This window comes from Bradyrhizobium sp. F1.13.3 (assembly GCF_040548265.1).
Lineage (GTDB): Bacteria > Pseudomonadota > Alphaproteobacteria > Rhizobiales > Xanthobacteraceae > Bradyrhizobium.
On sequence record NZ_JBEPRI010000001.1, the window covers coordinates 226,083 to 340,751 of the forward strand.

Annotated in this window: 104 protein-coding genes and 1 pseudogene (2 of these 105 running past the window's edge); 68 read left to right on the forward strand and 37 right to left on the reverse strand. The window is 64.1% G+C overall.

Going from position 1 to position 114,669, the window contains the following annotated elements; all coding sequences use genetic code 11:
• On the reverse strand, positions 1-318 hold the 5' end (the start) of the coding sequence (locus ABIB66_RS01100; protein WP_354207208.1) for a serine hydrolase domain-containing protein. Its footprint begins 957 nt before the window's first position; only the first 318 of its 1,275 coding nucleotides appear in the window; its start codon is at positions 316-318; its stop codon lies beyond the left edge, outside the window.
• A gap of 169 nt (positions 319-487) precedes the next feature.
• Here ABIB66_RS01100 and ABIB66_RS01105 point away from each other — a divergent pair, with 169 nt between their 5' ends.
• Positions 488-1,405, forward strand: a complete 918-nt coding sequence (locus ABIB66_RS01105; protein WP_354207352.1) for an intradiol ring-cleavage dioxygenase — start codon at positions 488-490, stop codon at positions 1,403-1,405.
• A 21-nt stretch (positions 1,406-1,426) separates the two neighbouring features.
• Here the strand turns inward: ABIB66_RS01105 and ABIB66_RS01110 are convergent, their stop codons facing one another.
• Positions 1,427-2,320 carry a LysR family transcriptional regulator gene (locus ABIB66_RS01110; RefSeq protein ID WP_354207206.1) on the reverse strand — a complete coding sequence of 298 codons (894 nt, stop codon included), beginning with the start codon at positions 2,318-2,320 and terminating at the stop codon, positions 1,427-1,429.
• 102 nt (positions 2,321-2,422) lie between these two features.
• On the opposite strand from ABIB66_RS01110, the gene ABIB66_RS01115 reads away from it, so the two are divergent.
• A complete protein-coding gene (locus tag ABIB66_RS01115; protein WP_354207204.1) occupies positions 2,423-3,292 on the forward strand; it encodes an SDR family oxidoreductase in 870 nt (289 codons plus the stop codon).
• Positions 3,293-3,333: 41 nt separating this feature from the next.
• Entirely contained in the window at positions 3,334-4,008 is a 675-nt protein-coding gene (locus ABIB66_RS01120) for an NAD(P)-dependent oxidoreductase (protein WP_354207202.1), read from the forward strand.
• Positions 4,009-4,025: 17 nt separating this feature from the next.
• On the opposite strand, the gene ABIB66_RS01125 is transcribed toward ABIB66_RS01120, so the two are convergent.
• Positions 4,026-5,762, reverse strand: a complete 1,737-nt coding sequence (locus ABIB66_RS01125; RefSeq protein WP_354254033.1) for a bifunctional protein-serine/threonine kinase/phosphatase — start codon at positions 5,760-5,762, stop codon at positions 4,026-4,028.
• Between the two features lie 55 nt (positions 5,763-5,817).
• Positions 5,818-6,657 (reverse strand): formate/nitrite transporter family protein, encoded by an 840-nt coding sequence (locus ABIB66_RS01130; RefSeq protein ID WP_275170445.1) that lies wholly within the window; start codon positions 6,655-6,657, stop codon positions 5,818-5,820.
• Between the two features lie 668 nt (positions 6,658-7,325).
• Between ABIB66_RS01130 and ABIB66_RS01135 the strand changes: the two genes are divergently transcribed.
• The 11 genes from ABIB66_RS01135 to ABIB66_RS01185 all read left to right on the forward strand — a co-directional run bounded on the left by ABIB66_RS01135 (position 7,326) and on the right by ABIB66_RS01185 (position 21,033).
• The gene (locus ABIB66_RS01135; RefSeq protein WP_275170446.1) at positions 7,326-8,645 is read left to right on the forward strand and encodes a CmpA/NrtA family ABC transporter substrate-binding protein; all 1,320 of its coding nucleotides are present in this window, start codon (positions 7,326-7,328) and stop codon (positions 8,643-8,645) included.
• Positions 8,646-8,705: 60 nt separating this feature from the next.
• Positions 8,706-9,602 carry a nitrate ABC transporter permease gene (gene ntrB / locus ABIB66_RS01140; protein WP_275170447.1) on the forward strand — a complete coding sequence of 299 codons (897 nt, stop codon included), beginning with the start codon at positions 8,706-8,708 and terminating at the stop codon, positions 9,600-9,602.
• Positions 9,603-9,613: 11 nt separating this feature from the next.
• Complete coding sequence (locus ABIB66_RS01145) at positions 9,614-10,408, forward strand: ABC transporter ATP-binding protein (protein WP_007593952.1); 795 nt, start codon at positions 9,614-9,616, stop codon at positions 10,406-10,408.
• A gap of 339 nt (positions 10,409-10,747) precedes the next feature.
• A complete protein-coding gene (locus ABIB66_RS01150; protein WP_354207194.1) occupies positions 10,748-12,127 on the forward strand; it encodes an MFS transporter in 1,380 nt (459 codons plus the stop codon).
• 177 nt (positions 12,128-12,304) lie between these two features.
• Entirely contained in the window at positions 12,305-12,733 is a 429-nt protein-coding gene (locus ABIB66_RS01155) for a globin family protein (RefSeq protein ID WP_354207192.1), read from the forward strand.
• Between the two features lie 10 nt (positions 12,734-12,743).
• Positions 12,744-13,961, forward strand: a complete 1,218-nt coding sequence (locus tag ABIB66_RS01160; protein ID WP_354207190.1) for an NAD(P)/FAD-dependent oxidoreductase — start codon at positions 12,744-12,746, stop codon at positions 13,959-13,961.
• Between the two features lie 15 nt (positions 13,962-13,976).
• Positions 13,977-16,682, forward strand: coding sequence for a nitrate reductase (locus ABIB66_RS01165; RefSeq protein WP_354207188.1), 2,706 nt, complete (start codon positions 13,977-13,979; stop codon positions 16,680-16,682).
• Between the two features lie 297 nt (positions 16,683-16,979).
• Positions 16,980-17,882: an SMP-30/gluconolactonase/LRE family protein gene (locus tag ABIB66_RS01170; protein WP_354207350.1), complete on the forward strand. Its 903-nt coding sequence runs from the start codon at positions 16,980-16,982 to the stop codon at positions 17,880-17,882.
• Between the two features lie 45 nt (positions 17,883-17,927).
• Positions 17,928-18,767 (forward strand): aldo/keto reductase, encoded by an 840-nt coding sequence (locus ABIB66_RS01175; protein ID WP_354207186.1) that lies wholly within the window; start codon positions 17,928-17,930, stop codon positions 18,765-18,767.
• A gap of 185 nt (positions 18,768-18,952) precedes the next feature.
• Positions 18,953-19,894: a DMT family transporter gene (locus ABIB66_RS01180; protein ID WP_354207184.1), complete on the forward strand. Its 942-nt coding sequence runs from the start codon at positions 18,953-18,955 to the stop codon at positions 19,892-19,894.
• 59 nt (positions 19,895-19,953) lie between these two features.
• The gene (locus ABIB66_RS01185; protein WP_354207182.1) at positions 19,954-21,033 is read left to right on the forward strand and encodes a zinc-binding dehydrogenase; all 1,080 of its coding nucleotides are present in this window, start codon (positions 19,954-19,956) and stop codon (positions 21,031-21,033) included.
• Between the two features lie 4 nt (positions 21,034-21,037).
• Here the strand turns inward: ABIB66_RS01185 and ABIB66_RS01190 are convergent, their stop codons facing one another.
• Positions 21,038-21,499 (reverse strand): Lrp/AsnC family transcriptional regulator, encoded by a 462-nt coding sequence (locus tag ABIB66_RS01190; RefSeq protein ID WP_354056585.1) that lies wholly within the window; start codon positions 21,497-21,499, stop codon positions 21,038-21,040.
• Between the two features lie 133 nt (positions 21,500-21,632).
• Between ABIB66_RS01190 and ABIB66_RS01195 the strand changes: the two genes are divergently transcribed.
• The gene (locus ABIB66_RS01195; protein ID WP_354207180.1) at positions 21,633-23,996 is read left to right on the forward strand and encodes a thiamine pyrophosphate-binding protein; all 2,364 of its coding nucleotides are present in this window, start codon (positions 21,633-21,635) and stop codon (positions 23,994-23,996) included.
• Positions 23,997-24,289: 293 nt separating this feature from the next.
• Entirely contained in the window at positions 24,290-25,720 is a 1,431-nt protein-coding gene (locus ABIB66_RS01200) for an aldehyde dehydrogenase family protein (RefSeq protein WP_018457078.1), read from the forward strand.
• Positions 25,721-25,893: 173 nt separating this feature from the next.
• Here ABIB66_RS01200 and ABIB66_RS01205 read toward each other — a convergent pair whose 3' ends face one another.
• Complete coding sequence (locus ABIB66_RS01205; protein WP_354207177.1) at positions 25,894-26,874, reverse strand: SMP-30/gluconolactonase/LRE family protein; 981 nt, start codon at positions 26,872-26,874, stop codon at positions 25,894-25,896.
• 91 nt (positions 26,875-26,965) lie between these two features.
• On the opposite strand from ABIB66_RS01205, the gene ABIB66_RS01210 reads away from it, so the two are divergent.
• Positions 26,966-27,790: an NAD-dependent epimerase/dehydratase family protein gene (locus ABIB66_RS01210; RefSeq protein ID WP_354207175.1), complete on the forward strand. Its 825-nt coding sequence runs from the start codon at positions 26,966-26,968 to the stop codon at positions 27,788-27,790.
• 37 nt (positions 27,791-27,827) lie between these two features.
• Here the strand turns inward: ABIB66_RS01210 and ABIB66_RS01215 are convergent, their stop codons facing one another.
• A complete protein-coding gene (locus tag ABIB66_RS01215; protein WP_354254036.1) occupies positions 27,828-29,099 on the reverse strand; it encodes an MFS transporter in 1,272 nt (423 codons plus the stop codon).
• Between ABIB66_RS01215 and ABIB66_RS01220 the strand changes: the two genes are divergently transcribed.
• Positions 29,098-29,403 (forward strand): hypothetical protein, encoded by a 306-nt coding sequence (locus tag ABIB66_RS01220; RefSeq protein ID WP_354254038.1) that lies wholly within the window; start codon positions 29,098-29,100, stop codon positions 29,401-29,403. The two genes, ABIB66_RS01215 and ABIB66_RS01220, sit on opposite strands and share 2 nt — an antisense overlap.
• The gene (locus ABIB66_RS01225) at positions 29,400-29,813 is read left to right on the forward strand and encodes a hypothetical protein (protein WP_354207169.1); all 414 of its coding nucleotides are present in this window, start codon (positions 29,400-29,402) and stop codon (positions 29,811-29,813) included. The genes ABIB66_RS01220 and ABIB66_RS01225 overlap by 4 nt, the downstream gene beginning before the upstream one ends.
• A 40-nt stretch (positions 29,814-29,853) precedes the next feature.
• On the opposite strand, the gene ABIB66_RS01230 is transcribed toward ABIB66_RS01225, so the two are convergent.
• Positions 29,854-30,537 (reverse strand): GntR family transcriptional regulator, encoded by a 684-nt coding sequence (locus ABIB66_RS01230; RefSeq protein ID WP_354207167.1) that lies wholly within the window; start codon positions 30,535-30,537, stop codon positions 29,854-29,856.
• A 175-nt stretch (positions 30,538-30,712) separates the two neighbouring features.
• On the opposite strand from ABIB66_RS01230, the gene ABIB66_RS01235 reads away from it, so the two are divergent.
• The 4 genes from ABIB66_RS01235 to ABIB66_RS01250 all read left to right on the forward strand — a co-directional run bounded on the left by ABIB66_RS01235 (position 30,713) and on the right by ABIB66_RS01250 (position 35,571).
• On the forward strand, positions 30,713-32,443 hold the full coding sequence (locus tag ABIB66_RS01235; RefSeq protein WP_354207165.1) for an IlvD/Edd family dehydratase: 1,731 nt from the start codon (positions 30,713-30,715) through the stop codon (positions 32,441-32,443).
• Positions 32,444-32,505: 62 nt separating this feature from the next.
• Positions 32,506-33,501, forward strand: coding sequence for a TRAP transporter substrate-binding protein (locus tag ABIB66_RS01240; protein ID WP_354207163.1), 996 nt, complete (start codon positions 32,506-32,508; stop codon positions 33,499-33,501).
• Between the two features lie 151 nt (positions 33,502-33,652).
• On the forward strand, positions 33,653-34,234 hold the full coding sequence (locus tag ABIB66_RS01245; protein ID WP_354207161.1) for a TRAP transporter small permease: 582 nt from the start codon (positions 33,653-33,655) through the stop codon (positions 34,232-34,234).
• Complete coding sequence (locus ABIB66_RS01250) at positions 34,231-35,571, forward strand: TRAP transporter large permease (protein WP_354207159.1); 1,341 nt, start codon at positions 34,231-34,233, stop codon at positions 35,569-35,571. The genes ABIB66_RS01245 and ABIB66_RS01250 overlap by 4 nt, the downstream gene beginning before the upstream one ends.
• Positions 35,572-35,588: 17 nt before the next feature.
• Here ABIB66_RS01250 and ABIB66_RS01255 read toward each other — a convergent pair whose 3' ends face one another.
• Positions 35,589-36,383: an enoyl-CoA hydratase/isomerase family protein gene (locus ABIB66_RS01255; protein ID WP_354207157.1), complete on the reverse strand. Its 795-nt coding sequence runs from the start codon at positions 36,381-36,383 to the stop codon at positions 35,589-35,591.
• A 227-nt stretch (positions 36,384-36,610) separates the two neighbouring features.
• Here ABIB66_RS01255 and ABIB66_RS01260 point away from each other — a divergent pair, with 227 nt between their 5' ends.
• Positions 36,611-37,831, forward strand: a complete 1,221-nt coding sequence (locus ABIB66_RS01260; RefSeq protein WP_354207155.1) for an NAD(P)/FAD-dependent oxidoreductase — start codon at positions 36,611-36,613, stop codon at positions 37,829-37,831.
• On the opposite strand, the gene ABIB66_RS01265 is transcribed toward ABIB66_RS01260, so the two are convergent.
• A complete protein-coding gene (locus tag ABIB66_RS01265) occupies positions 37,832-38,749 on the reverse strand; it encodes a ribokinase (RefSeq protein ID WP_354207153.1) in 918 nt (305 codons plus the stop codon). It abuts the gene before it with no gap.
• Between the two features lie 17 nt (positions 38,750-38,766).
• Positions 38,767-39,660, reverse strand: coding sequence for a sugar kinase (locus ABIB66_RS01270; RefSeq protein WP_007593904.1), 894 nt, complete (start codon positions 39,658-39,660; stop codon positions 38,767-38,769).
• A gap of 209 nt (positions 39,661-39,869) precedes the next feature.
• Here ABIB66_RS01270 and ABIB66_RS01275 point away from each other — a divergent pair, with 209 nt between their 5' ends.
• From ABIB66_RS01275 to ABIB66_RS01315, 9 genes are all read left to right on the forward strand, one after another.
• On the forward strand, positions 39,870-40,718 hold the full coding sequence (locus tag ABIB66_RS01275) for a VOC family protein (RefSeq protein WP_354207151.1): 849 nt from the start codon (positions 39,870-39,872) through the stop codon (positions 40,716-40,718).
• Positions 40,719-40,922: 204 nt separating this feature from the next.
• The gene (locus tag ABIB66_RS01280; RefSeq protein ID WP_354207149.1) at positions 40,923-41,630 is read left to right on the forward strand and encodes a TetR family transcriptional regulator; all 708 of its coding nucleotides are present in this window, start codon (positions 40,923-40,925) and stop codon (positions 41,628-41,630) included.
• Between the two features lie 239 nt (positions 41,631-41,869).
• Positions 41,870-42,679: an ABC transporter permease gene (locus tag ABIB66_RS01285; RefSeq protein WP_007593901.1), complete on the forward strand. Its 810-nt coding sequence runs from the start codon at positions 41,870-41,872 to the stop codon at positions 42,677-42,679.
• Positions 42,680-42,742: 63 nt separating this feature from the next.
• Complete coding sequence (locus ABIB66_RS01290) at positions 42,743-43,735, forward strand: ABC transporter substrate-binding protein (RefSeq protein ID WP_354207147.1); 993 nt, start codon at positions 42,743-42,745, stop codon at positions 43,733-43,735.
• Between the two features lie 124 nt (positions 43,736-43,859).
• The gene (locus ABIB66_RS01295; RefSeq protein ID WP_354207145.1) at positions 43,860-44,705 is read left to right on the forward strand and encodes an ABC transporter ATP-binding protein; all 846 of its coding nucleotides are present in this window, start codon (positions 43,860-43,862) and stop codon (positions 44,703-44,705) included.
• Between the two features lie 130 nt (positions 44,706-44,835).
• On the forward strand, positions 44,836-46,233 hold the full coding sequence (locus tag ABIB66_RS01300; protein ID WP_275170689.1) for an enolase-like domain-containing protein: 1,398 nt from the start codon (positions 44,836-44,838) through the stop codon (positions 46,231-46,233).
• The gene (locus ABIB66_RS01305) at positions 46,230-47,381 is read left to right on the forward strand and encodes a Gfo/Idh/MocA family protein (protein ID WP_275170474.1); all 1,152 of its coding nucleotides are present in this window, start codon (positions 46,230-46,232) and stop codon (positions 47,379-47,381) included. Before ABIB66_RS01300 ends, ABIB66_RS01305 begins: the two co-directional genes overlap by 4 nt.
• A 135-nt stretch (positions 47,382-47,516) precedes the next feature.
• Complete coding sequence (locus ABIB66_RS01310; protein WP_275170475.1) at positions 47,517-48,722, forward strand: dihydrodipicolinate synthase family protein; 1,206 nt, start codon at positions 47,517-47,519, stop codon at positions 48,720-48,722.
• Positions 48,722-49,585 carry a sugar phosphate isomerase/epimerase family protein gene (locus ABIB66_RS01315; RefSeq protein ID WP_275170476.1) on the forward strand — a complete coding sequence of 288 codons (864 nt, stop codon included), beginning with the start codon at positions 48,722-48,724 and terminating at the stop codon, positions 49,583-49,585. The genes ABIB66_RS01310 and ABIB66_RS01315 overlap by 1 nt, the downstream gene beginning before the upstream one ends.
• Positions 49,586-49,722: 137 nt before the next feature.
• Here the strand turns inward: ABIB66_RS01315 and ABIB66_RS01320 are convergent, their stop codons facing one another.
• Positions 49,723-50,943 (reverse strand): cytochrome P450, encoded by a 1,221-nt coding sequence (locus ABIB66_RS01320; protein ID WP_275170477.1) that lies wholly within the window; start codon positions 50,941-50,943, stop codon positions 49,723-49,725.
• Positions 50,944-51,050: 107 nt separating this feature from the next.
• Between ABIB66_RS01320 and ABIB66_RS01325 the strand changes: the two genes are divergently transcribed.
• The 9 genes from ABIB66_RS01325 (at position 51,051) to cnbZ (ending at position 61,967) form a co-directional block, all read left to right on the forward strand.
• Positions 51,051-51,605, forward strand: a complete 555-nt coding sequence (locus tag ABIB66_RS01325; protein ID WP_354207141.1) for a phosphonopyruvate decarboxylase — start codon at positions 51,051-51,053, stop codon at positions 51,603-51,605.
• The gene (locus ABIB66_RS01330; RefSeq protein WP_354207139.1) at positions 51,602-52,192 is read left to right on the forward strand and encodes a thiamine pyrophosphate-dependent enzyme; all 591 of its coding nucleotides are present in this window, start codon (positions 51,602-51,604) and stop codon (positions 52,190-52,192) included. The genes ABIB66_RS01325 and ABIB66_RS01330 overlap by 4 nt, the downstream gene beginning before the upstream one ends.
• A 134-nt stretch (positions 52,193-52,326) precedes the next feature.
• Entirely contained in the window at positions 52,327-53,028 is a 702-nt protein-coding gene (locus ABIB66_RS01335) for a TetR/AcrR family transcriptional regulator (protein WP_354207348.1), read from the forward strand.
• 1 nt (position 53,029) lies between these two features.
• Positions 53,030-54,223 carry an efflux RND transporter periplasmic adaptor subunit gene (locus ABIB66_RS01340; RefSeq protein ID WP_275170481.1) on the forward strand — a complete coding sequence of 398 codons (1,194 nt, stop codon included), beginning with the start codon at positions 53,030-53,032 and terminating at the stop codon, positions 54,221-54,223.
• 76 nt (positions 54,224-54,299) lie between these two features.
• Positions 54,300-57,395 carry a MexW/MexI family multidrug efflux RND transporter permease subunit gene (locus tag ABIB66_RS01345; RefSeq protein ID WP_354207346.1) on the forward strand — a complete coding sequence of 1,032 codons (3,096 nt, stop codon included), beginning with the start codon at positions 54,300-54,302 and terminating at the stop codon, positions 57,393-57,395.
• A 134-nt stretch (positions 57,396-57,529) separates the two neighbouring features.
• Positions 57,530-59,578 carry a sensor histidine kinase gene (locus tag ABIB66_RS01350; RefSeq protein WP_354254040.1) on the forward strand — a complete coding sequence of 683 codons (2,049 nt, stop codon included), beginning with the start codon at positions 57,530-57,532 and terminating at the stop codon, positions 59,576-59,578.
• The gene (locus tag ABIB66_RS01355; protein WP_275170483.1) at positions 59,575-59,964 is read left to right on the forward strand and encodes a response regulator; all 390 of its coding nucleotides are present in this window, start codon (positions 59,575-59,577) and stop codon (positions 59,962-59,964) included. The genes ABIB66_RS01350 and ABIB66_RS01355 overlap by 4 nt, the downstream gene beginning before the upstream one ends.
• The gene (locus ABIB66_RS01360; protein ID WP_275170484.1) at positions 59,961-61,211 is read left to right on the forward strand and encodes an adenylate/guanylate cyclase domain-containing protein; all 1,251 of its coding nucleotides are present in this window, start codon (positions 59,961-59,963) and stop codon (positions 61,209-61,211) included. Before ABIB66_RS01355 ends, ABIB66_RS01360 begins: the two co-directional genes overlap by 4 nt.
• 9 nt (positions 61,212-61,220) lie before the next feature.
• A complete protein-coding gene (gene cnbZ / locus ABIB66_RS01365; protein WP_354254042.1) occupies positions 61,221-61,967 on the forward strand; it encodes a 2-amino-5-chloromuconate deaminase CnbZ in 747 nt (248 codons plus the stop codon).
• Here cnbZ and ABIB66_RS01370 read toward each other — a convergent pair.
• From ABIB66_RS01370 to ABIB66_RS01425, 12 genes are all read right to left on the reverse strand, one after another.
• Positions 61,964-62,851, reverse strand: coding sequence for an ABC transporter permease (locus ABIB66_RS01370; RefSeq protein ID WP_354207133.1), 888 nt, complete (start codon positions 62,849-62,851; stop codon positions 61,964-61,966). The genes cnbZ and ABIB66_RS01370 overlap by 4 nt on opposite strands.
• Before the next feature lie 4 nt (positions 62,852-62,855).
• Positions 62,856-63,797 (reverse strand): ABC transporter permease, encoded by a 942-nt coding sequence (locus ABIB66_RS01375; protein ID WP_275170487.1) that lies wholly within the window; start codon positions 63,795-63,797, stop codon positions 62,856-62,858.
• Positions 63,798-63,828: 31 nt separating this feature from the next.
• Positions 63,829-65,352 carry an ABC transporter substrate-binding protein gene (locus ABIB66_RS01380; RefSeq protein WP_354207130.1) on the reverse strand — a complete coding sequence of 508 codons (1,524 nt, stop codon included), beginning with the start codon at positions 65,350-65,352 and terminating at the stop codon, positions 63,829-63,831.
• Positions 65,353-65,375: 23 nt separating this feature from the next.
• On the reverse strand, positions 65,376-66,476 hold the full coding sequence (locus tag ABIB66_RS01385) for an ABC transporter ATP-binding protein (RefSeq protein WP_275170489.1): 1,101 nt from the start codon (positions 66,474-66,476) through the stop codon (positions 65,376-65,378).
• Complete coding sequence (locus ABIB66_RS01390) at positions 66,476-67,465, reverse strand: ABC transporter ATP-binding protein (RefSeq protein ID WP_275170490.1); 990 nt, start codon at positions 67,463-67,465, stop codon at positions 66,476-66,478. The genes ABIB66_RS01385 and ABIB66_RS01390 overlap by 1 nt, the downstream gene beginning before the upstream one ends.
• The gene (locus ABIB66_RS01395) at positions 67,462-68,172 is read right to left on the reverse strand and encodes a DUF1028 domain-containing protein (RefSeq protein ID WP_275170491.1); all 711 of its coding nucleotides are present in this window, start codon (positions 68,170-68,172) and stop codon (positions 67,462-67,464) included. The genes ABIB66_RS01390 and ABIB66_RS01395 overlap by 4 nt, the downstream gene beginning before the upstream one ends.
• 9 nt (positions 68,173-68,181) lie before the next feature.
• Positions 68,182-69,987: a gamma-glutamyltransferase family protein gene (locus ABIB66_RS01400; RefSeq protein WP_354207127.1), complete on the reverse strand. Its 1,806-nt coding sequence runs from the start codon at positions 69,985-69,987 to the stop codon at positions 68,182-68,184.
• An 81-nt stretch (positions 69,988-70,068) separates the two neighbouring features.
• A complete protein-coding gene (locus ABIB66_RS01405) occupies positions 70,069-71,058 on the reverse strand; it encodes an ABC transporter ATP-binding protein (protein ID WP_354207125.1) in 990 nt (329 codons plus the stop codon).
• Positions 71,055-72,041 (reverse strand): ABC transporter ATP-binding protein, encoded by a 987-nt coding sequence (locus tag ABIB66_RS01410; protein ID WP_275170494.1) that lies wholly within the window; start codon positions 72,039-72,041, stop codon positions 71,055-71,057. The genes ABIB66_RS01405 and ABIB66_RS01410 overlap by 4 nt, the downstream gene beginning before the upstream one ends.
• A 43-nt stretch (positions 72,042-72,084) precedes the next feature.
• Positions 72,085-73,056 carry an ABC transporter permease gene (locus ABIB66_RS01415; protein WP_354207123.1) on the reverse strand — a complete coding sequence of 324 codons (972 nt, stop codon included), beginning with the start codon at positions 73,054-73,056 and terminating at the stop codon, positions 72,085-72,087.
• A gap of 10 nt (positions 73,057-73,066) precedes the next feature.
• On the reverse strand, positions 73,067-74,047 hold the full coding sequence (locus ABIB66_RS01420; protein ID WP_007607877.1) for an ABC transporter permease: 981 nt from the start codon (positions 74,045-74,047) through the stop codon (positions 73,067-73,069).
• Positions 74,048-74,151: 104 nt separating this feature from the next.
• Positions 74,152-75,747 carry an ABC transporter substrate-binding protein gene (locus ABIB66_RS01425; RefSeq protein ID WP_275170496.1) on the reverse strand — a complete coding sequence of 532 codons (1,596 nt, stop codon included), beginning with the start codon at positions 75,745-75,747 and terminating at the stop codon, positions 74,152-74,154.
• Positions 75,748-76,049: 302 nt separating this feature from the next.
• Between ABIB66_RS01425 and ABIB66_RS01430 the strand changes: the two genes are divergently transcribed.
• The 6 genes and pseudogenes from ABIB66_RS01430 to ABIB66_RS01455 all read left to right on the forward strand — a co-directional run bounded on the left by ABIB66_RS01430 (position 76,050) and on the right by ABIB66_RS01455 (position 83,778).
• Entirely contained in the window at positions 76,050-76,307 is a 258-nt protein-coding gene (locus ABIB66_RS01430; RefSeq protein WP_354207120.1) for a DUF6489 family protein, read from the forward strand.
• Positions 76,307-77,108: pseudogene (locus ABIB66_RS01435) on the forward strand (esterase/lipase family protein). Before ABIB66_RS01430 ends, ABIB66_RS01435 begins: the two are co-directional and overlap by 1 nt.
• A gap of 46 nt (positions 77,109-77,154) precedes the next feature.
• Positions 77,155-78,705: a WS/DGAT/MGAT family O-acyltransferase gene (locus tag ABIB66_RS01440; RefSeq protein ID WP_354254044.1), complete on the forward strand. Its 1,551-nt coding sequence runs from the start codon at positions 77,155-77,157 to the stop codon at positions 78,703-78,705.
• 10 nt (positions 78,706-78,715) lie between these two features.
• Entirely contained in the window at positions 78,716-79,711 is a 996-nt protein-coding gene (locus ABIB66_RS01445; protein ID WP_354207115.1) for an alpha/beta fold hydrolase, read from the forward strand.
• A 130-nt stretch (positions 79,712-79,841) separates the two neighbouring features.
• Positions 79,842-83,072, forward strand: coding sequence for a bifunctional cytochrome P450/NADPH--P450 reductase (locus tag ABIB66_RS01450; RefSeq protein WP_354254046.1), 3,231 nt, complete (start codon positions 79,842-79,844; stop codon positions 83,070-83,072).
• A gap of 31 nt (positions 83,073-83,103) precedes the next feature.
• A complete protein-coding gene (locus ABIB66_RS01455) occupies positions 83,104-83,778 on the forward strand; it encodes a spermidine synthase (protein WP_354207111.1) in 675 nt (224 codons plus the stop codon).
• Positions 83,779-83,807: 29 nt separating this feature from the next.
• On the opposite strand, the gene ABIB66_RS01460 is transcribed toward ABIB66_RS01455, so the two are convergent.
• Complete coding sequence (locus tag ABIB66_RS01460; RefSeq protein ID WP_354207109.1) at positions 83,808-84,272, reverse strand: nuclear transport factor 2 family protein; 465 nt, start codon at positions 84,270-84,272, stop codon at positions 83,808-83,810.
• A gap of 129 nt (positions 84,273-84,401) precedes the next feature.
• Positions 84,402-85,316, reverse strand: a complete 915-nt coding sequence (locus ABIB66_RS01465) for an alpha/beta fold hydrolase (RefSeq protein WP_354207107.1) — start codon at positions 85,314-85,316, stop codon at positions 84,402-84,404.
• Positions 85,317-85,487: 171 nt separating this feature from the next.
• Here ABIB66_RS01465 and ABIB66_RS01470 point away from each other — a divergent pair, with 171 nt between their 5' ends.
• The 16 genes from ABIB66_RS01470 (at position 85,488) to ABIB66_RS01545 (ending at position 99,316) form a co-directional block, all read left to right on the forward strand.
• A complete protein-coding gene (locus ABIB66_RS01470; RefSeq protein WP_275170503.1) occupies positions 85,488-85,871 on the forward strand; it encodes a hypothetical protein in 384 nt (127 codons plus the stop codon).
• A complete protein-coding gene (locus ABIB66_RS01475; protein ID WP_354207105.1) occupies positions 85,868-86,950 on the forward strand; it encodes a PHA/PHB synthase family protein in 1,083 nt (360 codons plus the stop codon). The genes ABIB66_RS01470 and ABIB66_RS01475 overlap by 4 nt, the downstream gene beginning before the upstream one ends.
• On the forward strand, positions 86,947-87,540 hold the full coding sequence (locus tag ABIB66_RS01480) for a GNAT family N-acetyltransferase (protein WP_007593821.1): 594 nt from the start codon (positions 86,947-86,949) through the stop codon (positions 87,538-87,540). The genes ABIB66_RS01475 and ABIB66_RS01480 overlap by 4 nt, the downstream gene beginning before the upstream one ends.
• Before the next feature lie 203 nt (positions 87,541-87,743).
• The gene (locus ABIB66_RS01485) at positions 87,744-88,199 is read left to right on the forward strand and encodes a phasin (protein WP_354207103.1); all 456 of its coding nucleotides are present in this window, start codon (positions 87,744-87,746) and stop codon (positions 88,197-88,199) included.
• A gap of 168 nt (positions 88,200-88,367) precedes the next feature.
• Positions 88,368-89,654 (forward strand): DUF445 domain-containing protein, encoded by a 1,287-nt coding sequence (locus ABIB66_RS01490; protein WP_354207101.1) that lies wholly within the window; start codon positions 88,368-88,370, stop codon positions 89,652-89,654.
• A gap of 201 nt (positions 89,655-89,855) precedes the next feature.
• Positions 89,856-90,626, forward strand: a complete 771-nt coding sequence (locus ABIB66_RS01495; protein WP_354207099.1) for an alpha/beta fold hydrolase — start codon at positions 89,856-89,858, stop codon at positions 90,624-90,626.
• Between the two features lie 104 nt (positions 90,627-90,730).
• Complete coding sequence (gene paaX / locus ABIB66_RS01500; RefSeq protein ID WP_354207097.1) at positions 90,731-91,597, forward strand: phenylacetic acid degradation operon negative regulatory protein PaaX; 867 nt, start codon at positions 90,731-90,733, stop codon at positions 91,595-91,597.
• A 75-nt stretch (positions 91,598-91,672) separates the two neighbouring features.
• Positions 91,673-92,665, forward strand: a complete 993-nt coding sequence (paaA, locus tag ABIB66_RS01505; RefSeq protein ID WP_354207095.1) for a 1,2-phenylacetyl-CoA epoxidase subunit PaaA — start codon at positions 91,673-91,675, stop codon at positions 92,663-92,665.
• A 10-nt stretch (positions 92,666-92,675) separates the two neighbouring features.
• Positions 92,676-92,963 (forward strand): 1,2-phenylacetyl-CoA epoxidase subunit PaaB, encoded by a 288-nt coding sequence (paaB, locus tag ABIB66_RS01510; RefSeq protein WP_354207093.1) that lies wholly within the window; start codon positions 92,676-92,678, stop codon positions 92,961-92,963.
• Complete coding sequence (gene paaC / locus ABIB66_RS01515) at positions 92,963-93,739, forward strand: 1,2-phenylacetyl-CoA epoxidase subunit PaaC (protein WP_354207091.1); 777 nt, start codon at positions 92,963-92,965, stop codon at positions 93,737-93,739. The genes paaB and paaC overlap by 1 nt, the downstream gene beginning before the upstream one ends.
• A complete protein-coding gene (gene paaD / locus ABIB66_RS01520) occupies positions 93,733-94,236 on the forward strand; it encodes a 1,2-phenylacetyl-CoA epoxidase subunit PaaD (protein WP_354254047.1) in 504 nt (167 codons plus the stop codon). The genes paaC and paaD overlap by 7 nt, the downstream gene beginning before the upstream one ends.
• Positions 94,237-94,238: 2 nt before the next feature.
• Complete coding sequence (paaE, locus tag ABIB66_RS01525) at positions 94,239-95,321, forward strand: 1,2-phenylacetyl-CoA epoxidase subunit PaaE (RefSeq protein WP_354207088.1); 1,083 nt, start codon at positions 94,239-94,241, stop codon at positions 95,319-95,321.
• Positions 95,322-95,376: 55 nt separating this feature from the next.
• Entirely contained in the window at positions 95,377-95,826 is a 450-nt protein-coding gene (paaI, locus tag ABIB66_RS01530; RefSeq protein WP_354207086.1) for a hydroxyphenylacetyl-CoA thioesterase PaaI, read from the forward strand.
• A 28-nt stretch (positions 95,827-95,854) separates the two neighbouring features.
• Entirely contained in the window at positions 95,855-97,186 is a 1,332-nt protein-coding gene (paaK, locus tag ABIB66_RS01535; RefSeq protein ID WP_354207084.1) for a phenylacetate--CoA ligase PaaK, read from the forward strand.
• Positions 97,187-97,250: 64 nt separating this feature from the next.
• Positions 97,251-98,255, forward strand: a complete 1,005-nt coding sequence (locus tag ABIB66_RS01540; protein ID WP_354254049.1) for a quinone oxidoreductase family protein — start codon at positions 97,251-97,253, stop codon at positions 98,253-98,255.
• Positions 98,255-99,316: a YeeE/YedE family protein gene (locus ABIB66_RS01545; RefSeq protein ID WP_354207080.1), complete on the forward strand. Its 1,062-nt coding sequence runs from the start codon at positions 98,255-98,257 to the stop codon at positions 99,314-99,316. Before ABIB66_RS01540 ends, ABIB66_RS01545 begins: the two co-directional genes overlap by 1 nt.
• On the opposite strand, the gene ABIB66_RS01550 is transcribed toward ABIB66_RS01545, so the two are convergent.
• The gene (locus tag ABIB66_RS01550) at positions 99,295-100,209 is read right to left on the reverse strand and encodes a DMT family transporter (RefSeq protein ID WP_275170516.1); all 915 of its coding nucleotides are present in this window, start codon (positions 100,207-100,209) and stop codon (positions 99,295-99,297) included. The genes ABIB66_RS01545 and ABIB66_RS01550 overlap by 22 nt on opposite strands.
• 82 nt (positions 100,210-100,291) lie before the next feature.
• Here ABIB66_RS01550 and pdxR point away from each other — a divergent pair, with 82 nt between their 5' ends.
• Positions 100,292-101,740: a MocR-like pyridoxine biosynthesis transcription factor PdxR gene (gene pdxR, locus ABIB66_RS01555; protein ID WP_354207078.1), complete on the forward strand. Its 1,449-nt coding sequence runs from the start codon at positions 100,292-100,294 to the stop codon at positions 101,738-101,740.
• 10 nt (positions 101,741-101,750) lie between these two features.
• Here pdxR and ABIB66_RS01560 read toward each other — a convergent pair whose 3' ends face one another.
• The 5 genes from ABIB66_RS01560 to ABIB66_RS01580 are packed head-to-tail and all read right to left on the reverse strand — an operon-like array spanning position 101,751 to position 106,511.
• Positions 101,751-102,974 (reverse strand): bifunctional alpha/beta hydrolase/OsmC family protein, encoded by a 1,224-nt coding sequence (locus ABIB66_RS01560; protein ID WP_275170518.1) that lies wholly within the window; start codon positions 102,972-102,974, stop codon positions 101,751-101,753.
• Positions 102,975-102,999: 25 nt separating this feature from the next.
• Complete coding sequence (locus tag ABIB66_RS01565) at positions 103,000-103,662, reverse strand: sulfite oxidase-like oxidoreductase (protein ID WP_275170519.1); 663 nt, start codon at positions 103,660-103,662, stop codon at positions 103,000-103,002.
• A 3-nt stretch (positions 103,663-103,665) separates the two neighbouring features.
• On the reverse strand, positions 103,666-104,988 hold the full coding sequence (locus tag ABIB66_RS01570; protein WP_354207075.1) for an MFS transporter: 1,323 nt from the start codon (positions 104,986-104,988) through the stop codon (positions 103,666-103,668).
• A 33-nt stretch (positions 104,989-105,021) separates the two neighbouring features.
• Entirely contained in the window at positions 105,022-106,245 is a 1,224-nt protein-coding gene (locus tag ABIB66_RS01575) for a cytochrome P450 (protein ID WP_354207073.1), read from the reverse strand.
• Between the two features lie 56 nt (positions 106,246-106,301).
• The gene (locus ABIB66_RS01580; RefSeq protein WP_007607931.1) at positions 106,302-106,511 is read right to left on the reverse strand and encodes a ferredoxin; all 210 of its coding nucleotides are present in this window, start codon (positions 106,509-106,511) and stop codon (positions 106,302-106,304) included.
• A gap of 135 nt (positions 106,512-106,646) precedes the next feature.
• Here ABIB66_RS01580 and ABIB66_RS01585 point away from each other — a divergent pair, with 135 nt between their 5' ends.
• Entirely contained in the window at positions 106,647-107,294 is a 648-nt protein-coding gene (locus tag ABIB66_RS01585) for a TetR/AcrR family transcriptional regulator (RefSeq protein WP_354056465.1), read from the forward strand.
• Here ABIB66_RS01585 and ABIB66_RS01590 read toward each other — a convergent pair.
• The 4 genes from ABIB66_RS01590 to ABIB66_RS01605 all read right to left on the reverse strand — a co-directional run bounded on the left by ABIB66_RS01590 (position 107,291) and on the right by ABIB66_RS01605 (position 111,256).
• On the reverse strand, positions 107,291-107,941 hold the full coding sequence (locus ABIB66_RS01590) for an aspartate/glutamate racemase family protein (RefSeq protein WP_354207070.1): 651 nt from the start codon (positions 107,939-107,941) through the stop codon (positions 107,291-107,293). The two genes, ABIB66_RS01585 and ABIB66_RS01590, sit on opposite strands and share 4 nt — an antisense overlap.
• Before the next feature lie 63 nt (positions 107,942-108,004).
• Positions 108,005-109,018 carry an amino acid ABC transporter substrate-binding protein gene (locus tag ABIB66_RS01595; RefSeq protein WP_354056461.1) on the reverse strand — a complete coding sequence of 338 codons (1,014 nt, stop codon included), beginning with the start codon at positions 109,016-109,018 and terminating at the stop codon, positions 108,005-108,007.
• A 12-nt stretch (positions 109,019-109,030) separates the two neighbouring features.
• The gene (locus tag ABIB66_RS01600; protein ID WP_354207068.1) at positions 109,031-110,380 is read right to left on the reverse strand and encodes an aspartate aminotransferase family protein; all 1,350 of its coding nucleotides are present in this window, start codon (positions 110,378-110,380) and stop codon (positions 109,031-109,033) included.
• A gap of 3 nt (positions 110,381-110,383) precedes the next feature.
• Entirely contained in the window at positions 110,384-111,256 is an 873-nt protein-coding gene (locus tag ABIB66_RS01605; protein WP_354207066.1) for a MurR/RpiR family transcriptional regulator, read from the reverse strand.
• A gap of 86 nt (positions 111,257-111,342) precedes the next feature.
• Here ABIB66_RS01605 and ABIB66_RS01610 point away from each other — a divergent pair, with 86 nt between their 5' ends.
• Together ABIB66_RS01610 and ABIB66_RS01615 are read left to right on the forward strand one after the other, a co-directional pair.
• Positions 111,343-112,530 (forward strand): amino acid ABC transporter permease, encoded by a 1,188-nt coding sequence (locus ABIB66_RS01610; RefSeq protein WP_354207064.1) that lies wholly within the window; start codon positions 111,343-111,345, stop codon positions 112,528-112,530.
• Between the two features lie 2 nt (positions 112,531-112,532).
• A complete protein-coding gene (locus ABIB66_RS01615) occupies positions 112,533-113,639 on the forward strand; it encodes an amino acid ABC transporter permease (RefSeq protein ID WP_354207062.1) in 1,107 nt (368 codons plus the stop codon).
• Between the two features lie 175 nt (positions 113,640-113,814).
• Here ABIB66_RS01615 and ABIB66_RS01620 read toward each other — a convergent pair whose 3' ends face one another.
• Positions 113,815-114,669, reverse strand: partial view of an amidase gene (locus ABIB66_RS01620; RefSeq protein WP_354254051.1) — the 3' portion only. 564 nt of this gene lie beyond the right edge of the window; the window shows 855 of its 1,419 coding nt (coding positions 565-1,419); its start codon lies off the right edge, out of view; its stop codon occupies positions 113,815-113,817.

The window sequence follows — 114,669 nt, forward strand, 5'->3', positions numbered from 1 at the left end:
CGGAATGTACTTGGCGACCGGCTCATCGATCGCGACGAGGCCTTGCTCGACCAGCATCATGAAGGCGACGCTGGTGAGCGGCTTGGTCATGGAATAGATGCGATAGATCGTGTCGTCCTTGACGGGCAGCTTGCGCTCAACGTCGGCAAAACCCTGCACCGAGCTGTGGGCGATCTTGCCACGGCGATAGACCAGGAGATGCGTGCCCGGGAAGCGACCGGCATCGATGTACCGGCTCTTCAGATGCGCATCGACGCGGTCGAGCGCGGCCTTGGACATGCCGAGGGATTCGGGCGAGGCGGGGGTGGGGGCGAGCATCAGTTCCTCCGGGCGTTTTGTCCGACGTTGATAGCCGAAATGGCGGTCTCATTCCAAGCCGGTCGCGCTTAACGCCGGCCGGCTGTTTGGTGTAGGCTTCACCTTGGAACGCCTCCAAGCAGCCCAAAAGATCCCCGACGGGCGAATGAAAAACGCAGGCAAATGCACCATGACCCAGTTCAACGAGACCGAACTCACCGAAGCCGTCGTTCGGAGCTTTGACCGGACACCCGACCCGCGCGCGAAATTCCTGCTCCAGGAATTGGTGAAATCGCTGCACGATTACGTGAGCAAGACCGGCCTCACCTTCGAGGAGTGGGAATACGCCGTCGATTTCCTGACCCGCACCGGCCAGAAATGCACGGACACCCGCCAGGAATTCATCCTCCTCTCCGACGTGCTCGGCGTTTCCATGCTGGTCGACGCGGTCAACCATCGCGAGCGCGAGGGCGCCACCCAGACCACCGTGCTCGGGCCGTTCTATGTCGGCGAGCACAAGGTGACGGCGCATGGCACCGACATCTCACCGAACAATCAAACCGGCGAACGGATGTTCGTGCAGAGCCGTGTCACCGATCTCAAGGGCAAGCCGCTCGCGAATGTCCCCGTCGACGTCTGGCATGCCGACGATGACGGCTTCTACGACTCGCAGAAGCCGAACTATGACGAGGTCGGCGCCTCGGCACGGGCGCGCTTCATCACCGATAGCGATGGCCGCTTCTTCTTCCGCACCATCTTGCCGTGCAGCTACCCGATCCCGACCGACGGTCCAGTCGGCGAGATGATCGTGCAGACCAACCGCCACCCGATGCGCCCGGCGCATGTGCACTTCCTGGTCAATGCCAAGGGCTACGAGCCGCTGATCACCCACGTCTTCATGGACGGGGACAAATATCTGGATTCCGACGTCGTGTTCGGCGTCAAGGACGACCTCGTCGCCAAGGTCGAACCGCGCAGCGACCCGGAGATGCCCGACGGCACCAAGGCGAACGGGCAGTGGCACCTGATGACCTACGAATTCCACCTCAAGCCCGGCGGCGGCATGGCGCCGAAACCGCTCGGAGTGAAGGCGGCGGAGCCGGCCTGAAAGATCGCGGACGGGTGTACTTCAGCGCCCGATAAAGGCCGCCAGTTCGTCAGGTGCCCCCGTTGGAAAGGCTTCCTTCATGAAGTCGAGGAAGGCGGATACACGCGCGCTTAGGAGCCGGCGTGAAGGATAGAGTGTCCACAACGCGATCTCCGGTCCCTCGATGTCGCCCCAAAGCACCAGCGTGCCGGCAGCGAGGTCGTGACTGACCAGTGACACCGGAAGGCGCGCGGCGCCGACGCCGGCCCGGACAGCGTCGCGCACCATGATGAGCGATGCCAGGCGAAGGACCGGATCAATCGCGATGCGCGATTGTCCGCCTGGCACCGTCACGTCCCAGCTTGTTTTCCGGTCGCCCGGTCCGCGCATGACTGCCGGCACAGCGAGATTGCCCCGCGGTCGTTTCAGGTCCGGGCTCGCCACGACCACCAGCCGATCGCGCAGAAAGATTCGTCCGACCAGGCTGTCATCCGGATCGGGATTGACCCGGATCACCAGATCATACCCTTCCTCCACCATGTCGACGGAGCGATCTTCCGTCGTGACCTCAAGACGGATCTCCGGATATCTCAGCGCGAACCCCGCCGCGAGGTTTCCCATTGCAGTCTGCGAGAACAGCAAAGGCGCGCTGATCCGCAAGCGCCCCCGCGGCCTGTCCCCACCCGACGCGATCGCTGTTGCCGTCTCGTCGAGTTCGGTGAGCAAGGCCCCCGTCCGCTCATAAAGGGCGCGTCCTTCCTGCGTGAGTTTCAGGGTGCGCGCGCCCCGTTCGAACAGGCGCAGGTCGAGGGCAGCTTCCAGCTCCGCGACCCGCCGGGACAGGGTGGCTTTCGGCCGTCCGGCGGCCCGTGCGGCCCGTCCGAACCCGCCGTGCCGGGCGACGAGATTGAAGTCGGTGAGTGCGAGCAGGTCCATCGTTCCACCACTGAGACGGTCTGTCCAGATATAGCGACTATCGGTTCGTTTGTGGATCACTAATTTCCCCGATGTCTTCTGACCCAACCCGGAGTGATCCCCATGACCATCCTCGTTACCGGCGCAACCGGCACCATCGGCCGCCAAGTCGTCGAACAGCTCGTCAAGCGCGGTGCCGATGTCCGCGCTCTCGCCCGCGATCCTGCCAAGGCAAACCTCCCGGCAGGCGTCACCGTCGTGCAGGGCGACCTGCTCGACGTCGACTCGCTCCGCAGCGCGTTCAAGGGCGTCTCGACCCTGTTCCTGCTCAACGCGGTGGTGCCGGATGAATTCACGCAAGCGCTGATCGCGCTCAACCTGGCCCGCGACGCCGGCGTCGGGCGGGTCGTCTACCTCTCGGTGATTCACAGCGATCGTTACGTCAACGTCCCGCACTTTGCCGGCAAGTTCGGCGTCGAGAGGATGATCGAGCAGATGGGCTTCAACGCCACCATCCTGCGCCCGGCGTACTTCATGAACAACGATGTTACGATCAAGGACGTGGTGACCGGATACGGCATCTATCCGATGCCGATCGGGAGCAAGGGGCTCGCCATGATCGATGCGCGCGACATCGGCGAGTTCGCGGCCCTCGAGCTCATCCGTCGTGAGCACGCCGCAACACCGCTTCCGCTCACGCGCATCAATCTCGTCGGTCCTGATATGCTGACCGGTGCGAAAGCCGCCGCCGTCTGGTCGGAGGTGCTGGGCCGTACGATCGCCTATCCCGGTGACGATACCGCCGGCTTCGAGAAGAACCTCAGGCAGTTCATGCCAAGCTGGATGGCTTACGACATGCGGCTGATGAGCGAGCGCTTCCTCACCGAGGGAATGGTCCCCGAGGCCGGCGACGTCGAGCGGCTGACCGCGCTGCTGGGCCGCCCGCTGCGCTCCTATCGCGACTTCGTCTCCGAGATCGCGGCCTCTGCCTGACGGCACGGCACGTCCCCATCACGACAACGAGGAATGCTATCATGATCTCTTCAACCGCCACTTCTCCGGCGGATCCGGAAGGCGCAACGAAGATATTGGTGCTTGGAGCGACCGGTGCCACCGGTCGCCTGATCGTCAACCAGGCGGTGGCGCGAGGCTACGACGTCACCGTGCTGGTCCGGTCCGCCGGCAAGGCGAGTGACATCACGGGGGCGAAGCTCATCGTCGGAGACGCCCGCGATGAAAGAGCCCTGCGCGAAGCCCTCAAAGGCCGTGATGCCGTGGTCAGTGCGCTGGGTACGCCGGTAAGCCCGTTCCGCGAGGTGACGCTTCTCTCGACCGCGACGCGCGCGCTCGTGAGCGCGATGAAGGCCGAGCAGGTCTCGCGGCTGGTTTGCATCACGGGAATGGGCGCCGGCGACAGTGCCGGGCATGGCGGCTTTGTCGCCGACAATGTGATCTTTCCGCTTCTCCTGAAGAAGGTGTACGCCGACAAGAGCCGGCAGGAAGCGATCGTCAGAGACAGCGGGCTGGACTGGGTCCTGGTTCGCCCCTCGATCCTGAACAACAAGCCCGGCCGCGGCTCGGTCCGGGCGCTGACAGATCTTTCGGGCTTCCATGGCGGCAGCATTGCGCGCGGAGACGTTGCGACATTCGTGCTCGATCAGGTGCGCGCCGATACCTGGCTGCGTCAGTCTCCGCTCATCACGTGGTGACCCTTGCGTGGCCTTGATCAGCGCGCGTGCAACATCGCAAGCAGGACCACGACGACGCAGGCGAGCGCCGCCGTGGTCAATTTCCAGAACATCAGCGGGCTGCGCTCCAAGAGCGGCGTGATCCGCGTGTCGAGATAGGCCGGATTGGGCGTGCGAAGCTCGAAGACGAATTCAGGCAGATCCTCGTGCCGCTTGTAGGGATCCGGATGGAGCGCACGTCTGAGCGCGCCGTCGACCCAGGCAGGCACGTTGCTGTCGTCGTCGGCCGGGCGATATTTGAGCCTCCGCACGTCTGCGTTGCGCCGGATCCTGGCGATTTGGGTGCCATAGGGAAGCTTTCCCGTCAGCATCTGGTAGCAGATCACGGCCAGTGAAAACATGTCGGAGCGCGGCGTGCCGCCTTGCCCAAGAAAATATTCCGGCGCCGTGTACTGGACCGTTCCCAGAATTTCGCCGGTCTCGTCCTGCGGGGCGGCCTCCGCGACGCCCGCCACCTTGACCGATCCGAAGTCGATGATCTTTGCGGTGCCGGTCTTGTCGATCAGGATGTTGTCGGGCCTGAGGTCCTGATGCAGCATTTCCATGCGGTGGAAGGCGCGCAGGCCGGCGGCAATCTGCTCGACCAGTCCGCGGACGGTTTCGAGATCGGGGCGCGGATTGTCCGTCATCCACTGCCGCAAGGTCTGACCTTCAACGAATTCGGTCGCGACGTAGACGTAGCTGCGCCGTTTCGACTGTGACAGCGGTTTGAGCACATGCGGGCTGTCGATCCGGCGCGCGATCCACTCTTCCATCAGGAAGCGCTTCAGATAGGCGGCATTGTCGCGCAAATCGATCGACGGCAGCTTCAGCGCGACCGGCTCCTCGGTCACCGCGTCGACGGCAAGATAGATGTGACTGCGGCTGCTGGCGTGGATTTCGCGGACGATCCTGTAGCCGTCGAAGATGGCCCGCGGCTCCGGCAGTTGGGGAAGCGGCAGCTGGGAGGTCTGGTTGAAGATGCCGGCCGGCTCGCGCTGCGGCACCGCATCGATGCGGAGAATCTGGACCGTGATGTTGTCGTCGCTGCCGCGCTGGTAGGCTTCCTCGACGATCGCCTTCGCCGCCCCGTCGAGCTCGGCTGCATGCTCGCTGAGCGCGTTCGTGATGAAGCGCGGATCGACGAATTCATAGGCGCCGTCGGTCGCCAGCAGGAAAGTGTCGCCAGTCTCGATCTCGAAACTCTGGTAGTCGATCTCGAGCTGCGGATTGATGCCGAGCGCACGGCCGAGATAGGTCTGCTCCGAGGACACGATGATCCGGTGATCGTCGGTCAGCTGCTCGAGCGCCTTGCCCGCCACGCGATAGACGCGACAGTCGCCGACGTGGAAGATGTGCGCGGTGGTCGCCTTGATGACCATGGCGCTCAGCGTGCAGACATAACCCTTGTCGCGGTCGTAGGCATATTGGCTCTTGCGCGTCTGCGCGTGCAGCCAGGAATTGGTCGCATCCAGCACGCGGCGGGCGGAGGTCTTCACTGTCCAGGATTCCGAGGTGCAGTAATAGTCCATCAGGAAGCTCTTGACCGCCGACTCGCTGGCGATCTGGCTCACCGTGCTGCTGGAGATGCCGTCCGCGAGGACCGCCGCTATGCCCTTCAGGCTGAGCATCGGCTCGTCCGGAACGAGGACGCCGTGAAAATCCTGGTTGATGGGCTTGCGACCCTTGTCGGAATGCTGGCCGACCGAGATCTGAAGTCCGCGGGTCATCGTCATCACCGGCAAAGGGGAGCCTCACCCTGATCGGGCGAGGCTCTCCTGTCGAGACGTATCAGGCCGCGACGCGGGGCGACGTGGCCTTGCCGGCCTGGCGCTTCGGCTTGGTCATGACGTGCGTGGCGTAGAGGGTCATGCCGGTGAAGGCGAGGCCGCCGACGAGGTTGCCGAGCACGGTCGGGATCTCGTTCCAGATCAAATAGTCCATGATCGAGAACTTCGCGTGCAGCATCAGGCCGGAGGGGAACAGGAACATGTTCACGACGGAATGCTCGAACACCATGTAGAAGAACACCAGGATCGGCATCCACATCGCGATGACCTTGCCGGGGACCGAGGTCGAGATCATGGCGCCGACGACGCCGGTCGAAACCATCCAGTTGCAGAGCATTCCGCGCAGGAACAGCGTCGCCATGCCGGCGGCGCCATGCGCGGCGTAGCCCAGCGTTCGGCCTTCGCCGATATTGCCGATGGCTGCACCGACCTTGTCGGGATCTTGCGTGAAGCCGAAGGTCGTGACGAAGGCCATCATGAAGGCCACGGTGAAGGCGCCGGCAAAGTTGCCGACGAATACGAGGCCCCAGTTGCGCAGCACGCCGCCGAAGGTGACGCCGGGGCGCTTGTCGATCAGGGCGAGCGGGGAGAGCACGAACACGCCGGTCAGGAGGTCGAAGCCCAGCAGATACAGCATGACGAAGCCGACCGGGAACAGCAGCGCGCCGACCAGCGGCTGCCCCGTGTTCACGTTGATCGTGACGGCGAACCATGCCGCCAGCGCCAGGATAGCGCCGGCCATATAGGCCCGGATGATGGTATCCCGGGTGGACATGAAGACTTTGGACTCGCCCGCATCCACCATCTTGGTGACGAATTCCGAAGGCGCGAGATACGACATCGATGATTCCTTTTGCTCCGTAAGAGAGATCGAGACGCCTGAGTGCGCCGCTGAAAGTTATTGGCCGTGCGGGCTGTGTGCCGCGCGTGGGCCGGGGAAGATTTGGAAGCCTTGGGATTGCGTCACGACGACCGAGTCGAGGAGGGCCGCGAAGCAATTGAGCTTCCGGGATGCAGCCGCCAGCGCCTGCATAAGTGCGGCAAGCCGCAGTCTTCGTTGACCCAAACCGGAATGCAAGTTGCGTGCCGCGTGTTGGACTCGTGAAATGCAAGCAATATCAACCTGATAGAGCTTTGGCTGACCCGGCTTTTGCGCGTGGTGCGGCCTTTTCCTTGAGCTGCTGCCCAACTATTGTGCGTCGCACAATTGTTGGGCAAGCCGCAAATTTCGCGAGCGGAATAGGCCTGCGACAGACTGGCGCATCGCTACTAACACACTGATGTTGGGTTGTTTTCTGCGCTGCGGCGCTTGGCACGAAGCTTGAATAGTTCCAGGTCGACGCCATTGAAGCCGTCCCGCGAGACTTCTCATCCGAATTGCCGACGCCACCAGACGGGGGTCTCCCCGTCGCGCGTTCGGATGCGCTGCTTCAGGCGTCGCCGGACGGACGGGCTGCTCGTGTGCACTGACACAATCATTCTGCAACGACGCAAAGGACGATACCGCCTATGACCAAGCGCACCCGCCGGCCGTCGGACACTGGCCTTAGCCGCCGTCAATTGTTGAAGGCCGCTGGCTCGACCGCCGCACTCCTGGCCGCCGTAAAACTGAATTTCCCCGCCGGCGCCTTCGCGCAGGACGCAGGCCCCGAGGTCAAGGGCGCCAAGCTCGGCTTCATCGCGCTAAGCGATGCCGGCCCCTTGTTCGTCGCCAAGGACAAGGGCCTGTTCGCCAAATACGGCATGCCTGACACCGACGTGCAGAAGCAGGCCTCCTGGGGCACCACGCGCGACAATCTCGTGCTCGGCTCCGAAGGCAACGGCATCGACGGCGCGCATATCCTGACCCCGATGCCGTATCTGATCTCGGCCGGCAAGGTGACGCAGAACAACCAGCCGACGCCGATGTACATCCTGGCGCGGCTCAATCTCGACAGCCAGTGCATCTCCGTTGCCAGTGAATATGCCGACCTGAAGCTCGGTGTGGACGCGACGCCCTTCAAGGCGGCGCTGGAGAAGAAGAAGGCCTCGGGCAAGGCCGTGAAGGCCGCGATGACCTTCCCCGGCGGCACGCATGACCTCTGGATCCGCTATTGGCTTGCCGCCGGCGGCATCGATCCGGACAAGGACATCGAGACCATCGTGGTGCCGCCGGCGCAGATGGTGGCCAACATGAAGGTCGGCACGATGGACTGCTTCTGCGTCGGCGAGCCCTGGAACCTGCAGCTGATCCACCAGAACATCGGCTACACCGCGATCACGACCGGCGAGCTCTGGAACAAGCACCCGGAAAAATCCTTCGGCATGCGCGCCGCCTTCGTCGATAAATATCCGAAGGCCGCGAAGGCGCTGCTGATGGCGGTGATGGAAGCGCAGCAGTGGTCCGACAAGGCCGAGAACAAGGCCGAGCTTGCCGCCATCATGGGCAAGCGGCAGTGGATGAACTGCCCTGTCGAAGACGTGCTCGACCGCACCGCCGGCAAGTTCGACTACGGCCTTCCCGGCAAGGTGGTCGAGAATTCGCCGCACATCATGAAGTACTGGCGCGACTTCGCCTCTTATCCCTTCCAGAGCCACGACCTCTGGTTCCTCACCGAAGACATTCGCTGGGGCAAGTACGAGGCGAATTTCGACACCAAGGCGCTGATTGCCAAGGTCAACCGCGAAGACATGTGGCGCGACGCGGCCAAGACGCTCGGCATCGCAAGCGCGGAGATCCCGACCTCCACCTCGCGCGGCAAGGAGACGTTCTTCGACGGCAAGGTGTTCGATCCGGAAAATCCGGCTGCCTATCTGAAGTCGCTCGCGATCAAGCGCGTCGAAGTCTGATGGAGCTAGCGGCCGCCTCCGGGCGGCCGCATCGCCTTTTGCAGCCGGAGAGATATTGCGATGAACATGCCCGCCACGAAGATCGAGGTTGAGACCGCGAAGCCCGCGAGCGCTGCCGCGCCGGTCGTCGCGATGACACCGAAGCGGCCGCCGCGTTCGGAGACTTACGCGCGGATGGCGCGGGAGACCGCCGTGCGCGTCATCCCGCCGCTGGTCGTGATCGCGCTCTTGCTTCTGGTCTGGGAGCTGGTCTGCCGCCGCGCCGGCTCGGCACTGCCGCCGCCGTCGAAGGTGTTCAAGGATACCAAGGAGCTGATCCTCGATCCGTTCTTCGATCATGGCGGCATCGACAAGGGGCTGTTCTGGCACCTCTCCGCCAGCCTCCAGCGCGTCGCCTTCGGCTATTCGCTCTCGGCGATTGCCGGCATCGCGCTTGGCGTCCTGGTCGGACAATCGGTCTGGGCGATGCGCGGGCTCGATCCGCTGTTCCAGGTCTTGCGCACGATCCCGCCGCTGGCCTGGCTGCCGCTGTCGCTCGCCGCGTTCCGCGACGGCCAGCCCTCGGCGATCTTCGTCATCTTCATCACTTCGATCTGGCCGATCATCATCAACACCGCGGTCGGCGTCCGCAACATCCCGCAGGACTATCGCAACGTCGCCGCGGTGGTGCAGCTCAACCCGCTCGAATTCTTCGCCAAGATCATGATCCCGGCCGCCGCGCCCTACATCTTCACGGGGCTTCGCATCGGCATCGGCCTGTCCTGGCTCGCGATCGTCGCCGCGGAAATGCTGATCGGCGGGGTCGGCATCGGATTCTTCATCTGGGACGCCTGGAATTCCTCGCATATCAGCGAGATCATCCTGGCACTGTTTTATGTCGGCATCATCGGCTTCGTGCTCGACCGCCTGATCGCGGGCGCCGGCAAGATCGTCACCCGCGGCACCGCGCTGAACTGAAGGGGAAGCACATGACCGCTTATCTGAAGCTCGACCACATCGACAAGATCTTTACCCGCGGCGCAGCCTCCACGGAGGTGCTGAAGGATATCAATCTCACCATCGAGAAGGGCGAATACGTCTCGATCATCGGCCATTCTGGTTGCGGCAAGTCGACCCTGCTCAACATCATCGCAGGCCTGACCAACGCCACCACCGGCGGCGTGCTGCTGGAGAACCGCGAGGTGAACTCGCCGGGACCCGACCGCGCGGTGGTGTTCCAGAACCACAGTCTGCTGCCGTGGCTGACCGTGTACGAGAACGTCCGGCTCGGCGTCGACAAGGTCTTTGCCAAAACCAAGAAGCGCGCCGAACGCGACGCCTGGGTCATGCACAATCTCAACCTCGTGCAGATGGCCCATGCCAAGGACAAGCGGCCTTCGGAAATCTCCGGCGGCATGAAGCAGCGCGTCGGCATTGCCCGCGCGCTTGCCATGGAGCCGAAAGTGTTGCTGCTCGACGAGCCGTTCGGCGCGCTCGACGCACTGACCCGCGCGCATTTGCAGGATTCGGTGATGGCGCTGCATCAGAAGCTCGGCAACACCATTTTGATGATCACCCATGACGTCGACGAGGCGGTGCTGTTGTCCGACCGCATCGTCATGATGACGAACGGACCGAGCGCGCGCATCGGCGAGGTGCTGGAGGTGCCGCTGGCGCGTCCTCGCAAGCGGCTCGAGCTCGCGACCAACACCACTTATCTGAAGTGCCGGCAGCGCGTGCTCGAATTCCTCTACGAGCGTCATCGCTTCGTCGAAGCCGCGTAAACGCGTCACCGACAGGCGCTAACGCAACGCCTAATTTTGAATCATCAAGCTCAATCCTTGTGCGGCGCACAGGGATTGAGCGAATCGCAAAATTTGCGTGCGAAATAGTCCTGCGAAGATTCGGAGCACTTCGAACAAGCTTCTGAATTTCCTGCGTTTCCGGAATGCGCGCAGTTGGCACGGAAATTGAAACACCAATCGCGACGCCAACGACGACGTCCCTCAACATCATCAATCAGCATCGTAACTCGCCACCGGGGGTGAAGCCTCGGAGCGCGCCTCCGTGGCCGGAGGCTGAGCCTGCAACGACGCAGCGGTGAGCCTGGAAGGGATTCTGCAATGACCAAGAGTCGGACTTGGATTTCAGACTGGCGCCCCGAAGATGAGGCGTTCTGGAATGCGACTGGCAAGACTATCGCGCGACGCAACCTGATCTGGTCGATCGTGGCCGAACATATCGGCTTCTCGGTCTGGCTGATCTGGAGCATCGTTACCACCAAGCTGCCGCAGGCGGGCTTCCACTACACCACCGACCAGCTGTTCCAGCTCGTCGCGGTGCCCGGGCTGATCGGCGCGTTGATGCGCTTTCCCTATACCTTCGCGGTGACGACCTTCGGCGGTCGCAACTGGACCATCTTCAGTGCGGCGATCCTGTTCATTCCGACGCTCTCGCTCGCCTATTTCGTCGGCCAGCCGGACACGCCGTTCTGGCTGATGCTGCTGATTGCCTCGACCGCCGGTCTCGGCGGTGGAAATTTTGCTTCCAGCATGACCAATATTTCGTTCTTCTTCCCCGACCGGATGAAGGGGTGGGCGCTCGGACTGAATGCGGCCGGCGGCAATATCGGCGTCTCCAGCGTGCAGCTGTTGACCCCGATCCTGATGACGCTCGCCGTCATCAACCTGTTCCAGGCAACTCCTGTTGACGATGTTTTCCTGCAAAACGCCGGCCTGATGTGGGTGCTGCCGATCGCGATCGCGGTGTTCGGCGCAGTGTTCTTCATGAACAACCTGACCACGGCCAAGTCGTCGATCAAGAACCAGCTCGCCGTGGTCAAGCGCAAGCACACGTGGATCATGGCGTATCTCTATATCGGCACGTTCGGCTCCTTCATCGGCTACTCGGCTGCATTTCCGCTGTTGATCAAGACCCAGTTCCCGCAAGTCACGATTGCGATCGCGTTCCTGGGACCGCTGGTCGGTTCGCTGTCGCGGCCGCTCGGTGGCTGGCTTGCCGACAGGATCGGCGGCTCGGTCATCACGTTCTGGAATTTCATCGTGATGGCAGGGGCGACGGTCGGCGTGCTCTACTTCGTCGGGCACAAGGATTTCATCGGCTTCCTGTCGATGTTCCTGGTCCTGTTCGTGACGACGGGCATCGGCAACGGCTCGACCTACCGCATGATTCCCTCGATCTTCCGCGAGCAGAACCTCTTCAGGGTGCGCGGCAAGGGCGATGCGGAGCGCGCGGTCGCCTTGAAGACGGCGAGCATCGAGAGCGGTGCTGCGGTTGGCTTCATCGGCGCGGTCGGCGCCGTCGGCGGCTATCTGATCCCGACCGGCTTTGGCAAGTCGATCGCGCTGACCGGCGGGCCGCAGCTCGCGCTCGCGATCTATCTCGGCTTCTACGCCTCCTGCCTCGCGCTGACCTGGTGGTTCTATCTGCGTCGCAGCCCGCAGGGCGAAGGCGCGTCAAGCCTCGCCGGAGCAAGGGTGTAGAGCATGATCCGGAAAAGTGTGCAGCGGTTTTCCGGCAAGATCATGCTCAAAGGATAGAGACTTGGTACGAATCTCGCTTCTCCCCGTACGCGGGGAGAAGCATTGCCCGACAGTTTGACAATGAACCTGGTTCGCAATGGCGCGCACCAAGGCAAACCCAACAGGCAGGAGAACATCATGACGCCAGAACAGATCACCCTCGTCCAGCAGAGCTTTGCCAAGATCGCGCCGATTTCCGCGCAGGCCGCGGTGCTGTTCTACGATCGCCTGTTCGAGGTGGCGCCATCCGTGCGCGCGATGTTTCCCGAGGACATGACCGAGCAGCGCAAGAAGCTGATGGGCATGCTCGCCGCCGTCGTCGGCGGCCTATCGAACCTGGACTCGATTCTTCCCGCGGCCTCGGCGCTTGCGAAGCGTCACGTCGGCTACGGCGCCAAGGCCGAGCACTACCCCGTGGTCGGCGCGACCTTGCTGTGGACCCTGGAGAAGGGGCTCGGCGAGGCCTGGACGCCCGAACTCGCGACCGCCTGGACCGACGCCTACGGCGTGTTGTCCGGCTACATGATTTCCGAGGCCTACGGCGCACAGCCGCAGGCTGCCGAATAGGAGATGCGTTGTGAGTGAACCGCTGGTCATCGTCGGAAACGGTATGGCGGCCGCGCGTCTGGTCGACGAGCTCGCCAAGACCGCGCTCGGCCGCTACGCGGTCGCTGTGATCGGCGAAGAGCCGCGGCTCGCTTACAACCGCGTTCTGCTCTCCTCGGTGCTGGCCGGCGAGACCGGCTCGCACGAGATCGAGCTCCGGCCCGCGGACTGGTGGCGCCATCGCGGCGTCACTGTGCGCTACGGCTATCGCGTCAGCGAGATCGACACCGGCCGACGCGAGCTCAAGATCGAAGGCGAAGAGAGCATGGAATATTCCAAGCTCGTGCTCGCCGTCGGCTCGACGCCGCTGCGGCTCAACGTACCGGGCGCCGATCTCGTCGGCGTGCACACCTTCCGCGACACCCGCGACGTCGATCTGCTGCTGACGCTTGCGGCCGCCAGGAAGCGCGTCGTCGTGGTCGGCGGTGGTCTGCTTGGTCTCGAAGCGGCGTACGGCCTCGCCAAGGCCGGAGCGCCCGTGACGCTGCTGCACCTGATGGACCGGCTGATGGAGCGCCAGCTCGATGCGCCGGCCGCCGACCTGCTCAAGACGCTGGTCGAGCGCAAGGGCATTCGCATCCTGCTCAATGCATCCACAGCCCGCATCCTCGGCGAGGACCATGTCGAAGCGGTCGAGCTTGCCGATGGCAGCCGCATCGAGGCCGATGCGGTGATCTTCGCCGCCGGCATCAGGCCCAACATCGCGCTCGCAAAGGACGCCGGCATCGCAGTCAACCGCGGCATCGTCGTCAACGACGAGATGCAGACGGCGTCACCCGATATCTACGCGCTCGGCGAATGCGCCGAGCATCGCGGCACCTGCTACGGCCTCGTCGAGCCTGCCTACGAACAGGCGCGCGTGCTGGCGCGGCATCTCTCCGGCCGTCCCGCGGCCTATCAGGGCAGCGTGGTCTCGACCAATCTGAAGGTGTCGGGAGTCAGCGTATTCTCCGCCGGCGACTTCATGGGCGGGGAGGGCAGCGAGAGCCTCGTGCTGTCAGACCGCAGGTGCGGCACCTACAAGAAACTCGTCATCGCCGAGGGCCGGCTCACAGGCGCCCTGCTGATTGGCGATACCGTCGATGCGCTCTGGTATCTCGAGCTGATCCGCAACCGCGAAAAGGTGGCGGCCATCCGCGCCGACATGATGTTCGGCCGCGCACTCGCGCGTCCCTCCAAAGCGGCTTGATAGAGGCGGCTTGATATGACGGCGATCGATCCCACGCTCCGCGCCACCAAGACGACCTGTCCGTATTGCGGCGTCGGCTGCGGCGTGCTGGCGACGCCAGACGGCAAGGGCGGCGCGGCGATCGCGGGCGATCCCGATCATCCAGCCAATTTCGGCCGGCTGTGCTCCAAGGGCTCGGCGCTGGGCGAGACCGTCGGGTTGGAAAGCCGGCTGCTCTATCCGATGATCCGCTGCAAGGGCGTGCTCGAACGAGTCGCCTGGAGCGATGCGCTCGATCACGTCGCCCACCGCATGCAGCACATCGTCGCGCGCGACGGCGCCGACGCGGTCGCATTCTATCTCTCCGGCCAGCTCCTGACCGAGGACTACTACGTCGCCAACAAGCTGATGAAGGGCTTTGTCGGGACGGCGAACGTCGACACCAATTCGCGGCTTTGCATGTCGTCCTCGGTCGCCGGTCACCGCCGCGCCTTCGGCGCCGACACCGTGCCCGGTTGCTACGAGGATCTCGACCAGGCCGATCTTCTGGTGTTCGTCGGCTCGAATGCCGCCTGGTGCCATCCCGTGCTGTTCCAGCGCATGTTGAAGAACCGTGGGGAGCGCGGCGCCCGCATGATCGTGATCGATCCGCGCCGCACCGACACCGCGACCGACGTCGATCTGTTCCTGGGCCTCAAGCCCGGCACCGACACGGCGCTGTTCTCCGGCCTGTTCGTTTACCTTGCCGACAATGGTGCTTTGGATCAGGACTACATCGCGCAAAACACGTCGGGCTTTGACGACGCGCTGGCGCGCGCACGCAGCATCGCCGGCGGCGTCACCGCGACCGCACTCGCCACGGGCCTTTCCGAGCAGGACGTTGCCACCTTCTTCAAGATGTTCCGTGACACGCCCCGCGTCGTCACGCTGTACTCGCAAGGTGTCAATCAGTCGGCGCAGGGCACCGACAAGGTCAATGCGATCCTGAACTGCCATCTCGCCACGGGCCGCATCGGCAAGCCCGGCGCCTCGCCGTTCTCGCTCACCGGCCAGCCCAACGCGATGGGCGGCCGCGAGGTCGGCGGCCTCGCCAACCAGCTCGCCGCACACATGAACTTCACGCCGCCGGACATCGATCGCGTGCGGCGGTTCTGGAAGGCGCCGCGCATCGCCACCCATGAAGGGTTGAAGGCGGTGCAGCTGTTCGAAGCCATCAACCGCGGCGAGGTCAAGGCGCTGTGGGTGATGGGCACCAACCCCGCAGTGTCGCTGCCCGACGCGGATTTCGTGCGCGAGGCGCTGAAGAAGCTCGAGCTGTTCGTGGTCTCCGAGAACGTGCTCTCCAACGACACCGTCGATGCCGGTCCGCACGTGCTGCTGCCCGCGCTCGCCTGGGGCGAGAAGTCGGGCACCGTGACCAATTCCGAGCGCCGCATCTCGCGCCAGCGCTCGTTCCTGCCGGCGCCCGGCGAGGCGCGGCCGGACTGGTGGATCCTGAGCGAAACCGCAAACCGCCTCGGCTTCGGCGACAGTTTTGGCTACAAATCCGCCGCCGACATCTTCCGCGAGCACGCCGCGCTCTCGGCGTTCGAGAACGATGGTAGCCGCGACTTCGATATCGGCGCGCTGACCTCGCTCTCCGACGACGCCTTCGACGCCCTGAAGCCCGTGCAGTGGCCCGCACGTGAAGGCGGGGCGCCCGGGGAGCGCTTCTTCGCGGCCGGCGGCTTCTTCACCAACGACGGCAAGGGCCGCTTCGTCGCGCCGGAAGTGCCGGCGCTGCGTGGCGAGATCGGACCATCGCGGCCGCTGCGGCTCAACACCGGGCGGATCCGCGACCAGTGGCACACCATGACGCGCACGGGCCTCAGCCAGCGGCTCGGCGCACATCTGCCTGAGCCGTTCGTCGAGATTCATCCCGATGACGCCAACAAATACAACATCGTCCATGACGGCTATGCCCGCATCACCACCGACTACGGCCAGTGCACCCTCAAGGTCGTCGTCAGTGAGCGCCAGCAGCGCGGCACGCTGTTCGCGCCGATCCACTGGAGTGCGATGAACGCCTCGCACGGTCGCGTCGGGGCGCTGGTCGCACCGTTCACCGATCCGTTCTCGGGGCAGCCGGAGTCCAAGGCGACACCGGCGGCGATTTCGCCTTATGAATACGTCTTCCGCGGCTTTGCGTTGTCGCGCAAGCAGCTGGAGCTGCCGCCGAACCTGATGTGGACCCGCGTCACTGTTGCCGGCGGCTTCGGCTATCTCTTCGCCGACAATGCGGACCTGTCGCGCTGGCCGGCTTGGCTCGGTGGCATTGCGGGCGAGGACGTCGCCGACTATCGCGACTTCGGCGGCGGCGTCTACCGCGCGGCATCGTTTGATGGCGATCGCATCGAGACCTGTCTGTTCGTCGGCCCCGCGCATGATGCCGGCGACTGGGAGGTGGTGAAGAGCCTGTTCGTGGCCGACCATGTCACCGACGAGCAGCGGCGCATGCTGTTGTCCGGCAAATCGAGCGAAGGCGCCGCCTCGACCGGGCCTGTCGTCTGCGCCTGCTTCGGCGTCGGCCGCGGCACCATCTGCGACACCATCGCCGCAGGCGCGCGCACAGCCGCCGAGATCGGCGCAAAGCTTAAGGCCGGCACCAATTGCGGCTCCTGCATCCCCGAGCTGAAGCGCCTGATCGCGACGACGGAGGTGGCACCGGCAAAGCAGGCCAAGCTCGCTGGCGCGGCGGGGTAGGCGCGACTTTCTCGGTCGTCGCCGCATACTCCGCGTCATCGCCCGGCTTGACCGGGCGATCCAGTACGCCGAGACGCCTGTGATCCAGCGGAGAGGCCACGGCGTACTGGATTCCCCGCTTGACGCCTACGCTAAAGCTTCGGCGCCCCTGGACCTCAACCCGGCGAAGCCTTGGCGTAGCCGGGTCGCGGGGAATGACAGCGAGGCCGGGGCGCTATGCCTCGGCCCAATCGACGCACGTCCCATTGTGCCCTATGGTGCCGCGCTCTCCCATCAACAACGACAAAAACAACAATGATGTACCTGGAAACGCCGCCGCGCCTGATCGAAACCAGGCTCTTCTCCGTCATGCCCGACAAATTCCGCCGCAAGGGCGAGCGGACGGATTGGGCCGATGCCAACCGGCCGGGTGTGCCGACGGACTCCTTCATCGAGGGGCCGTCGTTTGACAGGGATGGCAATCTCTACATCGTCGACATTCCCTTCGGCCGCATCTTCCGCATCGCGCCTGATGGCGAGTGGTCGCTGGCGATTGAATATGAGGGCTGGCCGAACGGACTGAAGATCGCGGCCGACGGCCGTATCCTGGTCGCCGACTACAGGCACGGCATCATGGAGTTCGACGCCAAGGCAGGGCGCATGGCGCCGGTGCTGACGGCGCGCAATTCGGAATCATTCCGCGGCTGCAACGATTTGCATCTCGCTTCCAACGGCGACATCTATTTCACCGACCAGGGGCAGACCGGGCTGCATGACCCCAGCGGCCGCGTCTATCGCCTGACGCAAAGCGGCCGGCTCGATTGCCTTGTTAACACCGGTATCAGCCCGAATGGTCTGGTGCTCGATCCAACCGAGACCGTGCTGTTCGTCGCGATGACGCGCGACAACGCGGTGTGGCGGTTGCCGTTCATGAAGGACGGCAGCGTGTCGAAGGTCGGCCGCTTCTGCTCGCTGTTCGGCACCAGCGGCCCGGATGGCATGACCATGGATGCCAAGGGCCGGCTGTTCGTCGGTCACGCCTCGCTCGGCCATGTCTTCGTGTTCGCGCCCAACGGCGAATTGGTTGCGCGGGTCAAGTCGTGTGCAGGGCCGAATTGCACCAATGTCGCAATTGGAGGCGCGGACAAAGATCGGCTCTACATCACGGAGTCTGCAACCGGTAGCGTATTGGTCGCTGACATCGGCGTATTGAACTCTTGAGCTCGATGGCGGTTGCCTGAGCGAACGAGCGGTATCGGAGCAAACATGAACACGAAACCTTTCGGCAAAACGGGCGATAGCGTCTCCGTCATCGGGCAGGGCACCTGGTATCTCGACCATGGCGACCGCAAGCGCGCGGTCACGGCGCTGCAGCGCGGGCTCGATCTCGGCATGACCCACATCGACACCGCCGAGATGTATGGCGATGCCGAGCTCGTCATCGCCGATGCGATCGCGGGCCGACGCGACGAGGTGTTCCTCGTGTCAAAGGTGCTGCCGAGCAACGCCTCGCGCCGCGGAACCATCACCGCCTGTGAGCGCTCGCTGAAGCGGCTGAAGACTGATCGGCTCGATTGCTATCTGCTTCACTGGCGCGGCTCGTATCCGCTGGAGGACACCGTCGCCGCGTTCGAGGAACTGGTGAAGGCCGGCAAGATCAAATCCTGGGGCGTCTCCAATTTCGACGCCGACGATCTCGACGAGATGCTCGACGCCGCCGGCGAAGGCCGCATCGCCTGCAATCAGGTGCTCTATCATCTGAAGGAACGCGCGATCGAGCACGCGGTGATCCCGTGGTGCGAACAGCATGGTGTCGCCGTGGTCGCCTATTCGCCGTTCGGCCACGACGATTTCCCCGCGAGCAACAGCAAGGGCGGCGCGGTGCTGGCGCGCATCGCTGAGGCGCGTCGCGCGACGCCGCGTCAGGTCGCGCTGAGCTTCCTCACCCGTGCGACTACGGTGTTCACGATTCCGAAGGCGTCGTCCGCGGAACATGCCGGCGAAAATGCCGCGGCCGGCGATCTCGTCCTGACGAAAGACGAGGTCGCGGCGCTCGATGCGGCGTTTCCGCGCGGTCCGAAGCCGCGCGGACTGCCCATGCTGTAGTGCACAAACGCCTATTATTAATGGAGTCTTGACGCGCGCGGACGTGAGCGCATATCGGCATCCTGTTTTCGGAAGTTGTGAAAGCGGCGCAATTATCGTTTTTTACGATCATTCCCGATTCGCATTCCTAGGTTCCAGCCGTGACCCCGCCGCCCGCCGCAGCCGCAAGGCTCGACAGTATTCCCATGTCCATGCCCGAAAAGCAGCCGCAGGCGCGCCGCGCGCCGGCGCGCGTCGATCATCCCTTCAAGGGCATCGCGCTGGTGCTGCTGTCGACGATCTTTCTCGGTTGCTCCGATGTCACCGCGAAATATCTGTCGTCGAGCCTGCCGTCGATCGAGATCACCTGGATCCGCTTCGTGACGTTCGCGCTGATGTTCACGCCGGTGATGCTGCCAGGCTCGCCGCTTCATGCCATGCGCACCGAGCGTCTCGGCCTGCAGCTGATGCGCGGCGCGGCATTGCTCGGCTCTTCGCTGTTCTTCATCACCGGCCTGAGTTTCCTGCCGATCGCGGAAGCGTCCGCGACCGGCTTCGTCTCGCCGCTGTTCGTCACCGCGCTCTCGATCGTCTTCCTGAGCGAGAAGGTCGGCATGCGCCGCTGGATCGCGACCGCGATCGGCCTGACGGGCGTGCTGATCATCCTGCGCCCGGGCTCCAGCGCGTTTCACGCCGCCGCGTTCTTCCCGATCGTCTCGGCGTTCTGCTGGGCTGCGGCACTGATCCTGACGCGCATGATGAGCGGGCGTGAAGCTGTCCTCACCACGATGGCCTATTCGGCGCTGACAGGCGTTGCGATCCTTTCTCTGATGGTACCGTTCATCTGGGTCACGCCGACCTGGACCGCGATCGGGCTCGGCATCGTGATCGGCGTCGCCTCCACCGTCGGCCAGTGGATCATCGTGCTGGCCTATCGCTACGGCGATGCCTCGGTGCTGGCGCCGTTCTCGTATACGCAATTGCTGTGGGTCAGCATTTTGGGCTTCTTCCTGTTCGGCGAAGTGCCTGATGTCTGGACCGTCACCGGCGCGGCCTTCATCGTCGCAAGCGGCCTCTACATCGCCCATCGCGAGCGCATCCGCCGCGCCCAGCTCCTGATCATGGAAGAGCGCTCCCCGAACCCCTGACGCAAGTTCGCGCGTCCGCTTCGTGCTATCAACGGCTCTAACAAGACGGGAGGAGCCGGATGCGCGCTGCGATTTTCAGGAACGGTGAGATTGTCGTCGAACGGATGGCCGAGCCAAAGCCCGGCCCCGGCCAGGTTCTGGTCAAGACGCTCGCCTGCGGCATCTGCGGTTCTGACCTGCACGCGCGCCAGCACGCCCATCGCATGGTGGAGATGGCGCGGAAGACCGGGCGCAAGCCGATGGACCTGACCCGCGACGTCGTGTTCGGCCACGAGTTCTGCTGCGAGATCGTCGACTTCGGCCCGGGGACTGCGCGCAAGCTCAAGCCGGGCACGCGCGTCTGCTCGCTGCCGGCCCTGGTGACGCCGCAAGGCATCGAGGGCATCGGCTATTCCAACGACAATGTCGGCGGCTATGCCGAGGCGATGCTGCTGAGCGAAGCGCTGCTGCTCGAGGTGCCCAACGGTCTCGCGCCGGAGCATGCCGCGCTCACCGAACCGCTCGCGGTCGGCGTTCATGCGGTCGCCAAGGCCAACATCCGAGGCGGCGAGGTGCCGCTCGTGATCGGCTGCGGCCCGGTCGGGCTCGCGGTGATTGCGGCGCTGAAGCTCAAAGGCCTGCATCCGATCGTCGCGGCCGACTATTCGCCGGCGCGGCGCGCGCTTGCGGCAAAACTCGGCGCCGATATCGTCGTGGATCCAAGGGTGTCGCAGCCCTATGCGACCTGGGCCGAGCATGCGCAGATGTCGGATGCGGAGAAGGCGGCGCGGCCGCCGTTGCAGGCGATGCTGCCCGCGCTGAAGCCCGCGATCATCTTCGAATGCGTCGGCGTACCTGGTCTTTTGCAGCAGGTGTTCGAAGGCGCGCCGCGCGATGCCAGGATCGTCGTGGTCGGCGTCTGCATGGAGACTGACAAGAGCGAGCCCATGCTCGGCATCATGAAGGAGCTCAATGTCCAGTATGTGCTCGGCTATACGCCGGACGAATTCGCAGCCTCATTGCGCCTGATCGCGGAAGGGCAGGTGGATGCCGCGGCGATGGTGACGGCGGAAGTCGGCATCGACGGCGTCGCAAAGGCTTTCGCCGATCTCGCCAATCCTGAAGTCCACACCAAGATCATCGTGCAGCCGTGGCGGTGATGCCTTACACCGGCAGCGCGATCGAATATTTCACCTGGCTGAGCGCAAAGCTTGATTCGATCGAGGCGATGCCGTCGAGCCGGGTCAGCTTGGTCTTCAAGAAAGTCTCGTAGGAAGCGAGGTCGGCCGCGACGACGCGCAAGAGATAGTCGCGGTTGCCCGTCATCAGATAGCATTCCAGCACCTCCTCCCATTTCGAGATCGCGCGCGCGAAGCGGTTGAGATCCTCCTCCTTCTGCCGCGCCAGCTTGATCGAGATGAAGACGCTGACATGCAGCCCCAGCGCCTTCTGATCGACGGTCGCGATGTAGCGCGAGATGACGCCGCGTTCCTCGAGCAGTTTGACCCGGCGATGGCACGGCGACACCGACAGCCCGACCTTGTCGGCGAGTTCCTGCATGGTCAGCCGGCTGTCGGTCTGGAGCAGAGCGAGGATTTTTCGGTCGATGGCGTCGAGATCGGGCATTAGGATGAACCTGTCGTTTTTGGCAGCTGATTGGTAAGGTATCCCAATATTGGTCGGTATTGCGCGAAAAATTGAGAAGTTTGGCGCTTCCCGCAGGGGTATCATCGGGCACCTGTTTTCCGGGAGCATTGCCATGCCCGTCGATACCGCCCGCCTCGACACATTGACCGCGCTCGCCCGCAAGGCGCTGTGGCTGTCGTCATGGACCATCCATCACGCCAACCACGTCCGCGCGAATGCGGACGGCCTCAAGGTCGGCGGACATCAGGCCTCGTCGGCCTCGCTCGCCACCATCATGTCGGCGCTGTATTTCCACGTCCTGAAACCCGAAGATCGCGTCGCGGTGAAGCCGCATGCGAGCCCGGTGTTCCACGCCATCCAGTATCTGTTCGGCCGGCAGAGCCGCGAGAAGCTGGAGAATTTTCGTGGCTTCAAGGGCGCGCAGTCCTATCCCTCGCGCACCAAGGACGTCGACGACGTCGATTTCTCCACCGGCTCGGTCGGCCTCGGCGTCGCGCAGACGCTGTTCGCCTCGCTGGTGCAGGACTACGTCAAGGCGCATGGCTGGATGAAGGAACGCCGCGAGGGGCGCATGATTGCGCTGGTCGGCGACGCCGAGATGGACGAGGGCAACATCTTCGAGGCGCTGGCGGAAGGCTGGAAGCACGGCCTGCGCAACACCTGGTGGGTCGTCGACTACAACAGGCAGTCGCTCGATGCCGTCGTCCGCGAAGGTCTCTGGGAAAAGTTCGAGACCGTGTTCCGCAATTTCGGCTGGGACGTGGTGATCGTGAAGTACGGCCGCCTGATGCGCGAGGCCTTTGCGGAAGCTGGCGGCGAGGCGTTGAAGCGCTGGATCGACAATTGCCCGAACGCGCTCTACGCCGCATTGTGTTTCCAGGGCGGCGCGGCGTTCCGAAAACATCTCCATGATGAGATCGGCGATCAGGGACCGATCACCAAGCTGATCGACAAGCGCAGCGACGAGGAGTTGCTCGCGCTGATGTCGAACCTCGGCGGCCATGACATGGCGAGCATGCTGGACGCCTTCGAATCCATCGATCACGATCGCCCAGTCTGCTTCATCGCCTACACCATCAAGGGCGTCGGCCTGCCGTTCCAGGGCCACAAGGACAACCACGCCGGCCTGATGACGGTCGCGCAGATGGAGAAATATCGCGACAGCCAGAACATCCGGCCCGGACACGAATGGGACAGATACGAGGGCCTTGCGCAAGGTGCCGCCGAGCTCGACGCCTTCCTCGCGAGCGTGCCGTTCAACCAGGACGGCCGTCGGCTCACCGCGCCTGTGATCGAGGTGCCGTCGCAGCTCGCCTTCAAGCCGGCGCCGCAGATGTCGACCCAGCAGGGTTTTGGGCTGGTGCTGAACGAGATCGCGCGCGGTGACAGCGAGCTCGCCAGACGCATCGTGACAACATCGCCTGACGTCACCGTCTCGACCAATCTCGGTCCGTGGGTGAACCGGCGCGGCCTGTTTGCGCGCGGCGAGAAGGCGGACTTATTCCGCAGCGAGAAAATTCCGTCCACCTTCAACTGGGACTTCTCGCCCAAGGGCCAGCATCTCGAGCTCGGCATCGCCGAGATGAACCTCTTCATCATGCTCTCGGCGCTGGGCCTGTCGCACCAGATCAACGGCGAGCGGCTGCTGCCGGTCGGCACGTTGTACGATCCCTTCATCGAACGCGGTCTCGATGCGCTGAACTACGCCTGTTACCAGGATGCCCGCTTCATGGTGGCGGCGACGCCATCGGGCATCACGCTCGCGCCCGAAGGCGGCGCGCATCAGTCGATCGCAACGCCTTTGATCGGCATGGCGCAGGACGGCCTCGCCTCGTTCGAGCCGGCCTTCGTCGACGAACTCGCCGTGATCATGGGTTGGGGCTTCAACCACATGCAGCGCGATCCGGGCGAGGGCGGCTCGGTCTATCTGCGGCTCTCGACGCGCAGCATCGAGCAGGCGCAGCGGATCATGACGCCGGAGCTCGCACAGGGTATCACCGACGGCGCCTATTGGCTGCGCAAGCCGGGCCCCAATGCCGAAGCCGTCATCGCCTATACCGGCGCCGTTGCGCCGGAAGCGATCGAGGCGACCGGCTTCATCGGCGAGAGCCGGCGCGACATCGGCCTGCTCGCGATCACGTCCGCAGATCGTCTGCATGCGGGATGGACCGCCGCACGGAAATTGCGCCGTGATCGGCGCGGCGTGCAGCATCTCAGCCACATCGAAAAACTGCTCGCGCCGCTGCCGCGCGACTGCGGCATCGTGACCGTGATCGACGGCCATCCGGCGGCGCTCGGCTGGCTCGGCAGCGTCCGCGGCCATCGCGTCGAGGCGCTCGGCGTCGAGCAGTTCGGCCAGACCGGCACGATCGCCGACCTCTACCGCCACCACGGCATCGACGCCAACGCCATCATCGATGCGGCCGAAAGCCTCACCACCGGCGCGCCGGTGCTGCATCGGAAGATGGCGGTGTAGTTCTCTGTCGTCGTCCTGGCCTAGCGCAATTGCGCACGGGGGGCCAGGACCCATACGCCGCGGCAGTTGTTGCAGGCGGCAGACGCCAGAGCAAACTAATTGGCCCCTGTGGTAATGGGTCCTGGCTTTCGCCAGGACGACGTCCATGGCCACCTTGCCTCGCTCCCGCCATCGGCTCATATAACCTCCGTCCGCCGCAACGCTGGCCCCGCATATGGCGGGTTCAATTGCCGGCGCTTTCGTGCAAGGATGCCTGCCGAAACGCCCCCCAAGCCCCCAAGAAGAGGTTCACTATGGTCAATCGCATGCAATTCTACATCGACGGCGCCTGGGTCGATCCCGCCGTCAAGAAGTCCACCGCCGTGGTCAATCCGGCGACGGAAGAGGCGATGTATGAGGTTGCGCTGGGCTCCAAGGCCGACGTTGACAAAGCCGTTGCCGCTGCCAAGCGCGCGTTCGTGACGTTCTCCCAGACCAGCCGTGACGAGCGCGTCGCGCTGCTCACGAAGGTCATCGAGATCTACAAGGGCCGTCTCAAGGAGATCGGTGCCGCCGTCTCCGACGAAATGGGTGCGCCGCTGCCGATGGCCGAAAAGCTGCAGGCCGGCGCCGGCCTTGGCCACCTCATGACCACGCTCGACGTACTCAAGAACTATCATTTCGAGGAACCGGTCGGCACCGCCATGGTGCTGCGTGAGCCGGTCGGCGTGGTCGGCATGATCACGCCCTGGAACTGGCCGCTCAACCAGATCGCCTGCAAGGTCGCGCCCGCGCTCGCCGCCGGCTGCACCATGATCCTGAAGCCGTCGGAGTTCACCCCGACCTCGGCGCTGATCTTCGCGGAAATCCTCCATGAAGCCGGCGTGCCGAAGGGCGTGTTCAACCTCGTCAACGGTCTCGGCCCCGAGGTCGGCGCTGCCATGAGCGAGCATCCCGACATCGACATGATCTCGTTCACCGGCTCGACCCGCGCCGGTATCGACGTGGCCAAGCGTGCGGCACCGACCGTGAAGCGCGTCAGCCAGGAGCTCGGTGGCAAGTCGCCGAACGTCATCCTCGAAGGCGCCGACCTCACGAAGGCGGTGACCGGCGGCGTGATGCACATGTTCAACAACTCCGGCCAGTCCTGCAACGCGCCCTCGCGCATGATCGTGCCGGCTTCGAAGATGAAGGAAGTCGCCGCGATCGCGAAGGCCGTCGCCGACAAGACCAAGGCGGGCGATCCGCGTGCCGAAGGCACCACCATCGGTCCGGTCGTCAACCGCGGTCAGTGGGACAAGATCCAGGGCCTGATCAAGAAGGGCATCGACGAGGGCGCAACGCTCGTGTCCGGCGGCCCGGGCCTGCCCGAGGGCGTCAACAAGGGCTTCTATGTCCGCCCGACCATCTTCGCCGACGTCACCCCCGACATGACGATTGCGCGTGAAGAGATCTTCGGACCGGTGCTGACCATCATCGGCGCCAAGGACGAAGCCGAGGCCGTGCACATCGCCAACGACACGCCCTATGGGCTTGCCGGCTACGTCACCGGTGCGTCCGTCGAGGACGCCAAGCGCGTCGGTCGTCAGATCCGCGCCGGCAACGTCAATCTGCAGGGCGTGCCCAACGACCGCTCTGCGCCGTTCGGCGGCTACAAGCAGTCCGGCAACGGCCGCGAGTGGGGCAAGTACGGCCTCGAGGATTTCCTCGAAGTGAAGGCGGTTGCGGGCTTCAACGCGGCGTAGGTTTTAGCGCCTTGGTAAACATGACGCCGGAGCGGGAAACCGCTCCGGCGTTTTTGTTCTATCTTTCGTCATTGCGAGGAGCGTAGCGACGAAACAATCCAGGCTGCCTCCGCGGAAAGATTCTGGATTGCTTCGCTTCGCTCGCAATGACGAGAGACGTGACGGAGGAAGAACTATCCCCCCACCGCGCCCTGCGTGTTCACATACAGCGCGTAGATCGACTGGCTCGCCGCCATGAACAGGCGGTTGCGCTTGACGCCGCCGAAGCAGAGGTTGGCGCAGCGCTCGGGCAGCGCGATGCGGCCGATCATGACGCCGTCGGGCGCGAACACCACCACGCCGTCGAGCTCGGGATCGCCCATGCCCCAGCCGCACCAGAGATTGCCGTCGATGTCGCAGCGCATGCCATCAGGCGTGCCCGGACCCGCGTCGATGTGGACGCGCTTGTTCGAGATCGTGGTGCCATCCGCCGAGACGTCATAGGCGAGGATCTTGCGGTTCGGCACGCCGCGTGATTCCACGACGTAGAGGACTTTCTCGTCCGGCGAGAAGCACAGCCCGTTCGGCCCGAGCACGCCTTCGGCAACGATGGTCGCCTTGCCGGTCGCGGGATCGAGCCTGAAGACGTTCGGCTCGATCTCGGGCTCGGCCTTGTAGCCCTCGTAATTGCCGAGCAGGCCGAAGGTGGGATCGGTGAACCAGACCGCGCCGTCGGACTTCACCACGACGTCGTTCGGCGAGTTGAGCTGCTTGCCGCCGAACGAGTCCATCAGCACGGTGATGCTGCCGTCATATTCGGTGCGGGTCACGCGGCGCCCGCCGTGCTCGCAGGTGACGAGCCGGCCCTGGCGATCCCTGGTGTTGCCGTTGGCGAAATTGGAGGGTTTGCGGAACACACTGACGGCGCCGGTCTCCTCTTCCCATTTGACAATGCGCTGGTTGGGGATGTCGCTGCACAAGAGGTAACGACCATCGCCGAACCACACTGGACCCTCGGCCCAGCGCAGGCCGGTCGTCAGCCGCTCCACCGCCGAGAGTTTCAGCCAGTATTTTTCGAAGCGGGGGTCGAGGGCGCGGATCGCTGGATCGGGGTAATAGGTCGCCGGCCGCCAGCCTTGCTGCGATCCTTGGTTCTGGGACGATGCATCGTTCATGTGCAATTCTCGTTGTTGCGTTCCCTCTGTCCAAGTCTGCTAGCATCAGATATCTACGGCCGCAAATCGGTCGCTACATACGAGGACAGACATGCCGCGCATTTTGATGACGGGAGCTTCGGGCGGGATTGGAACGCGTTTGCGACAACTGTTGCCGCCGATCTATCCGGACCTGCTGCTCAGCGACATCCGCCCGCCGGCCGATCTCGGCCCCAACGAGCAATTCAAGGCGGCGGACCTCTCTGACTTGGCGCAGTGCGAGGCGATCTGCGAGGGCGTCGACGGCATCATCCATTTCGGCGGCTATTCGGTCGAAGGCCCCTGGGACGACATCCTCCAGGCCAACATCATCGGCGGCTACAATCTGTTCGAGGCGGCGTATCGCAAGGGCGTCAAGCGCGTGGTGTTCGCCTCCTCGAACCATGCCGTCGGATTCTATCCGCGCCACCACAAGATCGGCACCGACGTGACCCCGCGCCCCGACGGCCGCTATGGCGTCAGCAAGGTGTTCGGCGAAGCGGTCGGCGCGCTCTATGCCGACAAGCATGGCCTGAAGGTGACTTGCCTTCGTATTGGCAATTTCGGCGACGTGCCGCTGGACCTTCGCCGCATCTCGATCTGGCTGAAGCCGGAAGACCTGGTGCAGCTCTGCCAGATCGGGCTCGAGCATCCCGACATTCATTTCGAGGTGTTCTACGGCGTGTCCCTGAACGAGCGCGCCTGGTGGGACAACCACCGCGCCTACGAGTTCGGCTACCGCCCGACGGGGCGCTCCGAGGACCACGTGGCGCATGCGATGGCGGAGCAGGCCAAGCTGAAGCCCGATCCGGTCGGCGATTACTATCAGGGCGGCGCGTTCTGCAGCAACGAGTTCGACGGCGACACAAGTCGCATCATCGATTGGACCAAGCGGTAAGGCGTATTCGCAAATCTAGGGCGTCGGGGTCGACGCCCTAGACCACGCGTTTGCCGGCCTGGGCCGCGATGGGCCGCTGCACGAAATACATCAGGATCAGGGAAATCACCGCCGTCGTCACGACGACGTATCCCAGCCGGTCGAAATGCCGGAGCGTACCGTCGGCCTCTTGCGCAATGAGCGCGGCGGCGAGTACGGAGCCGAGCCCGCCGGAGAGCTGTTGCAGCGACGCGCCGACCGCGCTGAAGGAGCCGCGTTGCGCCGGCTCGGGGATTGCGGAAATCAGCGCCTGCGACGGAATCATGCGGGAGAAGATGCCGACGAACATCAGGACGTTGACCAGGATCGCGACCGTCAGGCTCACCTCGCCGAGATGGGTGTAGATCAGCACCGTGACGATGGACATCGCGCTGCCGAAGACGAAGGTGGGGTATTTGCCGAAGGCATCGCTCGCGCGTCCCACCAATGGTCCGATGACAATGCTGAACAGGCCGGAGACGAGATAGATCGTCGGCAGATGCACGATGTCGATGCCGAGATTGTGCACGGTGTAGGCGCTGCCGAACGGCATCAGCATGTAGCCGCCGGTCGCCAGCAGGGTCGTTACCGAAAACGCCATCCAATAGCGCGGCTGCGAGACCGTCGCGATCAGATGCCGGAACGGATTTCTATCCTGCTTCAGCCCGAGATGGCCGTTCACCGGCTTCATCAGGAACATCACGGCGACCATCCCGATCACCGACAGGCCGACCAGTGCGCCGAACGCGACGTGCCAGTTCCACTGGTTGGCGAGGAAAAGACCGGCCGGGATGCCCAGCACCTGGCTTGCGGCGAAGGCGGTTTGCACGAAACCCATGACGCGGCCGCGCAATTGCAGCGTAAACAGATCGGTCACGATGGCGAGCACGACCGAGCCGATCACGCCGCCGAACAGGCCGGTCACGATCCGCCCCAGCAGCAACAGATGATAGTTGGGCGCGATCGCGCACAGCGCCGTGCCAAGGATAAAGCCGGCATAGAAGAACAACAGCAGCCGCTTGCGATCGAACCGGTCAGCAAAGCCGGCCGCCAGGATGCCGGAAATTCCCGCGCTGAACGCATAGGCCGAGACTGCCACGCCGAACTGAGCGGCCGATATATCGAGCGCCGGCATCATGATGGCGCCGAGCGGCGACATGATCATGAAATCGATGATGATCGTGAACTGGACCAGCGCCAGCAACGCAACGAGGATCGCCTGGTAGCGCGAGAAGCCGCGGGATAGCTCCTGCGTCTCCACGATCGGCTCGGTCAGGGTTTGTTCGGTCATGGCATTTCAGTCGGGAGGGAATACGGGGAAGAACGTGCGATTCGCCGCTGGGCGCCGGTCCTATCTATTTCCGACGGCGCGCTATTTCGATGGGTTGACAAAAGGTTTTGATGGCAATCTCGACGCGGTGCCTCGGTTCACTGAGAACGAGCGCATGCAAGGGCTGAGCTTTGGCTTGGCCGCCCTGCCCATTGATCTAGGTCAACCTTGCCTTCGGCATTTGGTTCTCGATCTGCGCGATCGCATTTCAGCAACCGGTGCCTCGATTACGGTTCGATTGCGGCAGCGCGAGTCAGGACAATGAAAATCAAATTGCCAGCCGTCGTACTGCTCGCGTTGATCATGTCGGCCCCGGCGCGAGCCGCGATGCTCAGCGACGCCGAGGCGACGTTTCTCGACCAGCTTGTCACCGCGTCCGCGGTGCTCGAACAACGATGCGTCGGCTACGAGGTCAATGGTGCGGGCAGTGTCCAGCTCGGCGCCCGACTTCTCGGCAGCACGGATGCCGCGATGGCGATGATCGACGCCTATGCGGCGGCCATCAAGGCCCGCGATGGCGAGACCTCCGATCCCGGCAAATTCCGCCTCGAGGTGTCCGACGCGGCCGTCAAAGCGTTCAGGCGTGTCCGGGCGGACCTGATCAGAGACCCGAAAGGCGCCTGCGCTGCCTATGGCGATACCAGCGTGGAGCGCGGCCTGCTGAGACGATATTGAGCGCCCGTTTTGACCTGCCACGGGCGGATGGACAAGAGCGCTAGCGCTCAGCCTCGCCGGCGATCCTTGCCAGATAATCCTTCTTGCTGAACTGCATATGATCGACGCAGAGCTGGGCCAGCGCCCAGCTGTCGCGGCCCTTCAACAGCTCGATCATCAACTCGTGCTGGCGCCGTGATTGCGCGAGGCCGTCTCGGTCGGCGAGGTTCTTGGCGCGCATCGGCAGCGTGAGGTTCATGTAGTCCTGGAGCGAGCGCACCAGATAGGGATTGCCGCACGCCGAGAACAGCGCGAGGTGGAAGGCGTCGTTGGCTTCGTGAATGCCGCGCAGGTCCTGCAAATCCGCTCTCGCGCAATATTGCCGTTGCAATGCGGAGAGCTCGTCGATCAGACCTTGCTGTGCGGGCAGGGGGATCATCAGCGCCGCCTGCCGGGTCAGCATCTCCCGGACCTCGTAGATCTGCCGGACCTCTTCGGCCGAATAGAACCGCACGGTAGCGCCGACATTCTTCTCGCGGCGGACGATGCCGCGGCGCTCCGCATCCACCAGCGCCTGGCGCACGAAGTGCCGCGAGGTGCCGTAAGCCGACATCAGCGCGTCCTCGGTCAGGCGCGCGCCGGGCGCGAGGCGGCCGAAGATGATGTCCTCCTCGAGCCGCGCGACGATGTCGTCCGGATCGTCGCGCCGGACCGTCATGGCGTCTGCGATGTGAGTGTCGGACATGCCCTCGCCTCCCGGCGCTTGCCCGGTCCATCCTGTGGAGCAGGGAAGGCTCGGATTGTCAATAATCTGGTCATTTACTAGTATGGCGGTCCGGAAAATGGCAGGTTTGGCGTCTGCCTTATTGACAATCAAGGGGCAGGATGTACGACAATGACCCGGTGATGGGAGTGGTGTGATGACGAGTGGGTTGCGCAAAGGGCTGACGAGCTATGGCGATGCCGGCTTCTCGCTGTTCCTGCGCAAGGCGTTCATCAAGGCCATGGGCTATTCCGATGACGCGCTGGAGCGCCCGATCGTCGGCATCACCAACACCTACAGCGACTACAATCCTTGCCACGGCAACGTCCCGCAGATCATCGAGGCCGCCAAGCGCGGCGTGATGCTGTCGGGCGCGATGCCGTTCGTGTTCCCGACGATCTCGATCGCGGAGAGCTTTGCGCATCCGACCTCGATGTATCTGCGCAATCTGATGGCGATGGATACCGAGGAAATGATCCGCGCGCAGCCGATGGATTCGGTGATCGTGATCGGCGGCTGCGACAAGACACTGCCGGCGCAGGTGATGGCCGCGATCAGCGCCGACCTGCCGACGGTGGTCATTCCCGTTGGCCCCATGGTGGTTGGTCATCACAAGGGCGAGGTGCTGGGCGCCTGCACCGATTGCCGCCGTCTCTGGGGCAAGTATCGCGCGGGCGAAATGGACGATGCCGAGATCGAGGCGGTCAACGGCCGTCTCGCGCCGTCGGTCGGCACCTGCATGGTGATGGGCACGGCCTCGACCATGGCCTGCATGATCGAGGCCATGGGCCTGTCTCTGCCGATGAGCGCGACGATTCCCGCGCCGCATGCGGAGCGCTTTCGGCTTGCCGAGGCGAGCGGCCGGGTGGCCGCCGAGATGGCCAAGACCAAGGGTCCGAAGCCGAGCGAATTGCTGACGCCTGCATCTTTCAAGAACGCGCAGGTCGTGCTCCAGGCGATCGGCGGCTCGACCAACGGGCTGATCCATCTGAGCGCGATGGCACATCGCTCGCCGCACCGGCTCGACCTCGGGGTGTTCGACCAGATCGGCCGCGAGGTGCCGGTGCTGATCGATCTCAAACCGTCGGGCGAGCATTACATGGAGCATTTCCATCACGCTGGCGGCGTGCCGAAACTGCTGGCGCAGCTGGGCGATCTCATCGATCTCGATGCGAAGACGATCACGGGCGAGAGCCTGCGCGATGTCGTCGCGAATGCGGAAGACGTGCCCGGCCAGGACGCGATCCGCCCGCGCGACAATCCGATCAAGAAGGAAGGCGGCCTCGCCGTCCTGCACGGTAACCTCGCTCCGCGCGGCGCGGTCATCAAGCAATCCGCCGCGAGCCCAAAGCTGCTGCAACACACGGGCCGTGCGGTGGTGTTCGAATCCGTCGAGGACATGACGCTCCGGGTTGACGATCCCGATCTCGACGTCACCGCCGACGATGTGCTGGTGCTGCGCAATGCCGGCCCCAAGGGCGCGCCGGGCATGCCCGAGGCGGGCTATCTGCCGATCCCGAAGAAGCTCGCACGTGGCGGTACCAAGGACATGGTGCGCATTTCCGATGCGCGCATGAGCGGCACCGCGTTCGGCACCATCGTGCTGCACATTACGCCGGAATCCGCCGTCGGCGGGCCGCTGGCGCTGGTGAAGAACGGCGACATGATCCGGCTCGACGTCGCCAAGCGCAGCATCGAGCTTCTCGTCGATGCGGCCGAGCTGGAACGGCGCCATACCTCATTGAAGCCGGCAGCCGCTCCCGACGAGGCGCGGCGCGGCTACGCCTGGCTGTTCAACGAGACCATCATGCAGGCCGACGAGGGCTGCGATTTCGATTTCATGCAGCGGACTGGGAAGAAGACTGAGCAGAAAACTGAGAGAGGGTGACCAACCACCCGGAAGCGTAGCCCAGACCGCACAAGCGGCGGGCGTTAAAACAGGGGGAACCGATGATTGCACGATCCATGCTTGGGCTGGCGGCAACGGCCGCGATCCTGTTCGTCACGGGCGCATCGGCGCAGGAGGTGAAGCATTATCGCTTCGCCTACGACCAGCCGCGCAACACCGGCTATTCCATCGCGGGCGACCTCTTTGCCGAAAAGCTCAAGGAATTGAGCAAAGGCACCATGATCATCGACCAGTATCCGGGCGCGCAGCTCGGGCAGGAGCCGCAGGTGCTCCAGCTCGTGAAAGCGGGCGACGTCGAATTTGCGATCATCTCCTCGGCGAACACCGCGACGATTTCGCCGCAAGCAGGCGTGATGTCGTTGCACTTCCTGTTCCGCGACGAGAACCACGTGGTCAAGGGTCTGGCCGATCCAAAAGTGTTCGAGGCGCTCAAGACCATGATCGACGAGACCACGCAGGGCCTGCATGTGATCGCGACCGGCTCGCAGGGCGTGCGCCACATGTACTCCAAGAAGGAGATCCACAATGTCGGCGACATCAAGGGCCTGAAGATCAGGGTGCAGGCGACCGCGACCGAGGACACCATGTTCCCGGCCTACGGCGCCCAGACCGTGCACATGCCGTTCGGCAGCGTCTACACGAGCTTGCAGACCGGCGTCGTCGACGTCGCCGAGAACAGCATCAACGTCTACCTCGTCAACAAGCACTACGAGGTCGCGCCGGTCCTGAACATCACCGAGCACGAGGCCAACAACGCGCTGGTGTTCATCTCCGACAAGCTCTGGCAGAGCCTGTCGGCCGAGCAGAAAGGCTGGGTGCAGGCGGCGGGGAACGAAGTCAGCTCCAAGGAGCCGCAGAAGGCCTTCGACCTCGAACGCACCGCGGCAGAGAAGCTGAAGAAGATGGGCGTGAAGATCGTCGACAACGTCGACAAGAAGACCTTCACGGCGATCGCCGATCCCTATCTCGACAAGCTCGCCAAGGAGCTCGGCCCGCACGCCGAGAAGATCAAGGATTTGATCCGCTCGATTAATTAGGCCCCCCGGCAATGTCCGTGCCTCCACGAGTCGTCCCGGCGAAAGCCGGGACCCATACGCCGCGGCGAAGCTTGGGGCAGGATAGCCGCCAGCTTGCTTTGACCACACGCAGCTGGGGCTATGGGTCCCGGCCTTCGCCGGGACGACATTAATGACCATCGCCGACAAACTGCTGGTGCAGCGCCAACGTCACCTCAAATGGCGCGGGCTTGACTGGCTCGAGCTTGCGCTGATGATCCTCTGCGGCGTGCTCTGCTTCGGCTTCTCGCTGTCGGTGACCGCCGACATCGTCACCCGCACCATCGGCCATCCCTGGTTGTGGCTCCAGGAAGTGACCTCGACGTTGTTCGTCTACGCCATCTTCGTCGGGACGGCGGCTGCGACCCGGCGCAACGACCATCTCTATCTCACCGCGATCTCCGAGGCGATGCACGGCACGCCGCGTCTGATCGTCGAGATCATCATCCGGATCGTGGTGCTCGGCGTCGCCTTCTGCCTGATCTGGTACGGCTATCAGAACTATCTTCGCGGCTTCGGCAGTTTTCGCCTGCCGTCGGGCACGCCGATCGCCTCGCTCTACGCGATCATTCCGCTGTCGGGCGTGCTGGTCGGTCTTTTCACCATCGAGCAGCTCGTCAACGGTCTGCGCAACGGCTTTGACCATCCCGAGCCGCCGGAGGAGGACGATGGGGCTCCTGTCATCACCGACGTACAGATGAGGGCGCAGCCGTGAGCGCACCCATTGTTCTGGCCTTGATGACGGTCTGCTTCCTCTCTTTCGGCTATCTCGGCGTGCCCGTGCCGTTCTCGCTATTGGCCGGCGTCTTCATCGGCGCGCTGCTGTCGGACGTCTCGCTCGCCGCAATCATCCAGAAGGTGTTTGACGGCGTCGATTCCGAGGCACTGCTGGCGATCCCGTTCTTCCTGCTAGTCGGCGAGCTCATGAGCTCGGCCAATGTGGTGGTTCGAATAGCCAATCTCTCGGTGTCCCTCGTTGGCCACATCAGAGGTGGCCTGTCGCAGGTCGTGGTCGTCTTCAGCATGTTCTTCTCGGAAATGTCGGGTTCGACCACTGCCGATGTCGCGGTGATGAGCCGCGCGCTGGGCGGCCCGATGAAGCGCGAGGGCTACGAGCCCGCCTTCATCGCCGCCATCATCGCATCCGCCTCGACGATTGCGGCGCTGGTGCCGCCGAGCATCACCGCTGTGGTCTATGGCGCCGTCGGCAACGTCTCGATCGCCGGCCTGTTCATGGCAGGCGTCGTGCCGGGCCTGATGATCGGCTTCGGATTGATGATCTACTGCTATTTCTTCGGCCCGTCCGGCCTGCGCAAGCCGCGCGCCCCGCTGCGGCAGGTGGTGTTTGCGGCCGGCGATGCGGCGCTACCGCTGATGATTCCTGTGATCCTGTTAGGAGGCATTCTGACCGGCTGGTTCACGCCGACGGAAGCCGGTGTCGTGGCCGTGGTCTGGATCGTCGTCGTCGTGATTCCCGCGCTCAACCGCGGGCACATCAGCAAGATCCCATACGATTTCTGCCTCGCGGGCCTGATCTTCTCGCTGCCGTTGATCACGATCGGCGCCGCCAATGCGTTCGGCTGGATGCTCGCCTATTTGCGCGGTGCGAGCTACATCGCCGAAGTCATCACGTCGCTCGCCGGCAACGATCCGCATCTGATCATGCTGTTGATGGTGCTGCTGTTCACGATCGTCGGCGATTTCATCGAGCCGGTGCCGACCATCATCATCTTCATGCCGCTGGTCAACACGCTGACGGAAGCCGGTGACATCAACGCCGTGCATATGGGCGTGGTGCTGATCGCAACGCTGGCCTTCGGCCTGATCACGCCGCCTTACGGGCTGGTGCTGCTGATGGCCTCGAAATTCGTCGGCGTCAGTTTCGCAAAGGCGCTACGCGCCGCGTTGCCGATCTATCTGGTGTTCCTCGGGACGATCGCGTTTGCGATCTACTTCCCGAGCGTGGTGCTGTGGCTGCCGCGGCAAGTGCTCCCCGAATCGGTCGGCTGCTTCAAGTCGCCCGCGGGCACGGGGTACATCTGTCCGCAGTAAGCCTGCTGGAGGGAACGCTACTTGCCCTTGCTGGTGAATTTCTTGACGGCGGTGCGAAACTCCTCCGTGTTCATCGCCATGATGATCTTGTGCTCCTCCGCGTCAAGCTGCTGCTTCACCGGCGTCGTGGCGGCCTGGTAGACCAGCGATTTGGTGCCCGCGATCGCGGCGGGCGGGTTCTGCGCCAGCCGCTCGGCGAGGGTTCGCGTTGCCGCCTTCAGCTCGGCCGCGGGAACGATCTTCGCAACCAAGCCCCATTCATGGGCCTGCTGCGCGGTGAAATTGTCCTCAGCCAGGAAAATCTGGAGCGCGCGGCGGGAGCCGACCGTGTTGACGATGCCGACGGTAGATCCGCCATCCGGGGACACCCCGATCTTGGCATACGCCGGCGTGAATTTGGCATCCTCCGCAGCGATGCAGAGGTCAGTGACGAAGGCGAGGCCCATGCCGGCGCCGGCCGCCGAGCCGTGCACGCTGGACAGCGAGATCTTCGGCATGCGCCGGATGATCTCGATGAAGGCATGATAGTGCTTCAACAGCTCGCTGACGACGGGCGTCACCGTATTGGCCTCAGCCGCCGCACCGATCGTCTGCAGATCGCCGCCTGCTGAGAAGGCGCGGCCTTCGCCTTCGAGGACCATGACCCTGACGTCGTCGGCACCCTCGATGTATGCCGCGAGCTGTTCGAGCTTTTGTGCAATCGCCAGATTGATCGAATTGAACGCGGCGGGGCGGTTCAGCGTGATGGTCGCGATCGGGCCGTCGATCCGCAGCAAAGCGGGATCGTCGGGCTGGGAGACGGGAGCGGTCATTGGAAAATCCCCGGCATGAGGTCGTTCGTGCGACTAAATCGCAGAAGGTGAGGGGTGACAATCCCCGCCAGCCGCCCTTGCGCAAGCCGGAACGATAGGCTCAAATGGGCCCGCCTTCGCCAAAGGGACGGACACGAGCGCCGGCTCCTCCTGAGCAAGCAAGCCAAAATCAGCGCGAGAGGGGACGACATGGGTGACGCTCGTGTCTTGCGGAAATGGGCTGTCCGATGACGGATGGTCCGGTGGTCATTGTCGGTGCCGGCCATGGCGGCTACCAGGTCGCGGCATCGCTGCGCCAGGCAGGCTTTTCCGCTCCCATCTGCCTGATCAATGACGAGGCGCATCTGCCCTATCAGCGGCCGCCGCTGTCCAAGGCCTACATCAAGGGCTCGTCCGGGCCGGAGAGCCTGATGTTCCGGCCGGAGAAATTCTACCAGGACCAGACCATCGAGCTGGTCGCGGGCCGCGCCGTGTCGATCGACCGCGCGGGGCGCAAGGTGCTGCTCGCCTCGGGCAGGACGCTGCCCTACGGCCACCTCGTGCTGGCGACCGGCGCGCGCAACCGGCTGCTCGATCTGCCCAACGCGAACCTTTCCGACGTGAAGTATTTGCGGATCCTCGACGAGAGCGAGGCGCTGCGAAAGATCATCCCGTCGAAGACGCGGGTGGTGGTGATCGGCGCCGGCTTCATCGGCCTCGAATTCGCGTCCACCGCGCGCATCAAGGGCCTCGAGGTCGACGTGCTCGAACTCGCCCCGCGCGTGATGGCGCGCGCGGTGACGGCGGAGGTCTCGGAGTATTTTCAGGCGCGGCATCGCGAGGCCGGCATCCGCATTCACCTCGGCGTGCAGGCAACGTCCATCGAGGCGGAGGACGGCAAGGTCACCGGCGTCTCCCTGAGCGACGGAAGGCATCTGCCGGCCGATCTCGTCGTGGTCGGCGTCGGCGTGCTGCCGAACATCGAGCTTGCGGCGGAGGCGGGGCTGCCGGTCGCGGCCGGTATCATCGTCGACGAATATCTCGCGACGGCCGATCCCCATATCTCGGCGATCGGCGATTGCGCGCTGTTCAACAGCCCGCGCTTCGGCGGATCGCAGCGGCTGGAATCGGTGCAGAATGCCACCGATCACGCGCGCTGCCTCGCGGCGCGGCTGACCGGCGACCGTAAGGCCTATGACAGCCATCCCTGGTTCTGGAGCGACCAGGGCGACGACAAGCTCCAGATCGCGGGCCTCACCACCGGCTACGACCGTGTCGTGCTGCGCGGCGATCCCGCCAAGAAGGCGTTCTCGGCGTTCTGCTACAAGGGCGACAATCTGCTCGGCATCGAATCCGTCAACCGTGCCGGCGACCACATGTTCGGCCGCCGCCTGTTCGGCGTGGATCGCTCGATCACTCCGGAGCAGGCCGCCGATGAAAGTTTTGACCTGAAGGGCGCGCTGGCGTGATCAGCCGGCATTGAGGACGGCGCCGACTTCCGCGGCCATCGGCATCGACGGCCCTGCGCCCATGCGCTGCACGGAGATCGAGGCGGCGGCATTGGCGAAGGCGAGTGCGGCGCGCAAGTCGACGCCGTCGGCGAGTTGCGCCGCGAGCGCTCCCACAAAACAATCGCCTGCGCCTGTGGTGTCGAGCGCCTTCACCACGCGGCCGGACACCGCAATCTCCTCGCGTCCAGCGAGCGCGAGCACGCCGCGCTTGCCAATGGTCACGCAGATGGTCTGGTCCTCGCGCATCTGAAGGTTTCGCGCGACGTCGAGGATCCGGGCAGCCGCGTCACTGTCGGACAACTCCACGCCGGCGAGGACGCCGAGCTCGGTCTCGTTCAGCACGAGGATGTCGACCAGCGCGAGCAATTCGCTCGACATGTTTTGTGCCGGGGCCGGATTGAGCAGCGTCGTGGCGCCGGTGTCGCGAGCCCGCCGGAAGAACGCGGCGATCGTCGGCAGCGGGATCTCGAATTGGCTGACCGCGACATCGCCCTTTGCCAGCGGGACGGCCGCGATATCGTCGACGCCGACGAGCGCATTGCTGCCGGGAATGACGACGATGGTGTTGTCGGCCTCCGCCACCGTGATGATGGCCGTGCCGGTGTGCGCCTCGGCCGTCTCACCGACAAAATCTAGCGCGATGCCTTGCGCGCCGAGGAACGTCCTCAACTCACCGCCGAACGAATCCTTGCCGAGCCGGCCGATCAGCGTGGTCCTTGCGCCAAGTCGCGACGCCGCCACCGCCTGGTTGGCGCCCTTGCCGCCCGGGAAATACAGCACCTGCTTGCCGGCAACGGTCTCGCCGATCTTCGGATGGCGATCGGCTGTCGCCACCACATCCATGTTGATGCTGCCGGCGACGTAGACGCGCCCCATCATAACCCCTGCGAACGCTAGACCCTGACCTCGAACTCGTGCCTGACCTTGGCGATGTCGACAAGCGTCGGCAGGCCGGCTTCGTTGCCAAGACGCTGGATCTTGAAGGTCGAGGCCGCGCGAGCAAAATCGAAATGCTCGCGCCAGCTTTTGCCGGGATGGGCAAGATAGGAATAGACATAGGCGCCGTGGAAGACGTCGCCTGCGCCATTGGTGTCGATCACGCGCTCGCGTGGGATCGGCATCGCCGGCATCACCTGCACCGTTCCGGTCTCGTCGTACCAGAGCAGGCCCTTCTCGCCCATGGTGATGCCGCCGATCTTGCAGCCGCGGCTCTTGAGGTAATCCAGCATCTTCTCCGGCGTCAGATCCATCTGCTCGCACAGGCGCTCGGCAACGATGGCGACGTCGATGAATTCCAATAGCTCATGCGTGTTGGTGCGAAGGCCGCCACCGTCGAGCGAGGTCAGGATGCCGGCCTCGCGGCAGACTTTCGCGTAGTGGATCGCGGCATCGGGTTGATGGCCGTCGACATGCAGCGCGCGACAGCCGCCGAGATTGAGCATCGGGAACGGATGGATGTGGTCGTCGTCGCGGCAGCGGACGATGGCGCGCTTGCCGTCCTTCGGCATGATGAAGGACAGCGAGGACTGGTTGACCTTCCGTCCATGCAGCGAGATCGCGTATTTCGCGCACATGTCCATGAACATGCGGCCGAGCCAGTCATTGGCCGCGGTGGCGATGAGATCGGGCACGATGCCGAGCTTGGCGCAGCAGAACGCCGCGGTCACCGCATTGCCGCCAAAGGAAACCGCGTAGTCGGAGGCCACGTGCTTCTCGTCGCCGGTCGGCATGTGGTCGGTGATGAAGACGACGTCGATATAGGTCTGTCCGATGAAGAGAGCCTGCATTGCTTGTCCGTGATGCGCTTTGTGGTCCCGGCCGGCGCGCTTACTGTAACACCGGTTCCGCCGAGGGACCGCTGAAATTATTCGCAAAACCGCCGCTCGAAGCGCTTGAGGTCGGCATGCGGCCGGAATACGACCATCACCGGGCAATGCCAAGTCCGGACAAACGCCGTCTCTCGGTCCACGGTTCCGGGCCATCAACAGGGGGAAACATGATCACCGGCCTCGATCACGTCGTCGCACTGGTCAGGGATATCGGTGCGGCCAGGGCGGCCTATCAGACGCTGCTCGGGCGCGCGCCGGCCTGGCAGAACTCGGGCGAGGGCGCCGACCGGGTGCTGTTCACTCTTGCGAACATGACGATCGAATTGATGGCGCCGAACGGCTTCAGCGTGACCGCCGACCGCATGCGCGCGCTGCTCGGCGACCAGGAAGGCGTGCTCGCCAGCCTGTGCTTTCGTGTCGCGGACATGAGCAGGATACACCGGCGGCTGGAGCGGGTGGCGCTCAAGCCGGATCCGGTTGCGGAGGTCGAAAGCAGCGACGCGGAGAGCGGCGCGATCCTGCACTGGAAGCGGACGCGCGCCGCGACGGAGCTCACGCGCGGCGTGCGCATGTTCTTCCTCGAACTGGCTGATGAGCGTCCGCTCTCGCCGGCGACCGATATCGGGCCGATCGATGCACTCGATCACGTCGTGATCACCACCGAGGATTCCGATCGCGCCGCTGCGCTCTATGGTGCGCGGCTTGGGCTCGATCTGGCGCTCGACCGCTCGCACCAGGATTGGGGCCAGCTGATGTTCTTCCGCTGCGGCGATCTCGTCGTTGAGGTGGTGCGCCGCCCCGTCGCGGGCGGCGATTCCCTGCATGACCGCCTCTGGGGCCTGAGCTGGCGGGTGACCGACATCGACGCTACGCGTGCGCGTCTGATCGCCGCCGGCCTCGACGTCAGTGAAGTCCGCAACGGCCGCAAGCCGGGCACGCGGATCATGACGGTCAGGAACGGCACCTGCGGCATCCAGACGGTCCTGCTGGAGCGTTCGCCGAAGCCGGTGGAGTGAAGTTCAGTCTCTCCCAGCGTCATTGCGAGGAGCTCTTGCGACGAAAGCAATCCAGACTGTCTCCGTGGTGGCAGTCTGGATTGCTTCGCGGAGCCTGTCATCGGGCCGCGCTCTGCGCGGACCCGTTGGCTCGCAATGACGAAACTATGCGGCGGGCCGCGCGCGTGTTACATCCGTCCTGACATCACCCAGCGAGCAACCGGTTTGGCGAAGGCAAAGCGAACTCTGAAATGGCAGCGCGATCCCGAGGGGATGCGGCTGCGCATTCTCGAAGCCGCCAAGCAGGAATTCTCTGCCCATGGGCTTGCCGGCGCGCGCGTCGACCGGATTGCGGCCAACGCCGGCGCCAACAAGCGGATGCTGTATTATCACGTCGGCAACAAGGATGAGCTCTATCTCGCGGTGCTCGAAGGCGCCTACGACAAGATCCGCAGCGAGGAGCGCGGGCTTGATCTCGAGCATCTCGAGCCGCCCGAAGCGATCAGGCGCCTGATCGAGTTCACCTGGAATTATTTCCTGCGCAATCCCGAATTCCTGTCGCTGCTCCAGACCGAGAACCTCGCGCGCGCAAAGCACCTGAAGAAATCGACCAAGGTCAAGTCGATGCACTCGCCCTTCGTCGAGATGATCGGCACCGTGGTGCGGCGCGGTGTGTCCGGCGGCGACTTCAAGGTCGCGGTCGACCCTGTCCAGCTCTACATCTCGATCGCGGGACTCTGCTTCTTCTATCTCTCGAATTCGGCAACCTTGAGCGTGATCTTCGGTCGCGATTTGCTGGCCAAGGACGCCAAGGACGAGCGGCTGGACCACATGGTCGGCCTCGTGCTGGCAGCGCTGACGGGGCGCTCCGCAGCGTTGCTAGATGCGACAAAGGCGCCGAAGTCGCGCGCCGTGGTGGCGCAGACGGCGTAGTCCATCGTCGTCCCGGCGAAGGCCGGGACCCATACCGCGTTATCTATCGATAGTGCGCGGTGCCAGTCCCGCCAACCAGCGTTCGCCAATTTCGCGCTGCGGGTATAGGTCCCGGCCTTCGCCGGGACGACACGACTTTTTGCGGAACCCCCGCACAAAACGTCGCAGGAAAACCGCTGGACAGTATTTACCCAACAGGTTAATTTCTCGGGAACGAACAAGTCGACCGGGAGTGAGACGTGGCTGAGCTGAAGCCGCAGAGTGCGGTGTCCAAGATGCTGAACGCGGCCTGGATCCGGCCGTTTTTGTTCCTGGTGTTCATCGTCGTGGCCTGGGATCTCGCGATCCGGCTGTTCAAGATTCCCGCCTACCAGATCCCGTCGCCGGGCGATGTCATTGCGGTGCTGCGTACCGATTGGCCGGAACTGCTGCGCCAGTCCTGGCCGACGACCTATGCGACCGTCTGCGGCTTCGCGCTCTCGGCGCTTTTTGGTATCCCCATCGCGATGCTGATCGCGGGCTCCAAGACAGTAGAGAGCTACGTCTATCCGCTGCTGGTGTTCTCGCAATCCGTGCCGAAGATTGCGATCGCGCCGCTGTTCGTGGTGTGGTTCGGCTTCGGCATCATTCCCAAGGTGATCTCGGCGTTTCTGCTCGGCTTCTTTCCGGTGGTGGTCTCCGCGGTGCAGGGCTTCAAGTCGGTCGATCCAGATATGGTCGATCTCGCCCGCGCCATGCAGGGCAGCCGCTTCCAGGTGTTTTGCGCGGTGAACCTGCCGCATGCGCTGCCGGCGATCTTCTCGGGCCTCAAAGTGTCGGTGACGCTCGCCGTGGTCGGCGCCGTCGTCGGCGAGTTCGTCGGCTCCAATTCCGGCATCGGTTATGTGATGCAACGCTCGATCGGAACCTTCGACCTGCCGACGATGTTCGCGGCGCTCGTGATCCTCGCGCTGCTCGGCGTCATCCTGTTCTGGATTGTGGACCGCATCGAGAAGCTGGTCATTCCCTGGCATGTCAGCCAGCGCGAGGACGTGATTTTCGCCTCTTAACAACAACCAAAGCAACGAACGGCCGCCAAACGGCCGACGCAACAACGACAAGGGAGAGTGATGATGAAGCGATGGATAGGAGCTGTCTCGGCGGCGCTGATGGTGTTCGCGGCCATGCCGGCGCAAGCGGCCGATAAGGTCGTGCTGATGCTGAACTGGTACGTCTATGGCGAGCACGCGCCGTTCTATTACGGCAAGGCCAAGGGCATCTACGCCGCCGAAGGCATCGACCTCGAGATCCAGGAAGGCCGCGGTTCGGCCGCGACCACGCAGGCCGTCGCCGCCAAGACCGCCGATTTCGGCTATGTCGACGTGCCCACCATGATGCGCGCCGCGATCAAGGGCGCGCCGGTGGTTGCGACCGGCGTGCTGCTCCAGACCAGCCCGATGTCCGCGATGGGTTTTGCCGACAAGAACATCAGGAAGCCCGAGGATATCAAGGGCAAGACGGTCGCGATCACGCCGGCCGATTCCATGACGCAGATCTGGCCGCTGTTCCTGAAGAAGACCGGTCTCAAGGAGAGCGACTTCCAGACCGTTGCCGGCGATGGCCAGACCAAGCTCAACGCGGTCATCAACGGCCAGGCCGATCTCTTGCTCGGCTACGTCATGGACCAATCGATGAAGATCAAGGACGCCACCGGCAAGGACGTCTACCCGATCAAGTTCGCCGACTACGGCATCAACATGGTTTCCTCCGGCATCATCGCCAACACTGATTATGTGAAAGCCAATGCCGACCTCGTCCGCCGCTTCATGTCGGCGACGACCAAGGCGGTCGAGGCCGCCGAGAAGGAGCCGAAGGCGGCGGCGCAATCGATCCTCGATGCCAACCCGAAGGGCGGCAAGATCGATACGCTGACTCAGGGTTTTGAGCTGACCATTCCGCTCTACCGCACCGCGGAGACCAAGACCAAGCGGCCGTTCCAGGTCACCGACCAGAACATGACGGACTCCGTCAATCTGATGGTCGAGTATGGCGGGCTCGATGCCAAGGCCAAGGAGAACCCGAAGGCGTTCTATACCAATGACTATCTGCCGAAGAGCGGTTCGTGAAAGCAGCACATAATGCCGTCATTCCGGGATGGTCCGAAGGACCAGACCCGGAATCTCGAGATTCCGGGTTCGCCCTTCGAGCGCCCCGGAATGACGGTTCGTATCGTCGAGCGGACTTGATACAATGAAAGCAGCAGAAGCGATACCTCCCGGCCAACCGGCCGCGCATCTGAGACTGGTGAGCGACCGGGCTGCCGGCGATGCGTCGGGCATCAAACTGTCCGGCGTGTCGAAGACCTATCGGACGCGCGACGGCGATGTGCCGTCATTGCGGCCGCTCGACTTCCATATCAACGACGGCGAGTTCTTCGTCGTGGTCGGCCCATCCGGCTGCGGCAAGTCCACGCTGCTCAAGCTGATCTCGGGACTGCTGCCGCCGACGACGGGCGAGATCCTGGTCGAGGGCGAGAAGGTGACGGCGCCGCACGGCAATGTCGGCATCGTGTTCCAGAACGCGCTGCTGCTGCCGTGGCGTAACATCCTGTCCAACGTGATGCTGCCGATCGACATGAAGCGGCTGCCGCGCCAGACATATCTCGACCGTGCCAAGGCGCTGTTGAAGATGGTCGGGCTCGAAGGATTCGAGAAGAAGCTGCCCTGGCAGCTCTCCGGCGGCATGCAGCAGCGCGCCTCGATCTGCCGCGCCCTGGTGCATGATCCCCGGATCATGCTGATGGACGAGCCGTTCGGCGCGCTCGATGCGCTGACGCGCGAGCGCATGAATGTCGAGCTGATGCGGATCCAGCGCGAAACCCGGAAGACGGTTCTGCTGATCACGCATTCGATCCCCGAGGCCGTGTTCCTCGCCGACCGCGTGCTGGTCATGACCGAGCGGCCCGGCGCGGTCGCCGCGATCTACGACGTGCCGCTGCCGCGCCCCCGTTCGCTCGACGTGATGGCCGATCCTGTTTTCACCGAGCTGGTGCAGCGCATCCGCAAGCATTTCTTTTCCCAAGGGGCGCTGGATTAGGGACGATGGGATCAGCTCTGAATTCCGGAGCGTCATGGCCGGGCTTGTCCCGGCCATCCACGCCTTGCCCCGCGCGAGAGAGAACGTGCATGCCCGGGACAAGCCCGGGCATGACGACCGTCCTAGGACCATGCCGGTGCGCCTGAAGTTGCGAGACATCACCTTCTTCGAACGACCCGTGCATTTCGCGCGGCCGTTCCGCTTCGGCGCGATCACGATCAACGCGACGCCGCAGCTCTACGTGCGGGTCGAGATCGAGGTCGAGGGCAGGGGATCGGCGGTCGGCGCCAGCGCCGAGCTGCTGGTGCCAAAATGGTTCGACAAGCGGCCGGAGCTTTCGCCGGTCCAGACCGTCGATGATTTGCGCCGCTCGCTGGAGATCGCACGGGGGCTTTATCTTGCGCGAACCGGATTTTTGAGGGCATTCGATCTGCATGCCTCCTGCATCGGCGCCCAGGTCGCAACTTGTGCGAAAAAGAACATTCCGGCGCTTGCCGCGACTTACGGCCCCGCGGAAATCGACAAGGCGATCCTCGACGCGCTGCTCCGCGCCGCCGAGACCAATTTTTTCGACGGCATGGCCGGCAACATCGCCGGCATCGATGCGCGGCTTTCGCCCGACCTGAAGGAAACCGATCTCACGATTTTTCTATCCGGCCGGAAGCCGCTGTCGCGTGTTGCCGTCAGGCATACCGTCGGCCTCCACGACACCGTTGAGGGCGAGGGCGGAGTTGCAGATGCCCACGAGAACTCCGGTGCAAGATATTTCAAGCTGAAGCTGTCGGGTGATCCCGTCGCCGATGCAGCGCGGCTGGCGCGCATTGGCAAGGAACTCGATGCGCTGGAGCATGACTACGAGGTGACGCTCGATGCCAACGAGCAATATGCCGATCTCGCGGCGTTGCAGGAACTGATGGACCGGCTCGACCATGACCCCGCGCTGCGGTCGATTTCATCCAGGCTGCTCTATGTCGAGCAGCCGATGCCGCGCGATGTCACGAGGCAGTCGCCGCTCGGCTCGCTCGCGGCGCGCGGCTTCATAATCGACGAAGCCGACGATTCCTACGACGCGTTTCCCGCGGCACGCGCGCTCGGCTATCACGGCATCTCCTCGAAATCCTGCAAAGGGCTTTACAAATCCATCGTCAACGCGACGCGCGCGGCGAAATGGAGCGCGGGCGGCGAGAAGTTCTTCGTCACCGGCGAGGACCTGACCTGCCAGGCCGGGCTTGCCGTGCAGCAGGATCTCGCGCTCGGCGCCTTCATCGGCATCACTCATGCCGAGCGCAACGGCCACCATTATGTCGATGGCTTCGGTGACACGCCCGCCGCGGAGGCCCAGGCGTTCGCGGCCGCGCACCCCGATCTCTATGCCGATGCCGGGCAGGGCGTCCGCCTCAACATTCACAACGGCGATCTCCTGACGGGATCGCTTCACACAACGGGCTTTGCGACGTCGGTCCATCCGGACTGGTCGGCGCTGCGCTCGCTCGAACAGCCAAAATCACTTCAGGAGCAATCGGCATGACCACCCAACGCCTCGGCCTCATCATGAACGGCGTCACCGGCCGCATGGGCCTCAACCAGCATCTGATCCGCTCGATCGTCGCGATCCGGGAGCAGGGCGGCGTCCGCTTGAAGAACGGCGACCGCGTGATGCCCGATCCGATCCTGGTCGGCCGCAGCGCCGAGAAGGTGGAGGGGCTCGCCAAGCGCTACAACATCACGCGCTGGACCACCGATCTAGACGCCGCGCTCGCCGACAAGAACGACACCATGTTCTTCGACGCAGCGACGACGCAGGCGCGCCCCGGGCTGCTGACCCAGGCGATCAATGCCGGCAAGCACGTCTATTGCGAGAAGCCGATCGCGACCAATTTCGAGGAGGCGCTCGAGGTCGTCAAGCTCGCCAATTCCAAGGGCGTCAAGCACGGCACGGTGCAGGACAAGCTGTTCCTGCCCGGCCTGAAGAAGATTGCCTTCCTGCGCGACTCCGGCTTCTTCGGCCGCATTCTCTCGGTGCGCGGCGAGTTCGGCTATTGGGTGTTCGAGGGCGGCTGGCAGGAGGCGCAGCGGCCGTCATGGAATTACCGCGACGAGGACGGCGGCGGCATCATTCTCGACATGGTTTGCCACTGGCGCTACGTGCTCGACAATCTCTTTGGCGAGGTCGAGAGCGTGAGCTGCATCGGCAACACCGACATTCCCGAGCGTTTCGACGAGCAGGGCAAGAAGTACAAGGCGACCGCCGACGACTCCGCCTATGCGACGTTCCAGCTCAAGGGCGGCGCCATCGCCCACATCAACATGTCCTGGGTGACGCGCGTCTATCGCGACGATCTCGTCACCTTCCAGGTCGACGGCACGCTCGGCTCGGCCGTCGCAGGCCTTTCCGACTGCATGATCCAGGCGCGGCAGGCGACGCCCCGGCCGGTGTGGAATCCCGACGAGAAGCGGCTGCACGATTTCTACGGCGACTGGCAGAAGCTGCCAGACAACGTCAGCTACGACAACGGCTTCAAAGAGCAGTGGGAGATGTTCATCCGCCACGTCTACGAGGATGCGCCCTACAAGTTCACGCTGCTCGAAGGCGTCAAGGGCGTGCAGCTCGCCGAATGCGCGCTGAAGAGCTGGAAGGAGCGGCGCTGGATCGACGTCGCCCCGATCAAGGTCTGAGGTCTATTGGATAAGTGTCGATGTTATTGAGCCGTCATTGCGAGCGAAGCGAAGCAATCCAGAATGCCTCCGCGGCGAGAGTCTGGATTGCTTCGTCGCTTCGCTCCTCGCAATGACGGGAAGAGGTCTGAAATCATGAACAAGCCCGTCCAGCCCAAGCCCGTCCCATCAACGTCGTCTCTGTCGCTCAAGCTGCCGAAGGCCGATCGTTCGATCGAGACCTACCGGCTTGCTGCATCGCGCACCTTTCCTGCAAAGCTCGAGGGCCCGCTGAACCGCATCGCGTTCTCGGCCGTTCACACCGTGACCGATCCCTTCGCCGACAACGACCCGTGGCTGTCCGCTGCCGTCGACTGGGACAAGACCATCGCCTTCCGCGAGCACGTCTGGGATCTCGGCCTCGGTGTCGCCGAAGCCATGGACACCGCGCAGCGCGGCATGGGGCTGGACTGGCCGACCTCGCTGGAGCTGATCACGCGCTCGGTCGACGCGGCCAAGCGACGCAACGCGCTGGTGTTTTCCGGAGCAGGCACGGACCATCTCGCGGTCGAGGACGCCAGGAATCTCGACGACGTGATCCGCGCCTATGAGGAGCAGATATCGGCGGTCGAGAAGGTCGGTGGCCGCATCATTTTGATGGCGTCGCGCGCGTTGGCGAAGCTGGGCCGCAACGCCGACGATTACGCAAAGGTCTATGACCGCGTGCTGTCGCAGGTTCGCGAGCCCGTGATCATCCACTGGCTTGGCGACATGTTCGATCCGGCGCTGACGGGATATTGGGGCACCAGCGATCTCGACAAGGCGATGGATATTGCGGTCGCCATCATCAACGGCAACGCCGCCAAGGTCGACGGTGTCAAGGTTTCGCTGCTGGACAAGCAACGCGAGATCGACATGCGCAGGCGGCTCGACAAGCGTATCAAGATGTACACCGGCGACGATTTTAATTATGCGGAGCTGATCGCCGGCGACGAACAGGGCTTTTCGCACGCGCTGCTCGGCATCTTCGATGCGATCGCGCCGGCGGCGTCCTACGCCTTATCGCGGCTGGCAGCGGGTGACGAAGCCGGCTTCCACGACGTACTGGGGCCGACGGTGCCGCTGTCGCGGCACATCTTCAAGGCGCCCACGCGGTTCTATAAGACCGGCGTTGTGTTCATGGCCTATCTCAACGGCCACCAGGACCATTTCACCATGGTCGGCGGGCAGGAGAGCACGCGCTCGATGCTGCATCTGGCCGAGCTGTTCCGGCTGGCCGACAAGGCCGGGCTGCTCGCCAATCCGGAGTTGGCGACGCGGCGGATGAAGGCGGTGCTCTCAACGCACGGAATCGAATCCTGATGCGTGATTTCTCGTCCGATCATCGCTGGCTGTCGCTGAACACGGCGACGATCCGCAAGCGGGGTGACCTCGTCGAAATCATCGACGCCTGTGCCAGGCACGGCATCCGTGCCATCGACCCCTGGCGCGACCAGGTCGCAGCCGTCGGCCTCGACCGCGCCGCCCGCGCGGTGCGCGAGGCCGGCCTCGATCTATCGGGCTACTGCCGCGGCGGCATGTTCACGTCGGATGCATCGCGGCGGGGCGAGGTGCGTGACGACAACCGGCGCTGTGTGGACGAAGCCAAGGCGCTGGGGGCACCCTGCATTGTGCTCGTCGTCGGCGGCTTGCCGCAATATTCGCGGCCGGGCAGCGAAGCGTCGAAGGACATCGCGGGCGCGCGGACGCAGGTCGAGGAAGCGCTCGCTGATATGCTCGATTATGCCAAACAGGCCAAGCTGCCGCTGGCGATCGAGCCGCTGCATCCGGCCTATGCGGCGGACCGTGCCTGCGTCAACACGGCGAAGCAGGCGCTCGACATCTGCGACCGGCTCGATCGTGATCGCAGCGGCATGCTCGGCGTCGCGCTCGACGTCTATCACATCTGGTGGGATCCGGAGCTGATGGGGCAGATCGCGCGCGCCGGGCAGGATCGCCTGCTCGCCTTCCATGTATGCGACTGGCTGGTGCCGACCAAGGACATTCTCAACGACCGCGGCATGATGGGCGATGGCGTGATCGATATCAAATCCGTGCGTGCAGCGGTCGAGGCGCAGGGCTTTGCCGGCTATTCGGAGATCGAAATCTTCTCCAACGACTGGTGGAGCAAACCGATGGATGAGGTGCTGCAAACCTGCATCGCGCGGCACAAGACGGTGGTTTAGGCCTTCCGGAATTTGTTGCGCGCAGCGGCGCCGATGGCCTGAGACGTCAAATGGTTACGCGGGATCACCGGGGCATGCCGCGCCGGTAACCTTCTACTGTGCATGGGGTTGTTTTCGCGTTTTTTTGTTGTGAGGCCTCAGCCGATCGCGCAAGGCACGCTCAGAAAGCCGCGGAACCGCACCCGTCCGCCCCGCACCGGGCGTCCGCTTACGGCATAGTTCGGGAAGCGCGCCAAGAAGCGTGAGACCGCGATGGCGCCTTCCAGCCGCGCCAGCGCCATGCCGGCGCATTGATGCGCGCCGGTGGCGAAGGCGAGATGCCGGTTCGGCGTGCGCGCGATGTCGAATCTCTCGGGGTCCGGAAACTGCGCGGGATCGCGGTTGGCAGCGCCGATGCACAGCGTGATCGACGTGCCGGCATCGAGCATGACGCCGCCGAGTTCGACCCGCTCCGTGGTCATGCGGTTGCCGAGCTGGTTCGAGCTCTCGTAGCGCAGCATCTCTTCGACCGCAGTCTTGATCAGCTCGGGGTGGTCGATCAGCCGCCGCTTCTGATCCGGATTCCGGTCGAGCGCTACGAGGCCGTTGCCGATCAGGTTGGTGGTGGTCTCGTGGCCGGCATTGAGCAGGAAGATGCAGTTGTGCAGCAGCTCCTTCTCGGTCAGCCGCTCGCCGTTGTCCTCGCCCTGGATCAGGCGCGTCAGCACGTCGCGTTCGGGGTTGCCGGGCTTCGCTCGTCGGCGTGCGACCAGCGTTTCGAGATAGGCGAGAAAATCCGTCACGGCCCTGTTGCCGCGGGCGGCGACTTCAGGCGACACCACCGGTTCGAGGGCACCGAGGATTGCGAGCGACCAGTCGCGCAGCGGCGCGCGCTCGTCATGGGGCACGTCGAGCAGATTGCCGATCACCTCGATGGGGATCGATGCGGCGAAGTCCTCGATCAGCTCGCAATCACCTTTGGCGGCGATGGCGTCGAGCAGGCCGTCGACGAGCTTGATGATATCAGGCTCCATCCCCGCGATCGCGCGCGGCGACAGCGCGCCCATGATCAGGCGCCGCACGCGCGTATGGGCCGGCGGGTCGTTGAAGACGAGGCTCGTGGTGTGGTGCTCGTAGAGCGGGGTGTCGCCGTATTTCGGCGCGAACTCGCGCTTCTTGTCCGAGCTGAACGATTTTGTGTTCTTGTAGGTCGTGACGAGATCGTCATAGCGGGTCAGGAACACGGTGCCGTTGCGCAGGCGCTTGAGCGGCTCGTTCTCCCGCAGTGCACGATAGGTCGGGTAGGGATCGTCGTAGAATTCCGGCGTCAGCTTCTCCAGATCGAAACTGGCCGCCAGTTCGTTCGCACTTGCGTTCATGCCGCCATACTCGCCGGTTGAGTCCGATATGCTGTATTCGCTCTTTTGAGCGGCTCGGTTCACCGTCTACAGTCGAATCGTGATTTGCAAGCCGACCGGACAGGAAAATGCACGCCCGCGCTGACGCTGCCGACACGGCCGCCGAGTCCAGCACTCATTGGCCCGACGATATTTTCGCGACCTTGCAACGCTTCGACGTCCGTCAGGTGCCCTACGTGCCCGACGCCGGCCATTCGAGGCTGATCCAGCGCGTGCTGGTCTCGTCCATGATGCGCGGCATCCCGCTGACGACGGAGGAAGAGGGCGTGGCGCTTCTCGCCGGCGCCTGGACGGGTGGCCAGCGTGGCGCGCTGTTGATGCAGTCGAGCGGGGTCGGCAATTGCATCAACATGCTGTCGCTGATCCCGATCCTGCGCTTTCCCTTCCTCACGCTGGTGACGATGCGTGGCGAGTGGGGCGAGTTCAATCCGTGGCAGGTGCCGATGGGGTCGACCACGCAGGGCGTATTCGAGCTCTCGGGCGTCAAGGTGCTGCGGGCTTCGACCGCAGCCGAGGTGCCGGCCGTGCTCGAGGCGGCGGCCGCGCAGGCCTATAACGCGCTCACGCCCACCGCCGTCCTGCTGTCGCAGCGCCTGATCGGCGCCAAGGTTTTCACCAAATGAGCAAAGCCAATCTCCTCGACCGGCGTCAGGTGGTGACCACGCTTCTCGCGGACCGCAAGGATTTGGTTGCGATCGGCGGCCTCGGCGCCTCCACCAACGACATGTGCGCGGCCGGCGACCATGCGCGCAATTTCTACCTCTGGGGCGGCATGGGCGGGGCGGCGATGATCGGCCTCGGGCTTGCCCTGGCGCAGCCGAAATTGCCGGTGCTGGTCATCACCGGCGACGGCGAGATGCTGATGGGCCTGGGCAGCCTTGCCACCATCGGCCTCCAGAAGCCGTCCAACCTCTCGATCGCGGTGCTCGACAACGAGGCCTATGGCGAGACCGGCGGCCAGACCAGCCACACGGCCGCGGCCGCCGACCTCGTCGGCGTCGCCAAGGCCTGCGGCATCGGGGACAGCCGGTCTGTGACGACCATGGCCGAGGTCGAGGCCTTCGCCAAAGCCGTCCACGACATCACCGCCGGGCCGCGCTTTGCCAATGTGAAGATCGACAGCGCCAATCTGGAGCGGGTTTTGCCGAGCCGGGATGGGACTTACATTCTCAACCGGCTTCGCGGCGACCTCGGCTTCCAGCCGATCTAGGCGGACCTTCCGGCGCTCCCGTCCTGCACGGGGACCGTGTGAGCGAGGTCAATTTCCACTGGAATTACAACGCACTCAGGTTGCGATGCAGCATAGTGCTTGACTTTTGCGTGGGTGAGTGCTTACTCACTAGCATGAGCTCATTGCGTATGACGAGCGACCTGAGGCGTCAATTGATCCTCGGCGCCGCAAAGCGTTGCTTTGCCCGACACGGCTATACCGGCACCACGACCAAGAGCGTGGCGGCCGCCGCTGCCATTTCCGAAGCGCTGCTGTTCAAGCATTTTCCGTCCAAGGCCGCGCTTTACGCCGAAATTCTCAGCGACGAATGCGAGGCGGACCCGGCGCTCATGGAGCTGCTCGAACGTGAGCCGTCGACTGCTACGTTGGTCGAAGTGATCCGCGGCATGGTCGGGCATTTCATGCACATCGCCGACGGGCCCGACCAGGAAGAGGCCCAGCGGCTGCGATTGATGGCCACGAGCCATTTGGACGATGGCGAATTCGCGCGTTTGCTATATGCCAAGATCGAGACGCTGATCGGGGCGGCGTTCGTCGCCTCGCTCGAGCGTGCGGTTGCCGCGAGGGACGCGCGGCCATACAGCGGCGAACCGCTCAACCTGTTCTGGTTTGCGCATCACACTGTGATGACGGCTGCGCTGACCAGGCTGCCGGCCACGCCGTGTCTCGCTTACGGCAAGGCGAACGACCTCGAGCGGCAGCTCTGTGAGTTTCTCCTGAGGGGTATCGGACTTAACGACGCCGCAATTGCTTCGCATTTAGGCCGCGATCAGGCCGCGTGTGCGGACAAGACGGCGATTGCAGAGAGTGCATGACATGAACATCGTCACCGAACACAAGATTTCGGGCGAACCGATCGATAACAAGGCTCCCAAGCGTCCGGTCCGGCCGGTGCTCTGGTTCATCATCGTCGGCACGCTTCTGGCCGTGCTCGTCGGTGGCCTCGTCTGGTTCAATTTTTTCCGCGGCCAGATGATCAAGCAGTTCTTCGCCAACAACAAACCGCCGCCGGTTGCGGTCAGCGCCGCCGAGGCGAAGTCCGAGGTGGTGCCGAATCTGTTGACCGCCGTCGGCGGGCTGTCCGCCGTGCACCAGGTCGACGTCAGCGCCGACGTCAACGGCCGCGTCACCGAGATCAAGTTCGAGCCGGGTACGCATGTCGAGGCCGGCACGCCGCTGGTGCAGATGTTCGATGCACCGGAGCAGGGCGACCTTGCCAATTACAAGGCGCAGTCCACCGTCGCACAGCTGTCGCTCGACCGCGCCAAGCAACTGGCGTCGCGCCAGTTCGGCCCGCAGGCAACCGTCGACACCGCGCAGGCCGCGTACGATCAGGCGCTGGCGGGTATCGCCAAGACCGAAGCGTTGATCTCGCAGAAGCTGGTCCGCGCGCCGTTCTCCGGCGATCTTGGCGTCCGCAAGGTCGAGGTCGGCCAGTATTTGACCGCCGGCACGGCCATCGTCTCGCTGACGGATCTGTCGGAGCTGTGGGCCAACTTCACGGTGACGGAAAAGGACTCGGGCAATCTCAAGGTCGGTCAGCCAGTCCGGCTGAAGGTCGACGCCTATCCCGGCCGCACCTTCGACGCCAAGATCACCACGATCGAGCCGCAGATCTCGGCCGACACTCGCAACATCCGCGTGCAGGCGACCATCTCCAATCCGGAGAAGATCCTGAAGCCCGGCATGTTCGTGACCACTACGGTGGTGCTGCCGGACAAGCCGGCCGTGGTCACCGTGCCGGAGACGGCGGTCGACTACACGCTGTACGGCGACTCGGTGTTCGTGATCACCGAGAAGAAGGAAGCTGACGGCAAGACCAGCCTGAGCGCGGTGCGCACTTTCGTGCAGACCGGCAACCGGGTCGAAGGCCGCGTCGAAATCGTCAAGGGCGTGAAGCCCGGCGACAAGGTCGTCGCCGTCGGCCAGCTCAAGCTGCAATCGGGCGCGGCGGTGTCGATTTCGACCGACCCGGCTCCGCAGATCCCGGCGCAGCCGCCGCGCTACTGACATCGTACACGTTGCAGCATGATCCGGCACGGCCGGGTCATGCGCTTTGCAAGTCAAAGAAATCGAGATCGCCGCGATGCGCTTTACTGATATTTTCATCAAACGCCCGGTCCTGTCGGTCGTCGTCAGCCTGCTGATCCTGCTGATCGGCCTGCGCGCGGCGACGACGCTGCCGATCCGGCAATATCCGAAGCTGTCGAACACGGTCATCAACATCACGACCGTCTATCCGGGCGCGTCCGCGGACCTGATCCAGGGCTTCATCACTACTCCGATCGAGCAGGCGGTCGCTTCCGCCGAAGGCGTCGATTACATCACCTCGTCCTCGGTGCTCGGCACTTCGACGATCCAGGTCTACATCAAGCTGAATTTCGATCCGAACCAGGCGCTGACCGAGGTTCTGGCCAAGACGAACTCGGTCAAATATTTGATCCCGAAGGAATCCAACGACCCGATCGTCACCAAGACCACGGGCCAGACCACGGCCGTGATGTATCTCGGATTCTCGTCCGAAGAGCTGTCGGGCTCGGCGATCTCAGACTATCTGACGCGCGTTGTGCAACCGGTGCTGTCGACCGTCGATGGCGTGGCCTCCGCCGACATTCTCGGCGGCCAGACCTTTGCGATGCGGCTGTGGCTTGATCCCCTGAAGATGGCGGGCCGCAACGTGTCGCCTGCGGATGTCGCGACCGCGATCACCGCCAACAACTTCCAGTCCGCGGCGGGGCAGACCAAGGGCTATCTCATCGTCTCGAACGTCTCGACGAATACCGGCCTGACCGACGTCAACCAGTTCAAGAAGATGATCGTCAAGGCCAAGGACGGCGGCTTCGTGCGCATGGAGGACATCGCCACCGTCGAGCTTGCGGCCCAGAGCACGGACGCGAGCGTCGCCTTCAACGGAGAGCACGCCATCTTCATCGGTGTGCAGGCAACGCCGCAGGGCAACCCGCTGACGCTGGTCAAGGGCGTGCGGGCGCTGTTCCCCGAGTTGGAGCGCAATCTGCCGCCGTCGATGAAGATGAAGGTCGCCTACGATTCGACCAAGTTCATCCAATCCTCGATCGACGAGGTCGAGAAGACGCTGGGTGAAGCCGTGATCATCGTGATCGTGGTGATCTTCCTGTTCCTGGCGTCGTTCCGTTCGGTCATCGTTCCCGTCGTCACCATCCCGCTGTCGATGATCGGCGTCTGCACGCTGATGCTGGCGCTGGGCTTCAGCTTCAACCTCTTGACCCTGCTCGCGATGGTGCTCGCGATCGGCCTCGTGGTCGACGACGCCATCGTCGTGGTGGAAAACATCCATCGTCATCTGGAGGAAGGGAAAACGCCGGTCCAGGCGTCGCTGGAAGGCGCGCGCGAAATCGTGGGTCCCGTCGTCTCGATGACCATCACGCTCGCGGCCGTGTACGCGCCGATCGGTTTCCTCGGCGGCCTGACCGGCTCGCTGTTCCGCGAATTCGCCTTCACGCTTGCGGGCTCGGTGATCGTGTCCGGCGTGATCGCGCTGACGCTGTCGCCGATGATGTGCTCGGTGCTGCTGAAGAACACAGAAGAAGGGCGCTTCGCCAAGCTGGTCAACAAGGTGTTTGGCGCGCTAACGCGGTGGTACGGGCGCAGGCTCGACCGCTCGCTCGACTACAAGGCCATCACCGGCCTGTTTGCGGTGACCATCCTCGGGCTCGTCGGCTTCCTCTACATGCACACGTCGAAGGAGCTGGCGCCTGAGGAAGACCAGGGCATCGTGTTCGCGGTGACCAAGGCGCCGAAATACGCCAACATCGACTACGTCGACTTTTACGGCGAGAAGCTCGACAAGGAATTCCAGAAATTCCCCGAGACCGATCTGCGCTTCGTGCTGAACGGCATCAACGGCCCGCAGGGCGGTATCGCCGGCATGCTGCTGAAGCCGTGGGAGGAGCGCAAGCGCTCGTCGATCCAGCTGAAGTCGCTGGTGCAGGCCGAGCTTTCCAAGATCGAGGGCGTGCAGGCGTTCGCGTTCAACCTGCCGCCGCTGCCGGGCGGCCCGGGCGGCCTCCCGGTGCAGATGGTGATCAACTCCACCGCCAGTTTCCAGACTGTCTATGAGCAGATGGAGAAGCTGAAGGCTGCGGCCCGCAAGAGCGGAATGTTCATCGTTTCCGACAGCGATCTCGCCTACAACCAGCCCAACGTGAAGGTGACGATCAACCGCACCAAGGCGCAGGATCTCGGCATCAGCATGCAGAACCTCGGCAGCTCGCTGGCGGTGCTGCTCGGCGGCAACTACATCAACCGCTTCAACCTCGAGGGCCGATCCTATCAGGTCATCCCGCAGGTGCCGCGCGGCCAGCGGCTCTCGCCGGAATCGCTTGCCGGCTACTATGTGACCACCAACACCGGCCAGCAGCTTCCGCTCTCGACGGTGGTGTCGATCGAGACCAAGACCGAGCCGAATTCGCTGACACATTACAATCAGCTCAATTCGGCGACCTTCTCGGCGGTGCCGATGCCCGGCGTGACCGTCGGTGCGGCGGTCGACTTCCTCGAGAGCGAGGCCAAAAACCTGCCGCAAGGTTTCAGCCATGATTATCTGGCTGACAGCAGGCAATATGTGCAGGAAGGCAACCAGCTCGCGATCACCTTCGGCTTCGCGTTGATCATCATCTTCCTGGTGCTGGCGGCGCAGTTCGAGAGCTTGCGCGATCCGCTGGTGATCATGATCTCGGTGCCAATGGCGATCGTTGGCGCGCTGATCCCGCTATTCTTCGGCGTGGCGACCATGAACATCTACACTCAGGTCGGTCTGCTGACCTTGGTGGGCCTGATCACCAAGCACGGCATCCTGATGGTGGAGTTCGCCAACGAGCTCCAGATCAACGAGCGGCTCGATCGCCGCTCCGCCATCGAAATGTCGGCTCGCATTCGTCTGAGACCGATCCTGATGACCACGGCAGCGATGGTGACGGGCCTGATCCCGCTCCTGACCGCGACCGGCGCAGGCGCGGCCAGCCGCTTCTCGATCGGTCTGGTGGTCGTCGCCGGAATGTCGATCGGCACGTTGTTCACGCTGTTCGTGCTGCCGGCGGTCTATGTGGTGCTGGCGACCGACCATCGCGCGGCGGCCGATTCCGAGCGGAACAAGCAGGTCAACGATCTGGACCTCGGCTCCAAGGCGCTCCGGCCGACCTGAGGCCGCAAATCAAGGAACCCGAGGGCGGCAGCGGCCAATCCGCTGCCGCCCTTTTCTATTGCCTCCGGCGCGTCGGCTAGGCCTTTCCCCGCTCGCGAGAGACAAGGTCCGGTCTTCTTGCTAGGTTCGGCGGGATGAGCCTTTCCCTCCACCCCGACACCCCGCAAGCCAGGACGCTGCCAAGCGCGGCGCCGGTTGTCGTCGCGTCCGGCACGACGCCAGGGCAGGGGATCAAGAGCCGGCTCTTCACCAAATATGTCGCGCTGTTCGTGGCTGTCGTCGCGATCGCGCTGCTGGCGAACGGGCTGTTCGAGGTCTTCTTCTATTATCGGGAGCACAAGTCCGCTCTGATCCGGGTTCAGCATGAACAGGCGGAGGCGGCCGCGGCCAAGATCGGTCAGTTCGTCAAGGAGATCGAGAGCCAGCTCGGCTGGACCACGCAGCTGCCGTGGTCGGCGGGCTCGATCGAGCAGCGCCGGTTCGATGCGCTGCGGCTGCTGCGCCAAGTCCCTGCGGTCACCGAGCTCGCCCAGGTCGATGCGACCGGCAGGGAGCGGCTGCGGGTCTCGCGGCTCGCCATGGACGCGATCGACAGCGGCATCGACCTGTCGGACGATCCGAAGTTCACCGAGGCGGTCGCGCGCAAGGTTTTTTACGGGCCGGTTTATTTCCGCAGGGAGTCCGAGCCGTACATGACCCTGGCGCAGGCGGGGTCGCGCAAGGATGCCGGCGTCAGTATCGCGGAGGTCAATCTCAAGCTGATCTGGGACGTGGTATCCCAGATCAAGGTCGGCGAGCACGGACACGCCTACGTGGTCGGTCCGGAGGGACGCCTGATCGCGCACCCCGATATCAGCCTGGTCCTGCGCAACACCGACATGTCTGGTCTCACCCAGGTGCGCGCCGCGCTTGCCGGAGGCAGCGCCACGCTCGACGCGCTTTCCGAAGCGCGCAATCTCCAGGGACAGAAGGTGCTGACCGCGTCGGCCCCCATCGCGCCGCTGCACTGGACCATGTTCGTCGAGCTCCCGGTCGAGGAGGCCTATGCGGCGCTCTATGCTGCGTTGGAACGGCTTGCATTCGTGCTGCTCGCGGCGTCGATCTTCGCGGTGCTTGCCGGGATATTCCTCGCGCGCCGCATGGTCGGGCCGATCCAGGCGCTGCGGAGCGGCGCCGAGCGCATCGGCAGCGGCGATTTCTCCCAGCGCATCTCGATCAGAACCGGTGACGAGCTCGAGGGTCTCGCAGACCAGTTCAACCACATGGGCGAGCGCCTGCAGGAATCGTATGCAGACCTCGAGAACAAGGTGGAGCAGCGGACCGCAGAACTCCGGCAATCCCTCGACGATCTTCGCACCGCGCAGGACCGCCTGATCCAGACCGAGAAGCTCGCGTCCCTCGGCCAGCTCACGGCGGGAATCGCGCACGAGATCAAGAACCCGCTCAATTTCGTCAACAATTTCTCGGCGGTGTCGACGGAGCTGATCGACGAGCTCAACGAGGCCCTGCAAGGGGCCTCGCTCGACGGCAAGACAAAGGAAGAGGTCGACGAGCTGACCGGCATGCTCAGGAGCAACCTCGAAAAGGTGGTGCAGCACGGCAAACGCGCCGATTCCATCGTCAGGAACATGCTGCTGCATTCGCGCGAGGGCTCCGGCGAGCATCGCCTCAGCGATATCAACGCGATCCTGGAGGAGAGCCTTAATCTCGCCTATCACGGCGCACGTGTCGAAAGGCCCGGCTTCAACGTCACGATCGAGCGCGGCTTCGACCCCGCGGCGGGCATGGTCGATGTTTATCCGCAGGAAATCACGCGCGTCTTCCTCAATCTGATCTCGAACGGCTTCTACGCCACCGTCAAGCGCAAGGAGAGCGCCGCAGACGCCTTCGAGCCCACGTTGCGCGCGGCAACCAAAACTCTCGGCGACAAGCTCGAGATCCGTATTCGCGACAACGGCACCGGGATCCCGTCGGAGGTGAGGGAGAAGATGTTCAATCCCTTCTTCACCACCAAGCCGGCCGGCGAGGGCACCGGGCTCGGCCTTTCCATGAGCCATGACATCGTGGTGAATCAGCACGGCGGCACCATCGACGTGAACACCGAGCCCGGTGTGTTCACCGAATTCATCATCACCCTGCCGCGCATGATGGCGGCGGGCGACACTTCCGGAGGCAAGACTTGAACGTTTACATTCTGGTCGTCGATGACGAGCCCGACGTCGAGGCGCTGTTCCGGCAGCAGTTCCGGCGCGATTTGCGCACCGGCCGCTTCCAGATGGAATTCGCGCCGTCCGCGCCCGATGCGCTGAAGCTCGCCGCCGAGGTTCGCGATCCCTCGTTGATCCTGATTCTGTCCGACATCAACATGCCCGGCATGAGCGGGCTCGACATGCTGCCGAAGGTACGTGATGCGCATCCTGACGTTCCCGTCATCATGATCACCGCCTATGGAGATGCCGAGACGCGTCGGAAGGCGATCGAGCGTGGCGCAGTCGGGCTTCTGACCAAGCCGATCGATTTCGCGCTGCTGCGGCAGGAAATCGACACGAGGCTCGAGCAAGCCGCATGACCGCGACCATCCTCTTCGTCGACGACGAGCCGGATCTCGAGGCGTTGGTCCTGCAAAAATTCCGTAGGCAGATTCGCGATGGGTCGGTAACGATCATGTTCGCGCGCGACGGCCTCGAAGCGCTGCAATCGCTCGAGCAGAACCCGCATGTCGACATGGTAGTTTCCGACATCAACATGCCCAGGATGGACGGGTTGTCGCTGCTGGCGAAGCTCCAGGAAGCCGAAGACAAGAAGTCCACCATCATCGTGTCGGCCTATGGCGACATGAGCAATATCCGCACTGCAATGAACCGCGGTGCGTTCGACTTCCTGACCAAACCAATCGATTTCGCCGACCTGGAGATGACGATCCAGAAGACTATCCGCCACATCGAAATGCTGCGAGAGGTGCGAGGCCGCCAGGCGGAAGCCGAGCGCGCTCACGCCGCGCTCTCGCGTCATTTCTCGCCCGAGCTCGCCAAGCGTCTCGCGGCAGGGAGCGAAGGCAGGGGGATCGAAGTACAGTGGCGCGATATCGCGACCATTTTCACTGATATTACCGGCTTTACCTCGCTGGTCGAGAGTGCGCCGCCGGAGACGCTGGGCGCGCTTCTCAACGAGTATGTCGGCGGGATGACAGAGATCGTCTTCGCGCATGAGGGGACGGTTGCCAAGATCATCGGCGATGCAATCCAGGTGCTCTTCAACGCGCCCGGGGATCAGCCGGACTATGCGACGCGCGCGGTCGCCTGTGCGCACGATCTCGACGCTTGGGCGGAGGATTTTTCCGCGCGCTGGAAGGTGAGAGGCGTGAATTTCGGTACCACCCGCATCGGCATTCACGCCGGGCCGGCGCTGGTCGGAAATTTCGGCGGCAACCGGTTTTTCGACTACACCGCGTATGGCGACTCCATCAACATCGCGGCGCGACTGGAAACCGCGAACAAGCATCTGGGCACGCGGATTTGCGTCAGTGCCGGCATCGCCGAGGCGGCTGAGAAATTTCGGGGTCGTTCCGTCGGGGAGCTGATGCTGCGTGGACGCAGCGAACCGTTGCGCGCGTTCGAGCCGCTGACGCCGGCCCAATTCGCTGCGCCGGAAACGGCGCTGTATTCCGAGGCTTTTGCCAAGATGGCGGCCGGTGATGCCGCGGCCATGCCGGCCTTCGCCGCGCTGGTCGGCATGCATGCCGACGATACGCTGGCCGGCTTTCACCTGAAGCGCCTGCTCAATGGCGCCAAGGGCATTCGCATGCAACTGGAATAGGAATCCGATATGATTGGTGAATTCTCCGCCGGCAATTACCGCTTCATTCCGTCCGTATTCCAGTATTCGGCCGGTGCGGCCGCGGATGACGGCTACGAGATCGAGCGCGTCCGCTTCGACCGCCTGGTGCCGCTCGCGGAAGGGTTTGCGCTTGCCGCGAAGTATATTCAGGAGGCGGGACGGCCGCTGACGGCGTTCTGCGCCTGCGAGCTGCGCTCGCCCGCGGCCTTCAGCGAGGAAGGCTTTCGCGCGTTCAACCTGCACTATGTGAAGACGCTGTCCGAATGGGACATCTTCGATGGCACTACCAATCCGGTGGCGCGCAGCAATGTCTGTCCAGAGATCGACCCGCCGGCCGAGCCGTCGTTCTATGCGTTCTCCTTCACGCGGCCGACAGGCTCGAAGATGCCGAGCTTCGTGATCGCCGGCGGCGCCGAGGCGCGCGAGGGCAGTGGGACCTATGTCGAGCGCACCGTGCGCTACCGCGACCTCAGCCCGGAAGGCCTTCGCGAGAAGGTGCGCTATACGACGACATCGCAGATGGAAAACAGGATGACGGCCTTCGGCTTCGGCTGGAAGGTCACGACCGGCGTGCAGGCGTATTCCGTGCACGACTTCCACCACGCACTGGTCGACGAGCTGGTCCGCCGCGGGGCGTTACGGTCCGGCCTGACCTGGCACTATGCCCGGCCGCCGGTGGTCGATCTCGAATACGAGATGGATTGCCGCCGCGTGATGCGCGAGTTCGTGATCTAGCGCTGGCGCGGATCGAGCGCGTCGCGCAGGCCGTCGCCGAGCAGGTTCAGCGACAGCACCACGAGGAAGATCGCAAGGCCCGGCCAGAGCGCCATCCAGGGCGCCTGGGTCAGGAAGCGCTGCGCTGCGTTGAGCATGCTGCCCCAGGATGGCGCCGGCGGCTGCTGGCCCAGGCCAAGGAAGGACAGCGCAGCTTCGGCGATGATGGCGGCCGCAATCGACAGCGTCGCCTGCACCAGCAGCGCCGGCAGGATGTTCGGCAGGATGTGTGAGAACGCGATCCGCCACGGCGGATTGCCGAGTGCGCGCGCCGCCTCGACATAGTCCTCGGCCTTGACGTTCAACACCTGGCCGCGGGTCAGGCGGATGAAGATCGGGGTTGCCGAGATGCCGATCGCGATCATGGCGTTGCCGAGGCTCGGACCGAGGAATGCGGCGAGCGCGATCGCCAGGATCAGGAATGGGCAGGCCAGCATCGCGTCGGTCATCCGGCTGATCAGCGCATCGACGAAGCCGCCGCGATAGCCGGCAAGCAGGCCAAGCGGAACACCGACGCCTAGCGCAATCGCGACCGAGATGAGGCCCGCGAATAGCGACGCACGCGCGCCGTAGACGACGCGGCTCAGAATGTCGCGACCGAGCTCGTCGGTGCCGAACCAGTGCGCCGCAGTGGGCGGCTTCCGAACCAGGCTCCAGCTCGTCGCGACGGGATCGTAGGGCACGACGAGGGGCGCGAGCAGCGCAAGGCCGACGAACAACGTGATCATGACAAGTCCGAACACTGCGGCCTTGCGTTTGAACAGGCGCCGCCGGGCGCGCCGCGCCGGGCTGTCCAGCTCGTCAGCTTGCGCGATGGGAGCGGCGGGCAGGGCGGCATCGGTCATGAGTCTAGCCCCGCAGCCGCGGATTGACGAGGATGTAGGCGACATCGGCAACCAGGTTCAGCGCGATGTAGACCGTCGCCGTCACCAGCACGACGCCCTGTACCACCGCGTAGTCGCGGTTGAACACGGCATCCACGATCAGTTTGCCGAAGCCGGGAATGGAGAAGATCTGCTCGGTCAGAACCGCCCCCGACAACAGCGTGCCGAGCTCGAGCGCGCCGAGCGTGATGATCGGCGTGAGTGCGTTGCGCATGGCGTGCTTGAGGATGACCGAGCGTTCGGACAATCCCTTGGCGCGTGCGGTGCGGACGTAGTCGCTTTCCAGCACCTGGAGCATGGCGCTCCGGGTGTGCCGCATCAGGACCGCGGAAATCGCGTTGCCGAGCACGAAGGCCGGCATGATGGTGGCGGCGAGGCTCGCACGCCAGTTCTCGGTCAGCGGTACGTAACCGGACGCCGGCAGCCAGCCGAGTTCGATCGAGAACAGGAAGATGAGCATGATGCCGAGCCAGAAATTCGGCGTCGAGATGCCCCACAGCGCGAATAAATTGGCGCCATAGTCCCAGACGGTGCCCTTTTTCACGGCGGAGACGATGCCGGCGGGAATGCCAATCAGGAGCGCGATCAACATTGCCATCGAGCCGAGCTGGAGCGTCACCGGCAGCTTCTGCGCGATCAGCTCGCGCACCGGCATCTTGTTGCGCAGCGACTCTCCGAAATTGCCGGTCAGGACTCCCTTGAGCCAGTAGACGTACTGCACGGGGATCGGCTGATCGAGCCGGTATTGCTGGCGGATCTGCTCGATCACGGCGGGATCGCGCTCCTCGCCGGCCATCACCAGGGCCGGATCGCCCGGCAACAATTGCTGCAGCGAGAAGATCAGCACCGACACGAAGAAAAGTGTCGGCACGATCTGCGCAATGCGGCGGGCGAGGAAATTCAGCATGGCGCCGGCCGCATGTCAGGCGACGCCGTGCTCACTTGAACTTCAGCCCGACCACGCGCACCAGCCCGTCGGGCATCTGCCTATAACCCTGGAGCTTGGTCGTGTGCGCAATCAGAAGCGTGCGGTGGTAGATGTAGATGATCGGCAAATCGTCGAGCAGGATCTTGGCCATCTTTTCGTAGATCGCTTTGCGCTCCGCGACATTGGCGGTCAGCCTTCCTTCTTCCAGCAGCTTATCGGTCTCCGGATTCGAATAGACGCCATCGTTCTGCGGTGCCTTGCTGCGCATGAAGATATAGGAGTTGCCGTCTGGGTCGATGCGGCCGCTCCAGTTAATCTGGAAGATCTGGAACTCGCCGGCCTGGGCCTGCTTGAAGGTGGTCGCGAATTCGACCGCGCGGATCTTGATATCGAAGCCCGCTTCCGCGGCCATCGACTGGACGACTTGGGCAACGGCTTCATTCTCCGCGCCTTTGGGAATCATGTAGTCGACTGTCACTGGCGAAGTGACGCCGGCTTCCTTCAGAAGCGCCTTGGCCTTCGCGATGTCGCGGCCACGAACCGGAAACGCTTTCTGGTAGTAGGGATGGGTGGGGCTGACCCATTGATTGCCCGGCGTGAACTCGCCGTTGAAGACGACCTGGTTGAGGGCCTCGCGATCGATCGACAGATCGAGCGCCTGGCGGACCTTCGCCGATTGGCTCAGCGGCCCCTTGCTCTTGTCGTTGCCAATATTGACCGTGAGGCCGAGATAGCCGAGCTCCGGTGCCGTCGACAGCACGAGCCGCGAATCCGCGCGCACGTCCTTGATGTCGGTGGCGAGCACGCGCTCGATCAGATCGAGCCCACCGGACTTCAGGTTGGCGAGGCGCACCGTGGCGTCCACGATCGGCAGGAACACGACGCGGTCGATATGGATGTTGTCCTTGTTCCAGTAGTCGGCGAATCTCTCGAACACCATGCGGTCCTGCTGCACGCGCTCGACGAATTTGTAGGGACCGGCGCAGACCGGATGCAGGCCGAACTTGTCGCCGGCCTCCTTGGCGGCCTTCGGCGACACCATCATGCCGGAACGGTCGGTCAGCTGGGCGATCAGCGGGGAGTAAGGCGTCTTGAGTACCAGCTTGATGGTCAGGGGATCGACGACCTCGACGTGGTCGACGCTGGCAAGCTCGGACTTGCGGAACGAACCCGGCAGCGTCATGTGACGCTCGATCGAGAACTTTGCCGCTTCCGCGTCGAGCGGCTCGCCATCGTGGAATTTCACGTTGGGCCGCAGCTTGACCGTCATCTCCTTGCCGTCGGCCGAGGTCTCATGAGACAGCGCGAGCTGCGGCACGATGTTGAGCTTCTCGTCGATGTCGAACAGCTTGTCGCAGAAGGCGGAGAACACGATGCGGCCGACATAGGTGCGGCCGATGCTGGGATCGAGGATGTCAGGATCCTCGGCGATGCCGATGCGAAGCGTGGTCTGGGCCTGGGCCTGGGCTTGGGCCGCGCCTATGAGCGACGTCAGCAATGCCGACGCCAGGAGTGCCAAACGCATAGGACTCATCGCTCTCAACCTCTGTTTTACGGCTATGCCGGGTTCGTTCCCAATGAACTAACCCCGCTGCCGCGGACTGCTTCCGGGCCGCCGCTGAAGGCGGCGACCAATTTTTCGAGAACCGGGGAGAAGCCGCCGTCCGTCGGGACGATTGCCTCGGACGACGGCAGTTCCGACGTTCGGTGGCATGCCGTTGCATGTCCGATGCCATCCCGCACGAGCTGAGGCATTTCGCTGCGGCAACGGTCGACGACGTAGGGGCAGCGGGTGTGGAAGCGGCATCCCGGCGGCGGATTGAGCGCGCTGGGAATCTCTCCCTGCAGCACAATCCGGCTGCGCTTTGCCCGCGGTTTAGGCACGGGGATCGCCGACAACAGCGCCCGGCTATAGGGATGGCGGGGCGCGGCGAACAGTGCGTCCGCGGCCGCCGTTTCGACGATCTGGCCGAGATTCATCACCGCCACGTGGTCGGCGATGTGCTTGACCACCGCGAGGTCGTGCGAGACGAAAATGTAGGCCAGCCCAAGCCGGTGCTGGAGCTCGCGCAGCAGATTGAGGATCTGCGAGCGGATCGAGACGTCGAGCGCCGAGACCGGCTCATCGCAGATGATCAGTTTCGGCTCGACCGCGAGGGCGCGGGCGATGGCGATGCGCTGACGCTGGCCGCCGGAGAACTCGTGCGGGTAACGCCGCGCCAGCCGCGGCTCCAGCCCGACCAGCCGCAGAATCTCCTCGACGCGTTCGCGCCGTCGGGCGGGCGGCACCAGATTGTGCAGCGCCAGCGGCTCGGTCAGGATCTGGCCGACGGTCATGCGCGGATTGAGCGAGGCGTAGGGATCCTGAAAGATGATCTGGGCCTCGCGGCGAAAGGCGCGCAGCGCGCCGGCGTCGAAGGCGAGCAGATCGCGGCCTTCGAAACGGATCGTGCCTGCATCCGGCTCGATCAGCCGCAGCACGAGGCGGCTGACGGTGGATTTGCCGCAACCGGATTCGCCGACCAGCGCCAGCGTCTTGCCGGCATCGAGCGAGAAGGAAACGCCATCGACGGCTTTGACATGCGCCAGCGCCCGGCCGAACAGCGAACGCTCGGCGACGAAATGCTTGACCAGGCCATCGACCTCGAGGAGCGCCATCACGACACCAGACGTTCGAGCGGCGCGCGGATGCAGCGCGAGAGGTGGCCGGGACTGACTTCGACCAGCGGCGGCGGCGCCTTGGTGCAGGCGTCCAGCACGAAAGGGCAGCGTGCGGCGAAGCGGCATCCCGCGGGCGGCTGCGCCATGTTCGGGACCATGCCCTCGATCGTGGCAAGCTGTTCGGCGCGATGGTCGAGCCGCGGGATCGAGCCGAGCAGGCCGACGGTGTAGGGATGCTGCGGCGCCGAGAACAGCTCGTCCACCGCCGCGCGCTCGACGATCTCGCCAGCATACATCACCGCGACCTCGTCGCAGACTTCGGCGACGACACCGAGATCGTGGGTGATCAGGATGATGGCCGCGCCGCTCGCCGCCTTCAACTCGCGCATCAGCTCCAGGATCTGGGCCTGAAGGGTGACATCGAGCGCGGTGGTCGGCTCGTCCGCGATCAGCAGCCGCGGGTCGCAGGCGAGCGCCATCGCGATCATGACGCGCTGGCGCATGCCGCCGGAGAGCTTGTGCGGATATTCGTCGATCCGCCGCTCGGGCGAGGGGATGTGGACGCGACGCAGCAGATCGATCGTCCGCTCGCGCGCACTCCTGCGCGAGCCGCCGCGGTGGCGCAGAATCGTCTCGACGATCTGATCGCCGATGGTGAAGCTCGGATTGAGCGAGGTCATCGGCTCCTGAAAGATCATCGCGAGCCGGTTGCCGCGGAGGTCGCGCAGCGTCTGGTCCGACGTCTTGAGCAGGTCGAAACCGTCGAAGCGGATCGCGCCGGAGATTTCCGCGCTCTGTTTCGGCAGCAGGCCCATGATCGCCAGCGACGTCACGCTCTTGCCGCAGCCGGATTCGCCGACGAGGCCGAGCGTCGCGCCATTGGCGACGCTGAGATCGACGCCGTCGACCGCGTGGGTGATGCGGCCGTCGTCGCCGTGAAAACGAATACGCAGTTCGCTGATCTCGATGAGGGGGCTCGGGTTCATGATCGTTTTGCGCGCGCTGCGGCAATGCTGGCGTCGATGACGCTGCGATCGGTGTTGCCGGCCGGGTTCTGCCGCGTCGGCATGGAGGCGCGGAAGTGGACCCAGAGCTCCTGGCTGACGCGTTCGAGCCGCTCGAGCTCGCCGAGCGGATCGGGATGATCGTCGGCGCGGATGTCCAGCGCCGGCCATTCCTCCTCGCCGTGGATCAGGAGCGCGGCGGACTGCTTGCCGCGCTTGTCGCCGCCGGCGGCTTCGCCCCCGCGCATCGCGACGAGCAGGCGGCGTGGGAAGGGCAGGCTGTCATTGGCGATATAGGTTTTTGTGGTCTCGTCGAGCACATCGGCGCCCGCGAGCATGTTGCCCGCGATCGAGAAGCCGCTGCCCGCAATGTGCCCGCACCAATCGACGCAGTCGCGCCCGGTATGCGCGGCAATCGCGCCGCTGGCGTCCATGATGTGGATCTGGCGGCTCTCGCGGCCATCGTCGGTCGCGAGCAGGGCGGCAAGCACGTCGTGGGCGTTGAGACCCTCACGCAGCAGCTTGAGGCCGTCGATGCCGTAATAGGGGTTGACGAAGGCCTGCGTCGCAATAGCACCAAGGCCCGCCGCAATGTAGGGGACACGCGCGCCGACGGCGAAGAAGCGCGTGGCAACAGCGATGCCGAACTGGCCGGTAGCGGAATCGCGCGCGATGATCGACCAGGTCATGTGTTGCCTTTAGCGCCCTGCGGCGTAGCCCTGCATGCCGCGCGGATTGGCGGCGGCGCGGCGGCGCGGTCCGACGCGCGAGGCCGCGGTGAGGCGGCCTTCCGACCAGTCCGGTCCGACCTCGACGATATGTCCGCGTTCGCGAAGATTGTCGATCGTCGCTTTCGGCACACGGTTCTCGACCACGAGCACGCCGGGGCGCGCGGTTCGAGGCCAGAACGAGATCGGGAAATGCTCGGAGTGCCAGGCCGGGGCGTCAATCGCCTCCTGGAGATTGAGGTTGCAATGGACGTGCCGCAGGAAAAACTGCGTGATCCATTGATCCTGCTGGTCGCCGCCGGGCGAGCCCCAGGCGAGATAAGGCTCGCCGTCGCGCAATGCCATGGTTGGGGACAGCGTGGTGCGCGGCCGCTTGCCCGGCGCGAGCGAGCTCGGTTGATTCTCCTCCAAATCGAACATTTGTGCGCGGCTGCCGAGGCAGAAACCCAGCTCGGGAATGACAGGTGAGGATTGCAGCCAGCCTCCCGACGGCGTCGACGACACCATGTTGCCAGCCTTGTCGATGATGTCGAAATGCACGGTGTCGCCGCGCACCTCGCCGAAGCGCCCCACGGTTGGTTCGCCGGCGCCGAGCGCGCCGACGGCCTCGCGTTGGCCTTCGGCGCGGCGCAACTTGACGACGCCGCCGAAGCCCTCGACCGCACCAGGCCGGAGATCGAGCGAAGCCTTGTCGGTGACGAGCTTGCGGCGCTCGTTGTTGTAGGCATCCGACAGCAGCGTTCCGATCGGGATCTCGCTGAACTCAGGGTCGCCGTAGAATTTTTCGCGGTCGGCGAAGGCGAGCTTGGCGCATTCGATCTGGAGATGGATGAATTCCGGCCCGGTCGGGTCGAGCCCATCGAGCGCAAAACCCTTCAGCAGCGCGAGCTGCTGCAGCGTCACCGGTCCCTGGCTCCAGACCCCTGCCTTGCAGACAGTGTAGCGGCCATAATCGTAGGTGAGCGGGGCCTCGACCGTCGGCTGCCAGCGCGCCATGTCATCGGCCGACAGCACACCGCGATGCGGCGAACCGCTGACGTCCATCACCTCCTGCGTCCGGCAGAATTTGTCGATGGCTTCCGCAACGAAGCCCTGCGACCAGGCCTTGCGTGCGCGCTCGATCTCGGCGTCGCGACCGCCGCCGCCGCTTTCGGCCTCGCCCAGGATTCGTGCGTAGGTCGCTGCAAGTGTCTTGTTGGTGAAGAGCGTGCCGGGTTTTGGCACTTCGCCGTTCGGGAGATAGACGGCGGCTGACGTCGGCCAGTGCTTGCGGAATAATTGCTCGACGGTTTGGATCGTGGCGCAGGCGCGCTCGACCAGCGGATAGCCGTCGCGCGCATAGGAGATCGCGGGCTCCAGCACGTCGCGCACGCGCATCGTGCCGTAGTCACGCAGCAGCATCATCCAGGACTCGAAGGTGCCGGGGACGCAGGCCGCGAGCAGGCCGGTGCCAGGCACCATGTCGAGGCCTTCGTTCTTGTAATGCGCGATGGTGGCGCGGGCCGGGGCGGGACCTTGGCCGCAGATCACCTCGGTGCGGCCGCGCTTCACGTCGTGCACGATGATCGGAACGTCGCCGCCGGGGCCGTTCAGATGCGGCTCGACCACCTGGAGCGTGAAAGCGGTGGCGACGCCGGCGTCAAAAGCGTTGCCGCCCTTTTCCAGGATAGCCATGCCGATAGCGGTCGCGATCCAGTGCGTGGTCGCGACGACCCCGAAGGTGCCCTCGATCTCGGGGCGTGTCGTGAAGGGATCGGGATTGACGATGCTGGCCATGGACTACCTCATTTGCGGCGCGCGCAATTGATCACAGGGCCAGGCCGCCGCCAAATGCGCAGGCTGCATGGCACGCGCGCGTCACGCCGGTACCGGCGCGGTGTTGACTGCGTGGCAGGCGACGCCGTCGATCAATTCAGGTGCTTCCTTGCGGCAGAGATCGAATGCCAGCGGGCAGCGCGGATTGAAGGCGCACCCGGGCGGCGGATTGATCGGGTTCGGGATCTCGCCCTTGACCGGAATGCGCTGGCGGCCGCTCATGGCAAGATCGGGCACGGCGCCGAGCAGCATCTTGGTGTAGGGCATGCGCGGCCGGGCAAACAGCTCGCGTCCTTCCGCGATCTCGACGATGCGGCCGAGATACATCACGCCGACGCGGCTCGCCATGTGGCGGACCACGGCAAGGTTGTGGCTGATGAACATGTAGGTCAGGCCGAACTTGTCCTGGAGGTCGCGCATCAGGTTCAGGATCTGCGCCTGCACGGAGACGTCGAGCGCGGAGGTTGGCTCGTCGCAAACGATGAACTCTGCGTCGGAGGCGAGCGCGCGCGCGATCGCGATGCGCTGACGCTGGCCGCCCGAGAATTCGTGCGGAAATTTCAACCTGTCGTCGGGATGCAGGCCGACCAGGGTGAGAAGCTCTCCGACGCGCGCCTGGATGTCGCGCTCGCCCTCGATCAGGTCGAAAGCACGGATCGGCTCGGAGATGATGGCGTCGACCCGGAAGCGTGGGTTCAGGCTCGCATAGGGATCCTGAAAGATCATCTGGATGCGGCGGCGGAGCTTTCGGCGTGCCGGTGCCTGCCGTGGGTCGGTCATCGAGACGCCGTCGATCAGCACGTCGCCGGAGCTCGGCGGCAGCAGGCCGACGACCATCCGCGCCACCGTGGTCTTGCCCGAGCCGGACTCGCCGACCAGCGCGAAGGTCTCGCCCTTCCTGATGTCGAAGGTGACGCCGTCGACAGCTTTGAGGTATTCGAGATGGCCGCCCTCGAGAACGCGGTTGAGCCAGGGTTTCGAGACGTCGAAGACGCGCCGCAGATTTGTGGCCTGGACGAAGGAAGCGCTCATGCCGCGCTCTCCGCCGGCACGCTGTCATAGAGGTGGCAGGCGACGGATTGCGTGCCGCGCGGCAGCGGCTCCGGTCTCTCCACGCGGCACCGATCGAATGCGAACGCGCAGCGCGGATTGAACGAACAGCCACGCGGGATCGCCGACAGGCGCGGCATGGAGCCGGGGATCTGCACCAGACGCTTGTCGTCGCCGGCAAGGGTCGGGATGGCGCCCATCAAGCCCTTGGCATAGGGGTGCAGCGGGTTCCTGACGACGTCCTGCACTGGACCGATCTCGGCGACGCGGCCGGCATACATCACCGCGACACGATCGGACGCCTCCGCGATGACGCCCATGTCGTGCGTCACCAGCATCACGGCGGTGCCGTGGTCGCGTCCGAGTCGCTTGATGAGCGAGATGATCTGCGCCTGTACGGAGACGTCGAGCGCGGTGGTCGGCTCGTCCGCGATGATCAGCTCGGGTTCGGCGCAAATCGCGAGCGCAATGACCACGCGCTGGCGCATGCCACCGGAGAATTCGTGCGGATAGCCGTCGATGCGCTTTTCGGGCGCGGGAATGCCGACCTCGGCGAGCAGATCGATGGCGCGGCGCCGGGCGGCGGTCTCGGACAGGTTCAGATGGGTTCTGATCGTCTCGATGAGCTGGTCGCCGACGCGATAGAGCGGATTGAGCGAGGTGAGCGGATCCTGGAAGATCATGCCGATCCGTTTTCCCCGGATACGACGCATCTCCTCCGGCGGTAAATTGTCGATGCGAAGGCCCGCAAGACGAATCTCGCCGCCGGCGATGCGGCCGGGCGGATCGATCAGGCCGATCACGGCCAGACCCGTGACCGACTTGCCGGCGCCGGATTCGCCGACCACGCCGAGGACCTCGCCCTTGGCGATGTCGAAGGAGACGCCGTCGATTGCGCGCAGCGTGCCGCGACGGGAGGCGAATTCGACCTGAAGATTACGCACGGAGAGAATGGGGTCGGTCATGAGCGAGACGCTCTCGTCGAAATTTTGGTCATCGAAGTTCTGCTCATCGGAGCTTCGGGTTGAGCGCGTCGCGCAGCCAGTCGCCGAGCAGGTTGATCGACAGGATCAAACTGGCGAGCGCGATACCAGGGAAGGCCACGATCCACCATTCGCCCGCGAACAGGTAGTTGTTGCCGATGCGGATCAACGTGCCGAGCGAGGGCATTGTGTCGGGCAGGCCGACGCCGAGGAAGGACAGCGTCGCCTCGGTGATGATGGCGAGCGCGAGGTTGATCGTGGCGATGACCAGGATCGGGCCCATCGTGTTTGGCAGCACATGGCGGAACATGATCTTTGGGGCGGGAAGGCCGATCAGTTGCGCGGCAGCCACGTAATCCTTGTTCTTCTCGACCATCACGGAGCCGCGTACCGTCCGCGCATACCCCACCCAGAAACTCAGGCCGATCGAGATCACCAGCACGACCAGCATGCTGGTTGCATCCAGCCGGTTGCCGAGGATGGATTTCGCGATGCCGTTGACCAGCAGCGCGATCAGGATGGCGGGGAAAGTGAGTTGCACGTCGGCGATCCGCATGATCACGCCGTCCACCGCGCCGCCGAAATAGCCGGCGATCAGGCCAAGCGCGATGCCGAGCGCGCCGGCGAAGATCACGCCGGCCACACCGACCGCGAGCGAGATCCGCAACCCGTAGAGAATGGCGGAGAACACGTCGCGGCCCTGCTCGTCGGTGCCGAGCAGGAACGGGCTCTGCCCCTCGGCGGTCCAGAGCGGTGAAATCCGGGAATTCATCAGTTGGAGCTGAGCCGGATCGAACGGGTCCTGGACCGCGAGCGCGGAGGCAAAGATCGCGAGCAGGAAGAACAGCACGGTAATGGCTGCCGCCACCATGGTCAGCTTGGATCGGCGAAACGAATACAAGATGTCGCTGTCGAGTGCGCGGCTGAACCAGCTACGGGCGGCATGCGTCGGCAGCGTGCTCGGCTTGTCGGGATTGGAGGCGACCACTTCGGACATGCAGGCTGCCTTATGTGGCGCGGCCGACGGTCGCGCGCAGGCGCGGATCGACGACGGTGTAGAGAATGTCCACCACCAGATTGATGGTGACGAAAATCAGCGAGACCATCAGCAGGTAGGCGGCCATAATCGGGATATCGACGTTTTGCACGGCCTGCACGAACAGAAGTCCCATGCCGGGCCATTGGAACACAGTTTCGGTGATGATCGAAAATGCAATAACCGAGCCAAACTGCAGGCCCGCCACCGTGATCACGGGAATCAGCGTGTTCTTCAGCGCGTGCCCGAAGTGGATGGCACGGGTCGTCAGCCCGCGGGCGCGGGCAAAGCGGATATAATCGGTCCGAAGCACTTCCAGCATCTCCGCGCGCACCAGCCGCATGATCAGCGTCATCTGGAACAGCCCGAGCGTGATCGAGGGCATGATCAGCGCCTTCAGGCCCGACAATGTGAGCAGGCCCGTGGTCCACCAGCCGAGCTTGACGACCTCGCCGCGGCCGAACGACGGCAACCAGCCCAACGTCACCGCGAACAGATAGATCAGAAGGATGCCGATCAGGAAAGTCGGCAGCGAGATGCCGATCAGCGAAACCGCCTGGAATAATTTGGCGAGCAGGGTGTCGCGCCTGAGCGCCGAATAGACGCCCATCAGGATGCCCGACACCATTGCAAAGACGGTCGCGCAGATCGCGAGTTCCAGCGTCGCAGGCATACGCTCCATCAACAGCGTCGAGACCGGCTGCCGGAACTGATAGGAGACGCCGAACTTGAATTGCGCTGCATCGGCGAAATAGCGCACGAACTGCACCGGCACGGGATCATCGAGGCCCAGCGACTTGCGCACGGCTGCGCGTTCGGCCGCCGGCGTATCGAGCGAGACGATCTGATTGATGGGGTCGCCGGCGAAGCGGAACATCGAGAACGCGATGATGCCGACGGCGAACATGACGCCGATGGCCTGAACGGCCCGGCGAAGAGTGAAAGCGAGCATGCCTTCCACTTTCCTTGAGTGTGCGTCCGGCCGACGTCTTTGTCAGCCGGAAAAGGAAAGGTCCCGGAAGCCTGACGCTGCCGGGACCTCGTATTCGACTGACGCTATTCCTTCTTGGTCGCCCAGTGGAACATGACCAGATTGTCGGCGCGCTGCGGCAGGTTGACCTTTTTCGATACGCCCCAGGCCAGCGCCTGCTGGTGCAGCGGAATATAGGCCCAGTCCTTGATGCTGATCTCATACGCCTGCTTGATCAGCTGATTGCGTTTGGCGGTGTCGGTTTCGACCAGCACCTTGTCGGTGATGGCGTCGAATTCCTTGTTGCAATAGCCGCCAAGATTGGCTTCGCCCCGCGAGGATTTCGCGTCGTCACGGCACCCCATGATGTCGTTCAGCACATTGTGGGAGTCCATCGTGCTCGGCGTCCAGCCCAGCATAAAGAAAGAGGTCTGGTAGCCACCCTGCTTCAGAACCTTGGCGAAGTACTGCGCCTTGGGTTGTGCCAGGAGGTTGATCTTGACGCCGATGCGCGCAAGCATGCCGACCACAGCCTGGCAAATCGCGGCGTCATTGACGTAGCGGTCGTTCGGGCAATCCATGGTGACCTCGAAGCCGTCGGGGTAGCCGGCCTCGGTCAGGAGCTTCTTGGCGCCGTCAGGATCGAATTTGGGACGCGTGAACTCCTTGGACAGTGCGAACAGCTCCGGCGCGATCATCAGTGCCGACGGTGTCGACAGTCCCCGCATCACGCGCGTCTTGATCAGCTCGATATCGATCGCCTTGTAGAACGCCTCCCGCACCTTGACGTCCTTGAACGGGTTCTTGCCCTTGATGTTGGAATAGAGCAACTCGTCGCGAACCGTGTCGAATCCGATGAAGATGGTGCGAAGCTCCGGCGCCTTCAGCACCTGGGCATTCGGGCTCGCATCGACGCGGGAAATGTCCTGGATCGGCACCGGCTCGATGACATCGACCTCGCCCGAAAGCAGCGCAGCGACTCGGGTTGCGTCGGAGGCGATCGGGGTGAAGATGATCTCCTTCAGGTTGCCTTCCATCTTGCCCCAATAATTGGGGTTGGCCTTGAACACGGTCTTCACGCCGGGCTGATGGCTCTCGATGATGAAGGGACCGGTACCGTTCTCGTGCAGTGAGGCGTAGCTCGGCGAGGTCGCGGACACCGGGGTCGGTTCGACCGCCTTGTTCTCCTCAGCCCACTTCTTGTCCATGATGTACCAGACGTCCCATGCCGAATGCAGGATGGGATTGGGCGAAGGCAGCACGAAATCGACCGTGTAGTCGTCGACCTTGACGACCTTGACGTTGGGCGCCAAGCGGGTCTGCATGTTCGAGTTTTTGTTTCGAACGCGATCGGCGGAGAACAGCACGTCGTCGGCGGTGAAGGGGTCGCCGTTGTGGAATTTTACGCCCTTGCGCAAATGGAAGCGCCAGCGGGTCGGTTCCGGAGTTTCCCAGCTCTCCGCCAGCGCCGGAATGATCTTGAGGTCCTTGTCGCGGGCGGTGAGGCCCTGATAGACGTGACCGAGATGGGCGTGGGTGGTGGACTCGTTCAGGGAGTAGGGATCAAGCGACTTCAGGTCGCCCTGGTTGGCATAGCGCAGCGTCTGGCTCGACGCCGGCGACATCGTCAACGCAAGCATACCGGCGAGCGTCGCCGCAAACAGAGTTCGACCGACTGACATTCTTGACCCTCTCAACTCTGCCGCGCCGTGATTTTTGATTGTTCGGCGGGCGTCCCAATCCATGTTGCCCAGACTTCTCGACCCGTGCAAGCGCCATTCCAGCAAGGAACGCGCCAAGTTGCACCGCTGTGCAGCAATGGTGACCGGCATTGAGGGATGGATGGGCGCGGGCAGGCAATTTTGATTGACCATATCGGCCGATCGAGGAAGCCGGAGGCTGCCGCCGGCCTCAGGTCGCTTGCGTTGCACACCGTCTCGCGGCGATACTGCGGCAGGCCGCTCGAATCTCATCTGGAGGGGACATGAAAGTTAATATCGAAATCGACTGCACCCCCCTCGAAGCCCGTCAGTTCATCGGATTGCCCGATCTGGCACCGATGCAGACAGCGGTGATGGACAAGCTGCAGCAGCAGGTCTTGAGCAACATCGACAAGGTCTCGCCGGAATCGCTGATCCAGAGCTGGTTCACCTTCGATCCAAAGCTTGCCGAGCGGTTTCAGGACATGTTCGTCACCATGGCCGGGCTCGGCGGCACCCGCAGCGGCGACAAGAAGAGATAATGCCGCCCGGTCCGGACGGGCCGCAGACCCCAGGCCGACTTCGTCCGCCGGGCCTTGCTTTGCTGCTTGCCGAATCCCGTGGGTTGCTCGAACTCAACGCCAGCCTGCTGCTGTCGCCGGTCCTGATGCGGGCGCCCAAAGGCGATGGCCATCCGGTGCTGGCGCTGCCTGGCTTCCTCGCCAGCGACCTCTCGATGGCGCCGATGCGGCGCTATCTCAGCGAGCAGCGGCTATGAGGCACATGCCTGGCGGATGGGCCGTAATTTCGGCGGGTTCGGACGGATGCGGGATTCGTTGCGCGCCCGTCTCGCCGAAATCCATGCTGCGAGCGGACGCAAAGTCAGCCTGGTCGGATGGAGTCTCGGCGGCGTCTATGCGCGCGATCTCGCGCTCCAGGCACCCGACATGGTCCGCACCGTCATCACGCTCGGCAGCCCTTTTGCAAATGACGTGCGGGCGACCAATGCGACGCGGCTCTACGAGATGATGTCCGGCGAGCGTGTCGAGGATTTTGCCGAGCTGCGCGCGGCGATCGCCGGCGATCTTCCGGTGCCGGCGACGTCGATCTATTCGCGCGCGGACGGCATCGTGAACTGGCGGACCTGCCTGCTGCGTCCCTCCGACCGTGCCGAGAACATCGAGGTGCACCTGGCGAGCCATATCGGGCTTGGGGTGAATCCCGCAGCGCTGTGGGCCGTGGCAGACCGCCTTGCGCAACCGGAGGGGGAGTTCTGGCCATTTGACCGGGCAGGGCCGTTTGCCATTGCATATGCCCCGCCGGAACAGGCAGTATCGGCCTGACGAGAAGCGCCGCCTAAGGCGCCCGTCAAATACTCGGGAGGGAACTATGGCTGACGGTAAAAAGCTGTCGTCGCTGGACGCGTCGTTTCTCTATCTGGAAACGCCGGAAATGCCGATGCATGTCGGGAGCATGGCGATCTTTCGCCTGCCGGACGACTACAAGGGCGACTTCTTCGAAGATTTCAAGGCGATGATCGTCTCGCGCCTGCACATCGCGCCGATCCTCAAGGCGCGGCTGGAGAAGGCGCCGCTCGACATCGATCATCCCTCCTGGGTCGAGGACGATCAGTTCGACATCGACCGTCACATCTTTCGCGCCAGCCTGCCGCAGCCGCGCGACCGCGCCACGCTCGAACGCATCGTAGGCTGGATGCACGCCAAGCTCTTGAACCGAGCCCGCCCGCTCTGGGAGTTCTACGTGTTCGAAGGCATGAAGGACAACGAGATCGGACTCTATTCGAAGATGCATCACGCCGCCATCGATGGCGGCGCCGGTGCGGCGCTGACCAACATGATCTACGATATCTCGCCGATCCCGCGGAAGGTCGATCCGCCGACCGCGGGAGCGAAGCCCGGGCAGGAGCCGCGCGACATCGCAGCGAACCTGGTCGATTCCTACCAGCAGCTCTTCACCCAGCCGCTCGATGCATCGGCGGCCGCGAAGAACCTGCAACTGCCGCGCACCGGCAAGAGCGACATCGGTTCGATCCTGTTCGACAATGCGATGTACCAGATCGAGAGTGCGGTACGCTTTGCCGGCAACATCCCCACCATGGTCAAGAGCGTCTCGGACGTGCTCGGCAAGATATCCGATCCCAAATCGCGCGAGAGCCTCGCCAGCATGGTGTCGCCGCCGACCATGCTCAACAAATCGATCTCGTCCGAGCGCAGCTTCGCCGGCGTCTCGATCTCGCTGTCGCGATCCAAGGCGCTGGCCAAGCAGGCCGGCGGCAAGCTCAACGACGTCGTGCTGGCGCTTGCCTCCGGCGTGGTCCGGCGCTACCTCCAACAACACGGAACGCTGCCGGCGAAGTCGTTGACCGCTGCCGTGCCGATCTCGCTGCGCGAGGAGGGCAACACCGAGGCCAACAACCAGGTGTTCGGCATGATCTGTTCGATCGCAACCAACATCGACGATCCCAAGGCACGCCTGGGAGCCATTATCGCGCAATCGACCAAGTCCAAGGAAATGTCGCATCCGCTGCGGGCACTGATGCCGCAGATATCCAATATCTCGATGCTGGGCACGCCGATTGTCGTGCAGATCATGGCGCTGCTCTACAGCCGCTCTGATTTGTCGAATGTGCTGCCGCCGGCTGCGAACATCACGGTGTCCAACGTGCCGGGGCCGCGGCAGACGCTCTACGCCGCGGGAGCGGAGCTGTTGCACATCTTCCCGGTGTCGATCTCGACGCACGGGCAGGCGCTCAACATCACCGTGCAGAGCTATCGCGACCAGCTCGATTTCGGCTTCATTGTGGGCGCCAACATCATTCCGCACGTACAGGTGATGTGCGACATGCTGCCGGAAGAATTCGCCGCGCTGGAGGCGGCCTATGCGCCGCCGTCGGCCGACATCAGGGGCGCCGCGGAGTAGGAATGTGTCGATGATTGAAATGCCGCCGCTCAAGTTCGCGCAGACGAACGGAATACGCATGGGCTACTACGAGGCCGGCCCGGCCGATGACAAGCCGCCGATCGTGCTGTGCCATGGCTGGCCTGAACTCGCATTTTCCTGGCGCCACCAGATCAAGGCGCTGAGCGAGGCCGGCATCCGCGTGATCGCGCCGGACCAGCGCGGCTATGGCGCGAGCGACCGGCCCGAGCCGGTCGAGGACTACGACATGGAGCATTTGACCGGCGATCTGGTCGGGCTACTCGATCATCTCGGGGTCGACAAGGCGATCTTCGTCGGCCACGACTGGGGCGGATTCGTCGTCTGGCAGATGCCGCTACGGCATCCTTCGCGCGTCGCCGGTGTGGTCGGCGTCAACACGCCGCATTGGGACCGCGCGCCGATCGATCCGATCGCGCTGTTCCGCCAACGCTTCGGCGATCAGATGTATATCGTCCAATTCCAGGATCCCGCGCGTGAGCCGGACAGGATCTTCGGCAGCCGCGTCGAGCAGACGTTCGACGCGTTCATGCGCAAGCCGCTGGCGCGGCCGGCGGCGAAACCGGAGGAGCCGCCGATCGCTGGTGTCGGCGCCTCGTCAAAGACCAATCTGGCGTTCCCGCAGATGATCGCGGCCTATGATGCAAAGCACGATCCGCGTGCACCGATCCTGTCGGCTGACGAGAAGAAGGTGTTCGTCGATACGTTCACGAAAACCGGCTTCACCGGCGGCATCAACTGGTATCGCAACTTCACCCGCAATTGGGAGCGCGCGAAAGGCTTGGACCATCACGTGCGCGTGCCGTCATTGATGATCATGGCCGAGAACGATGCCGTGCTGCCGCCGTCGGCGGCCGACGGCATGGAGACGCTGGTATCTGACCTGGAGAAATATCTGGTGAAGGACAGCGGCCATTGGACGCAGCAGGAGAAGCCGGAGGAGGTCAGCGCGAAGCTGATCGAATGGCGTAGAAGGCGGTTTGGCTAGCTGATCATTGCGAACTCGTCATTGCGAGGAGCGAAGCGACGAAGCAATCCAGGCTGCCTCCGCGGACATATTTCTGGATTGCTTCGCTTCGCTCGCAATGACGGCATTGAAGCAGGGGGACTACATTTCGATGTCATCCAAGAATCCGGATCCGATCCCGCAGCCGCCGACCAAGCCGGTGGTCGGCAACATGCTGTCGCTGGATTCGGCCGCACCGGTGCAGCATCTGACCCGGCTCGCCAAGGAGCTGGGACCGATCTTCTGGCTCGACATGATGGGTTCGCCGATCGTGGTCGTCTCAGGCCACGACCTCGTCGACGAGTTGTCGGACGAGAAGCGTTTCGACAAGACGGTGCGCGGCGCGCTGCGGCGGGTGCGCGCGGTCGGCGGCGACGGCCTGTTCACGGCGGATACCAGGGAGCCAAACTGGAGCAAGGCGCACAACATCCTGCTCCAGCCCTTCGGCAACCGCGCCATGCAGTCCTATCACCCGAGCATGGTCGACATCGCCGAGCAACTCGTCGGCAAATGGGAACGGCTCAACGCCGACGACGAGATCGACGTCGTCCACGACATGACGGCGCTGACGCTGGATACAATCGGACTGTGCGGCTTCGACTACCGCTTCAATTCGTTCTACCGGCGCGACTACCATCCTTTCGTCGAGTCGCTGGTGCGCTCGCTCGAAACCATCATGATGACGCGCGGCTTGCCGTTCGAGCAGCTCTGGATGCAGAAGCGGCGCAAGACCATGGCTGAAGACGTCGACTTCATGAACAAGATGGTCGACGAGATCATTGCGGAGCGCCGCAAGGGAGGCGACGCGACCGACGACAAGAAGGATATGCTTGCGGCGATGATGACGGGCGTCGATCGCTCGACCGGCGAGCAGCTCGACGACGTCAACATCCGCTATCAGATCAATACGTTCCTGATCGCCGGCCACGAGACCACCAGCGGCCTGTTGTCCTGCACGCTCTATGCGCTGCTCAAGCACCCCGACATTCTCAAGAAAGCCTATGACGAGGTGGATCGCGTCCTCGGTCCCAATGTCGACGTGCGTCCGACCTATCAACAGGTCACGCAGCTCACCTACATCACGCAGATCTTGAAGGAGGCGCTGCGGCTATGGCCGCCGGCGCCGGCCTATGGCATCTCGCCGCTGAACGATGAGACCATCGGCGGCGGCAAGTACAAACTCAGGAAGGGCACGTTCACCACCATCCTGGTGACCGCGCTGCATCGCGATCCCTCGGTCTGGGGTCCGAACCCGGACGCGTTCGATCCGGAGAATTTCAGCCGGGAGGCGGAAGCCAAACGGCCGATCAATGCCTGGAAGCCGTTCGGCAACGGCCAGCGCGCCTGCATCGGCCGCGGCTTCGCCATGCACGAGGCTGCGCTCGCACTCGGCATGATCCTCCAGCGCTTCAAGCTGATCGACCACCAGCGTTACCAGATGCATCTGAAGGAAACGCTGACGATGAAGCCGGAAGGCTTCAAGATCAAGGTCCGTCCGCGCGCCGATCGCGAGCGCGGTGCCTATGGCGGACCTGTAGCGGTGTCGTCGGCGCCGAAGGCGCCGCGCCAGCCCGCCGCGCGTCCCGGCCACAATACGCCAATGCTGGTGCTTTACGGTTCCAATCTCGGCACCGCCGAGGAGCTGGCGACGCGGATGGCCGATCTTGCCGAAATCAACGGCTTTGCCGTGCATCTGGGGCCGCTCGACGATTACGTCGGCAAGCTGCCGCGGGAGGGCGGCGTGCTGATCATCTGCGCCTCCTATAACGGCGCGCCGCCTGACAACGCGACGCAATTTGTCAAATGGCTCGGCGACGAGCTGCCGAAGGATACGTTCGCCAACGTGCGCTACGCTGTGTTCGGTTGCGGCAACAGCGACTGGGCCGCGACGTATCAATCGGTGCCGCGCTTCATCGATGAACTGTTATCGGCGCACGGTGCGCGCGCGGTCTATCCGCGCGGCGAGGGCGATGCGCGCAGCGATCTCGACGGCCAGTTTCAGAAATGGTTCCCGGCGGCCGCCCAGGTCGCGACCAAGGAATTCGGAATCGACTGGAATTTCACCCGTACCGCGGAGGACGATCCGCTTTACGCGATCGAGCCGGTCGCGGTAACCGCCGTCAACACCATCGTTGCCCAGGGCGGGGCGGTGGCAATGAAGGTGCTGGTCAATGACGAGCTTCAGAACAAGGCCGGTTCCAATCCGTCCGAGCGTTCGACACGCCACATCGAGGTGCAGCTGCCGTCCGATGTCACTTATCGCGTCGGTGATCATCTGAGCGTGGTTCCGCGCAACGATCCGACGCTGGTGGATTCGGTTGCCCGTCGCTTCGGCTTCCTGCCGGCCGACCAGATTAGGCTTCAGGTCGCCGAAGGCCGCCGCGCGCAATTGCCCGTGGGCGATGCCGTATCGGTCGGCCGCCTGCTCAGCGAGTTCGTCGAGCTCCAGCAAGTGGCGACGCGGAAGCAGATCCAGATCATGGCCGAGCACACCCGCTGCCCGGTGACCAAGCCGAAGCTGCTGGCCTTCCTTGGCGAGGAGCCTGAAACACTCGAGCGCTATCGCAGCGAGATTCTGGCCAGGCGGAAATCGGTGTTCGATCTGCTGCTCGAATATCCGGCCTGCGAATTGCCGTTCCACGTCTATCTGGAAATGCTCTCGCTGCTGGCGCCGCGTTATTATTCGATCTCGTCTTCGCCGTCGGTCGAGCCGGTTCGTTGCAGCGTGACGGTCAGCGTGGTTGAAGGACCGGCCGCCTCCGGCCGCGGCACCTACAAGGGTATCTGCTCGAACTATCTCGCCAATCGGCGCGCGGGGGACGTGATCCACGCAACCGTGCGTGAGACCAAGGCCGGCTTCCGGCTCCCGGACGATCCATCCGTGCCGATCGTCATGATCGGCCCGGGCACGGGAGTGGCGCCGTTCCGCGGCTTCCTCCAGGAGCGCGCCGCGCGCAAGGCGAAGGGCGCCGCGCTCGGTCCGGCCATGCTGTTTTTCGGCTGCCGGCATCCCGACCAGGATTTTCTCTACGTGGACGAGCTGAAGGCGCTGGCGGCGAGCGGCATCACCGAGCTGTTCACGGCATTCTCGCGCGCGGAGGGCCCGAAGACCTATGTGCAGCACGTCCTCACCGCGCACAAGGACAAGGTCTGGCCGCTGATCGAGCGGGGCGCGATCGTCTATGTCTGTGGCGACGGCAGCAAGATGGAGCCCGACGTGAAGGCGGCGCTGGTCGCGATCCATCGCGAGAAGAGCGGCAGCGATGCCGCCACGGCTGCCCGCTGGATCGAGGAGATGGGCGCGAAGAACCGGTATGTGCTGGACGTGTGGGCGGGAGGGTAGGCCGGCGGCCGGGACATGCTAAAGCTCTTGCATGATTCCCTGGGAAAAGATCGATACCGCCAAAATCCCCGGCTCCGATGAAGAGCTTCGCCTGATGCGGCGAGGCAAGGAGTTTTCCATCAAGCTCGGCACCAACGAGCTGATGAACAACCGCCTGTCGGGCTCGGAGGCTGCGCTCGCCACGCTCGCAGCGAAGCAGATCGAGGCGGTCGCAAAACCTGTCGTCCTCATCGGCGGCCTGGGCATGGGTTTTACGCTGCGTGCGGCGCTGACCGTGCTCGGAAGCAAGGCGAAGATCGTGGTCTGCGAGCTCGTGCCGGCGGTGGTCGCCTGGGCGCGGGGCCCGATGGCGCAGGTGTTCGGCGACAGCCTTGATGATGTCAGGGTGAGCATCCAGGAAACCGACGTCGGCGAAATCATCCGCACGCAGCGGTCGGCCTTCGACGCCATTCTCCTCGACGTCGACAACGGACCGGAAGGGCTGACCCGGAAGGGCAATGATGCGCTCTACAATGCGAGCGGATTGAAGGCTGCGAAGACGGCGCTGCGGCCGGGAGGCGTGCTCGCGGTCTGGTCCTCGGGACCCAACCCGGCCTTCACCAAGCGGCTCGGGAGTGCTGGCTTCGACGTCAACGAAGTCAACATTCGCGCCACCGGAAGAGGCGGTGGCGCGCGTCACGTGATCTGGATGGCCAGGAAGAGCTAGGCCGTCCGTGCAGCAGCCGGTTCAATCCGTCAGAACATCGTGTTGTTGTTCGCGGGAGTTTCGGGGATGGCCTGAACGACGTCCCAGTGTTCGACGACTTTGCCGTTCTCCAGCTTGAAGATGTCGAGGATCGCGTTGCCCCTGCTGCCGGGCTCGCGAACCGCGTGAACGTGCAGGATGACGTAGTCGCCATCCACGAAGCTGCGCTTGATCTCGCTGTGTGAGTTCGGGAATTTCTCGCGGAGGAAGCCGATGAACTTTCGGAAACCGTCCGGACCATCGGCCGCGTTTGGATTGTGCTGGACATAACGGTCGCCGACATAGGCGAGGGCTGCATCGGCATCCTTTTGGTTGAGCCCCTTTTCGTAGAAGGCAAGGACAGTTTTGCGGTTGGCTTCTTCTTGCGCGCTACCCGCCATCGCGGCGCCGCTGGCGAGGGACAGCGTGATGACTGAAGCAGCGACGGTCGCGGCTGACCGGACGATGTGATGCATGTGAACTCCGAGAGGCTGCAGCCTCTTCCTGCCCGTTGAAGGAAGACCTGTATAGCTTTCGCACCGGCTCGCGTTAAGAGAGTAACCGGCAGCTCACATGGTCACCGCGAGGAGACCTTGTGCGCCGGTCTAGGCCGCCTGCGCTGCCGCTCCATTTGCATGCTTGGCGATGGCGCCGATGATCTCCGGCCAGAAGCGCATCGGCAGCGCATGGCCCATGCCGTCGATCATCAGCAGCTTGGCGCCCGGAATTGACTCTGCCGTATCCCTGCCGCCCTCGGGACGGACCAGCGGATCGACGGTGCCATGGATGACGAGTGTCGGCGTCTTGACGCCATGCAGTCGCTCCTTGCGGCTGCCTGAGGCGAGCACCGCGCGGAGCTGCCGGCCGACGCCGGCCGGATTGAGCCCGCGCGCGAACACGCGCTCGGCCCGACCGGGATCGAGCGCCTCTTCCTCCGGAAAGGACCCGGCCCGCAACACGTTCCAGGTCTGGCCGTAGCGGACGATGAACTCCTCCTTGCTGCGCGGCGGCGGCGCCATCAATATCGCGGCGGCCTCACGTGTCGGCGGCGGTATGCGCGGATTGCCTGTCGTCGACATGATCGAGGTCAGCGAGCGCACGCGCTCGGGAAACGACAGCGTCACTTCCTGCGCGATCATGCCGCCCATGGACGCCCCGACCAGATGCGCCGACTTGATGCCGAGCGCATCCATCAGCCCGACAGTGTCTTTCGCCATGTCGATCAGCTTGTAGGTTGCGGCCACGGGAATCCTGAGGAAGCGGAGCTTCAACAGCTCGAGCGGCGTCAGACGCTTGCCGCCTGTGAGATGGCTCGACTTGCCGATGTCGCGATTGTCGAACCGGATGACGCGAAAGCCGTGCGCGGCGAGCTGCTCGCAGAACGCATCATCCCAGTGGATCATCTGGGCGCCCAACCCCATGATCAGCAGCAGCGGCTCGGCATTGTCGTTGCCGAAAATCTCATAACAGATGTCGATGCCGTTGGCGCGGACGGTTTGCGGCGGCTGATAGGCATTCACGGGTGCGTTCCCTCGGCTTTTGATTGATGCTGTATCGCACGGTTTCCCCTCGCAATGAAGCCGCGTTCGCGACACCGAACCCGCTGCTTGCCGGTTGACCGGCACCGCGCAACGGTGTGGTATGGCGAAAAAGGGAAGGGCATCGAAGCTCTCGATTTCAGGAGGACGCCGATGACCGACAAGAGCAACGACCCCATTGCCGTGTGGCAAAAGATGGTTGGCGAGATGGAAAAGGGGTTCAACTCCTTCGCCAACCAGGCCATGTCGTCGCCCGAGTTTTCGCAAGCCGTGAACCGGGCCGGCGGCGTTGCTGCAGGTGCTCAGAAGCAGCTCGGCGAGCTCATGGAGAAATATCTGGTCTCCATGAATCTGCCGAGTCGGGACCAGGTCACCGGCCTTGCGGAACGGTTACAATCCATCGAAGGACAGATCGGTGAGATCAAATCGATGCTGAGCCAGATGGCGGCAAGTTCCGGCATTTCTCAGGGCCCCGACACCGCATTGCGCCCGCCGCGCACCAAGCGGCCGCCATCTGAAGGCGGAGAGCAGGCATGAATGCACCCGCCGGATTAGATTTCGCAGGGATCCCGGAGCGCATCCAGTCCGAGGTGCAGCGCGCCATCCAGCGCAGCATCAAGGGCGTCGAATATTTCTCGACGTCCGGTCCCACGCTGGGCTCGACGCCTAAGGACGTGCTGCATTCGCGCGGCACGATGAGCCTCTACCATTATCGGCCGATGTCCGACGAGATCTATCGAATTCCGATCTTGATCGTGATGGCGACCACCAATCGCGGTTACATTCTCGACCTCGTGCCCGGCCAGAGCTTCATCGAGTTCCTCTTGAAGCGCGGCTACGACGTCTACATGCTCGACTGGAGCGCGCCACGGCCGGAGGAGAAGAGCCTCCGCATGGAGGACTATGTCCTCGACTTCATCCCGGACTGCATCCGCCGCGTGCAGCAGGATTCCGGCGAACAGGACGTCTCCGTCATCGGCTATTGCTTCGGCGGCGTGCTGTCGCTGCTCTACGGCTCGATCCACAGAGACGGGCCCATGAAGAATCTGATCTGCTTCACCACGCCGATCGACTTTCGCGAGATGAAGCTGTTCTCGAACTTCTCCGACCGTCGCTATTTCGACGTCGATCGCCTCGTCGACAGCGTCGGCAACGTGCCGCCCGAGATGATCCTGTCGTCGTTCGAGATGCTGCGCCCGGCCTCGCGCACCGTCAGCCAGATTCAGCTCTGGGAAAACATCTGGAACGACGAGTTCGTCAAATCCTACCGGATGTTCGACCGCTGGGCGACCGACACGCTGCCGCTGGCCGGCGAATATTTCCGCACCATCACCAAGGACCTGATGTGGGACAACAAGCTGTTCAACGACACCATGTCGGTCGGCGGCCGTGCTGCGAAGCTCGAGGACATCAAGGTGCCGTTCCTGCATGCGGTCGCCGAACACGACCACATCGTGCCGTATGAGGCGGCAAAGCACCTGATCGCCAAGATCGGATCGCAGGAAAAGGAGGAGGTGATGCTGAAGGGCGGTCACGTCTCGCTCGTCGCCGGCGCCAATGCGGTGAAGCGGCTATGGCCGAAACTGGATTCCTGGCTGGGGAAGAGATCGACATGAGTGAGCAGCGTTCCTATCCGCGTCACGTCAAGACGGACGCGGGCGATATCGAGATCCGCCTGATGTCGCCGGCGGACGAAGCCGCGGTGCTCGCCTTCGGCAAGGGCCTGCCGACCCACGACCTGTTATTCCTGCCGCGCAATATCAGTGAGCCGAAGGTGCTCTCCGCATGGGTCAAGGAGATCGAGCGCGGCGCGATCACGAGCCTGCTCGCGGTCAGGGGCGGCACGGTCGTCGGCTGCGGCACGCTGGTGCGCGATCCGCACTCCTGGTCGCCCCATGTCGGCGAGATCCGGATGGTGGTTTCGCTCGACGTGCGCGGAAAGGGGGTGGGACGGACGCTTTCACAGGAGACCTTCGCACTCGCGCTCGGCGCCGGCCTCGAGAAGCTCTCGGTCCAGATGACGGTCGATCAGCAGGCGGCGATCACGCTGTTCGAGAGCCTCGGCTTCAAGGCCGAGGCGCTGCTGCGCGACCACGTCCGGGACGTCGATGGCAAGACCCACGACATCGTCGTGCTCGGTCATAACATCGCGCAGGTCCAGGCCCAGATGGAGGCCTATGGGCTGCCGGGTGCCGTCCAGCACTGAGAACCGCCGGACGGGTGTCCGGGAACCCGGATGGTCAGGGAGGCGCCAGATTGCCTCTCATTAAGGCTATTCACGGTTTCGTGATATCGCACTGCAATATGAATATTGCATCGCACAATTAACTATGCCATATAAGCCGTGCCCCGGGCCAAAACCGGACGGGGTGAGCCATAGCTCAACTCAATGAGGATGGAGAGACCCCAATGACCACCGAAACCAATACCGCTTTCGAAGGCTTCAAGGACGCGTTCAAGAACATCCAGAACCTGGAAGTTCCCGAGGCCGCCCGCGAGTTCGTCAAGAAGTCCGCCAACACCGCCAAGGATCGTACTGCCGAGGTGTTCGCTGGCTCCGAGCGCGTGACCGCCGCCGTCGAAAACGCGGTGACCGAGTCGGTTACCGAAGCCGGCAAGATCAGCCGCAACATCCAGCAGGCGATCTACGAGGACGCCGAGGCGTTCTTCGCGGGCATCGACAAGCTCGCGTCCGCCAAGTCGTTCAGCGAAGCCGTCGAGATCCAGTCCGGCCTGCTCCGCGCCCGCGGCGAAGCGTTCGTCTCGCGCGCCAAGGCGACCACCGACTATTTCGGCAAGCTCGCCGCCAACAGTGCGAAGTCCGCTCAGGACAATTTCGCCAAGGTCTACAACAAGACCGCCTGATCTGCCTGAGACGAGAAACTGAATTTGAGGCCCGCTTCGGCGGGCCTTGTTTTTGCGCCGCGTCATCATCGGTCGTCATTCCGGGGCGCCCAAAGGGCGAACCCGGAATCTCGAGATTCCGGGTCCGGTCCTGCGGACCGTCCCGGAATGACGTAACCTTGGTGAATCATGACTCCACCCGCAACTTTCTCCTTCGACACCCCAGGCGACGCCGAACGTGCAGCCGAGCTTCGCCGCGTGAAAGCGCTGGCGACGCTGGTGCTGGGCTCGACGCTTGTTCTGTTCGTCGTCGCGAAATGGCTGCTGCCCGTGCATCCCGTGTTCGGATTCATCGCGGCCTTCGCGGAAGCCGCGACCATCGGCGGTCTCGCTGACTGGTATGCGGTGGTGGCGCTGTTCAAGCGTCCACTCGGCCTGCCGATCCCGCACACCGCGATCATCCAGAGCAACCAGGCCCGTATCGCCGACAAGCTCGGCGAATTCATCCAGGTGCATTTCCTCGAGGCTGCTCCCGTCGAGGCCAAGCTGAAGGAGATCGATTTCGGCTCCTTCGTCGCCGACTGGCTGCGCGATCGCAAGCGCAGCGATGACCTCGCGCGCTTTGCGCTGCGCCTGCTGCCGGAGGCTGTCTCCGCCACCGAGAGCTCCGGTCTGATGACCTTTATCGTCCGCCGCATGTCCTCGCAGCTCCAGGCCATCGACCTCGCGCCGCTCGCGGCCGGCACGTTGCGCGGTTTCGTCGCGGAAGGGCGGCACCAGATCCTGTTCGACGATCTCCTGCGCGTGATGCACGAGACGCTAAACCAGACCGAGACGATGGCGATGATCCGCGAGAAGGTGCGCGCGGAATTGCCGACCTTGCTCAGGCTCTATCGCGCCGACAAGTTCCTGGTGAACAAGATCGTGGCCTCCGCCACCGCTTTCTTCAATGAAGTGCGCAGCGATCCCAAACATCCTTTCCGCGGCGAGTTCGATCGCATGGTGCTGAGCTTCGTCGACCGGCTCGGCACCGACCAGGCCTATATTGACCGCATCGACGGCTTGAAGCGCGATCTGCTCGCGCGTCCCGAGCTTGCCGATCTCGCCCGCACCGTCTGGGCCAACACGCGGTCCTTCATCGAACGTAGTGCAAGCGGCGAGACGCAGGTGCTGCAGCATCATCTCGCCGGCATGTGTGTTGCGGCGGGCGAAGCGCTTGCCGGCGATGCCGAGCTGCGCGGCGAGATCAACAAGGGTCTGGTCGCGGTGCTGCGCAGTTTCGTCGCGGATCAGAAGAGCGGCGTTTCGACCTTCATCTCCGACCAGGTCAAATCGTGGGATATGGCGCAGCTGATTTCGCTGATCGAAATCAACATTGGCCGCGACCTGCAGTACATCCGCTTCAACGGCTCGCTGATCGGCGGGCTCGCGGGTCTTGCGCTTTACTCCGTAGAATTCCTGCTTCGATTGTTGTGACTTTTGCGTCACGGACGCCAGCATTAACGCGCCGGCCTATTGTGGCCTCGGGTTTCACCCGCTTGAATGTCGGGAACCCGCTGCCTAGCTGATTCATGTTGCGTTGCGGAACGATCAAGAAGCCGGCGTGTTAGAATCCCATACCCATTTGCCGGCACACAACCCGGTGGCCTTTTCAGCAATCTCCCAAGGGGACCATTGATGACCGCTACTGCCCAGACGCTGAGCTCGCCGTCCCGCACCCTGATGTTCCTGGAAGGGCGCGCGATCCACGAGTTCGGCGCATTCCTCGGCGCGCTGCCGCTGCTCAGCCTTGCGCGGCGCGGCGATGGGCATCCGGTGCTGGTTCTGCCGGGCCTCGTGGCCTCCGACGGGTCCACGCGTGCACTGCGCACCTTTCTGTCCGGCAAGGGCTATGCGGTGAGCGGCTGGCGCCAGGGCCGCAACTATGGCCTGCGCGAGGGTGTGCAGAACGCGATGGTGGATCTGGTTCAGGAGCTCAGCGACGGGCACGGCCGCAAGGTCAGCCTGGTCGGCTGGAGCCTCGGCGGTCTCTACGCGCGCCAGCTCGCCAAGATGATGCCCGACCGCGTGCGCCAGGTGATCACGCTCGGCAGCCCCTTCGCCGGCAATCCGCATTCGACCAATGCCTGGCGCGTCTATGAATGGGCGAGCGGGCGGAAGTCCGACGAGGTCGATCCGCAGTTCGGCGGCGACCTCGCCTTCCCGCCGCCGGTGCCGACCACGGCGATCTTCAGCCGCACCGACGGTGTCTGCGCCTGGCAGGGCTGCATGGAGAAGTCGGGCGCGCAGACCGAGAGCATCGAGATCGAGAGCAGCCATTGCGGCATGGGCCATCACCCGGCTGCGGTCTATGCCGTCGCCGACCGCCTCGCGCAGAAGGAAGGCCAGTGGCGGCCCTTCGACCGCAGCGGCTGGCGCAGCGTGGTCTATCCCGATCCTCATCGGTAGGGCTTTTCTTCACCCCGACCCTCTCCTCGTAAGAACGGGGCGAGGGAGAAGACCGTCGCACCCGTCCATTGTCGCGCCCGCACCAAACGCGCTATGCCTCGCGCATGGCGCATCCGTTGTCCCGCATCATCGAGCAGCTCAAGCGCGAGCCGTCGCGCACCGGCTCTATCGTCATCACCGTGTTCGGCGATGCCATCGTGCCGCGTGGCGGTTCGGTATGGCTCGGCACGCTGCTGAAATTCTTCGAGAGCCTGGACATCGACAGCGGCGTGGTACGTACCGCGATGTCGCGGCTTGCCGCCGATGGCTGGCTGACGCGCGAAAAGGTCGGCCGCAATAGTTTCTACCGCTTAGCCGACAAGGGCCGCCAGATCTTCGAGGCCGCGACGCGCCATATCTACGATCCGCCGCCGTCCGACTGGACCGGCCGCTTCGAGCTGCTGCTGATCGGCAATGGCGAGGATCGCGACGCCTCGCGCGAGGCGCTGCGCAATGCCGGCTTCGGCAGCCCGCTGCCGGGCGTGTGGGTCGCCCCGTCAGGCGTGCCAGTGCCGGACGAGGCCGCGGGGGCCATCCGCCTGGAAGTCTCGGCCGAGGATGACAGCGGTCGCCGGCTACTCAGTGCGAGCTGGCCGCTGGATCGCACCGCCGACGCCTACCTCAAGTTCATGAAGACCTTCGAGCCGCTGCGCACCGCGATCGCGCGCGGCACGGAGCTGTCCGAGGCCGACGCCTTCACGGCGCGCATCCTCCTGATCCACCATTACCGCCGCGTGGTGCTGCGCGATCCGCTGCTGCCCGAAAGCCTGCTTCCGGCGAACTGGCCGGGTAAGGCCGCCCGCGCGCTGTGCGGCGACATCTATCGCGCCCTGCTTGCTCCATCGGAACAATGGCTTGATGGCCATGGAACGAATGAGAAGGGGCCATTGCTGCCGGCGCGGAAGCTGCTGGAAAGGCGATTCGCGGCTTGATCATTATGTTACAGAAATATCTTGCATGAGATAATTCTTGTTATATATTCTCTCTCAAAAAATGGGAGGACGCGCATGTATATCCAGGCGCTGAACACGACCGAGACCGATGATCGCGGTCTTGAGGACGCGGCCAAAGCTGCGCATTTCCAGGCGCGCATCGATGCCGAAGAGCGCATCGAGCCGAACGACTGGATGCCGGCGGCCTATCGCAAGACGCTGACCCGCCAGATTTCCCAGCACGCTCATTCCGAAATCGTCGGCATGCTGCCCGAAGGCAACTGGATCACGCGTGCGCCGTCCTTGCGTCGCAAGGCCGCGCTGCTCGCCAAGGTGCAGGACGAGTGCGGCCACGGCCTTTATCTCTATGCCGCGGCCGAGACGCTCGGCACTTCGCGCGAAGAGCTGGTCGACGCCATGCTCGCGGGCAAGGCAAAATATTCCTCGATCTTCAACTACCCGACGCTGACCTGGGCCGACATCGGCACCGTTGGCTGGCTGGTCGACGGCGCCGCGATCATGAACCAGATCCCGCTGTGTCGCTGCTCCTACGGTCCCTACGCGCGCGCGATGATCCGCGTCTGCAAGGAGGAGTCGTTCCACCAGCGCCAGGGCTATGAGATCATGCTGACGCTGTGCCGCGGCTCGGACGAGCAGAAGGCGATGGCGCAGGATGCCCTGGACAGGTGGTGGTGGCCGGTGCTGATGATGTTCGGACCGCCCGATGCCACCAGCCAGCACAGCGACACCTCGACGAAATGGAAGATCAAGCGCTTCTCCAATGACGAGCTGCGCCAGAAATTCGTCGATGCCACCGTGCCGCAGGCGCAATATCTCGGCCTCACCATTCCCGATCCCGGCATGATTCAGGATGCGGACGGGCACTGGCGTTACAGCGAGATCGACTGGACCGAGTTCAAGCAGGTGCTCGCCGGCAACGGCCCGTGCAACCGTGACCGGATGGCTGCGCGCCGCAAAGCGCATGACGAAGGCGCCTGGGTACGCGAGGCGGCCGAGGCCTATGCCGCAAAGCGCGCGCAGCGTCGAACTGCACAAGCGGCAGAGTAGGGAGATCGCGATGGCCACGCCGAACACGCCGCTGTGGGAAGTCTTCATTCGCAGCCGCAACGGGCTCGCGCACAAGCATGTCGGCTCGCTGCATGCGAGCGACGCCACGATGGCCTTGCAGGCCGCCCGCGATATCTACACCCGTCGCGGCGAGGGTCTTTCGATCTGGGTCGTGCAGTCGACGGCGATCACCGCAAGCGATCCCGCGGACAAGGGCATGATGTTCGAGCCGGCGGAATCGAAGATCTACCGGCATCCGACGTTTTACGAAGTGCCAGACGAAGTGGGGCACATGTGATGCCCGCCGCGAACATCCAGGTCTCAGAGACGCCGCTGGTGCTCTACGCATTGCGCCGCGCCGACGACGCACTGATCCTTGGACACAGGCTGTCGGAATGGTGCGGACATGCGCCAATGCTGGAAGAGGACATGGCGCTCTCCAACATCGCGCTCGACCTCATCGGCCAAGCCCGCGAACTCTACACCTACGCAGCCAAAGCCGAAGGCAAGGACAACAACGAGGACAGGTTCGCGTACCTGCGCGACGTCAGGCAGTACCGCAATCTGCTGCTGGTCGAGCAGCCCAATGGCGACTTTGCCCAGACGCTGGTGCGGCAGTTCTTCTATTCCGCCTTCGCCGATCTCTACTGGCGCGCCATGATGATCTCGCGCGATACGACGCTCGCTGCGATTGCCGCCAAGTCGGAGAAGGAGAGCGCCTATCACCTTCGCCATGCCTCGGAGTGGATCATCCGGCTCGGCGATGGTACGGATGAGAGCCACGCCCGCGCGCAGGCCGCGATCGATCATCTCTGGGCCTTCACCGGTGAGATGTTTGCCGTCGATGGAGGCGAGCGCCCCCTGATCCATGCCGATATCGCCGTCGATCCCGGAAGCTTGCGCGGTCGCTGGCTGACGACGCTCTCGGGTGTCGTCAGTGAAGCCACGCTCGAGTTGCCGCAGACCGGCTGGATGCAGCAAGGCGGTCGTTCCGGGCGGCACAGCGAGCATCTTGGCCATCTTCTGTCCGAGCTGCAGTCGATGCAGCGCACTTTCCCGGGGCAGACATGGTGACGGTGCTGGAGCCCCATAGCGAACTGCGCCAACGGGCCTGGGATGCCGCGGCGAGCGTGGTCGATCTCGAAATCCCGGTTTTGACCATCGCCGATCTCGGCGTGCTCCGTGATGTCGTGCTCGACGGCGATCACGTCGAGGTCGCGATCACCCCGACCTATTCGGGCTGCCCGGCCATGAACATGATCGCGTTGGAAATCGAGGTCGCGCTGGAGCGCGCAGGTTTCCGCACGCCAAAGGTCCGCACCGTGCTGTCGCCGGCCTGGACCACCGACTGGATGAGCGAAGAGGGCCGCCGCAAGCTTCACGCCTACGGCATTGCGCCGCCGCAGGCTTCGAATTCACGCCGCGCGCTGTTCGGCGAGCAGGCTGTTACGTGCCCGCAATGCGGCTCGGCGAATACCGAGTTGTTGTCCGAATTCGGCTCCACCTCGTGCAAGGCTCTCTGGCGCTGCAGGACCTGCCGCGAACCCTTCGATTATTTTAAGTGTCATTGATCATGTCAGCAGCCGCACCACGCTTCCATCGCCTGGCCGTCAACGACCTCCGCCGCGAGGCGTCGGACGCCATATCGCTGACATTTGCCATCCCGACCGAGCTAGCGACCGACTACGCCTTCACGCCCGGCCAATACCTCACACTCCGCACCATGCTCGATGGCGAGGAAGTGCGCCGCTCCTATTCGATCTGCTCCGGCCCCGACGACGGCGAGATACGCATCGCCGTCAAGAAGGTTGATGGTGGCGCGTTTTCGAGCTGGGCGGCGGACGATCTGAAGTGCGGCGACGCGCTGGACGTGATGACGCCCACGGGACGCTTCGGCGTGATCCCGCCGGCCGGCGCCGGCCGCATCCATGTCGGCTTTGCCGCGGGCTCCGGCATCACGCCGATCCTGTCGATCGTCAAGGGTACGCTTGCGCGCGAACCGGATAGCCACTTCTTCCTGTTCTACGGCAATCGCACGACCGACAACATCATGTTCCTCGAGGCGCTTGAAGAGCTCAAGGACCGTTTCATCGACCGCCTCTCGATCTTCCACGTCATCTCCGGCGAGGAACAGGACATTCCGATCCTGCACGGCCGGCTCGACGGCGACAAGGTGAGGGTGCTGCTGCGCTCGCTGGTACCGGCGGAAAGCGTCGATCACGTCTTCATCTGCGGTCCGTCTGGCATGAGCGAGGACATCGAGGCGACCTGCCGAGATCTCGGCATCGCGGAAGAACGTATCCACGTCGAACGGTTTGTCTCCGAATTCGGTGGCAAGCCGCGGCCGAAGAAGATCGTTGCGCCGGACGCGCCGCCGAAAGCGATCGCGTCGCTGATCATCGACGGCAAGCGCCGCGACGTGCCGGTCGCCGAGGACGAGGCGATCCTCGATGCCGCACTGCGCGCCGGAATCGATCTGCCGTTCGCCTGCAAGGGCGGCATGTGCTCGACCTGCCGCGCCAAACTGGTGGAAGGTGAGGCGCCGATGGACATCAACTACTCGCTGGAACCCTGGGAGCTGAAGGCCGGCTTTGTCCTGACCTGTCAGGCGAAACCATCGTCGGAGCGGGTCGTGGTCGACTACGACCACGTTTGACAGCTTGAGCCAGGCAGCACAACATCGTGTGCAAACAATCGGACGGGAGAAGCGCGTGAACGTCAAGGCCGCCTTGTCGCCCGAGGGTGTTGCCCGCGCCTGCGCCGATGCGATGTGGGCGGAGGACGATGCCTCCAAAGCACTAGGCATGGAGATCGCCGAGATCGGCCCTGGCTATGCGACGCTCGCTATGATCGTACGGCCGGACATGGTCAACGGCCAGCGCATCGCTCACGGCGGCTTCATCTTCACGCTCGCCGATTCCGCCTTCGCTTTCGCGTGCAACTCGCATAACGACCGCGTCGTGGCGGCGCAGGGCCAGATCACCTTCATCAAGCCCGGCAAGCTCGGCGATCGACTCGTCGCAAAGGCGCGGGAGGTTACGCGTGGCGGCCGCTCCGGCATCTATGACGTGCGCGTCACTGCCGGCGATACAGTCATCGCCGAATTCCGCGGGCATTCGCGGGTTATTTCCGGCAATTGGCTGCCGGCGCAGGACCAATAAAGAAAAGCAATGATACGGGGAAACGAGGATGGCTCTGACGAGGCTCAAGGAAGGTGGCGACACCTATAAGGCCGAGCTGGATGCGCACGAGCGCGCATCGCGCGACGAGATCATAGCGCTGCAGGTGCAGCGGCTGGCCTGGTCGCTGAAGCACGCCTACGACAACGTCGCTCATTATCGCAAGGCCTTTGACGGGGCCGGTGTGCACCCGTCGGACTTTCGAGAGCTCTCGGATCTTGCAAAATTTCCGTTCACCGTGAAGACGGATTTGCGCGACAACTATCCCTTCAACATGTTTGCCGTGCCCCGTGAAAAACTGGTGCGCGTGCATGCGTCCTCCGGCACGACGGGCAAGCCGATCGTGGTGGGTTATACGCAACGCGACATCGACACATGGTCGGACGTGATGGCGCGCTCGATCCGCGCCGCCGGCGGACGGACCGGAATGATTATCCACAATGCCTATGGCTACGGTCTCTTCACGGGCGGGTTAGGGGTGCACTATGGCGCCGAAAAGCTCGGCTGCACGGTGGTGCCGATCTCAGGAGGCATGACCGAGCGGCAGGTGCAGCTCATCAACGATTTCCAGCCCGACATCATCACCGTGACGCCGAGCTACATGCTGGCGATCCTCGACGAGTTCAAGCGCCAGAAGCTCGATCCGCGCCAGTGCTCGCTCAAGGTCGGCATTTTCGGCGCCGAGCCCTGGACCAATGCGATGCGCGGCGAGATCGAGGACGCCTTCGACATGGACGCGACCGACATCTATGGCCTCTCCGAAGTGATCGGCCCCGGCGTCGCCCAGGAATGCATCGAGAGCAAGGACGGACTGCACATCTGGGAAGACCATTTCTATCCTGAAGTGATCGACCCCGATACAGGTGCGGTGCTGCCCGACAGGGAAAAGGGCGAACTGGTCTTTACCTCGCTCACCAAGGAAGCCTTTCCCGTGATCCGCTATCGCACCCGCGATCTCACGCGCCTGTTGCCGGGCACGGCGCGGCCGGGCATGCGGCGGATGGAGAAGGTGACGGGGCGCTCAGACGACATGATCATCCTGCGCGGCGTCAACCTGTTCCCGACCCAGATCGAGGAGGTTCTGCTCGCCACCGACTGGTGCGGGGGCCATTTCATTCTGGAACTGACCCGCGAAGGACGCATGGACGAGTTGACCATCATTGCTGAGGCGCGGCCGGAGAGTTGGGATGGCCGGGGCCTTCTCGACCATGCGAGCCGGATATCGACTCACATCAAGAACACCATCGGCATCAGCTCCAGGGTGAGCGTGGTTGCGCCGGCCACGCTGGAACGCTCGCTCGGCAAGGCCAAGCGGCTCTTCGACAAGCGGCCGAAGGATTGAGTTGACGGATTGACTCGACCGTCCCCAAAGGCGACAAGGCCCGCGAGAAATCGCGGGTCTTTCCATGTCAACAGCCGTTCCCAAAGCCGTCGACGCGCGCTGCGTGCGCCTCAATGTCAAGGCCGAGAATGCGGCTGCGATTGCACCGGTGGTTGAGCGTCAGACGCTCGCTCGCGGCCCTAGCGATCTTCTGATCGAGGTCAGGGCCGCTGCCGTCAATCCCTCCGACGTCAAGGCCGCAACCGGGCTGATGCCCTACGCCGTGTTTCCGCGCACGCCGGGTCGCGATTACGCCGGCGTCGTGATCGACGGGCCGGCCGGTACCATCGGACGCGAGGAGTTCGGCTCCTCCGGCGATCTCGGCATCCGTCGCGACGGCACTCACGCCAGCCATCTCGTCGTTGAATCCGACGCGGTGGTCGATAAGCCGAAGACCGTGTCCTGGGAGGAGGCCGCCGGCATCGGCGTGCCCTTTGTCACCGCGATGGAGGGGTTTCGCCGCGCCGGTGTGCCGAAGAGCGGCGAGAGCGTTCTCGTGTTCGGCGTCAATGGCAAGGTCGGTCAAGCTGCGGTGCAGATCGCGACCTGGCAGGGCGCGCGCGTCATCGGCGTGGTGCGCAAGGCGGAACCTTATGAGGGCCATGCCAACGCGTCCATCGAGGTGATCGACGCTTCCGCGACCGATGTCGCCACGCGCGTGCGCGAGTTGACCGATGGTAAAGGCGCCGACATCGTCTTCAACACGGTCGGCGATCCCTATTTCCAGGCGGCGCACAAGTCGCTCGCGCTTCGCGGCCGCCAGATCCTGATCGCCGCGATCGACCGCATCGTGCAGTTCAACATCCTCGAATTCTATCGCGGGCAACATACCTATGTCGGCATCGACACGCTAGGCCTCTCGTCGATCGCGACAGGCGCAGTGCTGCGTGACCTCGGCCCGGGCTTCGCGAGCGGGCACCTGAAACCGTTCCCGATCAAGGCGAACGCCGTCTATCCGCTCGAACGCGCGAAGGAGGCCTATGTCGCCGTTGCCGGCTCGTCGCGGGATCGCGTGATCCTGAAGCCTTGATGACGGAATCGTCCACCCAACTCGTCATCCTGGCCGGCCTCGTCATTGGCCTGGTTTACGGCGCCGTCGGCCTGCTCAGCGGCTTCTGCCTGATGAGCAGCATGCGCGGCTGGCTGTCGAAGGGGGACGGGCGGCTGGTACGCACCTATGCGTTGGCGATCGCGGTTGCGGTCGCAGCGAGCCAATTCCTCGCCGGCTACGGCATGGTCGATCTCGGCAAGTCGATCTACCTTCAACAATCCTTTTCGGTGCCGGTGCTGTTTCTCGGCGGGCTTCTGTTCGGATACGGCATGGTGCTGTCGAACGGCTGCGGTTCGCGCGCGCTGGTGCTGCTCGGTCGCGGCAATCTGCGCTCCTTCGTCGTGGTGGTCGTGCTCGCCATCGCCGCGCAGATGACGCTCAAAGGCCTGATCGCGCCGGCGCGCATCGCGCTGGTCCAGGCCTCGCAAACCACGGTCAACATAAATTCGCTGCCGTCGCTGTTGGCGACGTTCGGGCCGGCTGAAGCGGTTTCGCGCGCGCTGGCTGCTGCCGTCATCGTCGTCGTGCTGATCCTGTTTGCTTTCGCGCACCCGGCGTTCCGGCGCTCGCCCGGCCAGATTGCGGCCGGTGTCATCGTCGGTCTCCTGGTCGCCGGCGGCTGGCTCGTCACTGGCTATCTCGGCGCGGATGACTTCAACCCCGTCCCAGTGACCTCGCTCACCTTCATCGCGCCGATCGCAGACAGCCTGCAATATGCCATGCTCTCGACCGGCCTGACGCTGAATTTCGGCATCGCGACAGTTGGCGGCGTCTTCGTTGGCAGTCTGGTCACCGCGCTTGCGACCGGTCGTTTCCATCTCGAAGGCTATTCATCGCCACGCCACATGCTGCGATCGGCGGCTGGTGCCGCGCTGATGGGCATCGGCGGCGTGATGGCCTTCGGCTGTTCGATCGGGCAGGGGCTCACTGGCGTATCGACGCTCGCGCTCGGCTCGTTCGTCGCACTTGCCGGCATCCTGCTCGGCACGACGGCGGGCTTGCGCGGGATGCTGCGCGTTCAGCCCTTCGCGATAGCCTGACCACGCAGTAGGCGATCGCCGAGCGTTGCGAGACCGATCCCGGTGACGATCAGCGCCGCCGCGACGACAAGACTCATGTTGATCGGCTCGCCCAGCAGGATCGCGGCGCTGGCGATGCCGACGAGCGGTGTTGCGGTGGTGCCGAGCGAGGTCGTCAGGGCCGAGATACTCTTGTTCACCATCGACATCGCCCAATAGGCCAGCACCGTCCCGATCAGCCCGGAATACAGGAACAGCAGGACGAGCCTCCACGACCACTCCACCCGCGGCAGGCCCTCCGCGATGGTCGCGCTCACTGACAGCACGATAGTCGCCACCAGCACCTGCCAGATCAGAAGCTGGAGCGGCGAGGCGATCCAGCGATGCGCGCGAATATAGATGATGTTCCCGGCCCAGGAGATTGCGGCCAGGATAACCATGCCGGCGCCGAGCACGACATTGGTATTGGCCCAGTCGATCGAGGCCGGGTTCAGGATGACGATCAGGCCGATCAGCCCCAGCAGTGCGCCGGTGAGCTTCGGCGGCGTCAAAGTGTCCTTCCCGAGCAGGGGCGCGGCGATCGCGACCCAGAGCGGTGTGGTGTAGCCGAGCACGACGCCCTTGCTTGCGGGCAGGAAGCGCAGACCCGAAGCAACCAGAACCGAAAACAGCGTCATGTGCAGCAGTGCAACGCTTAGGACGACCGGAATGTCACGCCGGTCCGGGATCACTAGATTGTTGCTGAGCCCGAGGATCACGAACAATCCAGCCAGCGCGATCCAGCTCCGGATCGTCGCGCTCCACAGCGGCGGCACGAACTGCACCAGTTGCTTCGTCACCGACCAGTTCACGCCCCAAGCCAGCACGACGATGAGGAACAGGCCAACGGCCGCGCGGGGGGAAAGAGAGTTCATCTCGGAGGTCCTTGAAGCAATCCGGTCCTGCGGATAGCTTCTATCTGGCACCTTAAGAAGTGCCAGATCGGAAAGGATTAAGGTGCCAGTTCCGGAAAGCCTGATCTCCGCCCAGATCGACCTGAACCGAGCCGACGAGGAGGGGCTGGTGGCTCAACTGACGAGCCAGCTCCGCAGCTTGATCGCGAGCGGCCGTCTCGTCAAAGGCCGCACGCTGCCCTCGAGCCGCCGGCTTGCGAGCGATCTCGGCGTCTCGCGCAACACCGTGACCTATGCGTTCGAGCAGCTCGCCGCCGAGGGATATCTCGAAACGTCGCACGGCCGCCGTCCGATAGTCACGGTCGACGGCGGCGAGCGCGTCGCAGAGGGGGGCGCCGTCGCATCTCGCATGCGCCTTGGCAAGCCGCGGCTTTCGCCCTGGGCTTCGAGCCTCACGCAGACCGACTGGCCGATGTCCTATCAGGCGCGACTAAGACCCTTGCGTCCCGGGCCCGGCGATTTCAGGGAGTTTCCAAACGAGGTCTGGGCGCGCTGCCTGCGCCGCAGCGCTGTGCGCGCGGCCAAGCGCGAGTTCGGACCGGTCAACCGGACGCGCCTGCGCGAGGCATTGGCGCATTATCTCGCGACCAGCAGGGGCGTGCGCGCGACGGCGGATCAGATCCTCATTCTGCCGAGCGCGCAGGCTGCGTTGACCTTGATTGCGGCAGCCGTCATCACCCCCGGCGACGACGTTTGGGTCGAGGATCCCGGCTATCCTGGCGCCGCGGCCGCCTTCCGTGCGTCCGGTGCGCGCGTGATCGGGATGAGGTTGGACGAGCAGGGCATGCAGCGGATTCCGGGACTGGCGGCCCCGACATTGATCTTCATGACGCCGTCGCACCAGCACCCGACCGGCCGCCTGATGTCGCTCTCGCGCCGCACGGAGTTTCTTGGCCTGAGCAGGCCCGGCAAGACCTGGATCGTGGAGGACGATTACGACGGCGAATTCCACTATGACAGCCGGCCGGTGCCGGCCTTGCAGGGACTCGATGCCCATGGCCGCGTATTCTATGTCGGCACGTTCTCCAAGGCCATGACCTCGGACATCCGCCTCGGCTATCTCGTCGTTCCGCCGGCACTGGTCAACATCCTCGAGATCGTACAGCGGCACATCGGACTGATCGCCGCGAGCCACATCCAGGAAGCACTGGCCGAGTTCATCGCTGACGGGCATTTCCTGGCGCATCTGCGCCGGATGCGCCGGATCTATCACGCCCGCCGCGATCACCTCGTGGAGGGATTGGAGCGCCATTTGGGCGACGTTCTCGCTGCCGAAGTGCCCCCGGGCGGCCTCCAGCTCGTCGCCCGCCTCAAGCGCGGCCGCGCCGATCAGGCGGCGGTCAAGCGGTTGGTCGAAGCGGGCGTTGAAACGCGTGCCCTGTCCGGCTTGGCACTGGGCAGGCCGCGCGATCACGGCCTGCTGCTCGGCTTCGCGGCTTGGCGCGAGAGCGAGATCACCGCGGCGGTGCGGACGATGGCGTCCTGCTTCTAGCGCCAGCGCGCTATTCCACGGCCTTGGTCACGATGCGGATTTCCGACGTCAGCGTGCGGTGCACGGGGCACTTGTCGGCGATCTCCATCAATTTCTTGCGCTGCTCGGCATCGAGCGCGCCGTCCATCGCGATGTCGCGCTCGATCTGGTCGAGCATGCCATCGCGCGTCTCGCACTCCGCGCAGTCTTTTGCGTAGATCTTCGAATGTTTCAGCGAGACGATGACACGATCGAGCGGCAGCGACTTGCGGTCGGCATAGAGGCGCATGGTCATGGAGGTACAGGCCCCGAGGCCAGCGAGCAGGAGATCGTAGGGACCAGGGCCGGCATCCTCGCCGCCGGCGGCGACCGGCTCGTCCGCGACCAGACGGTGCGGTCCGACGCTGACGACCTGGTTGAACTTGCTCTTGCGGGTCTCCTGCACCACGACCCGGCGCGGTGCCTCGGGGAGATCCATCGCCTTCGCAGGTTTTGCCGTGTCGATGTACCGGCTTGCCCAGGCCACGATGACGTCGGCTGCGTAGAGTGCGTCGGCCGGCTTGGTGAGGAGATGATCGGCATGATCGAGCGAGACGAAGCTCTTGGGATGCCGGGCGGAGACGAAGAGCTTCGTCGCATTGTCGATGCCGACGGTATCGTCGACCGGCGAATGCATGACCAACAGCGCCTTGTGCAGGGCGGTGATGTCCTTCATCAGCTCCTGCTCGGCGATATCGTCGAGGAATTCGCGCTTGATCCGGAACGGGCGCCCCGCAAGCGAGACTTCGACCTCACCCTGCGTGCGAATGTCGTCGAGATGCTCTTTGAACAGGCCGGTGACGTGGGCGGGATCGGATGGTGCGGCAATGGTCACAACCGCCTTGGCTTCCGGGATTTGTCCTGCTGCCGCAAGGATCGCGGCGCCGCCGAGGCTGTGACCGATCAGGATCGACGGCGCCTTGAGGACGCTGCGCAGATGATCGGCGGCGCGCACGAGATCGGCCACGTTGGAGGAAAACGTCGAATTGGCGAAATCCCCCTCGCTGGAGCCGAGCCCGGTGAAGTCGAAGCGCAGCACTGCGATGCCCTTGGCGGCGAGCGCGACCGAGATGCGTTTGGCGGCCAGCGTGTCCTTGCCGCAGGTGAAGCAATGCGCGAACAGTGCGAAGGCCGCGGGCTCGCCGTCGGGTAGCTCCAGCGCGGCCGAAAGTTGATGGCCGCCTCCGCCAGTGAATTGAAAGCGCTCTGTCGGCATGAGCTTCCCCCGTCCTTGCTTGAACCTAGTCGTCCGAATAGCGTTGCTCTGTCCAGGGATCGCCACGGTTATGATAGCCACGGACTTCCCAGAAGCCCGGCGCGTCCTCGGTCAGGAATTCGATGGCCTGGAGCCATTTGGCGCTCTTCCAGAAATACAGATGCGGCACGACCAGCCGCACCGGGCCGCCATGTTCGGCCGATAGTGGCTCACCCGACCAGCTATGGGCGAGCAATGCATCCTCGGCGGCGAAATCGTCCAGCGTGAGGTTGGTGGTGTAGCCGTCATGGGAGTGCAGCACGATGAAGCGCGCGTCCTCGCGCGGCTGGCAGGCCGCGAGCAGCTCGCGGGTCGCGAGCCCCTCCCACTCATTGTCGTAACGCGACCAGGTGGTGACGCAGTGGATGTCGGAGGTGAACTGCGCCTGTTTCTGGGCGGCGAACTCGGCAAAGGTCCAGAACACGGGGTTCTCGATCGCGCCGTAGACGTCGAGCCGCCAGCGCTCGCGCGTAACCGGCGGCACGACCCCGAGATCGAGCACCGGCCAATCTTTTGTCAGATGCTGGCCGGGCGGCAGGCGCTGATCTTCCGGGCGCGTGATCTTGCCGGTCAAAAAGCGGCCTTCGCGCGCCCATTTTTCCTTAGTGCGCGTCAGCTTGCTGTCGGGGGGCTCGTTGTCCTCGGCCATCGGCTACTCGTGTCGGTGCATCGCGGAGGCGTGCTTGGTGTCGCGCATGGTGGAATAGATGATCAGTGACAGGCAGATGATGCCGGCGAGATAGTAGTAGAACCACTCCTCATGCCCGATGCTCTTGAAATAGAGCGCGATCGCCGGCGCCGTGCCGCCGAACAGCGAGACGGTGATAGCATAGGGCAGGCCGACGCCGAGGGCGCGGACATTGGTCGGGAACAGCTCGGCCTTCACCACGGCGTTGATCGAAGTGTAACCGGCGACGAACAGCCAGGCGGCGCAGATCAGGATGAACGCGATGAAAGGCGACTTGGTCTCCTTCAGCGTCATCAGCAGCGGCACGGTTGCGAGCGTGCCGGCGACGCCGAAGAAGATCAGCAACGGCTTGCGGCCGATCCTGTCGGAGATGGCGCCATAGATCGGCTGCAGGATGGTCGCGAAGATCAGCGTGCCGAAGATCACGAAAGTGGTCTGGTCTTCGGTCAACCCCACCGAAAGCTTGACGAAGGTCTGCATGTAGGTGGTGAAGGTGTAGAACGCCGCGGTGCCGCCCGCGGTCAGGCCGACCACCAGGAGCAGCTCGCGGGGATAGCGCAGCAAATTGGTGAGCGAGCCGGTCGGCTTCACCACCTTCCTGGCTTCTTCGAAGGCCTCGGTCTCGTGCAAGCCGCGCCGCATCACGGCGGCAAAGATCGCGAGCGCCGCACCGATCGCAAACGGGATGCGCCAGCCCCAGGCTCTCAGTTCCTCCGGCGTGAGGAAGATCTTTTGCAGAAGCAGAAGGACGATGATCGCGGTGAGCTGGCCGCCGATCAGGGTGACGTATTGGAAGCTCGAATAGAAGCCGCGGTGCTTGGGGTCGGCGACCTCGCTGAGGTAGGTGGCGCTGGCGCCGTATTCGCCGCCGAGACTCAAGCCTTCGATGACGCGGGCGAGCGCCAGGATCACCGGCGCGGCGAAGCCGATCGTGGCGTAGGTCGGCGTCAACGCGATGATCAGCGAGCCGAAGCACATGAAGACGACCGACAGCGTCAGCGAGATGCGCCGCCCGTAATGATCGGCGATATAGCCGAACAGCCAGCCGCCCAGGGGCCGCATCAGGAAGGTCGCCGCGAATACGACGGCGACATTCAACTGCTGGACGACAGGGTCGTTGCCGGGAAAGAAGGCGGGTGCGAAATAGAGCGCAAAGGCGGTGTAGGCGTAAAAGTCGTACCACTCGACGAGATTGCCGATCGAGCCAATGAAGATCGCCTTGATCCGGCGCTTGGCGTCGGCAACGTCAATGTGGTCGGAGGCCGGTCGGATTATTTGCTCAGTCACGTCCGGCCTCTCCGTATCGCTCTTTGGAGAGGTCTACATCGCCTTTCCGAGCAAAAATGGCAACTGGCGGGGGCCTCTGACGGTTCCCTGTGACCAGGTCACCGTGCCTGCCGGATCGAGGGCGAAGTCCGGAATTCGCTTCAGCCATTCCTCCAGCGCAACCTGCATCTCCATGCGCGCAAGGTTCGAGCCGACGCAGCGGTGGATGCCGAGGCCGAAGGCGGCGTGGCGGTTCTCGCGGCGGTCAATCACGACCTTGTCAGCATCCGGAAACATTTTCGGGTCACGGTTGGCGGCCGGGAAGGACAGCAGCACCATGTTGCCCGTCTTGACCGGGCAGCCTGAGACCGTGGTCTCCTTGACCACTTCGCGCGCCATCGTCACCGGCGAATAGGCGCGCAGCAGTTCCTCCACCGCGGTCGGGATCAGCTCGGGCTCGGCAATCAGGCGCTCGCGGTCGGTGGGCGTCCGGGCAAGGTGCCAGAGCGAGGAGCCGATCGCGCTCCAGGTGGTGTCGATGCCGGCAATCAGGAGCAGGCGCAGCGAGCCCAGCACATGCGAATCCTCGAGCGGATTGCCGTCCTTGTCCCGGGCATTCATCAGATAGGAAATGAGGTCGTCGGTTGGCTTGTTCTTGCGCGCCTCGATATGGGCGCTGAAATAGACGGTCATCTCCTGCACCGCCTGAAGCAGCGTGTTTTCGTCCTTGATGCCTAGTTCCAGGATCATGTGGATCCAGCGGATAAAGAGATCGCTGTCTGTCTCGGGGATGCCGAGCATGTGTGCGATCGCGCGAACCGGAATGTGCTTGGTGTAGCGCTCTGCCGCGTCCAGTCGGACTTCAGTGATGAAGCCGTCGATCAACTCGTTGCAGATCGCGCGCACCCGCGGCTCCAGCTTCTTCATCGCGTCCGGCGTAAACGGCGGCAGCAGCAATTGCTTGGCCGGCTTGTGCACGGGCGGATCGGACGTGATCGGCGGGGCGGAGTTTCTGCTGGTGATCTCCGGCCGAACGTCTCGGACGATGATGCGACGCGAGGAGAAATGCTCGCTGTCGTTGGCGATCTCGCGCACGGCCTCATAGGTCGTCGGCATGTAACAACCGAGGAAGCGCTCGGTGTGCACGACCGGGCTTGCGGCGCGCAGATCGTCCCAGATCGGGAAGGGATCTTCCGTCCATTGCGGATCGGTGTGGTCGAAATCATGGACCCAGTCGGTCACGGGCGGATGGGCGGCGGGCTGGCTGACGTCGGACATCTCGAAATCCCTTGGGGCTCTGTTCGCGGAAGGCTCGCGGGGCGGCAGCGGCTGCGCTACTCCTCGATCACGTCGATTGCGATTTCCGGACAATTGGATTTGGCAAGCCAGGCCTTGTCTTCGAGGCCGGGTGGGACCGTGCCGTCGCCGGCTTCGTGGGCGTTGCCGTATTCGTCGAGCTCGAACAGCTCCGGCGCCAGCGCCTTGCAGCGCGCGTGTCCCTGGCATTTGTCGGGATCGACGTGAACCCTCAGTCGCTCTGTCATGGCGGCTCCCTCGGTCGTGTGCGCTCCGACCCGAAGGCGGCGCGCGCTCCCATCTGAGCTTTTGTTCAAGTTATAGGCTATTACATTCGCGGCAGGCTTCCCCTGTCAAGCGCAAACTTATAGGCTCTGCGCAACATGCGTTCACAACTTGCCCGCAAGCCCGAGAATACCTACCACCATGGCGATCTCCGCGACGCCTTGATCAAGGCCGCGCTGCGCGAAGCCGAGCAGGGCGGGACGGAGGCGATCAGCATCAAGGCGCTTGCGAAGCAGCTGGGCGTCTCGCAGCCGGCGCCCTACCGGCATTTCGCCGATCGCGAGGCGTTGCTTGCGGCGGTGACGGCGGAGGCGTTCCGGCAACTCAGCGCGCTTCTGCGTGCGGCGATGGCAAAGCCATCGAAGCGGTCGAAGCTGTCGCTGCTGGCGCAGGCGACGCTGGATTTCGGACTACGCCGGAATGGCATCTATCGCCTGATGTTCGCCTCGCGCACGGTGTCGTGCGCGGCGAAAGGCAGCGAGCTGCACGAAGCGACCCGCGAAACGTTTGCGCTCGTGATCGAGGCCCTGGAAGCTCCGGCAGTCGATTACCTGCGCGAGCGGCAGGCGCTCAAGATCTGGGCGGCGCTGCACGGCGTGGTGATGCTGGCCGAGCAGGGCCTATTCACCGGCGAGGCGGCCCATGCCACGCGCGAGGACCTGGTCGAGGATTTTGTCAGCGAAACGAAGGCAGCGCTTGCGGCGGCGATCAAGGGCGCGCGGCGCCGGAACAAGGCCGGCGCTTAGGTCTTCGCTTTCAGCAACTTCATCAGCTTCTCGACGGCGCTGTCAGGCGTGGTCACCACAGGGCGGCCGGTAGCTTCTGCCACGAGAGGCGCAGTTGCCGCGATGCTGAACTGCGCGAGCGCGATGACGTCGCAATCGCGCAAATCGCGTGAGGCTTCCACGATCAGCCGGTCATGCGTAGCGCGGTCGCCGCGGTCGAGCGCCGCCAGCGCTCCTTCAGCAAGTTTCGGCACGACCTGGACAGAGGAAGGAAACTCCGGCGGCATCGAGGCCAGCGTCGGCGCGAAGGTCGAGAGCAGGCCGACGCGCCGGCCCATCGTCACCGCCCGTTCAATCATGGCTTCGTTCGGCTTGAGCACCGGCATCGGCGCATGCGCGCGCGCAACCGCCTCGATGCAGGGACCGAAGGCCGAGCAGGTGAACAGGATCGCATTCGCGCCTGTCGCCGCGGCGTAGCGACCGAGCGCAAGAAAGCGCTCGGTCATGGCATCATTGAGCTTGCCGTCACGCGCCAGGTCCGCCGACAGGCTGTCATCGAGCAGGTTCATCAACCGCGCTTCCGGCCACGCCTTTGCGAACGCAGCCTCGATCGGAGCGATGGAATGCTTGAGGGCGTGGATCAGCGCGATGCGAGGAGACGTCGTCATTGAACGTTACCTGATACAAGGTCGGGTGTCCCGGACGCAGCGCGTCCGGGACACCCAAAGCGTTTACTTGAAGGGCACGGCGTACATCAAGCCGCCCTTGCTCCAGAGGCCGTTGAGGCCGCGCTCGAGCTTCAGCGGGCTCGCCTTGCCGACATTGCGCTCGTAGATCTCGCCGTAATTGCCGGTGGCCTTGAGGGCCGTGACCAGCCATTTATTGTCGAGCCCGAGCCGCGAGCCGAGATCGCCGGAGGCACCGAGCAGGCGCTGGATCGCGGGCGTCTGCGACTTCGCCATCTCGTCGACATTGCCCTGTGTGACGCCAAGCTCTTCGGCCTCGATCAAGCCGTAATGCAGCCAGGTGATGATGTCGCTCCAGACCTCGTCGCCATTGCGGGTGAAGGGGCCGAGCGGCTCCTTGCTGATGGTCTGCGGCAGTACGACGTAGTCGGCCGCGTTCGGCGCCGCGGTCGTGACGGCGCCAGCAAGCGCGGAAGCGTCCTGGGTCATGGCATCGCAACGGCCGCCGAAGAAGGTCTGGTACATGGTGTCGACGCGGTCGAACACCAGCGGCTTCCAGTCGATGCCGTTGGCGCGGCCGTAATCGCCGAGCGTGACCTCATGCGTGGTGCCCTGGGCGACGCAGACGGTGGCGCCCTTGAGATCCCTAATCTCCTTCACGCCGAGGTCCTTCTTCACGACAAAGCCCTGGCCGTCGTAGAAGTTGACCGGTCCCTGCCGCAGGCCCAGCGTGACACCGCGCAGATAGGTCTGCGTCGAGTTGCGGTAGAGCACGTCGATCTCGCCGGACTGGAGCGCGGTGAAGCGGTTCTGCGCGGTCAGCGAGACGTAACGCACCTTGCTGGCATCGCCGAGCACGCCGGCGGCGAGCGCGCGGCAATAATCGACGTCGAGACCCTTGTAGTTGCCTTGCGAATCCGGCGCGGAGAAGCCGGCAAAACCGGCGCTGACGCCGCATATCAGCGTGCCGCGACTCTTCACAGTGTCGAGCGTTGCCGCCGATGCGACCACCGTCGATGCCGCGAGCACGCCGGCTACGATAACCACTTTCCTCATCATGCTATTCTCCCCTCAGTGATTGACACTACGCAATACGTTGTCGACGGCGGTGCCCAGCTTGTCGACGATCAGGTCGATCTCGTCCGGCGAAGCGATATAGGGCGGCGCCAGCAGCACGTGGTCGCCGCGGATGCCGTCCACGGTGCCGCCGCCGGGATAGCAGCCGAGACCGTTGGCGAAGGCCTCCGCCTTGATCTTCTGGTTCAGCTTCAGCGCGGGATCGAACGAGGTCCGGCTGGCGCGATCGGCGACGAGCTCGATCGCCCAGAACAGGCCGCGGCCCCTGATGTCGCCGACATGGCGGTGATTGCCGAAGCGCTCTGTGAGCCGCTGCTCGAGCTGCTTGCCGCGCTCCTTGACCCGGTCGAGCAGGCCGTCCTCGCGGATCACGTCCTGCACCGCGAGCGCAGCAGCGCAAGCGAGAGGGTGCGCCAGATAGGTGTGGCCGTGCAGGAAGGCGCCCGAACCTGCGCGGATTGTGTTGATGATCCTGCCGCTTGCGAGCATCGCGCCGATCGGCTGGTAGCCGCCGCCGAGGCCCTTGGCAATCGCCTGGATGTCGGGCGCCACGCCTTCCTGCTCCCAGGCGTGCGTGGTGCCGGTGCGGCCCATGCCGCACATGACCTCGTCGAGGATGAGCAGGGCGCCGTGTCGGTCGCAGATCTCGCGCATCGCCCTGAAATAGCCGTCCGGTGCCGTCACGGCACCTGCGGTGGCGCCGACGACGGGCTCTGCGAGGAACGCGGCGACCGTACTCGGACCGAGGCGCTGAAACTCGGCTTCGAGCTCGGCTGCAAGCCGGGCGACGAATTGCGCATCGGATTCGCCCTCGTGCTTCTCGTGATAGGCAAAGGCGGGAGTCACGTGGCTGAAGGCATCGGAGAGCAGCGGCGCATAGGGCGCGCGGCGCCAGGCATTGCCGCCCGCCGCGAGCGCGCCGAGCGTATTGCCGTGATAGCTCTGCCGCCGCGCGATGAAGTGCTGCCGCTGCGGCTCGCCGCGCTCGATGAAAAACTGCCGCGCGAGCTTGATGCTGGCCTCAATCGCTTCTGATCCGCCGCTGACGAAATAGGCGTAGGCGAGGCCACCGGGCTCATGGCCGACCAGCCTCTCGGCCAGCGCCTCCGCCGGCTCGGACGAGAAGAAGGCTGTGTGGGCATAAGCGAGGGTCGAAGCCTGCTTCGTGATCGCTGCGATCACGCGCGGATGCTGGTGGCCGAGACAGGAGACCGCAGCTCCGCCGGATGCGTCGATGATGCGCCGCCCGTCCTCGGCGAAGAGGTAGACGCCTTCGCCACCGATCGCCTTGGGCGGCGTTTCGCGCAGCGAACGATGCAGCACGCGGCTGGTGCGAGCGGCCATGGGTCAACCTTTCTCTGAAACGTAAGTTGAAGCCGCGGCCAGCCGCGCCTCGGTATTCTCCAGGCGCTTCTTCGCGGCCGTGCCGCCGAGCGAAAACGTCACGGCGGCCAGCGATTGCGCGATCGCAATGGCGCCGGTGAGGCTCGGGAAAAAGCCGGGCGAGGAGGCCGCCTCGAACAGCAGCACGTGGTCGGCGCCTTCAGCCATGGGGGCCGAAAGGCTATCGGCGATCGCGATCAGGGCCGCGCCGGCACGATAAGCGGCCTGCGCAACCCGGACGCTCGCATGGGTGTAGGGCATGAAGCCGATGACGATGACGGCCTCGCCGGGCCGGAACGCGCCGAGGTCGAGATCGTCGGGGCCGGAGGCGCCGACGAGTTGCACCTGTTCGGGACGAAACAGCCGGAGCTCGTAGTTCAGCAGTTCCGCGACGCTGCGGCAGCTCCGATAGCCGGTGATCCAGATCCGTTTTGCGTCGTGGAGCGCGCGCGCCGCCTCCGCAATTGGCTGGGCCGGGATGCGCGGAAGGCCGGCGGCCTCGGCCTCGAGTTTTTCGGTGACGAGCGCGACATCGGCGTTCGGGCCGTGGCGGCGGCTCCTGGCGCGGCCGGAGAAAGGCGCTATCTGCGAGGGCCGCCGCGCCTCCGTCAGTGCGGCGCGCAATTCATCCCAGCCCGAATAGCCGATCGCCTTGGCAAGCCGCGTGAACGCGGCGGGATCGGCGCCGGCCACCGCTGCGAGATCGCGCATCGAACGCGTAGTGGCGTCGTAATCGTTCGCCGCGACGAACCGCCCAACCTCCTGCAACCGCATCGGAAGCGATGGCAATGCAATGCGCAGTTCGCTCAGGGGCGAGGATTTCGCGGGCTCGGCCATGAAACATTTGTTGCACGAAGTAGAGTTTGGTGCAACAGTTGACGTACGCCGCCGGAAATCGCCGTTTCGAGAAGGATTTTTGTGCTGTGACGTCAGACGCTCCGAGACCGCCGCCGCGCCGCCGCTTCTTCGGCGCTTTCGGACGGCGCGAGCTGAAAGGCCTGTTTTGGCAGGCCGTGGTGGTCGGGATCGCAGTCGCGGTCATCGTCTTCCTCTGGTCCAACACGGTGACCAATCTCTCCGCGCGCCGCATCACGACCGGATTTGCCTTCCTCGGCCGTGAGGCCGGCATGCCCATCGCCGACAGTCTGCTCGCCTACAATCCGAGAGACTCATATCTCTGGGCCTTCGTCGTCGGCATCGCCAACACCCTGCGCGTCGCCGTGATCGGAATCGTGCTTGCAACCATCCTGGGCACGGTGATCGGCATCTCGCGGCTGTCGGCCAACTGGCTGCTGTCGCGGCTCGCCGCAGTGTATGTCGAAACGCTCCGCGACATCCCGCTGCTGCTCCAGCTCCTGTTCTGGTACGTGCTGATGCAGGCGCTGCCGGCCGCGCGCGCGGCATGGCGGCCGATCGAGGGCGTGTTTCTGTCCAATCGCGGGTTGATTTTGCCGGCGATTCCGATCGGGACGCCGCAGCTTTGGGTGCTCGGCACGCCAGTGCTCGGGTTTGTCGCGGTCTATGTCATCCGGCGGAGGCTCATCGCGCAGCAAATGCGCGACGGCAAGCCGCGGCCGGCCTGGCCTTTTGTACTCGGGCTGCTCGTTGTGCTGCCTGCGGCGGTGTCCGTGTTGCTCGGCGTGTCCTGGACGATCGAATGGCCTGGGTTGCGCGGCTTCAACTTCGTCGGTGGGCTGACGCTCGCGCCGGAATATTTTGCGTTACTGATCGCGCTCGTCACCTACACCTCGGCCTTCATCGCCGAGATCGTGCGCAGCGGCATCCAGTCGGTGCCGCGTGGGCAGTGGGATGCCGCCAACGCGCTCGGACTGCGCCGCAGCTTCATGCTGCGGCAGATCATCCTGCCGCAGGCGCTGCGCGTGATCGTGCCGCCGATGACGAGCCAGTACCTCAACCTGACCAAGAACTCTTCGCTCGCGGTGGCGATCGGCTATCAGGACGTGGTCTCGATCGCCAACACGACATTGAACCAGACCGGGCAGGCGATCGAGGCCATTGCTTTGATCATGGCGGTGTTTCTCACCATCAGCCTCGGCATCAGCTTTTTCATGAACTGGTACAATTCGCGCATCGCGCTGGTGGAGCGCTGACCATGACGGCGATCGCCGACATTCCGGAAGCACCGCGCGCGGCCCGCCGCCCGCAGATCGGCAACCCGGTGCTGCGTTGGCTGCGCACGAATCTGTTCTCGTCGATCCCGAACGGCATCCTTTCGGTCGTATTGCTGGCAGTGCTCGCAAAGGGCATCTTCAGCTTCATGCAGTGGGGCATCGCCAATGCGGTCTGGCTCACTCCGGCGAATGATTCCAGCGCCTGCCGCGCGGTACGCGGCGTCGGTGCATGCTGGGCGATCATCCCCGAGAAATACCGCTTCATCCTGTTTGGCACCTATCCGTTCGACGAGCAGTGGCGGCCGGCGCTGGCGGTGCTGCTCTTCATTGCCCTGTTCTATCTCTCCAGCCGCCGCGCCCTATGGCGGCGCGAACTGGCCTATCTCTGGATTGGAGCGCTCGCGCTGATCAGCATGCTGATGTGGGGCGGCATATTCGGCTTATCGTTCGTCTCGCAGGACCGTTGGGGCGGCTTGCCGGTGACGCTGATCCTGGCGACCTTTGGTCTGGCGTTCGGATTCCCGCTCGGCATCCTGGTCGCACTCGGCCGGCGTTCAAAACTGCCGGCGATCCGCTCGCTCAGCGTGCTCTATGTCGAGCTGATCCGCGGCGTGCCGCTGGTCAGTCTGCTGTTCATGGCGAGCGTGATGTTTCCGCTGTTCATGCCGAACGGATTCAACATCGACAAACTCCTGCGCGCGCAGGTCGCGATCATCCTGTTCGCGGGTGCTTATCTTGCCGAAGTCATTCGCGGCGGCCTCCAGGCCGTCCCCCGCGGCCAATACGAGGCCGCCGACGCGCTCGGCCTATCCTACTGGCGCAAGAACCGGCTGATCGTCCTGCCGCAGGCGATCCGCCACGTCATCCCGCCGCTGGTCAACACTTTCATCGCCTTCTTCAAGGACACCAGCCTCGTCCTGATCATCGGGATCTTCGACCTGCTGACGACGGCCAAGACCGCGATCATCGATCCGGCGTGGCAGCAATTCTCCGTCGAAGTCTACATCTTCGTCGCCGCCATTTATTTTGTCTTCTGCTTCGCGATGTCGCGGTACAGCCGCAGCCTGGAGGCGACGAGCGGAAGGTGATGCTTCTTCACCTCGCCCCGCTTGCGGGGAGAGGTCGATCGCGAAGCGATCGGGTGAGGGGGAATCTCCGCGAGTTGAATTGCCACCGTCTTCGCGGAAGCAGCCCCTCACCCCAACCCTCTCCCCGCAAGAGCGGGGCGAGGGAGTTTACCGAGCCCGCTGAGCCTTCCTCGTCCTAATTCTTCACCCGCGGCTCAATCGGCGTCGTGCCGCGCACACCCAGAATATCCTCCAGCACCTTCGCGCCGGCGATCACCTGCGCGTCCGCACGCGGAGCCCCGACGATCTGCAGGCCGACCGGCAGGCCCGACGCCGTGAAGCCGCACGGCAGCGACAACGCGGGACAGCAGGCGAGCGTGATGGCGTAGACGATGCCGAGCCATTCGACGTAATTCTCGAACTTCTTGCCGGCGCATTCGGCGACATAGCGGTGCTCGATCGGGAAGGGCGGCACGATAGTGGTCGGTACCAGCAGCAGATCGTAGCTCTTGAAGAACTCGACCGCACGCGCAGTCATGCCGACCCGCTGTGACTCGGCGCGTTCGAGCTGCTCGATCGTGAGCTTGAGGCCTTCCTCGATGTTCCAGATCACTTCGGGCTTGAGCAGGTCGCGCTTGGTGCGCAGCAGCTGCGCCTTGCTGACCGCGAAGTCGAACGCGCGCAGCACGTGGAAGCACTCATGCGCCTCGCGCCAGTCCGGATGCGCCTCCTCGACGATGGCGCCGGCTTCGGCAAAGCGTTCCGCCGCCTTTCGCGTGATCGCTTTGACTTCGGGATCGACCGGCGTGATACCGAGGTCCGGCGAGTAGGCGATGCGCTTCGGTTTGTTGCCTGATTGCGCCGCCGAGAGAAACGACGTCAAGGGCGCCGGCAGCGACAGCGGGTCGGCGGCATAATCGCCGCTCATGGCATCCAGCAGCAGCGCGAGATCCTCGACGTTGCGGGCCATCGGGCCAACGACGCCGAGATTGCGGTCGATGGCCGCTTTCGGCGTGTGCGCGACGCGGCCGATGCTCGGCCGCATGCCGAC

Bases quoted from the DNA above. Each gene is read 5' to 3' on its own strand.
- ABIB66_RS01195 (WP_354207180.1), top strand. From the start codon at position 21,633: ATGCCCGTCGATACCGCCCGCCTCGACACATTGACCGCGCTCGCCCGC.
- ABIB66_RS01210 (WP_354207175.1), top strand. From the start codon at position 26,966: ATGCCGCGCATTTTGATGACGGGAGCTTCGGGCGGGATTGGAACGCGT.
- ABIB66_RS01370 (WP_354207133.1), bottom strand. From the start codon at position 62,851: ATGACCGATGCCGCCCTGCCCGCCGCTCCCATCGCGCAAGCTGACGAG.
- ABIB66_RS01615 (WP_354207062.1), top strand. From the start codon at position 112,533: ATGACGGCGATCGCCGACATTCCGGAAGCACCGCGCGCGGCCCGCCGC.
- ABIB66_RS01305 (WP_275170474.1), top strand. From the start codon at position 46,230: ATGACCACCCAACGCCTCGGCCTCATCATGAACGGCGTCACCGGCCGC.
- ABIB66_RS01320 (WP_275170477.1), bottom strand. From the start codon at position 50,943: ATGAACGCAAGTGCGAACGAACTGGCGGCCAGTTTCGATCTGGAGAAG.
- ABIB66_RS01120 (WP_354207202.1), top strand. From the start codon at position 3,334: ATGATCTCTTCAACCGCCACTTCTCCGGCGGATCCGGAAGGCGCAACG.
- ABIB66_RS01175 (WP_354207186.1), top strand. From the start codon at position 17,928: ATGAACACGAAACCTTTCGGCAAAACGGGCGATAGCGTCTCCGTCATC.
- ABIB66_RS01420 (WP_007607877.1), bottom strand. From the start codon at position 74,047: ATGCTCGCTTTCACTCTTCGCCGGGCCGTTCAGGCCATCGGCGTCATG.
- ABIB66_RS01115 (WP_354207204.1), top strand. From the start codon at position 2,423: ATGACCATCCTCGTTACCGGCGCAACCGGCACCATCGGCCGCCAAGTC.
- ABIB66_RS01450 (WP_354254046.1), top strand. From the start codon at position 79,842: ATGTCATCCAAGAATCCGGATCCGATCCCGCAGCCGCCGACCAAGCCG.
- paaK (WP_354207084.1), top strand. From the start codon at position 95,855: ATGGCTCTGACGAGGCTCAAGGAAGGTGGCGACACCTATAAGGCCGAG.
- ABIB66_RS01425 (WP_275170496.1), bottom strand. From the start codon at position 75,747: ATGTCAGTCGGTCGAACTCTGTTTGCGGCGACGCTCGCCGGTATGCTT.
- ABIB66_RS01130 (WP_275170445.1), bottom strand. From the start codon at position 6,657: ATGTCGTATCTCGCGCCTTCGGAATTCGTCACCAAGATGGTGGATGCG.
- ABIB66_RS01605 (WP_354207066.1), bottom strand. From the start codon at position 111,256: ATGGCCGAGCCCGCGAAATCCTCGCCCCTGAGCGAACTGCGCATTGCA.
- ABIB66_RS01410 (WP_275170494.1), bottom strand. From the start codon at position 72,041: ATGACCGACCCCATTCTCTCCGTGCGTAATCTTCAGGTCGAATTCGCC.
- ABIB66_RS01300 (WP_275170689.1), top strand. From the start codon at position 44,836: ATGCCGGTGCGCCTGAAGTTGCGAGACATCACCTTCTTCGAACGACCC.
- ABIB66_RS01540 (WP_354254049.1), top strand. From the start codon at position 97,251: ATGTCAACAGCCGTTCCCAAAGCCGTCGACGCGCGCTGCGTGCGCCTC.
- cnbZ (WP_354254042.1), top strand. From the start codon at position 61,221: ATGATTGGTGAATTCTCCGCCGGCAATTACCGCTTCATTCCGTCCGTA.
- ABIB66_RS01110 (WP_354207206.1), bottom strand. From the start codon at position 2,320: ATGGACCTGCTCGCACTCACCGACTTCAATCTCGTCGCCCGGCACGGC.
- ABIB66_RS01395 (WP_275170491.1), bottom strand. From the start codon at position 68,172: ATGACCTGGTCGATCATCGCGCGCGATTCCGCTACCGGCCAGTTCGGC.
- ABIB66_RS01225 (WP_354207169.1), top strand. From the start codon at position 29,400: ATGAAAATCAAATTGCCAGCCGTCGTACTGCTCGCGTTGATCATGTCG.
- ABIB66_RS01165 (WP_354207188.1), top strand. From the start codon at position 13,977: ATGACGGCGATCGATCCCACGCTCCGCGCCACCAAGACGACCTGTCCG.
- ABIB66_RS01480 (WP_007593821.1), top strand. From the start codon at position 86,947: ATGAGTGAGCAGCGTTCCTATCCGCGTCACGTCAAGACGGACGCGGGC.
- ABIB66_RS01550 (WP_275170516.1), bottom strand. From the start codon at position 100,209: ATGAACTCTCTTTCCCCCCGCGCGGCCGTTGGCCTGTTCCTCATCGTC.
- ABIB66_RS01600 (WP_354207068.1), bottom strand. From the start codon at position 110,380: ATGGCCGCTCGCACCAGCCGCGTGCTGCATCGTTCGCTGCGCGAAACG.
- ABIB66_RS01380 (WP_354207130.1), bottom strand. From the start codon at position 65,352: ATGAGTCCTATGCGTTTGGCACTCCTGGCGTCGGCATTGCTGACGTCG.
- ABIB66_RS01330 (WP_354207139.1), top strand. From the start codon at position 51,602: ATGAGCAAAGCCAATCTCCTCGACCGGCGTCAGGTGGTGACCACGCTT.
- ABIB66_RS01145 (WP_007593952.1), top strand. From the start codon at position 9,614: ATGACCGCTTATCTGAAGCTCGACCACATCGACAAGATCTTTACCCGC.
- ABIB66_RS01470 (WP_275170503.1), top strand. From the start codon at position 85,488: ATGACCGACAAGAGCAACGACCCCATTGCCGTGTGGCAAAAGATGGTT.
- paaD (WP_354254047.1), top strand. From the start codon at position 93,733: ATGGTGACGGTGCTGGAGCCCCATAGCGAACTGCGCCAACGGGCCTGG.
- ABIB66_RS01400 (WP_354207127.1), bottom strand. From the start codon at position 69,987: ATGGCCAGCATCGTCAATCCCGATCCCTTCACGACACGCCCCGAGATC.
- ABIB66_RS01200 (WP_018457078.1), top strand. From the start codon at position 24,290: ATGGTCAATCGCATGCAATTCTACATCGACGGCGCCTGGGTCGATCCC.
- ABIB66_RS01585 (WP_354056465.1), top strand. From the start codon at position 106,647: ATGCGTTCACAACTTGCCCGCAAGCCCGAGAATACCTACCACCATGGC.
- ABIB66_RS01240 (WP_354207163.1), top strand. From the start codon at position 32,506: ATGATTGCACGATCCATGCTTGGGCTGGCGGCAACGGCCGCGATCCTG.
- ABIB66_RS01340 (WP_275170481.1), top strand. From the start codon at position 53,030: ATGAACATCGTCACCGAACACAAGATTTCGGGCGAACCGATCGATAAC.
- ABIB66_RS01545 (WP_354207080.1), top strand. From the start codon at position 98,255: ATGACGGAATCGTCCACCCAACTCGTCATCCTGGCCGGCCTCGTCATT.
- ABIB66_RS01290 (WP_354207147.1), top strand. From the start codon at position 42,743: ATGAAGCGATGGATAGGAGCTGTCTCGGCGGCGCTGATGGTGTTCGCG.
- ABIB66_RS01475 (WP_354207105.1), top strand. From the start codon at position 85,868: ATGAATGCACCCGCCGGATTAGATTTCGCAGGGATCCCGGAGCGCATC.
- ABIB66_RS01390 (WP_275170490.1), bottom strand. From the start codon at position 67,465: ATGAACCCGAGCCCCCTCATCGAGATCAGCGAACTGCGTATTCGTTTT.
- ABIB66_RS01295 (WP_354207145.1), top strand. From the start codon at position 43,860: ATGAAAGCAGCAGAAGCGATACCTCCCGGCCAACCGGCCGCGCATCTG.
- ABIB66_RS01180 (WP_354207184.1), top strand. From the start codon at position 18,953: ATGTCCATGCCCGAAAAGCAGCCGCAGGCGCGCCGCGCGCCGGCGCGC.
- ABIB66_RS01275 (WP_354207151.1), top strand. From the start codon at position 39,870: ATGATCACCGGCCTCGATCACGTCGTCGCACTGGTCAGGGATATCGGT.
- paaC (WP_354207091.1), top strand. From the start codon at position 92,963: ATGCCCGCCGCGAACATCCAGGTCTCAGAGACGCCGCTGGTGCTCTAC.
- ABIB66_RS01135 (WP_275170446.1), top strand. From the start codon at position 7,326: ATGACCAAGCGCACCCGCCGGCCGTCGGACACTGGCCTTAGCCGCCGT.
- ABIB66_RS01560 (WP_275170518.1), bottom strand. From the start codon at position 102,974: ATGCCGACAGAGCGCTTTCAATTCACTGGCGGAGGCGGCCATCAACTT.
- ABIB66_RS01595 (WP_354056461.1), bottom strand. From the start codon at position 109,018: ATGATGAGGAAAGTGGTTATCGTAGCCGGCGTGCTCGCGGCATCGACG.
- ABIB66_RS01445 (WP_354207115.1), top strand. From the start codon at position 78,716: ATGATTGAAATGCCGCCGCTCAAGTTCGCGCAGACGAACGGAATACGC.
- ABIB66_RS01350 (WP_354254040.1), top strand. From the start codon at position 57,530: ATGAGCCTTTCCCTCCACCCCGACACCCCGCAAGCCAGGACGCTGCCA.
- ABIB66_RS01105 (WP_354207352.1), top strand. From the start codon at position 488: ATGACCCAGTTCAACGAGACCGAACTCACCGAAGCCGTCGTTCGGAGC.
- ABIB66_RS01385 (WP_275170489.1), bottom strand. From the start codon at position 66,476: ATGGCGCTCCTCGAGGTCGATGGCCTGGTCAAGCATTTCGTCGCCGAG.
- ABIB66_RS01575 (WP_354207073.1), bottom strand. From the start codon at position 106,245: ATGTCCGACGTCAGCCAGCCCGCCGCCCATCCGCCCGTGACCGACTGG.
- ABIB66_RS01155 (WP_354207192.1), top strand. From the start codon at position 12,305: ATGACGCCAGAACAGATCACCCTCGTCCAGCAGAGCTTTGCCAAGATC.
- ABIB66_RS01190 (WP_354056585.1), bottom strand. From the start codon at position 21,499: ATGCCCGATCTCGACGCCATCGACCGAAAAATCCTCGCTCTGCTCCAG.
- ABIB66_RS01235 (WP_354207165.1), top strand. From the start codon at position 30,713: ATGACGAGTGGGTTGCGCAAAGGGCTGACGAGCTATGGCGATGCCGGC.
- paaB (WP_354207093.1), top strand. From the start codon at position 92,676: ATGGCCACGCCGAACACGCCGCTGTGGGAAGTCTTCATTCGCAGCCGC.
- ABIB66_RS01245 (WP_354207161.1), top strand. From the start codon at position 33,653: ATGACCATCGCCGACAAACTGCTGGTGCAGCGCCAACGTCACCTCAAA.
- ABIB66_RS01315 (WP_275170476.1), top strand. From the start codon at position 48,722: ATGCGTGATTTCTCGTCCGATCATCGCTGGCTGTCGCTGAACACGGCG.
- ABIB66_RS01170 (WP_354207350.1), top strand. From the start codon at position 16,980: ATGTACCTGGAAACGCCGCCGCGCCTGATCGAAACCAGGCTCTTCTCC.
- ABIB66_RS01150 (WP_354207194.1), top strand. From the start codon at position 10,748: ATGACCAAGAGTCGGACTTGGATTTCAGACTGGCGCCCCGAAGATGAG.
- ABIB66_RS01405 (WP_354207125.1), bottom strand. From the start codon at position 71,058: ATGAGCGCTTCCTTCGTCCAGGCCACAAATCTGCGGCGCGTCTTCGAC.
- ABIB66_RS01430 (WP_354207120.1), top strand. From the start codon at position 76,050: ATGAAAGTTAATATCGAAATCGACTGCACCCCCCTCGAAGCCCGTCAG.
- ABIB66_RS01590 (WP_354207070.1), bottom strand. From the start codon at position 107,941: ATGACGACGTCTCCTCGCATCGCGCTGATCCACGCCCTCAAGCATTCC.
- ABIB66_RS01335 (WP_354207348.1), top strand. From the start codon at position 52,327: ATGAGCTCATTGCGTATGACGAGCGACCTGAGGCGTCAATTGATCCTC.
- ABIB66_RS01460 (WP_354207109.1), bottom strand. From the start codon at position 84,272: ATGCATCACATCGTCCGGTCAGCCGCGACCGTCGCTGCTTCAGTCATC.
- ABIB66_RS01415 (WP_354207123.1), bottom strand. From the start codon at position 73,056: ATGTCCGAAGTGGTCGCCTCCAATCCCGACAAGCCGAGCACGCTGCCG.
- ABIB66_RS01260 (WP_354207155.1), top strand. From the start codon at position 36,611: ATGACGGATGGTCCGGTGGTCATTGTCGGTGCCGGCCATGGCGGCTAC.
- ABIB66_RS01490 (WP_354207101.1), top strand. From the start codon at position 88,368: ATGACTCCACCCGCAACTTTCTCCTTCGACACCCCAGGCGACGCCGAA.
- ABIB66_RS01440 (WP_354254044.1), top strand. From the start codon at position 77,155: ATGGCTGACGGTAAAAAGCTGTCGTCGCTGGACGCGTCGTTTCTCTAT.
- ABIB66_RS01565 (WP_275170519.1), bottom strand. From the start codon at position 103,662: ATGGCCGAGGACAACGAGCCCCCCGACAGCAAGCTGACGCGCACTAAG.
- ABIB66_RS01230 (WP_354207167.1), bottom strand. From the start codon at position 30,537: ATGTCCGACACTCACATCGCAGACGCCATGACGGTCCGGCGCGACGAT.
- paaE (WP_354207088.1), top strand. From the start codon at position 94,239: ATGTCAGCAGCCGCACCACGCTTCCATCGCCTGGCCGTCAACGACCTC.
- ABIB66_RS01375 (WP_275170487.1), bottom strand. From the start codon at position 63,797: ATGCTGAATTTCCTCGCCCGCCGCATTGCGCAGATCGTGCCGACACTT.
- ABIB66_RS01220 (WP_354254038.1), top strand. From the start codon at position 29,098: ATGGCATTTCAGTCGGGAGGGAATACGGGGAAGAACGTGCGATTCGCC.
- ABIB66_RS01125 (WP_354254033.1), bottom strand. From the start codon at position 5,762: ATGACGATGACCCGCGGACTTCAGATCTCGGTCGGCCAGCATTCCGAC.
- ntrB (WP_275170447.1), top strand. From the start codon at position 8,706: ATGAACATGCCCGCCACGAAGATCGAGGTTGAGACCGCGAAGCCCGCG.
- ABIB66_RS01255 (WP_354207157.1), bottom strand. From the start codon at position 36,383: ATGACCGCTCCCGTCTCCCAGCCCGACGATCCCGCTTTGCTGCGGATC.
- paaA (WP_354207095.1), top strand. From the start codon at position 91,673: ATGTATATCCAGGCGCTGAACACGACCGAGACCGATGATCGCGGTCTT.
- ABIB66_RS01345 (WP_354207346.1), top strand. From the start codon at position 54,300: ATGCGCTTTACTGATATTTTCATCAAACGCCCGGTCCTGTCGGTCGTC.
- ABIB66_RS01485 (WP_354207103.1), top strand. From the start codon at position 87,744: ATGACCACCGAAACCAATACCGCTTTCGAAGGCTTCAAGGACGCGTTC.
- ABIB66_RS01580 (WP_007607931.1), bottom strand. From the start codon at position 106,511: ATGACAGAGCGACTGAGGGTTCACGTCGATCCCGACAAATGCCAGGGA.
- ABIB66_RS01325 (WP_354207141.1), top strand. From the start codon at position 51,051: ATGCACGCCCGCGCTGACGCTGCCGACACGGCCGCCGAGTCCAGCACT.
- ABIB66_RS01215 (WP_354254036.1), bottom strand. From the start codon at position 29,099: ATGACCGAACAAACCCTGACCGAGCCGATCGTGGAGACGCAGGAGCTA.
- ABIB66_RS01265 (WP_354207153.1), bottom strand. From the start codon at position 38,749: ATGGGGCGCGTCTACGTCGCCGGCAGCATCAACATGGATGTGGTGGCG.
- ABIB66_RS01270 (WP_007593904.1), bottom strand. From the start codon at position 39,660: ATGCAGGCTCTCTTCATCGGACAGACCTATATCGACGTCGTCTTCATC.
- ABIB66_RS01310 (WP_275170475.1), top strand. From the start codon at position 47,517: ATGAACAAGCCCGTCCAGCCCAAGCCCGTCCCATCAACGTCGTCTCTG.
- ABIB66_RS01205 (WP_354207177.1), bottom strand. From the start codon at position 26,874: ATGAACGATGCATCGTCCCAGAACCAAGGATCGCAGCAAGGCTGGCGG.
- ABIB66_RS01455 (WP_354207111.1), top strand. From the start codon at position 83,104: ATGATTCCCTGGGAAAAGATCGATACCGCCAAAATCCCCGGCTCCGAT.
- ABIB66_RS01360 (WP_275170484.1), top strand. From the start codon at position 59,961: ATGACCGCGACCATCCTCTTCGTCGACGACGAGCCGGATCTCGAGGCG.
- paaX (WP_354207097.1), top strand. From the start codon at position 90,731: ATGGCGCATCCGTTGTCCCGCATCATCGAGCAGCTCAAGCGCGAGCCG.
- ABIB66_RS01185 (WP_354207182.1), top strand. From the start codon at position 19,954: ATGCGCGCTGCGATTTTCAGGAACGGTGAGATTGTCGTCGAACGGATG.
- ABIB66_RS01495 (WP_354207099.1), top strand. From the start codon at position 89,856: ATGACCGCTACTGCCCAGACGCTGAGCTCGCCGTCCCGCACCCTGATG.